Consider the following 115,343-nt stretch of genomic DNA (forward strand, 5'->3'; position numbering starts at 1 on the left):
CCCTTTAGTTGAACAAGATTCGTATTATCATTTCTTAACTTCTAAAAAGACTAATGTATATTCTTCTTTTTGAACGAATTCCCCTTGAGAACAATTCAATGAGAAATCTCCTGTAAACCAAAGGTCAACAACATCTCCTTCTTCAAGGTCTTCAAATGTGATTGCTTCGCCTGAAGTCTCTGTTAAGGATGTTTCGTTTGTTATGTTAAACCAAAAGTCTCCGCATTCACTGTTGCCTTTAACAAGTATTTTGTTATCAGACGAATCAATGTCTAAAATTTCTTCTGTATAACGGGGACCACCATCTTGATCTACTTGATCCGTATTATTACAAGATGTTAAAAAACAAGTAGCCAGTACAACTATTAATAATAAATTGCCTTTCACATAACCCCCCACTTTCGAGTTTAGATCTTCCAGCCTTTATTCAATTATCATGCTTCTTTAACACAATAGGAACTACCGCATCGACAACTCCTTGTTCCACTATTGCACCCGTTAGCTCAACAACGATTTAGTCATTAAACATTTTTTCAACATTATTTATTTCTACCTTCTCTTTTTCTGTACGATAATCATCATATTCATTTTGATCAGTTATTTTTAACAGTCCATGCTGAAAAAATGATAACAATCTCCTTGCTTCATTAACTATCTTAGGTTTAATATTCTTTAACATATCTCTCTTTTTAGGAAGATTATCAATTCCAGTAATATAATTAAGTCCTAAATATCGAAGAAATGAATATCCTTTGCAATAATCGTCATATACCTGCTCTAAAACCTCTACTAAATCACCTTTTTCATAAATTATATTTTCTAATAGTGAAACAATCCTCATTTGTTCAAACTCACCAAATGGAATTTTAATTTCAATAACTTTCTCTATTTCGTTTTTTATGTGGCTACTTCTATAATTCAAATCAAGTAGGTTAAAGTAAAAGTCATGACCATAAACCTTTTCTATTTCTGGTGTATTATAAAGCCATTCTTCGAATTCCGAAACGCTAATTAGCCCTTTATAAATTTTATAAAATTGCATTTGAATGTCCTTTTCATAGCTCACTAGCTAACTTCAACTCCTTAAACACTAACTTCACTTTTTCAACTCTTCTGCCCGTTAGTTTAAGATCACTTCTTCACAATCTAATTTATACTTTAACATAAATATCCAGTTAATAAGCCGCATTATTTATGATTGAGATAAATAAAAAGGGCTTTTCTTATTCAAGAAAAGCGCCCGATTGCGGAAGAATTGAATTCGAGATAACTAATAGTATGATCCTCAACTCTAGCCCCGTTTAAACTCACTCGATTGATTGCAATTTCTTGTCAATTGAAGTTAGTTGTTCAATTACTAGGTTTAAGTTTTCTTTTTTAAAGTCTATATTTATTTTGGTCTGTGGTTGCCTAATACTCCATTCACCTTTTCCAATAAAATTTTTATAAGCCTCATCCATTTTCTTTTCTAAGGAAATCACTTGTTCCTTTTTCATCAACGGTAATTTTTCTTTAAAAGCATTTATTACATCTTCATATTTTTTATCAAATGAGATTATGAAAGAAGAATATTCATTTTTCAAAATATACTCTGTTGATTTTGAAACAACTGACTCCATTGGATTTGCTAGCTCCCAATACATATTAGCTTGTTTTTCTGATACAGGAAAGCTATCCATTTCTTGTTTTGAAAGGTCTTTTATAAAACCATTAAAGTTACGCCACTCTTTTGCTCTTTCACTAAATTCATTTATAATAATTGCATTTTTAAGTAATTCCTCTTGATTCTCATTATTGCTTTTCATATTGAAAACTAAATAAAAAAATATAGTGTTAGAAATAAGTGAAAGAACAAGAAGAAGTTTGATCCATTTATTTTTATTCAAAGTAGTTCCCCCCTTTAAGAGTAGAATTATGACTTTAAAAGCCGATATCCTTATTAAACATAATGCTTCGTTAGCTTAAGAATTTAATTGAATTTTAACACAAATATCCAGTTAATAACTCAATCTAATCATAGTCAAGACAAAAACAAAGGACACAACCTTGTTCAAGGATTGCGCCCTAATCAGGAAGACTTGAATTCAAGATAATGAATGAATAATGAACTTTGTTAATAGCTACTTAATTAAGAAAAGTTGATAAAATTATAAATGAGGTCTAATCTTGATTATTTTCCTTTTCTCAATATCTATGTGAATAACAAAATAAAAACCAAAGGCAATTAATTGATTATTTTCGAACCTTATATCTTGGAAAAACTCTGAGTTAATATTTTTGTTTTTACAACTTTCATCATTTAAAAGAAATTCTTCAATATCCCACAATTTTTCACCAGTTAATAAATGATAAGAGATTATATTATTAAATGGTTCTAGATTAACTTGTCTATTACCACGATAAAATAAAACTATTATTTCATTACCCACTTCTTTTACATTTTGAACAGGTTCAACAAGCTCGACTGTCTTATTATTAAATTTAAGTTTACTTTTACCAATCCTATATTGAACCATTAGATCTGCCTCCTAACACGAAAACATTACTCCATAAAAGCGCCCGAATCTGGATGACTTGATTTCAAAATATCTAATCTGGTTTTCAACTTTAGCTTCCTATTGTTTATATGAGCATAAAAAAAATGCCACCCTTTGAATCTAAAGGATAGCTTAATAATGTTGACGAGAGTGCTTAAAATATTCGATAAAACAAGTTTGTTTATCATCAGAAAAGGAGTAGTAGATAATAAATTGATCTACTTGTACTTTATGACTTCCTTTCCATTCAAGTTTATCTGCTCTCGTACTAGTTCCAACCGTTATAATTTTCTTCTCTATACGTTCTAATAAGGTTAATTTGTATTCAATGGTTTCATTATAAGAAAAGTGATCACTCTTAATATTCTCAAATGCTTCCTTTGTGGTATCAAGCCAAATAAACCTCATTTATACTTGCCCGCTCCGTATCAGTTCTCTCATTTCTTCCGAAGTATAGGAATTACCTTCTCTTATATCCTTTTTAGCCTGTAGTAATTTTCGTTTTAACTCCTCGTCTTTTTCAACATCTTCAGCTACAGTAGTTTCTGAATCATCTTTATTATCAATAGCCACTATTTTATATTTTTGTCCATTTAGTTCAAAGGACTGATCTTTATCTTGAACAATCTCTTCTAATACCTTTGCCGCCTGAGCATCTACTTTTTTCATAAAATCGCCCCCTTGCCTCTAATGGTTTCAATACCTTATATTTTCATTTGAACATTCAATTATTTTATTTTCACCAGCTAATTCATCGTTATTCTCATTTATATTATATCACACGATAACAGTTATTCCATTAACAGAACATAAGCTTGAAAAGGAGCAATCTCAAACAAATCTTCACCATTATCTCGAATCCAAGTCTTCAACATAATGGCCCTAATCTTGAATAACTTTACCTACGATGTAAAAAGGCTTTTGATTGATCTAACTTATTAAAGAAAACGTTGATCAACCAAAAGAAAAGAGCGAAATCACATAATTTCGCTCTTAATTGCTTTTCATATTCCAGATCTCAAACCATTATTTTGAACAGCTTTCTGATAGTACACAGGGACGATTCAGATGTTTGGTTAAAACTTCACAAACGCATGAACCTTCCCTATATTTTTTAAAATGTATGAGCTAAATCCTTTGCTCGTGCAATTGCGTTTTGTTTAATCTCATCCGCTTTATCTGGCATTGCTGCATGCCCTTCTATAAATAAACCTTCAAAGGACGGAACGCCAAAGAATTGCATAACTGCATCTAAATAACGGTGTCCCATTTCCAATTGGGCTGCTGGTCCTTCAGAATAAATCCCGCCACGTGCTTGAATGTGAAGAGCCTTCTTATCCGTTAATAAACCAACTGGTCCGTGTTCCGTATATCTGAACGCTTTCCCTGCAACGGCAACCGAATCAATATAGGCTTTCATAACAGGCGGGAAAGAAAAATTCCACATTGGTGTTACAAAAACATACTTGTCTGCTGAGATAAATTGTTCACAAAGCTCTGATAGTCGTCCGACTTTCGCTTTTTCTTCAGAAGAAAGTTCATCAAATCCTTCTCCGGTTTGAAGCCTTCCCCAGCCACTAAAAACATCAGCATCTATTTGTGGAATATCTTCCTTATAAAGATCAATTTTCACGACTTCATCATCTTTATTTTCTTGTTTGTAGGTTTCAATAAATTCCTTCCCTACAGCCATACTATAAGAGTGTGTTTCATTGTGTGGATGTGCTGTGATGTACAATACTTTGGCCATTCATGTATCTTCCCTTCCTTTTAAAATAGGACATTTTATTTTGTGAAACCAATCGATTTTTATTCCTTAAAATCTCCCATAGAAAAAGGATTTATCTCTACTTATGAGACAAATCCCTTATATCATGTATTATTCTTTATTAAATTCATATGGATTACTACCAATATTTCTTCTCATCTCATCGGTTAATATAAATGGTTCTTCTGATGAATTAACAGCGGTACTATCTTGTTGTTGCACGCTACCATCATAATGTAATGGTTTTCCTTCCATTTTTATCACCTCCATTTCTTGTACGGTATTATGTACACATATCTATATAACTAAACGTTCCATCTTAAGCTCAGGCTTTATTATTATAAAATTTAATAAATCTAATACATTCACACAATCACAGCTTGTTATGCTTGATCTACCTCTTTTAAAAGATTGATATCTATTTTTTTCATTTGCAACATTTCTTTCATCACTTTTTCAGATTTGTCTCTATCTGAACTGGATAAAAGCTCTGGCAGAATATCAGGGATGATTTGCCATGATACTCCGAATTTATCCTTAAGCCATCCACATTGTTGGGCAGACTCATCTCCCCCTTCAGATAGCTTGTCCCAATAATAATCCACTTCTTCTTGAGTGGCGCAGTGAACAATGAAGGAGATCGCCTCATTAAACTTGAATTGTGGTCCCCCATTTAATGCGACGAACTTTTGCCCATTCAATTTGAAATCTACTGTCATGACTGCACCTTCTGACTGCCCGTGTATTTCTTGTCCCTCATTTAAATAGCGAGAGACTTTAACAATTTCGGAATCATCGAATATTGAAGTATAGAATTGTGCGGCTTCTTCAGCCTGATTATCAAACCAAAAATTCGGGGTGATCTTTTGGATATTACCCATGATTTTCTTCCTCCTTTAGGAATTGAGTCATCATAAATACAAAGCTCCCATCACATTTTTTCGCAAATCTTTTTACTATAATAAGTTTCTATGATTGTCATCTATTCCCTTCTTTTAATACGTGGTAAATTTCTACCAAAAAGAAGCGACCCCACAAACAAGGCTTTGTTTGTAGGGCCGCCACTTTTGGTTTAATTTACTGAATTTTATCCAAGCTTCATTTTGATCTTTCTATTGATTCATTTGGTGTAACAAGAACATCACTTTAGCTGCTTGAGCGCGGTTAGCATTTGCCATTGGGTTAAATTGATTTCCACTGTTACCCACCATTAGCTCAAGTTCACGGGCTGCATCTACATGTGCATTGAATCTTGGGCTAATATGCGCTTCATCATCATACATATAATCTTCTTTTGGCTCATATTCTGTGTTCATTTTTGCATTATACGCGCGAACTGCCATTGCAGCCATCTGTTGGCGTGTGATTTTTTCGTTCGGAGCGAATGTTTCTTCTGTCATACCATTTGTAATCCCTGCTTCATAAGCTGCTGCAATTTCAGCAGAGAACGTTTCAGAAACATCGATAAATGGTAAGTCAATGTTTGCTTCTAGATTAAGTGTTCGAGCTAACATCGCAGTGAACTGTCCACGTGTCACTTCTTCTTTAGGCATGAATTGATCTTCATTCATTCCATATACAATCCCAGCATTGGCTAGGCCGTATATATATTCGGAAGCCCAGAATTTAGCGGAAACGTCTGTAAACTTCATATCTTTTTCGTCAGACTTAGAAAACTTATCTGGGAACTGTGCAGCAATGGCTCCACTGAATAATTTAGCTGGTGTGAACATGTGCTCATAGCCAGAACGAGCAATGTCCCAAGTTTGACCATAATTTTCGTTCACGTACTGATCAAAAGTTCCTGTTAGCTGATCAACGTGTACCTGTAATCCTTGAGCAAGTCCGTCAGATGGAACGCGCTCTTCCGTTGCTGTACTCATGAATTGAGAGAAGTCTTTACGATAGTCATCTAATTCAGCAAGAGCTTCTTGCCTAGCTTCTTCATCGTCTTGTCCTGTTGCTTTTACATAATCAACGAAATAACCAATGTGAGAGCTCCATAGGTCTTTAAACTTTTGACCTGCTTCTTCACCATATACAGATCCAATCGTTGCGGATAGCTCTTCAGTATTCTGTTTTAGTGTCGCAACGTTTGCTTCAAATTCAGGCGCACCTTGAATACCATTTTGCATGGCTTGTTGAGCTAACGCAAAGTGTTCTGAGAGTAAGAAGTCTAGATCTGATCGAAGTTGAGCTGCTTTTGTGACAGCTTTTGTGTTATTAAACTTATCTGGGAATTGGTTCACAATGGCACTAGAAAGACCTTTACTTGTCATATACATGTGTTCCATCGCGTTACTTTGCGTTTTATAAGCTTCTTCATAATCCCCTTCTACAAATGCGTTGAAGCCTCCGATGAGTTGATTAATGTGTGTTTGCAAACCTTCTGCTAGAGCATCAGATTTAAGCTGGTTGTCTGTCGCATTGGACATAAATGTTGAGAATTCTTCTTTATAGTTTGCTAGGTTATCTAATGCTTCTTGTTTTGCCGCTTCGTTTTCATTTGCTGTTGCTTTCACGTAATCAACAAAGAATCCAATATGGTTACTCCAGAATTCGTTGAACTGATTCCCTGCTTCTTCACCGTAAACGCTAGTGATGGCTGCAGTTAAATCTTGTGTATTTCCTTCTAGAGCCGCCACTGCTTGTTCAAAGTCTGGATCTTGGTTTGCTCCTTTACGCATTGCTGTCATAGCCAAGTAAACGTGTTCGGAAAACATGCGATCCAAATCTGCTCTTAATTCGACTGCTGCCGTATCTACCTTAGGCTTCGTGTGATCCTCTGCTGACACGACATCCGCTAAAGATGGTACCAATAAGGATACACTCAACGGAATCGCTACAAATGTCTTTTTCCAGTTCATGAAATTACCTCCTGATTGTAAATTAGTTTACCTTTTAAAATTTCTATATTTTCTTTTCTACTTAGCTATCGAATCGTATATTGATTTGGATCACATTTTTTTATGATTTTTTATAAAAAATAAAAAGGTAGCATCTCCCTCCTGATATGATAGGGATTTGCTACCTTTTCATTCTAATTAAACTCTCAGAATAGATTTACATCCTAGAGCTCAAACCAATTATTTTGAACAGCTTTCTGATACCAGTAAAAGCTTTCCTTCTTCGTACGTTCAAATGTACGATAATTTACATGAATAATCCCGAATCGCTTACTATACCCTTCTGCCCACTCAAAGTTATCGAGAAGTGACCAAAGGATATATCCCTTAATCGGAACACCTGATTTAATCGCTCGATGAAGTGCGGTTAAATGCTGTTTCAAGTAATCAATTCTTTCCTGATCATTCACAACGCCATCTTCTACCTCATGATTATAACAAGCACCATTTTCCGTGATATAGATTGGAACATCCCCATATTTTTGCTGAATATGAATAAGTAATTTGTAAAACCCATCCGCATAAACTGGCCAGCCAATGTCCGTCTTTTGGTAATCCACCCAAATCGGCTCTACTTCAAACAATCCATTTCCTTCTTTATATCGAGCCACGCTACCAGAATAATAGTTGATACCCATGAAATCGATCGGTAAGGAGATAAGCTCCATGTCTCCCTCTTCTACGTTTAAATACCCATTATGTTTTGCAAATATATCTTGAAGCAGTTGAGGATATTCTCCTTTAAAGACAGGATCCATAAACCACTCGATCTTCCATTGCATATCTCGTTCACATGCATCAATGTCCTCTTGTTGTTGACTATAAGGTTCTAACCAATCTGCATTTGGTGCATACCCAATTTCTCCATCCGGTACGATTTCACGAAACGCCTGTACGGATTTCCCATGAGCTAATAATAAATGGTGAGATACATCAATAGCTGCTTGTAGGTCCTGCTTCCCTGGAGCATGTATGCCTAAGTAGTTTGATAGAAAAGAGGCACACCAAGGTTCATTAATGGTAATCCATTTCTTAACGACATCACCGAACTCTTTGAACATAGCCACTGCGTATTCCTTAAATGCGTCCGTTGTACTGCGAACTTCCCAACCACCTTGATCTTGTAAGGTTTGCGGTAGATCCCAGTGATATAGTGTGATAATCGGTTCAATGTCATGATCTAATAATTCCTGTATCAGATTTCGATAGTACTTTACACCTTCAGGATTCAGCTCATCGGTTCCTTTAGGCATGACTCTTGGCCAGGAAATGGAGAATCGATATACATCTACCCCTAGATCATTTAAGTACTGGACATCTTCTTTATAGCGATGATAACTATCACAAGCTTCATCCCCATTATCACCATTTTTCACATTACCGGGTGTGTGGGAGAAGGTATCCCAAATTGAAGGAGCTCTACCGTCTTTTTTCGCCGCCCCTTCAATTTGATAAGCAGCAGTTGCAGCTCCCCATTTCAAATCCTTTGGAAACTCTATTGTTGTCATATTTCTACCTCCGAACGATCTAATATTATGTGCGTCTTTTATTTATTTAATGGAACCTTCTGTAATACTTGAAATGAACAGTTTGTTAAACATGAGGAATATCACAATTAAAGGAACAGTTGCCCAGAATACACCTGATAACAGCATTCCAAAGTCGACATTATATGCATTGTTTAAGGAAGCAAGAGCAACCTGTAATGTGTAGGATTCCGGACTTCTTAACACGGTGAATTGCCATAGGAACTCACCCCATACTAAAGTGAAAACGATAATTCCTAATGTTGCAAAAGCTGGCTTGATAATTGGCAATACGATACTTCGATAGATTCTAAAATTCGAACAACCGTCTAATTTTGCAGCTTCCATAAGTTCATCTGGAACAGATTGAGACACATATTGGCGCATCAAAAAGATTCCTAATGGATTTAAGAGATACAGAATTCCAGCTCCGAATAATGTATCTAACCAGCCTAGCTTTGAAACAAGATAATACTGAGGAATCAATCCCAGTTGTGGGGGGATGACCATCGTAAGTAAAATTAAGATAAACAAAACATTCTTCCCTGGAAAGTGGAATTTCGCAAAGGCAAAACCAGCCAGTGAACTAATCAGTAAAACGACTAGCGTTACACTCGTACAAAGGAGAACCGTATTCCACATAGACTGAAAGAATGGAATCGAATCTAGCACATTTTGAAAATTTTCTACGAGTTTGGTACCCGGAATCAGTGCTGGTGGAATAGAGTTATAGGCTTCACTTGGTCTTGTAGCCATAACAAACATCCAGTAAAACGGGAACAATGAAAAAAGAGTTGCGAAAATTAACACTGCATAAATAGGAATGCTCCCTAGTGAAAACTTCTTTTTATGATCTTTTCGCATTTTTCACCCCACCCTTTTTTCGTTTAGATCCTGACGTTAACCATGTGTTTAAAGAAGCTACGATGACGATAATAATTAGCAATAAAACAGCTGTCGCAGATGCTGTACCGAAGGAATTCAAGCTAAATGCATCTCTGTATAAATACATCACGACTGTCATCGCTTCATCTCTTGAAAAGGCCGATGATCCTAAGAATACTGTTGGTTCAGCGAAGAGCTGCATTGCTCCAACTGTAGACATAAATACAGTTAATAGGATGAAAGGCTTTAATAAAGGTATTGTGATGTGGAAGAATTGTTGCACTTTGTTTGCCCCATCAATTGTAGCTGCTTCGTATAAGTCTTTTGGAATACTTTGAAGACCAGCTAAATAAATGATTGTATTGTAGCCAACCCATCTCCAGAAAACCATAAGAGATATCGCTATTTTTGCTCCCCATTCGGAGGTTTTCCAATTGACCGGGTCAATGCCAAACCAACCAATGACATAGTTGGCTAGAGCAGCTTCGTTGCTACTGAAGAAGACACCAAACACCAAAGCTACAGCAACCATTGAGGTGATATAAGGCATAAAGATGCTTACTCGAAAAAAGTTTGTAAACTTTATTGCGGCCATATTTAAAAAGTAAGCTAATACAATTCCAACTAATAACTGAGGTGCAGTACCCAGAATCCCCATAATAAATGTGTTATACAAGGACTTCCAAAAAAGCGGATCTTGTAAGACTAGGGAGAAGTTTTGCCATCCGACAAATTGCATTTCTCCAAAGCCATTCCACTTCTGGAAGGCGAGTACAATACTAAATATAGCAGGATATAATCCAATGACTGCGAAAACGATGAAGAAAGGAGCTATGTACAGATACCCTGAGACCATATCTTTTTTCTTCTCAGATAATTTTTTCTTTTTTGGTGTGTTGGTTTCTTGTTTCGCTCGGGTAAGTTCCATCCGCTGAACCTCCTATCAATAAGGGCTAGATAGCACTCGCCATCCAGCCCCTGTTTAAAAACTATCTCTTCAGAACATCCTTAATACGTTTTACAGCAGCATCCCATTCTTTCTCTGGATCTCCTCCGTCGCGCACATTTTGAAGAGCTGTTAACATTTCATTGTTAACCGTTACATATTTTGGACCCTTATAAACAGCTGGAATGTCTTGTGCTGCTTTAGCAAAAACTTCTGCAGTATTTTGTCCTCCAAAATATTCATCCGAATTCTGTTTGAACTCTTCTTTCTCATATACAGACGGAGCTGATGGGAATAGTCCATTATCCACAAACGATTTCAATTGATTCTCAGGACTTACAAGCCACTTTGCGAACTTGTAAGCTTCTTTACTCTGTTTCGTTTCGTTCGGGATTGCGATATAAGAGCCACCCCAGTTTCCTGCAAATTGATCAGGAAGTGTCGTAACACGCCATTTGCCTTTTGCTTCTTTCGCATTCTCGGTCATGTACCCTTTCAACCATGCAGGAGCCATCTCAACAGCAAATTGACCTTTATTTAATGCATTTGCCCATTCAGGTGTCCACATTTCATACTCGCCAACATAACCTTCTTGATGTAACTCAACTGCAAAATCGTAGGCGTCTTTAACTTTGTTGCCTTCTTCTTCGATTAGTAAATCACCATCGCGGTTGAAATAACTAACCTTTAAAGCATCCATGTTTGCACGGAATGCCATTTCCATGCTGTCTACCATAGGCTTTCCAGTCTCCGCTAACACTGTAGAAGCAGCTTCCTTGAATTCAGCTGGAGTTGAAATCATTTCACTTACCTTATCAGGCTCTGTTGGTAAGCCAGCATTTTTGAACACTTCTGTGTGATAGTACATCGCTTTAGGTCCGATGTCTGTTGGTAGTCCAAATAGAAAATCTCCTGAACCATTTTCAGCAATATTCCATTTCCAATCTAAGTATTTGTCTTGAACTTCTTCTGCACCTAAGTCATATAAATTTGTAAAACGACTTTGAGCTTCACGGAATCGATCCAATTGATCAATCTCAATCATCGTTAAGTCAGGTGCACCAGTTCCAGAGGAGATTGCTGTAAATAAGCTATTATGATGATCTCCTAGTTCTGATTTACGAACATTAATCGTTACGTTCGGATTGTCTTTCTGATATTCTTCTGCTAAATCTTCATAGTTCGTTGCTCCAAACACCCAAAAATCCAGTTCAACTTTCTCTCCGCCGCCTTCTCCTGTCGCTTCCTCATCACTACAACCCATTAGAAGCACACTAAAGCTCAGAAGCAAAGCAAACAACACATACATTTTCTTCATCCTGTTTCCTCCCCTAAAATAAATTCTCATACCTTAAGAATCATAGATTAAAACAAAGATGCCTTACGAAACCGGTTTCTGTTTTCTTTAAAAGAATCACCGGTTCCGTTTTTCGAAACCGGTTTCTTTTTTAACTTAATTTGATTATAAGTTTTTATGTATCCGTTTTCAATAGTTTTTTTCAAAAAAAAGAAACCGATTTCGATATTGGTAAATTAATAATTGTAAGTTTGCAAAAATGAACAGCGTGAACTAGATCGATTCGTACGTTACATTACTTTCTCTAGTTAACGTTCACTAGCTATGACTTCTCCACCTGAATAAGCCTTATATTCCAGGGTACTGTTTCTCTCATTTAAGTTTTAATTTTCTATATAGATAGATTCCTTCATACACATAACTAAGACATATCATTATAAAAAAAACACCTAACTCTTTAGCATCTTGTAAAGTAAAATCCCATAAAACGGACCAACTGTATGCTAAATAAATACCATTAAATATGCCCTGGAGGAACAGCTTATTATACTCCCCAAACCGCAAATATATTAAAGGCCCTAGTAAAAGGAAAAGAATTAGTAAGGGCTGCCTCCAAGTTAAATAATCTTGTACAAAATCCAACCTCTATTCACCATCCAAGGTATCCATAAATTAGTTCAACGAATCCAAGTGCTTCCGATCATTCAAAAAATGAATAACTCGATCTCGTTCCGTAATTTCAATTAAATGCATTCCCGTATCTCCAGTCTTAAACCAATAGTCTTTTGTAACAGGATTCTTAAGAAAAGACTGAAGGATATTATTGATCACTCGACCGTGAGCGACAATGGCTATACGGTTTTGAGTTGACGTTGTAATGATTTTGGAGAAGATCATTTCAATTCTCATCCTAAATTCAATAAACGACTCACCATCTTGGACTCTCTCATGAGGATGGTCTGGTAATGGTAGTTTTTTAGCTTCTTCAAAATCAACACCTGCAAAGACTCCATTATTAAACTCTCTTAAATCATCTTCATACCTAACTTTACACTCCGTATGTTCAGCAAGGTAAGATGCTGTTTCCTTCGCTCTTTTCAGTGTACTTGACCATATTATATCTGGCGGAATCTCAGAGCTTACTCTCTCAGCCATAGCCGATGCTTGCTTACGTCCCAGGTCCGTTAAGGAAAAATCAGCTCTCCCCTCATGAACGTTTAGGAGGTCCGCTTCTGATTCACCGTGTCTGATCAGTAAAAATTCCACATTACCACCCCTATACTTGAAGCAATGACAACAAGTAAAAACCCAATCCCCTTTAGCTTGAGATTGAATTTTGAAACCTTCACTTGTATTTCGCTGTCGCTTTTCAAATCATCGTTATCTATGTTTTCACGCCACTTCAACACTACAATTGCAATATTCTTAGAAAATACAAATAAAAAGAACCCTATTATGCTAAGAACTTTTAACATGATAGCCCCCTACCTTATTCCAGATAAGCGTCAAAATCTAGAATCTCAACCGTTACTGGAATATCTTCAACCGTATTTATAGTAGATTTCTGAAGAGCCATTAAATACTGAACCCAAAGATCACTTTGGATACCACTTTCTTTCAGACGCTCCATTGTATCTGGACCGAATACATCTTGATCAACCTGGTACCACCCACTAGTTAGATTTAAGACAGATTGATATCGCTTCAGTTTATCTTCGGGAATTTGTTTAGATTCTCCCAACTCATCGGACAAATTTTTAAAATAACGAGCAATGTCACCAGCTGCAAGAGAGGTTTCACTTCCAATACCTAAATCGTCTCGTTCACCAACCCGATCGAATTCGTGGGCCATTGCTTCATACTTCCAGGTTAGTTCATGAATTCTACTAAACTCACGACTAAGAGCAGAGGCTTGCTCTGGGGTGATTGTCTTTGTTGTAATCACGTCTTCCATCACATTCATCGCTTCTTCACTAGAATGGGAAACATGCCATAAATCATCACTCATCATGGAATTGGTTATATAGTCTTCATATTGTCTTTTTTCATGCCAGTTGTACCACCCCCATACCATAAAAGTGAAAATTAGTATAAGCGCAAGACCCGATTTCATGTTTAGGTTTTTATAAAGCACTTCTTTCATAATGTTACCCCTTACTTAACCAAATCATCGATATAAGGTGTGATAAACCCTCTATATTCACCTTTTAGATCCTGCGGAAGGCTATCTAGATTAAAATATTTTACTTCTAAGGATTCTGCTTCTTCTATCTCAACCTCACCTGAAATATCATACGAAACATACACTGCCGTAACAGAATAGAGCTCATCCCCATTAGCCACTTTTAAATAGTAGTCTTCGCCAGAGAAAACACCTAATAGTTTTAAGTCACCTATGTCCAGTCCTGTTTCTTCTTTCACTTCTCTTCGTGCCGTATCCTCAAGACTTTCGCCCAGTTCCATGATGCCCCCGGGTAACCCCCAGCCCCCATCTGTGCGATGTTGTAAAAGGATTTGATTATGTTCATTCATCATAATGACGACGGCTCCTGGCAAGATTAACGGTTTATGCCCAACATAACGTCTTAAATCTTGTACATAATTCATTTGACTCCCCCTAGTTTTATGCGGTTATGTAATTCATCACGTCTTCTATGTAATTCTCGAACTGTTGATCTGTTTTAACAAGTAAACACTCATAGTTGGAAGGCTTTTTACTATTCTCAAGGGTGGATGAAAAATCCTCCTCTGAATGAAACGAAGCAAACTGACTTATCATGGTTTCTCTTTTATGTAGTCTATTATTGATTTCACTCAAATCATCAAGATAGCATTCCACATATTTATAAGCCGCATTGTATTTTTCAGCCAACCTAGTTCCTTTTTGCACCATCTCCTCATAAAAACAAGGCGCATCAAACACAACACTACTTCCTTGTGATAAGTGAAATTCAACGAGGGACCAATCAATACCGTATGACACTTTCCCTGCTAGTTTAAGATCAATGGGAGTTTCTTCAATGTTTTCTAACAAGGCAGATTTTACAATATCGTGATCTACCACAACTGCCCCCGTTCTGTTCCCAATTTCTCGGGCGAGTGTTGATTTCCCTGAGCCCGGGAAACCGGACATTTGAACAAAAAACATACTCTATGTACCTCTCTTTCTTTTTTCTTTTAATAAGACGGTTTCTTAATGTTACAAAATGGTTATGCTCAAATGAAGAAAAGGACTGTTTAAGAACAGCCCTTAAGCCTTTATAAACTTCCTATAGACATGAGTATTTTGATGAGGTTTAAAACCTAGAGATAAATATAACTTTTCAGCCTTTTTGTTATTCTCCATGTAGCAAATTTGAATCTCATTATAACCTTGCTTCACTACCTCATTTACTCCAAACTGAAAAGCTTTTCTTCCATATCCTTTTCCTTGATAGTCTGGAGAAACCAATAAGTTTTCAATTGTCCCATCGCCAATGGTTACTGAAGCAATGATTTGGTCCCCGTCCAATACAAGATACACCTTGTCTTTATTATTCAATTTATACGTGTCAATCATTGCTTCTGTGGCGATATAAGGTTCAAGATCATTTGATTTCTTAATCGGGTAATAACACTCTTGATTTAATTGAACGAATTGCTGAAAGTGCTTATCCTCATACTTATGAAACTCTAAGTCACTTGGAGGGAATCCGTCTCCTTTATAAATCAATACTGGAGAACCCCACCATTTTTCAAATCCCATCTTTTCTGCAAAACGGCCGAAATCTTTAACATCTACTCTCATATAAGAACTTAAGTAATCAGGTTGAAGCTCTAAAAGGTGAGATTCCATTTCCTTATATAAAGTCGATCCCATCCCTCTTCCCCTTGCCCCTGGCTCTACATACAAGCTAACTTGTGCTTCTTTTTTTCCTACATCATTTTCTACGATCGTTGAGTAAGCAAACCCTTGGATCCCGTTTTGGTCATATACGATAACCTTTGCTGCATTGGTTTGAATATCATCTATGTCTCCAACTTCATATTCGTTATCAATGGTTTGGATGAGATCAAGTACACCATCCCGATCTTGATCTGTGTAAACTCTAATCATAGTAAAACTCCTCTATAAAAATTCCCAGACTTTATATAATTCCAGAAAATGCTTCTGATTCCTTCCACCATGAAAAGGGAATTAACTTTTTGATATAGAAAACGTTGATATTCGGGTACTGAATAAGAGATAGGAGGAATTGAAATGTGGAACACCAATGATTTTACGAGAATGCTGAATGTAGAGTATCCCATCATACAAGCTCCTATGGCTGGAAAACCAACAACTCCAGAGCTTGCTGCAGAGGTAAGCAATGCTGGTGGCTTGGGTATGGTTGGAGCTGGTTATTTTAGTGTGGACAAAGTAAGGGATACCGTTCGTCAGGTGAAAGAATTAACTAGTTTTCCCTTTGGCGTGAACCTTTTCGTAGTAGATGAACAAGACATATCAGCGGATAAGTTGGAAAAAGGCTTTAATGTCTTAGAGCCTTTTCGAAACGAGCTGAACATGAACAATGAAATGCCAGACTTACGTTTTGATAACCATTTAGAGACCAAAGTAGAAGTGCTTATTGAGGAAAATGTACCTGTCTGTTCCTTTACGTTTGGAATCCCTTCTTCTGAGATCCTAAACAAGCTCAAAGATAATGGAATTTTGGCCATAGGTACGGCAACAACGGTGGAAGAAGCAAAAGCCATTGAGGATGTTGGGATGGATGCTGTTGTTATGCAAGGGAGTGAAGCCGGCGGTCATCGAGCTACCTTTTTGGGAGAAGCAAACGATAGTATGGTTGGAACCATCGCCTTGGTCCCACAAACAGTCGACCATGTCTCGATTCCCGTCATTGCATCTGGAGGCATTATGGATGGACGTGGTTGTGCGGCTGCCTATATGTTAGGTGCACAGGCCGTGCAGATGGGAACTGCCTTTTTAACAACCTACGAAAGCGGAGCACCTCACCTTTACAAAGAAGCGATACTAGATGCAAATGAAGATCACACTGTTATCACAAAAGCGTTCTCTGGAAAAGAAGCAAGAGGGATCCAAAATCGCTTTACTCGTTTTATGAAGGAGCAATCTTTCATCCCTCCTTATCCGATTCAGAATAGCTTAACAAAAGGAATACGAAGTGAAGCTGCTAACCAAGACAATAAAGAGCTTATGTCCTTATGGTCAGGTCAGGGAAATCGCTTGAGTACGATGATTGGTGCCAGGGAGCTTTTTTATAAGATTGTTAGAGAGGTAGATCAGTTGTTAGGTGAATAGAAAAAACTAGCTTTCCTTCTTCCTTTTACGAAGATCACCAAAAGTGTTTAATAACAACTGAACCACAATTAAAGATAAAAGATAAGCAATGACAGGTTCATCCGTATGCCACAGAGAAATAAGGGCGGAAAATAAAAGTGTGGATGCCCCGAATAGAATAAACAAATAAATCAACGAACTAATGATTGCACTCACATTTCTTCCCCCTTACTTGGCATTTGGTTTAATCCTTTTCAACAACTTCTATCTTTCCCAACTTGATTTTTGGTGGGTACGACTCACCCGCACCACTAGCACCCCAGACCTTGACCTTCTGCCCCTTTTCATATTCAGAAACAGAATCAAAGAACCCTTTCGTATAAAACGAAATAACTTCTATCTCCTTTTCAATATATCTATCAATTTCCTTCCAATTCATACTTACTGCTTGATCTTTTGTTATTCCATTCACTACTAATAAATCATTGGCTGTTACTTTCACCACATAGCCTTCAATTGTTGGTGAGCCAGTGAATTCTTTTTCATCTTGACTACATGCTGATAAAACTGTAAGCAAAATCGCTATTGATAGTGTAACCTTTTTCACCCTTGTACCTCCTCAGCGCTAAGAGTTTGCGAGAAAAATAAAAACAACGGTAATAATAAGCGCTTGTGCGAAGGTTATAACCGCATCATTTTTCCAACATGTATTGCCGAACGGACTCCACTTGAATCCAAGTAGACTGATTACTCTAGCAATGATAAAACTACATCCCCATATGGCGAGAAATACTATTAAAAAGTTCATGTACTTATTTTTATTCAAAAGACCTGAGTTACTCTTGTCATTGAGACCTAAAAATTCCTCAAAATATTCTTTGCTTTTCTTATCTTCATTTTTCACTTCACCGTTTTTTATAAAAACTACGCCATTTGGTCCACCTACTGATCCTAATATAGCTAAAGGAGTACTCTTTAAAAACAGCAAAAATTCTCCATCATTCTTTTGGAATTCCCTGATTCGTGATAGATCATTATAATCAATACCTGCTGTTACTTCATTAAAAAAGTTACCTTTATAATCCTCTTCAATTTCAAATTGCACGCCTACATATGGACCAGTTTGTTCGCTATAAGTGGTTTCCGCGGAAAAATCAAACTTCCCTTTAACGATGACATCTGCTCGTTCCTCTACTTCTTCAGGTGATAACTCTTCCCATAGTGTTGCAAAAGCTCTGTTATGACTAAAAAGTGTGACTAAAACGCAACCAAGTAAGATTAGCATGAGATGTATTATGTTTTTGTTCAAAGTAACCCTCCCATCTTTAAGGTAAACGGTCTAAAAAAGATTGAATCCCTTTTTTACTCGTTAACTTTACAATCTTTTTATTAGGATCCATCTCTTTAAACCTCTCAATCCTTTCTCTCATCTTTTCCTTGCGTGGATAATACGTTGTAATGATGAACTTAATGAATTTATAATCCAACTTTTCTCTACAACCTTCACCCATATCAGGCCTATTTTTGCCTATATTCAAAAAGAACCGCTTGAACACTCGATACAAGCACACGCTCAATGGGAGCTCTAGATAAATGATCGTATCTGCGTAAGGAGCTCGAACATCATAGGTGTTGCTATAATTACCCTCAATAATCCATTGATCTTGTGATACAACCTGCTCTTGCTTTAATCGGAACTCCTCAAGTGAACGCTCAACCCAACCAGGTTTCCAGTAGAATGTATCGAGATGATAGACTTCGATATCTAATTTTTCACCTAGCCTTCTGGCAAATGTGGATTTCCCTACACCAGCTGAAGCTCCCATTACCATAATGCGTTTCAACAGAATCCCCCTTTCCTTCTACTTCACTTCTACGATCACCTGGCCAAAGTACTCATCCCCCAAATAGACAAGCAATGCCCAACTCCCCTCTTCTGTTAACTTCATTGTAGAAGGCGCATGAGCATCCGCCCCATTATTGGGACCTCCAGGAGCATTGTAACTCCATACATAATCCTTCCCCATCATAAGCACAGGGGTGATTCCCTGACTTCCTTTTTTAATCCCGACCACTGTTAAATCCCCCTTCGGAACATCTCCCCAAAAGTGCCACATATATTTTTGAGGTTTGTTCTCAACGAAAGGAGCATCGATAAAGCCTAGTTTGTTTGGAACCCCTCTTACTGTATAAGTCCCAGCCTCAAATGTTTCACTAAGCTCCCAATCGATGTTTTCGATCGTCGTATCACGAACTTCTACAGGTAACTTTTCAGAGGTTTTATCAGTATCAATCGTAAGCTCCTGACCACCATTACAAGCAACTAGCATCCCCAGTGTCATGAATATGAGAAGGTTCTGTATGGTTTTCATATGGGGCCCTCCATTCAATATTTCTACATATAAACCGAAAACAATGAACTACCAAAAGCTAATATTCCTGCAACAACAAATATTAAAAATAAACCACTAAACATGTATGTAATAAACCGACTACGGTCCATCCCCGTTCTAAGTTCCCATAACCCTAAGGTAACTAAGTAAAGCCCCATCGTTATTGCGATCATTGGAAGTAAGAAGATCAGACTCATAGAATCCCCCTTGATTTTGTTCTATTAATCAGCAAATAATGATTGAAACATGATCAGGGGCTAATACGCCCCATTACAATCGTGTTATAGTAGTTTCCATCCGATAAAAGTTTATCTTTTTTCAATATCCCTTCTACTTCAAAACCATAGTTTTTATACAGGTTAATAGCTGATTCATTGGTTTCTAGGACACTCAATGATAGTTTTTCAATGCTGCTAGAATCCGCCCATTTTATTGATTCTTTTAAGAGGTTGGTTCCTATTCCATGTCCCCAATAATCTTGTAAAACACAGACTCCAAATTCTACTCTATGGGCTGTTCTTTTCAAGGAATTTCCTTCACACCTCGAAAAACCTACAATATTATGATCAACGGCTGCCACCAAAAATAGATCACGCTCATGTTCTCGATCATTTTGGATGAGCTGTTTAAAGCCCTCTTCATCTATGTAAGCTTCCCCTCGTTCTCGATCCATGTTTTCCGTTTCACCGTCGATTTGTAATCTTAGCTGAGATAATTGATTCGCATCCTCTTCTTTTGCAGTTCTTATTGAGTACCTCAAATTTTTAATCTTAAATGCTTTGGAATTCACACATCTTCACTACCTTCTACCGATTTCTTTTATCATTTCACCATTAGTATCATAAATCTTGTAGGATATATCTTTAACCTCCGTTAACTCCCTATTAAGAGGAATGACAAAAATATTATGTTCATTAATATCCGCTTCTCTTTTCTCGCTCACCTGTTTATTTTCATAGTCATAGGTGTAGGTTAATGTTATTTTTGCTGCATTCTTTGGTTTCTGTACAATCCCATAAAAATATAATTGGTTTGATTCTGGGTGAGTGAAATAATGATAGTTAAAAGAATCAGCTCTGTTTATGTAAAAGGCCGTATCTCCGTTTCCTTCTTCAAACTTATATGTTCCGTTCTTCACTTCATAAAAACACATTACTATGTTGTTCTCATATTGGAAAACAGCGGTCTGATTCTTATCATTTTGATATAAAAGTGTTTCTTCACCATCACTATAAATACTTATCGCTTCCTCAAGTGAGGGAGAATGCCCCTTCGCTGTATTACATCCACTTAAAACAAACATGAATACTAAGAAAAGATTTCTCGTTATTTTTTTCATATATCTAACCTCGCTTTATGGACCTTGTTTAAAACGCGGATTTTCTTCATTTTTCTCTTTAGGTTCATCCTCAAAAACACTTTTCGTCGTATCTGGTTGCTTCTTATCCTGCGTTTGGTAAAACTCAAATAGTTGAGAATATATTTCCTCTGTAGCGTTTGTAATCTTGTACATTCTCTCGCCCTTATTCTTTTCAACATCTACAAACAAACCTGACCCGTCTTGAAGGATTTCGATCATAAATCCGTTATTAGGCCCATCAAAAGTATCATTATGTAACAAATAGAATTGTAGCGATTCACTATTTTGGCGTTTCTTATTAAATTTATCAAAAAACGCTTTGAATTCTGCTCCCTGTGATACTCTTTTTAATTTCAGATTTTCTATTAAATTGATGAACTTGTTCACATCTTCTTTTTTAATTGTCCGAGAACGATCTGAAGAATAATTTTTGTTAACTATAAGATTTATACTTATAAGTGAAATAGATGGCGCTTCGTCTAACAGCGAATCCATCTGTTTCATAGGAGGTCCTTGATTCTCGCATCCTATCAAAAAGATAACCACTAAAACTAAAGGTATGATGTTTGTTTTTAGCATTTAAAAAACCTCTCTAATTATGTAAATACTTGCTTCCGTCCATGATACCATAAAATTTCCATATACTTCTTATCATTTTCAAAACTAGTTAAATGCGCTTACATCAAACATTTGATAGACTTAAATATGATCAACTTTACCACACTAATATCCTAAGGAGGGTTTTCATATGATTGAACAGCTCCAAACCATAGAACAGATCCAAACTGCCCTAAATAAAGGCGAGGTCACTTCAAAAGATCTAACCATCATGTATCTTGACCGTATCGCCAAATATGATCAAGCAGGGACAACCATTAACTCAATTCTTGAAGTGAATCCAGATGCATTACATATTGCTGAAGCATTGGATGTCGAACGTCAGCGCGACGGGCGTCGTGGACCACTTCACGGTGTTCCCATTGTTATAAAAGATAATATTGATACAGCCGATAAAATGCACACAACAGCAGGGTCCATCGCTTTAGAGCATAACTATGCTGATGAGGATGCTTTTCTAGTGAAAAAGCTTCGCGAAGCTGGAGCCGTTATTTTAGGAAAGGCAAACTTAACAGAGTGGGCTAATTTTATGACGATCGGAATGCCGAATGGTTACAGTTCCCATGGAGGACAAGTACTGAATCCATATGGTCCCGGAGAATTTGATGTCGGTGGGTCCAGTTCAGGTTCAGCCGCATCTGTCGCTTGTGGTTTTGTAGCTGGTGCAATTGGCACGGAAACAAGTGGTTCAATTTTGAGCCCAGCAAGCAGCAATTCCGTTGTTGGACTAAAGCCGACAGTGGGATTAATTAGCCGAACTGGTGTTATTCCAATCGCACATAGCCAGGACACAGCTGGACCGATTACTCGTACAGTTACAGATGCCGCCATTTTATTAGGAGCGCTTGTAGGTGTGGACGAACAAGATCCAGCTACAGGTATGAGTCAGGGAAAATTCTATAAAGGCTTTACTACATTCCTTGATCCGGACGGTTTACAAGGAGCCCGTATCGGTATTGATCGGACGTATTTATCTGAGTTGAATGAAGAGGAAGTTTTCCTCGTTGAACAAGCTATGGAAGATATGAAAGCTCAAGGGGCTGAAATCATTGAGGTGAGCTTATCGAAGGAAGATCGTGACTCTAGTGTGTTATTCCATGAGTTTAAAAATGGCTTAAATGCTTATCTGGCGAAGTGTTCAGATCAAGCGCATGCGCGTACGTTATCGAAATTAATTCAGTATAACGAAAACAATGAAGAAGTCGCACTGAAGTATGGTCAAAAATTATTAACGATGTCTGAGGAGAAAAGTGGTCGCTTAAATGACCCTGAGTATATCTCAGACCGTTTAGCAGACATCGAGTACTCTCAAAAGAACGGCATTGATAAAGCTCTTGAGGAACATCAACTAGATGCTCTGTTATCGGCGAATAACTTAGGAGCAGCCATGCCAGCAATGGCGGGGTATCCTTCTATTACAGTGCCTGCAGGTTATACTGCTTCTGAAGGCAAGCCTGTTGGAGTGACATTTACGAGCACAGCTTTTGACGAGGCGAAATTGATTACGCTAGGGTATGCTTACGAGCAGACGAGAAGTGTAACGTGGCAAGCTCCGGAGTTGACGGAGTAGACTATAGGAGAGCGCGATTCTTTGGGATCGCGCTTTTTTATATGGATATAGGATCCTATATAGAATTAGCTTGGTGCTATCCGCAAGCATTGGCTCTCTATCCAAAAACATTGGCTCTCTATCCAGAATTAGTGCGGCTCTATCAAAAAACATTGGCCCTCAATCCAAAAATAACACGGCCCTATCCAAAATCAGCCCCAAACCTCACCATGACCTCTCCCAACATTTTGTGATAGGATAAGGGCAACCAATCCAACTAGAAAGGAAGACACTCATGTCCCAACAACCTCCCGTAAAAGGCAAGCTCGTTGACCAAGAAACGCGCTGCGAGCATTATCATAAACAAGAAGACATTATTGCTATAAAATTCTATTGCTGTGGTACATATTATCCTTGTTATCAATGCCACCAAGAGTGTACAGAACATGACATTGAACGCTGGCCTCAGGACCATTTTGATAAAAAGGCCATTTTATGCGGGGTATGCAAGCATGAATTAACGATTAACGAATACTTGCAATCGAGCTATACATGTCCTTATTGTCAGTCCACGTTTAATGAAGGTTGTGCAAGACACTACTCTATTTATTTCGAGGACTAGGCTCATGTTGAGGTGGGTGCCATACCCCTCTACGATCACCATTCACAGAAAAGATTTCCCCACTTTTCTCAAGGTCAGGCTGTTCCAAAATATCTGCCACAAAATTAGCAACATCTTCAGGCATCCCAACCTCCCAATAAGATGGGAGTTCCTTACCTCGTTCTTTTGCTTTTTGTTCTGCTTTTTCAATGTGAGGACGTGTCATATCTGTGAGGGCTGCTGGTGCAATGGCATTCACTTGGATGCGATCTTTTTTCAACTCAGCTGCTAGCGTCCAGGTCATCCCGACTAATCCTGCTTTCGCTGCACTATAGTTGACCTGTCCGATATTCCCTGTGAGGCCAGCCGATGAGGTCATATTGAGAAGAACGCCACCATCCCCTTGCTCACGTAGCTTTTGGATAAAAGGTAATGTGCACTGAAACGCTCCATTGACGTGAACATCCAGAACATCTTTAAAATCTTCCACACTCATTTTGTAAGACATGTGATCTCGTACATTGCCGGCATTGTTAATGAGGCATGTAACGCGGCCAAATTTCCGAACGGCTTCGTCTACTAGGCTTTGCCCTGTATCATCATCCGTAACGGAACCTGTCACGCCCGCAACACGTCCTCCTTTTGACTCTATCTCACACACGGTAGCTTCAACCGCTTCGTGCGACCGACCATTTACAACAACCGCTGCTCCTTCTGAGGCTAACGTTTTTGCGATGCTTCGGCCAATCCCTTTTGTCGAACCCGTTATGATGACGATCTCATCCTGAAGTTTTCTCATCTTGTCACCCTTTCACGACCATGGTTCCTTTTATCACCGTTTCTTCGCGTTGATTGACGCCTTTTACTTTGATCTCAGCGCTTCCTTGATCAACATCCAACAAATGCCCTTTCACAATTAATGAATCTCCTATCATGACTGGCGTTATAAAAGATACATTGTAAGAGGTTACTAGAACATTCGAGGAGAGCCATTTTGACACGAGCTTCCCCCCAAGCGCCATGGACCACATGCCGTGAGCGATCGGCCGCGCAAAACCTGCTTCTTGAGCAGCGCTTTTATCTAAGTGAATGGAGGCGTAATCTCCTGAACCTTCCGCATAGTGGGATATGTGCTCAGCCGTGATTTCTGGGATGGTTATCGGTGGAAGCTCGTCCCCCTTTTTGAAGCCCTTCATGATGCCCCCTCCTTCTTAAACAAAATCAATGTGGTGAAGACTTGAGCATGGAGCTCGTTTTGAAAATAAAGGTTCAATGTATGCTCAAGAAAAATCATCGTTCCTTTAGAGCCACTTTTTTCATAGACATCATTTAAGATGAGTTGACCCTGATAGGTATGGTTACAGATTAAAGGCTGTTGGTATTCAAAGCCTTGTTTGCCATGAATAAGAGGTTCATTCACCTTTTCCAACCAAGGGATCGAAAAATAGCGCCAAAACGTGACAGGCATAGTAACGGGAAGTGGAAGGTCTTCAAATCCTTGTTCTCTAGCCTTTTCTTCATCAAAATAAATAAGGTCTTCCTCCATAATCCCTTTTGCGAAACGTCTTACTTCATCTCTAGTGATAGTTATTGGTATCCAATCGGTTTGGGCACATTTCCACTTTTCCATCATGAGTCTGTCCCTTCAAAAAGAACGGCTAATCCTAGCCCACCGCCAATTCCGAGTGTTACTAATCCTCGTTTTAACTTCTTCGCTTTCATTTCTGCAGCTAACCGAGTCACTAATATCGCTCCTGATGCCCCATATGGATGCCCGAGTGCTAGCGCCCCGCCAGAAAGGTTCACTTTTCCAAACGGTATCGACAGACCTCGTAGTGAAGCAATCACCTGAGATGCGAAGGCTTCATTAAATTCAACTACATCCAAATCGTCCGCAGAGATGTTTTGCCTTTGAAAAAGCTTTTGCACAGCAGGTATTGGGCCGATTCCTAGATAATTAGGATCGACTCCCACACATGTAGCATCTCTAAAGGTTAACACTGGCGTTAGGCCAAGACTTTGAGCTTTTTCTTTGGACATAACAAGCACAAGCGAAGCACCGTCATTAATAGGACAAGCGTTTCCAGCCGTAACGGTACCGCCCTCTCGAAAAACAGGAGGAAGCTTCGCTAATTTTTCTTTCGATGTATTCCAGCGTACACACTCATCTTCTGTTATTGCATTTACAGGCACAATTTCTTCTGAAAACGTTCCTTGCTGAATGGCGTTCATCGCTTTTCGATGACTGTTCAACGCATACTCATCTTGCTCCTCACGAGAAATGTCGTAGTGTTCAGCAACATTTTCTGCCGCTACTCCCATGGCCGGATCGCCGATTTCATCTGGAGAAAAGCGTGCTCTAGTAAACAGTGTTGGACCTTGTGGATGGTAGAGGTTTGAGGGTTTCTCGATTTTCCATGGCGCTAAGCTTGAGCTCTCTACTCCCCCAGCTAAATAAACTTCTCCAGCTCCTGCTTGAACAGAGCGGGCAGCTATTTGTATCGCTTCTAATCCTGATCCACACTGACGATCAACAGTCACGCCTGGAATCGACATCGGAAGTCCCGCTTCAAGCGCACTTAAACGTGCCAGATTCCCTCCTGGGCCAGTTGCATTTCCAAGGATCACATCATCAATCTCTTCTGGGTCGATGTTCGTTTCTTCTATAATGTTATGAACAAGGGAACTAACAAGCCTTTCTGGTGCTACGTCTTTAAACATGCCCCCAACTTTTCCAACTGCTGTTCGTTTGGCGATTACAATTACGGCTTCGTTCACGTGAGACACTCCTTCACGATTGAATTGGTGTTAAGGTTCCGAGCATTTCTTTTACTTTTTTTCGCGCAACTTTACCACTGCTTGTGTGGGGGAGCTGATCGACCACATAGTATTCTTTCGGGCATTTATAGGAAGGTAAAAAACGCTTCCCGTGTTGATCGAGTGATTCTTTTTGGATAGGTTGATTAGCAGAGAGAACGGCTACAACTTTTTCACCCCAATACTTATCCTCTACACCAAGAACAGCGATTTCCTCAATTTGTGGTAATTCGGAAAAAATTTGCTCCACTTCCTCTGGGTAGATGTTCAAGCCACCACTTATAATCATATTGTGTTTTCGACCTATGATGGTGAGATATCCCTCTTCATCAATGGAGGCCAGGTCACCGATCGTAACCCAACCGTCTTGAAACACTTGGGCAGTTTCTTCTGGACGGTTCAAATAGCCACTGAACACCCAAAGACTTTTCACATAGAGCTCGCCGATTTCATTCGGCTTGGCTAGGCTACCATCTTGCTTTTTTACCTGAAGCTCAACATTCGGAAAAACTCGCCCGACCGTCTCTCCTTTATGCGCATGTTCATAAGGCATAAGATAGGTGACAAAGCTTAATTCCGATGCACCAAAAAACTCGATCATCTGGGCATTTGGGAAAAGCTTCGGTGCTCTCTCTTTTGATTCCTTCTTCCACTTCGCACCTGAGGAAATAATTTTTCTTAGACTTTGGACATCCTCGTCGCTCGACTGTAAGAGAGATTCGAACATCGTTGGAACGATATACAGAACTGTGATCGGGTGCTCCTTCATTTTTTGCAAAACAGCTTGAGGCGTAAAGCTTTTGCAAACGTGCAGTGTTGCGCCCATATGTAGCGCTTGAACCGCAGCGAATAGAAAATGAGAATGAACGAGAGGGCCAGGAGATAAAATATGGTCCTTGGGCTGGAGCCCGAACACATGCTGACAATCCGCGAAGCATGCAAACCACGATTGGTGTGTGCGCATGAACCCTTTTGGTGTTCCGGTTGTGCCTGATGTGTAGCCGATATAAAAGATATCCTGTTCGTTGCCGGATTGGGGTTTTGTATCTTCTGCCTTGAGTTGATTAAGCTCCTCTATCGTGATTACGAGAGAGCTTTCAGGTAGTTTTGATTGAAGGCTTTTATGAACAACGATGAGATCAGGTTTACAATCTTGGATTACCATTGAGAATTGACGACCGCTCCATTTCGGGTCAAAAGGAATCGCAATGCCCCCGCTTGCGCTAACGGCAAAGAACATTTTTAAAAAGTCGGTGCCGTTTTCAAGGAGAAGGGCTACGCGTTTACCTTTTAAGTCTGATAGTTGATTGGATAGTTGCTTTTGAAGTGTGGTGATTTGTGCGGTGAGTTCACCATATGTAATGTGTTCAGCATCACTAATGATTGCTGTTTTTTCTGGGTATTGTTGCATGATGTTTCCGATCACGGCCCGAAACCTCCTAAAGATTCTATTAAACTTCATGATAGCAAAGGGGCCAGATCATTGAAATGATCAGACCCCTTTTATGTTAAGCTGCTGCTCTTTGGTTTTTTGGTTTTTCGATGATTGGGTATGCTCGATGAACAGATTTTGCGATAAAGGACGCAAGAACGACTTTTACGAGATCTCCTGGGATATAGACTAATGCACTAACTGCTGCACCAGTCCAAGGTGTATTAGTAATAAAAGATAAATAAGTAATTCCAATTGCATAAACCAGAATGATGCCGCCGAATACTGTAAATGTGATCAGTAAGCCAATATTCAAGCGATGGTAGAATTTTTCTACAAGAAAACCAATGACAAATGCAGCGATTGGCCAGCTTAAAATATAGCCTCCAGAAGGACCGAGAAATACACCAAAACCGCCACGTCCCCCTGATAATAACGGAACTCCGAATGCTACGAGTAATACAAAAATGGTTAGGGCAAGTGCTCCTCTACGTGCGCCTAATAAAGCACCAGCTAGCATGACCCCTAGCGTCTGAGCTGTGATGGGTACTGGTGTGAATGGCGTAACGATAGGAGGCAACAAGCCCAAAGCTCCCACTATGGATGCGAATAATGCTGAGTAAATCATCGTCCGTAAAGCCACAATCTCATCTCCTACTAAAAATATTGATAGATTTAGGATAGAAGATGTTTGTGTTTATTGTCAACCTCGTTAACGGTTAGGTTAACGTTTTGTTTTAGGGAACTAGCCGATTTGCTGGAATAAAAAAATCTAGCAAACCTTTGTGGGCTTACTAGACATTGGCTTCTTCACTTTTTTGTGATACTTCGACACTAATTCCGCGCTCTTCCTCACTAATTCTGCTTACTTCCTCACTTATCTCGCTTGTTTCTTCACTTTTTTACGAGACTTCAACACTAATTCAACTTGGTTACTCACTAATTCCGCTTTCTTCCTCACTTATCTTGCGTGCTTCATCACTTTTACACGATACTTCAACACTAATTCAACTTGGTTACTCACTAATTCCGCTTTCTTCCTCACTTATCTTGCGTGCTTCATCACTTTTACACGATACTTCAACACTAATTCTACTTCCTTCTTCACTAATCCCGCGCGCTTCCTCACTTTTCACCAGTACTCCCCCCACACCCATCACAAAATCTGCGACAAAAACGCCTTCGTCCGCTCGTGTTTCGGATTTTCAAATACTTCATTCGGCTCGCCCATCTCAACAATCTCACCGTAATCAAACAACACGATTCGATCCGCCACTTCACGGGCAAAGCTCATCTCGTGTGTGACGACAACCATAGTCATACCTGAACGCGCCAAGGTTTTCATAACATCTAAAACCTCTTTAATCATTTCCGGATCCAGGGCTGATGTTGGCTCATCAAACAGCATGATCTTCGGCTGCATGGCTAGTGCACGAGCGATGGCCACACGTTGTTGTTGGCCACCAGAGAGTTGACCTGGATACTTGTGTGCTTGCTCTGGTATCCCAACTCGCTCCAACAACTCAAAAGCAATTTTCTCAGCCTTATCTTTTTTCCATTTTCTCACCCAAATTGGCGCGAGCATAACGTTTCTCAAAATCGTCATATGTGGGAAAAGGTTAAACTGCTGGAATACCATGCCCGTTTCTTTTCGTATTGCTTCAATGTTCGCCACATCATTGGACAAGTTAATGCCATCGATATGGATTTCGCCTTTTTGGAATTCCTCCAAGGCATTGAGTGTGCGGATGAACGTAGATTTCCCTGACCCTGATGGACCCAGCACCACGACCACTTCACCCTGTTTTACATTGAGATCGACATCTTTTAATACATGAAGATTTCCGAACCATTTATTTAAGCCTATTACTTCAATCATGTCCTCTCTCCCTTGAAGAGGCTTTGCTTCATCTTGCATGCTCATGTGTTCCTCCCCCTTTACTTATCGTTCTCCGACTCCAAGTGATCGCTCCAGACGGCGACTCACATAGGACATCAGGTAACAGATCATGAAAAATACGAATGCAACAAACACAAAGGACTCCATCTGGGTACCTAAAAATTGTGGATTAGCGATGATTTTTTTCGCCATTCCTAGCAAGTCGATGAGTCCAACAATAGAAACCAAAACGGTATCTTTGAAAATGGAGATAAATTGACCGACCATTGCTGGGATCACAGCCTTCAACGCCTGAGGCATAATCACAAAGGTCATCATCTTCGCCTTATTAAGTCCCAAAGCTTGAGCCGCTTCATACTGCCCTCTCGGCAATGACTGCAGTCCTCCGCGTACATTTTCTGCAAGATAGGCAGCGTTAAATAACGTAAATCCGATCATCGCTCGCAACACCTTGTCTAACTCAATCGTATCCCCTAAAAATAACGGCAGCATGAGCTGTGCCACAAACAAAACCGTAATAAGCGGTATCCCGCGAATAAGCTCAATATAGATAATGCTGAACCACTTAATAATAGGCAGATTACTTCGTCTTCCTAACGCTAGAAGAATCCCAATGGGGAAGGATGCAATGATCGAGATAATCGCAATTAAACAGGTAAGCAGGAAGCCTCCCCAGAAGTTTGTACTGACTTCATTTAGTAAGCCAAACCCTTCTATAAAAAACATCCCGATTGGTACTAGCAAAAACCACCCGACTAACACCGGCTTTTTGAGCTTTTCAGATTGTTTGCCTATCGCAAATCCAAGGACTAATAACCCAATGTTCGCCGCCAACCAAATACGCGAGCCTACTGCAATAAACGGAACGACCATGGTAATCGCCATGACCACCCCAAGAAAGATCGATACATGTCCCATCGTCCCTTTCCAGACACCCCACGATATACCTACCAGTGCTGTAAAAATGGAAAGGGCTGTCCAAACGCGCCACAGTTCTTCATCAGGATATTGCCCCACCATAAGTAGTTTAAAGTTCTCTGATACCACGCTCCACTCTGCTGTGAAAAACACCCAGGTAAAGGTACCTTTTACGACATAGATGGTGATAACAGTAAAAATAATTGTAAGGAGCGTGTTCCACCAGTTGCTGAACAAATTTTGCTTAAGCCAGCCAGGAACGCCGATGCTTGATTTGGGAGGGGCCATTTCGTTTTTGGTAGTTGTTTCATTATTATTCATTTTGGTCACCTCTCAACAATTTGACTGCGCTTATTGAATTGATTCATAAAAAATGAGGTTAACAAACTAAATGTTAAATAGACTAAAATCATAATTGTGACAGACTCGATCGCTTTTCCAGTCTGGTTGTTAATCGTTTCTCCAACACTAACTACCTCTTGATACCCCACAGCAATAGCAAGACTCGAGTTTTTAATCAGGTTTAAATATTGGCTTGTTACAGGAGGGATAATAACGCGGATTGCCTGCGGAAAAATCACCAGACGCATCGTTGTGGATGGCTTTAACCCTAGAGCTTTTGCCGCTTCCACCTGACCTTTTTGCACACTTTGAATCCCACCGCGCACAATCTCCCCAATATAAGTGGACGTATAAATCACAAGACCTAATAAAATTGCTAAAAACTCTGGAGAAAGTCGTAAACCGCCCATGAAGCTTCTCCCTTCAACAGTTGGAAGTGTGATGTTAAATGGAGCTTGAAAGGTTGCTAGGAAAGCTATTACAAGAGAGAGAATGACAACACCAATCGCCCATACTCCAGGTCTTTTGTTTTCCCCCGTTTCGATTTGCTTCTTTAATCGCAGCTTCCACACGATGACCGACGCAATTACGCCCACAGCAAACAACAGGACCCACACCAACGTTCCTGATGTCGCTTGAAACCAAGGAATCGCTGAGCCCCTGTTACTAAAATAGGAGAATAAAAATCGTGTACTCTCTTCAATTCTTGGCAAAGGCAGAAAGACGGCAAAATACCAAATAGAAATCTGAACTAAAAGAGGCGTGTTCCGAAAAATCTCAACATAGATTGACGCTGTTTTATTCACTAACCAGTTGTTTGAAAGCCTTGAAATACCGACTACTAAACCAATTAAACTGGCAATAATAATCCCGAAAAATGAAACCCGTAATGTATTCAGAACCCCTACAAGAAAGGCTGTCCCATAGGAACTCTCTGGCGTGTAATCAATTAAACTTTCTGAAATCCCAAATGAAGCCGATGATTTCAGGAAATCGAATCCTAATGAAATCCCCATTTGCCTCAACCCATCAAGCGCATTGGAAAATAAAAAAAGTAAACTGATCGCGATGATGACCGCAAAAATCCCCTGCGCTAAAAATGGGATGACTTTTTTGTTCCGCCAAAAAGGTGTGGGGACATCTGCTATATCCTTTTTCATGCTTTCGTCCACCCCGCTGAACGTATTTTGTAAAAAAGACCTGCCACATGAGCAGGCCTTTTTATGCCAAAGCTTTATCGTAGTGGTGGTGAGTACATTAAGCCACCCTCTGTGTAAAGACCATTCAATCCGCGCTCTAAGCCGAATTTTGTATCAGGCCCAAGGTTACGCTCAAAAATCTCTCCATAGTTACCGACTTGTTTGATAACCTGATACCCAAAGTCATCGCTTAATCCTAACTGTGAACCAAGGTCTCCATCTGTACCAAGAAGACGCTGAACGACTGGGTCGCTACTGTCTTTGAACTCATCGACATTTTCAGACGTAATGCCTAACTCTTCTGCTTGAATCGTTGCGTTTACAACCCACTTCACAACGTCAAACCATTTATCATCGCCACCGATCACGGCTGGAGCTAACGGTTCTTTTGATAATGTGTCATCCAAAATCACGTGTGCAGAAGGATCCTTCATAATCGCTTTACGAGCGACAAGTCCAGATTTATCCGTTGTATAAGCATCAACACTTCCACTCTCATATGCGGCAACTGCTGCGTCCTGACTGTCATACACAACCGCTTCGTAATTAATCCCATGCTTTCTCATCTGGTCAGCTAAGTTCAGCTCTGTCGTCGTTCCAGACTCAACGGAGATGCGCGCTCCTTCAAGATCTTCAATGGACGTGATGCCACTGTCTTTTGGAACGATGATCCCCTGCCCGTCATAGAACGTAACAGGCGCAAAATTCAATCCAACGCTTGTATCACGTGTGAGCGTCCAGGTGGTATTACGCGTTAACACATCCACCTCACCCGTCTGAACAGCAGTGAAACGCTCTTTAGAGGAAAGCGGACGATATTCAACCTTTGAGGCATCCCCTAGTACCGCAGCCGCAATCGCTCGGGCAAAATCTGCATCAAAACCAGAGTAATTTCCTTCTGAGTCTAAGTAACTGAATCCAGGTAGCTCCCCGTTTACACCTGCTATGAGCAAGTCCCTATCTTTAACGGTATCAAGAAGAGACGTTTCCTCAGCACTTTCCTCGTTATTACATCCCATCAACATGACCGACAACGACAAAATCACAACCAAAAACCCAAACCACTTACGTTTCATGTAACTCCCCCTCAAAAATATATTGATAAATTTGATTAAACCCTGTGATGATTTCCTCGTTTCTATTAAAAGAGTGACGAGTTGTTTTCTAGCTAGTCTATTGTATTAGGATAATTGTTGTAATATTCAAAATAATTTAAGGTTTGTTGGTAAATATACTGGCACGTCAATTGAATGTATTGGAGGTTACGGACATTTATTCCGTTATTTTAAAATATTTTGGGGTGCGAAGGGGCCGAGCGGACATTTGTTCCGCTATTTCTTACTCTAGGTGTAAATGAGGCATGATTTTGAGCAAATAACGGAATAGATGTCCTTTTCCAAAAAAAAACTGCCTCATAGACCGTAGTCTATAAGACAGTTTTCAAGGTATCTATTCTTCTTTTATTTTCACTAAATGGTCGCCTTGCAATTCATAAATCGTTTGCCCCTTTTCCTCCCTGTAAACGAGAAAACGATTTGGTTTATCAAATGTAACTGAAGTAGCAGCATCTAGTTGGTCATTTAAATGGGCTACTTGTAATGAATCTTGTTCATAGCTATAGATTTTTGTTTCTTTAGGTGCCCCTGGAGCAGAAATGATCTCTTTTTGACCATCTCCATTTATGTCCAATTCTTGCACTTTGGCTTCAATGGATAGAATCTCATAGGGTTGCCGGTTCTCGATTTTGTAATAAGTGGTGATCGGAGAATCCGAGCCCATTACACCATCGACTCGATATGACCCCTCACCAAATAATGTCTCGTGTTTGATATCATTATGCAGCCGACCTAGTTTCATAGAAACCTGCCCCAATGGATACCTCTTATCAGCAATGTAAAATGCCCCAAAAACTTTATCCGTACCCTGATCATACAGGTAGATTTTTTCATTGTCTGATTCTCTCCATAAAGTAACAATCCCACTCACTGCCGCATCTTTACTTTCAAGAGCTTTCTTCTCCAACTCAACCTTTTCCCAATTCACTTTTTGTCCTGGAGTGTATAGAAAGGTGTTATATAGAACAGTACCAGCACTAATGACAACAAGTGCTATTAAGATATAAACAATAGATTTCCTCATATGACGAACCTACCTTGGTAAAATTTTGTATATCTAGCATACATGAATTCCACCAATTCTTGAAGTGCCTGACCCCCACCGCTTTAACTCACTACCGCGGTGGGGGTCAGGCACTTGCATTAGCCCTATTTTGATTAGATATCTTTAGTTCATTAGCCTTCTAACTCCATCTCCAAAAATTCCTTCGTATTAGGCCCATAGATACCATCGTTTACTAAATCTGCGTATCTTGATTGAAAAGTTCTCACGGCCTCTTCTGTCAAAGGTCCGTATATTCCATCAATTAATTCAAGGGATACCCCAACCGCTTTGATAGCACGTTGGACTTGTTTGACTTTTGGTCCAGTATCACCTCGTTGAATGATCCCATCTGGAAGTGGGAAGTCGTTTATAGGTTTACTTGAACCTACTACTTCTTTCAATTTATTTAGTGTATTTTCTCCTACCAATCCATCGTCTCGTAATCTATAGGTTCTTTGAAATTTCTTTACAGCTTTTTGCGTTTCCTGACCGTATATTCCGTCTGCACCATATCGAGGAAGGGTGAACCCAGCTTCAATTAAATCTTGTTGAACCTCTTTTACAAAATCTCCTTCATCTCCAATTTCTAAAGGAAGTTCAATTGAAACACCCTTTACAACAGGTTCTGGCATATCCTCTTTTTCAAAATATTTTCGATAAGCGTTTGAAACATCCTGGATAAACTCACTCCATGAAATTCCGTAACGGTTCAGCGCATTTTGTGGATCCGTCCTTCGGGAGGGATCAAGGGTACTATGAGCGACTATATCTTCATTTGGATCCAAGTTAAATTTGTCAGCTAAATAAGCGTGATACCAAACATAGCGGTCATACGCCTCCTGGAAATCAATCTTTCCACCCCAAGCTAACTCGACAGCTATAGCTGCATCATTCGCATCAGCTCCATACCGCCTATTATCTGTATCCACTTCATAACGCACATGCCACGCTTTCTCGTCTAAAGGAATAATTTCAAGAATGTTTTTGTCATCTATAAACGTATGAGCAGATGCAGTCGGATCTACATTTTCAAAGTAATTTCGATTCGCATAAGCAGATGCCCCAGCATTCGCTGTGTCATGACTCACAATAAATTGCACAGGGTTTAACGATTCCCCTGGCCTCGCATTTCCTTGACTAATATAATCTCTAGTGATTTCGTATTTCATAATTCACCTCTATTCAAAAGTCAGGTTCTTTATAAAAATATGTAACCTCTTAACAGATTGTTCTAGAGCGTATTTATCAATTTAAGTAGTCATCCAGCCTTTCGCATAGGTACGCTTTCCTGAATCAGACGCCCTTAAAAAAGTGCCTGACCCCCACCGCTTTAACGCGATACCGCAGTGGGGGTCAGGCACTATAGGCGGTGAAAATTGATTGTGATATCTTATTTTTTGTATACTGACTTTACATATCCTTTTACGATTTAGGTGACATAATGCTTTCAGAACTTACACAGGCAAACGAAATGATTTTATTAATTGCTATTCTATTTATCACAAGTGTTTTAGTTACGAAATTCTCCACTCGACTTGGTGTCCCTTCTCTTGTTTTATTTATTGGTGTTGGTATGCTCGTCGGTAGTGATGTTCTCAATTTGATTTATTTTGATAATGCAAGAGTTGCTCAAACAGTAGGGACGTTTGCACTTGTGGTTATTCTTTTCGAAGGTGGTCTCGAAACTAAATGGGGGACGATTCGAAAAGTGGCCACCCCTGCTCTCCTGTTAGCCACAATAGGGGTTGTATTAACTGCTGGTATCGTTGGTGTAGCATCAAAATTGATTTTTGATATTTCATGGATTGAGGCGTTTTTATTTGGTTCAATCGTTGGTTCGACTGATGCGGCGGCAGTATTTGCTGTTTTGCGTGGCAAAAACGTTAAAAACAACATTGAAGCAACTTTAGAAGCAGAATCAGGCAGTAATGATCCTATGGCTGTGTTTTTGACGCTTTTATTTATTCAATTATTAGAACTAGCTAACCCAAATTATGTTTTATTGCTTGGATCATTCTTTTGGCAAATGGGCGTCGGTTTAGCAATAGGACTGATCATTGGAAAATTAGGAAGTCTATCTATCAATCGTATCAACTTAGATTCTAGTGGACTCTATCCCATTTTCGCTCTTTCTTTCGCATTACTTACATATGGGATCAGTTCGTTAGTCCATGCAAGTGGATTATTGGCTGTTTACACTGCTGCACTTGTTATGGGGAATTCTGAGCTTACCTATCGTCACTCTATTCTTCGCTTTAACGAAGGATTCACCTGGATGATGCAAATTACCATGTTCGTTATTCTTGGACTGTTTGTGTTCCCATCTCAGGTTTTTACACTTGATGTCGTGCTTGAAGGTTTACTTCTGTCCTTTATATTAATTATCATTGCACGTCCTGCAGCAGTTTTTATATCACTAGCTTTTCATAAATTCACTGGGAAGGAAAAAATATTTCTTTCTTGGGCGGGATTACGTGGAGCTGTGCCGATCGTTCTTGCTATTTACCCTATGATGGCAGGTTTAGAAAATAGCCAGTTAATATTTAATGTTGTCTTTTTCGTTGTATTAACATCAACTCTTCTACAAGGTTCTACGATTACGTCTTTGGCTAAAAAATTTAATTTGGCTGGAGAGTCGAGAACAAACCCTCTCCATTCTCTTGAGTTAATTTCTATCGGGAAAGCGAGAGTAGAAATGGTGGAGTTTGAAGTAAATGAAAACAATCCACTCATTGGAAAAACATTAGAGTCTATTGAATTTCCTGATTACACCTTAATCAATGCCATTATTCGGGACGGGGACATCTTAACCCCTTATGGACAAACACAAATTAAAAATGGCGACATTCTTTACATTATGGTAGCTAAAAAGAACAAGAAAGCCCTGCAAAAATTGTTGGCTACAGAAAATGAAAATGTTCAACCACTTACCTAAAAGTGCCTGACCCCCACTGCTTTAACGCGATACCGCAGTGGGGGTCAGGCACTTTATTTAGGCACTTTTTCTTGTACTTAATACCGTAATGGTAATTAATATGACAAACATGCCCATGATTTGGGTTAATGAGAGGAGTTGCCCTAAAATCACAACCCCAAATAAAGAGGCTGTAACAGGTTCTATCATCGCTACTACAGAGGCGACAGATGGCAATGTCTTTCTCAAGCCTTTTATATAAAAGAAGAATGAAATGCCAGCTCCGATTATGCCAAGTACTATAAACCAAAGGATATCTTTAGAAGAAAGCACAGAAATAGCTTGCTCATGATTAATAAATGGAAGCAAAATCAGTGTAAAGGTAAAAAGCGCTGTACTTAAAACAGCTGGAGGTTCTCCGTACTTAAGGGCATAGTTAAAACTAAAAATGTAAATGGCGTAAGAAAGGCCTGATAATAAGCCTGTAGAAATTCCTAATATATTCATTTGTCCAAGACCATTTTGGTACACCCCTGTTAATAATCCAATGCCACCTAACACAATAATCATCGAAATGATTTTAAATGCGGTGACTCGTTCCATCCTAAGTACAAAGGATATGATGAAAACGAAAATGGGTGCTGTGTACATCAAAACCGATGCTATTGCTACCCCGGTATGAGAGATGCTGATGAAATAAAAGCTGAAATTACCAGTCACCCCTACTCCAGCTAACGCTGACCAGAGAATCATCTTTCTTAGACTACCATAAGAATAATATTTAGTACGGGCAATCATCCATATGAATAAACAAATTAATCCTACAGCTCCTCTATAAAATGAAATCACAAGAGGATCCCAATCTTTTTCCATTAAAATGCCTGCCAAACCACCAGAAACACCCCAAAGAACAGCCGCCAGGACTACAAACCCTACACCGAAATTTTTCAAATGAAAACTCCAATCAAACATTTTTTTAGGAAGATTCCCTAAATCTTATTCCGATTAAACCCAAAAAGTGCTTACAAAAAGTGCCTGACCCCCACCGCTTTAATGCGCTACCGCAGTGGGGGTCAGGCACTAAAGCTATCTAGACTTCTACGCCATCTTCTTCTTTGATTTTTTCAAGGCGTTGTTGAATATCCTCTTCTGTTAATCCATGCTCTTCTACATAGCGGTTACGTGGGTGAACACGGCATTCGTGTGTACAGCCGCGCATGTATTTATACTCGTTTTCCTCTGAGCACAGCATGCGGCGGTCGCAGTCTGGGTTTCCACAGTTTACAAAGCGTTCACATGGTTCACCTGTGAAATAGTCCTCCCCTACGACAACGTGCTCGGTTTGGTTAACGGGTACGGAGATGCGATCATCAAATACATACATTTGCCCATCCCATAGCTTCCCTTGTACTTCAGGATCTTTACTGTACGTTGTAATACCACCATGTAACTGGCCTACATTCTCAAAACCTTCACGCTTCAGCCAGCCGGAGAATTTTTCACAACGAATTCCGCCTGTGCAGTACGTGAGAATCTGTTTGCCTTCTAATTTATCTTTATTTTCTCGGACCCAATCCGGTAATTCACGGAACGTCTCGATATCCGGACGAATCGCACCACGGAAGTGGCCAAGATCATATTCATAGTCATTTCGAGCATCGAGTACAATCGTGTCTTCACGTTGCATACGCTCGTAAAATTCTTTTGGCTCAAGGTATTCCCCTGTTAAATCGTGAGGATTGATATCGTCCTCAAGGCGCATTGTCACAAGCTCAGGACGATGGCGAACGTGCATTTTTTTAAACGCATGCCCATCAGCCTCATCAATTTTGAACGTCATGTCCTTAAATAGTGGATCATTGTGCATCGCATCCATGTAGGCTTGCGTCTGCTCAATGGTTCCAGAGACCGTGCCATTGATCCCTTCTTCTGCAACGAGAACGCGACCACGAAGGTCAAGCTCCTTACAGAACTTCAAATGATCTTTTGAGAACTGCTCTGGATCATCAATCGTAACGTAGTGATAATAAAGCAGTACTTGATAATTTTGTTCCATAGTATATCCACCTATCTTTTTATATTTCCCAGATACAAAAATTAGGCTCTGAGGTTTGATTGAATACAACAGTTAATTTTAATGCGGATTTTGGGTGAAATCAAGAAACGATTGAGGTTTCGCTCTCTCTTTTGTGTGTGAAGCTACCCCTCTTCTGCTCGGTGCTCTCCTTTTTTTGCGCGGAGCTCTCCTTCTTCTGCGCGCCCTTCCTCCTTTTCTGCTCGGAGCCCCATCCTTTCTGCGCGCCCCCTCTTCTTTTCTGCTCAGATCTTCCCCCTTTCCGTGCGGAGCTCTCGCCTTTAGCGCACATCTCCCTCCAACCCAACATCCTCCCATCCAAAATCAACCAATCGAAATTTTCTAAAAATTCACCAGAATAGGGTGACTTCTCATGAAATTCTGTTATACTATTCATTAACGGAATATTAAAGGACATTTTCCTTAAATGAAGGAGAAATGCTAGATGAGTAACATCCTAGACTTAATCAAACATATTGAAAGCGATATCATAACGATTCGACGTACACTACATCAAAACCCTGAACTGAGTAATGAAGAGTATGAAACTTCTAGACTTGTTCAAGAAACATTAACGAGATACGGAATTGAGTTTCAATCCGGTTTCGCTGAGACTGGGGTACTCGGCATTATTAAAGGAGACAAGCCTGGCAAGACGGTTGCGCTCAGGGCTGATATGGATGCTCTCCCTATTCAGGAGGCCAATCAACATGATCATACCTCTAAAACTCCAGGAAAAATGCATGCTTGTGGGCATGATGCTCATACAGCAATGCTGCTTGGAACTGGGTATGCTCTGCAGCAACTGAAAGATCAAATTCAAGGAACTGTTCTTCTAGTATTCCAACCTGCTGAGGAAAACGCGCCTCATGGTGGTTCGCAAAAAATGATGGATGATGGGGTTTTTGCCAAATACCAACCTGACGTTATTTACGGACAGCATGTATGGCCTTATCTTCCAGTAGGCCAGATCGGCATTCGCGACAAAGAAATGATGGGCGCCTCAGATCGATTTTCGGTCACGATTAGAGGAAGAGGCGGTCATGCGAGTATGCCCCAGGATGGAAATGATGCGATTATTATCGCCAATCAGGTTATTTCATCCCTTCAGACAATAGTGAGCCGCAATGTGAACCCACTCGATTCAGCAGTGCTAACAGTCGGCCGAATTGAAGGTGGTTATCGCTACAACGTCATTCCGGACAAGGTTTATTTTGAAGGAACTGTTCGAACCTACAAACCGGAAGTGAAAGATAAGGTTAAAAAGCGATTCCATCAGATCATTAAGCAAACCGTTGAAGCTTTTGATGCTGAAGTTGAGATTGAATATCTCGATGGATACCCTGCTACCATTAATACACCAAAATGGGCACAACAGGCTCGCGCCACAGCTCAGCACATGCTTGGAGATGAGGCGACACCTAGCCTAGACCCTGTTTTGGCTGGTGAAGATTTTTCCCGCTTCCTCAACCAATATCCTGGTGCTTTCATTTGGCTAGGCACAAAAATCGAGGATGCCGAAAATCAAAAACCGCTTCACGATCCAGCATTCAAGCTGAATGAAAAAGCGCTACCTCAAGGCAGTATGTACATGGCACGACTCGCTTTGGAAACATTGGAAAACTTGCAAGAAAAGGAATGATGCGAATGCTTCTTAAGAATAACTTCACAGAATCGATCAAACCTCAGTTAAAGTCTTGGCGCAGAGCCTTTCACCAACAACCTGAGCTAGGTTTTATGGAGTACTACACGACATACAAAATTGGAAAAGAATTAGAGAAATTAGGATTCAAGCTCTATGTTGGTCAGGATGCCCTTAAAAGTGAATCTCGCTATGGAGTGCCATCTAAAGAGCTTTTGCAAGAAAAAGAATCTGAAGCCTACTTTCAAGGAGTTGAAGGGGATTGGCTCTCTCACATGCATGGTGGAAATACAGGATTAGTAGCCATCTGGGACACAGAATCTCTAGGCAAACATCTTGCCTTCCGCTTTGATATCGATGCGCTTCCTATACAGGAGACAGAACATGAGGATCACCTTCCTTTTTCACAAGGGTTCTCCTCTTCCAAAAGGAATGTGATGCATGCCTGTGGTCACGATGGTCACATCACCATCGGTCTCGGTCTCGCTCGGTATATCGCTGAAAATGCAAGAAACTTAAATGGGAAGTTCACCCTTCTCTTTCAACCAGCTGAAGAAGGCGGTCGTGGTGCAAAAGCGATGACCGATAAAGGTTGGCTTCAGGATGTGGATGCTTTTTACACAGGTCACCTTGGGCTACGTGACCTCGAAGTAGGAACAGTAGCTGCAACCACAAAAGGCTTTCTTGCTTCATCAAAGCTCAACGTTCACTTTAACGGAGAATCTTCTCATGCTGGGATGAAACCAGAGGATGGCCGCAATGCTTTGCTTGCAGCAGCTACAACGGCAACTCAGCTCTACTCAATACCACGACATAGTGAAGGGGCAAGCAGAGTAAATGTGGGTAAACTCGACGCTGGGAGCGGTCGTAATATTATAGCTGACCGAGCTTATTTAGAACTTGAAACGCGTGGAGAAACGGGTGAGATTAATCAGTTCATGCTTGGTGAAGCCAAACGAATGATTCAAGCTTCGGCCAACATGCACAACGTTGAAGCTTCCATTGATTTTGTTGGTGAAACAGAAGGCATGGATTGTGATAGGGAGTTAATTGATTCAATCAGCTCACACTGTGAAACGAGTTCCTTTATCAAAGAAGTACTCCCCTCTGCTGCTATTTCCGGATCAGAGGATGCAAGTTTTATGATGAATAAGGTTCAAGCGAATGGTGGCCTAGCAACATACATGCTATTTGGGACAAGCCTTCCCTACAATCACCATCACCCCTCATTCGATTTTGAAGAGGATGCGTTAGCCGTTGCCGTCGATACGTACATCCATCTTGTAAAAGGAGAAAATACACGATGACAAACATGCAGGAATGGCTTACGGAACATTTAACAAAACTAAATCTAGTGGATGAGATGAATTATGACACTGGATTCACAAGACTTAGCTATTCAGAGGAAGAAAAACAAGCACATGAAACATTCCGGCACATTGCCCTCTCCCTCGGTTTAGAGGTTCATCAGGATGAAGCCGGTAATCAATGGGCGACTTGGAAAGTAGATGACAAGGTCCCAACAGTCGCAGTTGGCTCTCATGTTGATACAGTCCGATCAGGTGGAGGCTACGATGGTGTTGCAGGAGTTTTAGCAGGTCTCGCATCTATTAAACTCTTAAAGGATCGAGATTTTATTCCCTCAAAAAACATTACGGTTATCTGCTTTGCTTCAGAAGAATCAGCACGATTTGGTGTATCAACTATTGGCAGTAAAGCACTGACTGGACTTTTGGAAGACAATTTAGCTGAAGTGAAAGATTCAGATGGAGTCAGTGTTCGAGAAGCGCTTGAATCCTACGGGCTTACTTGGGAAAATCTCCCGAATGCAGAATTACGAGCAGATGAACTAGAAAGCTTCCTTGAACTCCATATTGAACAAGGAACTCAAATCGAGGATCACGGAGCTGATATTGGTGTTGTTCGAGGCGTTGCTTGCCCGATCCGCCTTCAAGTTACATTTTCAGGCATGGCCAATCATACGGGCACAACACCGATGGATAAACGTTCCGATGCTTTTGTAGCGAGCGCTCCCCTTATTCCTTTTGTTGAGGAAGAAGCCAAAAAAATGAATGAGGATGCACCACTTCCTCTCGTTGCAACCGTAAGTACGGTGCAACTCAGCCCTAACGTGATGAATGTTATACCTGGAGAAGTAACGCTTGGGATCGATATTCGCAGTGTGGAAGATGAATTGAAGATCGAGTTAGCGAAACGAATTAAAAGCTTCTGTGAAGAAATCGAGCGTGAGCGTTCTGTAACGGTAACCATCAAAACGCTAGTAGATAATGATTCTGTCTTCCTTGACCCAAACATACAAGAGACACTTGCTAACGTCGCAAAACAACTTGACTACAAACCTCTCGCTATGGATAGTGGCGCTGGTCATGATGTGATGAACATGGCAACAAGATGGCCATCTGGACTTATTTTCATCCCGTGTCAAGAAGGAATCAGCCATCACCCTAAAGAATATGCCTCTATAGAAGATTTAGAAAAAGGCACCCGCATGATTGCGGAGTATTTACGAATAGAAACAGGTGATGAACATGAAAACAACAATTGGCGTAATCGGACCGCATGACTCAATCCAGCGCATTATGTACGTAGCAGAGGAATTTGAAGAGATCACATTTCTTCCTTTTCCATACCAAACATTATCAGATATCGATGACATTTTGGCTAAACATCGACATGAGGTGGATCAATGGTTTTTCTCAGGTGTTTTAAACCACACCTACGCCATGGACAATGAGCTGATCACGGAAGAAGAAGCAGGCTATCCTCCCCTTCATGGATCTAGTTTCTTCGGAATTTTACTAGAAGCTCAGCTTAAGATGAACAAAGTCATTAAAAGTGTCAGCATCGATACCATCGCAAACGAAGATTTCGATAAAATTTTGTCCTACTATCAACTCGATTCACTAAAGTATTACAACCATCCATTCCGAAATGGTGTGAAGGCTGAAACATTAATCGATTTCCATAAAAATCTCTATGAAGAAGGTAAGACGGAAGTTGTGATCACCTCTATTAAAGATGTGTATCACGGATTAAAAGAGCTTGGTGTTCCCGTATTTCGTGTAACACCATCCTATCTATCAATCAAACTGGTAATTCAATTTTTAGAAGAAAGAGCACAATCCAATCACTACCGAAATTCTCAGGTTGCGATTATCGGTTGCCGCGTGGAGCTTAACTCGGATCACTTGGAGGAACTCTATTATTCTTTTAAATCAAAGCATCACGAACTTGATGTGAAACGTCACCTACTCTTGATCGCTGAAAAAACAAACGGATCTGTTATGCATTTTGGTGATGGTTTATTCTTTGTTTTCACCACGCGAGGAGAGTTAAGCCACGAATCCGAACATGATCTCTATAACTTAATGGAAGAGATTAAGCTTGAAACGAACTTGCAAGCAAACGTGTCGATTGGTTTTGGCGAAACAGTCTCCCAGGCTGAGCAAAATGTAAGGCTTGGCTTCCGTCACATTGGTGAAGAGGAACATCCAACGATTTTGATCATGGATGAAAATCAAACGATCACGCGTAAGCAACCTGCTCAACAGGACATGGTCTATAAATCTGGTGAAACAGGAGCTGTTTGGAAAGAAAAATTAAAAGATGCAGCACTCAGTCCAGGGATCGTCTCGAAAATGCTCTCGTACTCCAAACAATATGGACGGGAACAATTTTCATCACAAGACCTCTCCCGCTGGCTAAAAAGTACAGAGAGAAACGGCCGCCGCATTTTATCCGAAATGGAACGCGTTGGATTAGTAGAACAATGCGGAGAAATGCAATCAGGAGAGCGCGGACGTCCACGTAAAGTATTTCAGTTTAAGCAAGAAGCATGATCGGTGGCGTCCAGCTAGCCAATGGCGCTGGACGTAAACCTAATATATAAAAAGAAAAAAAGACGACAGGTTCATTTATGGATAATTACGGAATATTAAAGGATTTTTTCCTTAAATAAATGAAAGGGTGAAGATAATGGAGCCAAATGTTCAAATGGAATCACAAGAAAGCGGAAAGTCTAACAAAGGGTTATCCAAGTTTTTAAATGGAATTGAAAGAGTGGGGAATAAGCTTCCAGACCCCTTTATGTTGTTTGTGTATTTGGCATTATTCACGATTCTTTTATCGTGGTTTGTATCAAGCCTTGGTGTAACCGTTGTTCAGCCAGGGTCTGGTGAAGAAATTCCGATCAAAAGCTTAATGTCAGGTGAAGGCTTGCGCTACATGCTAACATCTATGCTCGAGAACTTCACTGGATTTAAGCCGCTCGGACTTGTTTTGGCCATGATGCTTGGTATTGGGATTGCAGATAAAGTTGGCCTACTTGAAACAGCGATTAAGAGTACCATTTTAAAAGCACCAAAAGCGTTGACAACTTACGCGATTATTTTCACAGGTATTTTGGGTAACTTAGCTTCAGACGCAGCATTCGTAATCATTCCACCTCTTGCGGCGATGGTCTTTTACACGATTGGCCGTCACCCATTAGCTGGTTTAGCAGCAGGTTTCGCCGGGGTTGGTTCTGGTTTTACAGCGAACGTTATCATCGCAGGAACAGACGCATTACTTTCCGGGATTTCAACAGAAGTTATGCAAAGCATCCCGAACGCTAACATTGTTGTAACCCCTGTTGATAACTGGTACTTCATGGTCGTTTCTGTAGTTGTACTTTCTGTTACAGGCGCCCTCGTAACGGATAAAATTGTTGAGCCGCGATTAGGTAAGTATGAAGGTGATGCAAAAGGTGAACTTGAACAGACATCTCCTGTTGAGAAACGTGGTTTCCGTAATGCATTTCTAGCTGGGTTAGGATATGTTGCACTACTTGTTATTGCACTTGCTTGGCCAGGATCTCCCCTTCGTAATGATGAAGGTGGCATTATCCCTTCTCCATTCTTAGATGGAATTGTGCCAATCATTTTAATTTTCTTCATTATTATTGGCGTTGCATATGGTGTTACGGTTAGCAAAATTAATTCCCCTGCTGATGTATCGAAGTACATGGGCGAAGCAATGAAAGACATGTCAGGCTTTATCGTTCTGATCTTCGCTGCCGCACAGTTTATTGCATATTTTGATTGGACAAACATCGGAACTTGGATTGCGGTAAGTGGTGCGAATTTCCTTGGTGGTCTTGAACTCAATGGGATCATTATTATTTTAGGATTTGTCTTCTTAACAGCTCTTATGAACCTCCTTGTCTTTAGTGGTTCCGCACAATGGGCATTAGAAGCTCCGATCTTCCTAAAGATGTTCTATTTCATGGATTTCCACCCTGCTTTCGTACAGGCAGCATACCGTATTGCGGATTCATCCACGAACATCATCACACCGATGAACCCGTATATCATTATCGTGCTAGCCTTTATGAAAGAATACGATAAAAAAGCTGGACTGGGTACCCTGATCTCGTTAATGCTTCCTTATAGTATTGCATTCTTGAGTGTGTGGATCGTGTTATTGCTTGGATTTGCATTACTAGGAATTCCGGTAGGACCTGGTGTGGATATGTATTTGAATAAATAGATTATGTGGGGAGAGAACCAAGGCTGGGCCTTGGTTTTCTTTTTTTGTGGAGGGGGTCTGGCTTTCGTGCGGAGCTCCGAGCTTTGCGTGTGGAGCTCCGGGCCTTGCGTGCGGAGCTCTCTGGCTTGCGTGTGGAGCTCCCTCCAGGGCGTGGGATTCCCCCCAGGGCGTGGGATTCTTCTCCCAGGGCGTGGGTTTCTACCTCATGCGCGTGGGTTTCTCCTCCTCGGGCGTGGGATTCTCCTCCTCGGGCGTGGGATTCTCCTTCCAGCGTGTGGGATTCTCACCCCAGGGCGTGGGTTTCTACCTCATGCGCGTGGGATTCCCCCTCCAGGGCGTGGGATTCTCCTCCCAGCGTGTGGGATTCTCCTTCCAGCGTGTGGGATTCTCACCCCAGGGCGTGAGATTCTACCTCCTGCGCGTGGGTTTCTCCTCCTCGGGCGTGGGATTCTCCTTCCAGCGTGTGGGATTCTCACCCCAGGGCGTGGGTTTCTACCTCATGCGCGTGGGAATCCCCCTCCAGGGCGTGGGATTCTCCTCCCAGCGTGTGGAATTCCTCCTCCAGGGCGTGGGATTCCTCGCTCCCCCTCCCAAACAAAAAACTACCCAGCAAGGATCCTCTCCTCACTGGGCAGTTCAATAACACTATTAAGTGGCTTGTACGCCATCTTCTTCTTCAATTCGTTTCAAGCGCTCTTGTACTTCTTCTTCCGTTAGTCCGTGTTCTTCAACGTAACGGTTGCGTTCGCTTGTGCGGCATTCGTGTGTGCAGCCGCGCATATATTTGTGCTCGTTTTCTTCAGAGCAAATGATTTGTTTGTTACAGCTTGGTTCAGCACAGTTTACGTAGCGTTCGCATGGTTCGCCGTCAAAGTAATCTTTTCCGACAACCACGTGCTCCACCTGGTTTACGGGTACGGAAATGCGCTCGTCAAATACGTACATTTGACCGTCCCACAGTTGGCCTTGAACGTCTTCGTCTTTACTGTACGTTGCGATTCCACCATGAAGCTGACCTACGTTTTCGAAGCCTTCTTTTTTCAACCAGCCAGAGAATTTCTCGCAACGGATACCGCCTGTGCAGTACGTTAGGATTTGCTTACCTTCTAATTGATCTTTATTTTCACGGACCCAATCTGGTAGTTCGCGGAATGTGCGAACGTCAGGGCGAATGGCACCGCGGAAATGGCCTAGATCATATTCATAATCATTACGGGCATCTAAAATAATTGTATTTTCATCTTGCATACGTTTATAAAATTCTTTTGGCTCAAGATACTCGCCTGTTAGATCGTGCGGATTAATGTCATCTTCTAAGCGAAGCGTAACAAGTTCCGGACGTGGACGGCAGTGCATTTTCTTAAATGCGTGACCATCAGCTTCATCGATCTTAAACGGCATATCTTCAAACTTCGGGTCGTTGTGCATCGCATCCATATATTTCTGCGTCTGTTCAACCGTACCGGAAACCGTTCCGTTGATCCCTTCATTCGCTACCAAAATACGGCCTTTTAATCCAAGTTCATTACAGAGATCCAAATGTTCTTGAGCAAACGTTTCTGGATCCTCAATCGTTACATACTGGTAATACAATAATACTCGATACTCTTTTTGTGACATGTTGCATTCCACCTATCTTTTTATATTTGCAGGATACAAAAATTAGGTTGATGAGTCATTCATCGAAATACCTTATTCATCTATATACTACAACACTATATTTTAATTGCGTTACGTAATGGCGTCAAGGTAATGTCGCCTTGTTGATTAAAATTCGAAAATCTGTCAAATTATTCTTACCTGATCATTGATCGCTTCTTCCGATTTTCTTTTCTAGCTGGGGCTGTCTCAAATAAACGCTTTTCTTCATCCGTTTCAGGCAAAACGCTTGGCACAGGTTTAGGCTTTCCATTCTCATCCACTGCCACCATGGTCATAAAAGATTCTGTGGTAAGTGTTTGCTCATTTTTCAAGAGATTATGAGCTGTCACTTTAACATATACCTCCATTGAACTTCTGCCGGTATAAGTAACAAATGCTTCTGATGTGAGGGAATCCCCTACTTTTGCAGAAGATAAAAAATCTACTGAATCAATAGATGCGGTTACGACAGCGCTGCTTGAATGTTTCATTGCTGTCAGTGCCGCAATCTCATCTATATAGGCTAAAATTTTGCCGCCAAAAATAGAGTCTAAATGATTGGTATCTGGCGGTAATACCAACCTTGTTTGAACCGTTTTAGAATGTGCACACGTTCTAGTTTCCATTCAAAATCCTCCTTATACTAGTCCACTAAAAAAAGCACCTCCTCAATAGAGAAGATGCTTTAGGTTACATTCATCACGAAATACACTCATGTTTCATGAGTACACGATTAACGTAACACCCTCCTATCTCCCGTAGGTATTGATGTTCTTCCTTATGGCAGGTCTCCTGGCTTTGAGTCATAGAACCATCTCCCCTTCCCGTTTCATGTGAACAGTGGTTATGGAGAGGCTCTCCTCATTACAGTGGCGGGACCGCGCTGGATTCTCACCAGCTTCCCTTTTCAACTTTATTTAAAAGTCACCATCAGGCAGTGCTTTATTCACTTTTTTTCTAGTATATCACTTTCTTAAAAAAAGAACAGCAACTCGAAAGCTGCTGTTCTCCACCTTATTCCTCAATAAAACTACGATCCACTAACCCACTTAAATCTGGTTGATCCTTCAAGAACTTCAATTCATGTGATGCATTCGCAAAAGCTTGAAGAGTTGATTCTTTTACCTCATAGGTGAAGTCGATGCGATTCCAGGCATTATCAATTACAGACTTAGAAAGTTCTTGATTCGTAATGTCTTTGATCTTTTTAATCGCGATTTGCTTCGCTTCTTCTGGGTTGTTTTGGATAAATTCTGTCGCTTCCTTATGAGCGTCGACGATGTTTTGAACTAGGTCTTTATTGTTTTCCACTAGGTCTGATGAAGTAACAAACACAGCTGCTGGCAGTGTTTCACCAAAGGCAACGTTTTTCGTGTCGATCAATACTTTACCGTAGCCATCCTCTTCAATTTTAGAAGCCCATGGTTCTGGAACTGTTGCTACATCTACCTGGCCTTGTGCAAACTGTTGAGCATACGTTGCTGGTTTACCCGTTACGTGCTTTAAGCTTCCATCTAAACGGTCTGACTTCATCCCGAATTCACGCATCATAAGTGTTTCAAACTGAACGTCGTGTGTGCAACCTACGCGAGGGGAGATAAAGGTTTTGCCTTGAATATCTTCAACAGAATTAATTCCCGCATCTTTACGTGCCATGATGACCGTTCCGCCCGTTGAACCTGCGGCCACAACGTTTATTTTAGCTCCGCTTGTAAAGTGGTTCATTGCTGGTCCTGGTCCAACAAGGCCACCTTGAATCTCTCCTGTTTCAATAGCGGTCATAAAAGCTGATCCGTCCGGAAAGTATTTGTAGTTCACTTTTGTTCCATCTGGAAGGGTTTCTTCATACATTTTCTTCTCTTCCGCTACCATTCCAGCTACGTGGTTAATGTTCGGGAAGTAACCGATCGTGATTTCGTCCGTTGATTTTGATTGACCTGAATTGCCGCATGCAACTAATGCTAGACTTAGCAAAAGCATTCCTGCAGTCATAAGTATTTTTTTCATTTCGATTCACCTCATTAATTTTTTAATAGTCCCCATCGTTTCATGACGGTCCGTTCTAATTTTGAAAAGACCAACTGATCTACTGTTGCTCCAATAAAACCAATAATGATGATTATAGCGATGACCATTTCCATTTGAGCGAAGTCCATAGCAAAGCGAAGCGAGTAACCTAGCCCCGGCCCATTGCTAAGCAACTCTCCTGCCATCAGTGCACGCCAGCCAAAAGCCCAGGCAAGACGAAGCCCCGTAACAAAATGCGGAAGACTCGCTGGAATCTCAACCTTGAAAAATAGCTTCATTCCTTTTACACCCATGGTTCGTGCTGCTTGAATCATTTGCCCCGGTACGCTGTGAATAGCTGTACGTACATTTAATGCCATGACGAATGTTCCGCCTAGAACAACCACGAAGTAAACAGCCGACTCATTTAAACCAAAAAGCAGAATAGCAAATGGTACCCAGACAATACTTGGTATGGATTGTAATGAAATTAAGTACATGCCCATCGTTTCATCAGCTTGAGTTGATTTAGCCAACAACACCCCAATGGCAGTACCGATCATAATGGCAAGGGGTAAGCCGACAAATAAATGTTTAAAACTATTTAAGATTGCTTTGATTAATGTGCCATCACTGAATCCATCAACCATTCCAAAGAAAACCTTCGATGGTGGCGGTATGACGATTTCAGGATATATGCCTAATGCCACAATTCCTTGCCAAATCCCCACTACTACGATCAAAAATGCAATTCGTTTAAGCGCGATTTTCATACTGCAACTCTTCCTTCAACACTTTATTGATCTCACCTTCGAGAAGATCCATAACTTCCCGTTCTTTTGCAATAACCTTCTCATCATCTCTTTGGCGTGGCCTCGGAATATCAATGGGGATATCTGCAATTATACGACCAGGCCGCGTTCCCATAACGACGACTCGATCTGATAGTTTAATAGCTTCCGAGATACTATGCGTGACGAAAAGGATAGTTTTCTTGGTTTCTTTCCAAATCTTCATCAGCTCATCATGTAAAATATGACGAGTTTGCTCATCTAAAGCACCAAAGGGTTCATCCATCAAAAGAACTTTGGGATCCATCGCTAGTGCTCTTGCAATAGCCACGCGCTGTTGCATCCCTCCGGATAATTCATGAGGATAAGCCCCTTTAAAGCGACTTAAGTGAACCATCTGAAGATACTTTGTAGCCCGTTCCTCTTGTTCCTGTTTGGATAAATGTTTTAGTGGAAACTTAACGTTCTCGATTACACTCAACCAAGGGAAAAGAGCAGGTTGTTGGAACACCATGCCTCGATCAGGTCCAGGTGTTTTCACATCTTCATTTTCAAGTTGTATCGTTCCTTTTGAAATCGACTCAAGCCCAGCTACCATCGATAAAAGTGTGGATTTGCCACAACCAGATGGACCAAGAATAGAGACGAATTCATTTTCTTGTATGGACAGGTCTACATCCGAAAAGACCTCCCAAGTCCCACTTTCTTCATGGGGAAAGCTTTTAGCTAGTTGATCTATGTGTAAATACATATCGCTTCAGCCCTTCTATGATAATTCCTATTTGTTTAATCGGGATTATATGAATTATATTATACAGACGGCATGATAAATGTGTCAATATTTCTTATATTTTCTTTTGTCAAAAAAAAACGCTCCATATTTATGGAACGGTGTCGGCTTAATAAATCAGCAAGTATTTATAATATGCAGGAAACTCTCGTATGATGGAATACATATCTCTAAACTCGAAAATGTGAGCATGAGCTGAATACACATCTTCAACTCCGACTTTATGAAAGGCTAATTCTGTTCGTTTGATGTGAAAGTATTGTGTAATCACCATTACAGATTGGTACTTTAACTCATTCATGACTGCTTTGGAGTTTTTGGCTGTTTTATATGTATTGTAGCCATTGGGATCTTCTATAATGTTTTCACTAGGAACTTTCTTATTTATTAAATAGTTCTTCATGACTCCTGATTCATCGAACCCTTCTTCCCCTACTCCGCCGCTTACAATGATCGACTTAAAGTATCCTTCATGATAAAGTTCACTAGCTTTATCCATCCTTGCTTGTAATCTATTGGATGGAGTTCCATCTTCATTAACTTTATTCCCTAACACTACAGCTACATCTGTTTTATGCAATTCATCATTCAGACCATCCACTACAATAGATATAGAGTGTAATAGAAACCAGCTTATGCAAGCAATAAAAAAGATGACGATACGTTTTATGTTTTTCTTCATTATAAAAACTCCACCTTATGCTGCTCTTTTAATGCTTAGATCAATATTAACACAATATTCCATATAAATAATAAGGAGTACAAACATTTATCGTTTGTACTCCTTACACTCATTTATCTAGTTTTTAGGAATCTTAATTTCTTGCCCAATTGAAATAAAGTGTGGATTATCTAGCTCATTGTAATTAGCTAGCTCTTTCCAGTTTACATCATATTTTGCAGCAATTTTTCCAATGGTATCACCTTGTTTTACAAGATACACTTCATATCCTGCCTCTGCATCTGGAACTGGAATATAAATCGTTTGACCGGACATCAACTTGCGCACGTCTTCGATGTTATTGTACTCCGCAAGCTTCTTCCAGCTCACTCCGAATTTTGCACCGATTTTGCCAAGTGTGTCGCCTGATTGAACTGTGTATTTATGGTCGTTCGCTTTAGAATCTGTTGTTTCATCTGAACCAGATTCCTCAGACTTATCTGAGTTATCTTTTCCTTCTCCGCTATTCTCATCGCCTTTTGCCGTTACTTCAGAAATACGGCCTTCTGCTTCATACGTGATTGGTTCATCAAAAGATTGGATATACTCAATCGTTGCTTCCAAGTCGTTTGGACCTACCACCATATTTTCACCAAGCTCGGCTAAACGATAGTCTTCAGCACCATACATATAGTTGTTTACGACAACTGTATATGTTTCATTTGGCTTCACAGCAGAACCATCAGGTAGCTTCATGCTTACAACTTCATTTGTCTCACCATTCCAAGTGTAAGAGAAACCAGATACACTTACGTCTGGACCATACTTCTCACTAATCTGTGCGTTTAGCACTTTGCGAAGGTCTTTACCCGTAAGCTCAACTTTATTTAGCGTGTTACCAAATGGTTGAACGGCAAAAACTTCACCAAACGTGATCTCGCCTTGGTCAATTACGTCACGAATTCCGCCACCATTCATGAGCGCAAAATCAGAATCCATCGCTTCAACCATGCCATCTGCAATCAGGTTACCTAATGCATTATCGCCCACTTCTCCGCGAGCTGCATAGCCGCCATCAAGTTTAACAGCTGCATTCCCGACAACTTCTTCTTTCGCTTCTTTTACTTTTTCTTGATACTTGTTCAGAATCTCTGAAACTTCTTGATCAGGCTCTACATCCCCGCGAATATTATTTACGATTTCTGCTGATTTTTTCACGATATCTCCTGTCTCAGGATCAATCTCTAAATCTACGTCTGCAAAAGCACGGCTGTAATCTAGTGCTTGTACAATTAGTTTGTTGTCTACAAGACCATTGTTATATACGTGGTTGTGTCCAGCAAAAATCACGTCAACTGCATCGTCAGTGTTTTTCGCGATTTCAGCCGCATCACCTGTAATTGTCTCTCCATCTTGGGATGCAGGGTTGTGCGCTAGAACAACGATTGCTTCTACACCTTGTTCTTGTAATTCAGGAACGTACTTGTTAATAGCTTCTGCTTCATCAGTAAATTCAACATTTTCGTTTCCTGTTTTGATAATCATTTCAGGTGTTTCAGTCGTAACAACACCAATAAAACCGATTTTTTGTCCACCAACTTCTTCAATTGTATAAGGATCAATCACGAGATCTTTCGTGTCCTTATACTGAACGTTTGCTGCTACAACAGGGAAGTTCATGCCATCATAGCCTTCTGTGCCATCCGGATGTTCGCCTCCATTAATCATGCGAAGCATCTCTTTAACACCTTCATCAAACTCATGGTTTCCTAATGTACCTACATCAAAGCCCATTTCCTCCATGATTTCTACAGTTGGCTCATCCTGAAAGTAAGCGCTTACTAGAGGGCTACCACCAATCATGTCACCAGAGTGAATAAGAAGGGAGTTTTCATTTTCCGCTTCTCTCTGCTCCAAGTAACTTGCTAGATAAGGCATGCCTCCAACAGAATCCTTTACTCCATCTCCATTTACATCCTTGTCCGAAGATTCATAGTCAATTTTCCCATGAAGATCGTTCATGAATAAAAGCTGAACCTCCACATTTCCTTCATCAGCTGCTTGAGCTGTGAATGGCGCTAGCCCCATAACCGCTGTCATGGCACCAGCTAGCAATTTGGTATGTACCTTTCCCATATTTTTCTCCCCTTTCAAAAAGTTTCATCTCTATTATCCTATCATTTTTTGACATAGAAAATAGGATTTTTATCATATTTTACATATTTTTAGCATTTTTCTTACTTTTTTAACAAAACGATTACGTTTATTTACACTAAGTCTCTAAAATACCCGTGTGTAGGGATATTGACAATAATCCATGTTAGCGGTATATTAAGAATTGTCTTCAAATACAAATACATACGATTCCGTAGCTCAGTTGGGAGAGCGCATGCTTGACAGGCATGAGGTCGTTGGTTCGAGCCCAATCGGAATCATATTCCCAAAAGCCGTGTTGGAACTTTTCCAATGCGGCTTTTATTTGCATAAAATAGAAAAAAGCGAAGCCCCAGTGGACTTCGCTTTTCTATCATTATTGAGCCGGCACTAAACCGCCAGCCGCTTCATAGCGAGCATAAAACTCTTGTAAAAATTGATTCGTCACATCGTCGTTATGAATAAATAACATGTTCTCATCATTAATCTCGTTCCCATTCGTGCTCCAGTTTGTAGAGCCTACGATTGCTGTTGGGTCACTGCTTGCGTGCCCAGCATCAATGAGCATGGTTTTGGCGTGCATTTTTCGATCTTCATTGTCTTCATAAACTGGTGCTACGTTATTCCATCTGATGTTCGGGTTATTGGTAGATTCCTGTGATGCGGTGCGTCCTGTCATTTCGATTGAAGCTGACCACCACTGATTCCAGAAGCTCTCATCATATACACCTTTCACTTCAAAACCTGTGCGAGAACCTTCTAAATCATTATAAGACCCTTCCCATTTATACTTCAGCTCATTAACTAGCGTTTGATCACTCCATGCAAAAATCGTGAAGTAGCTGCTGTAATCCGCTTCATTTTTAACGTAAGATGCCATATGGCCTACTGCGTCATCTCCAGCTGAGAAATACACATCTACTGGAGTACCACCTACATCTACTGTATGAATCGTATTATCTGTTTTTCTACCATGATAGTTAGAAACAGCTGGGTCAGGTGTTAAGCCTGCACTCCCCCACATTTCATCAAATTCTGTTTTGAAAACATCTGATAGAGCCGTAGAGTTAAGCTCAACAACGTGTTGCGTGTTTCCACCTAATACATCATTTTGCATATTCGTTTCAGATCCATAAAGTCCTGTAACCGTGAAGTTCCAACTACCCGTAAACACCCACTTTCCATCCACGACTGCAAATTTATTATGCATTTGGTTGCCAGGAGAATAGTAGCTTCCATCATCCTTCTGTTCAGCATCCGCTAAACGATAGCCGGACTGCGTATCATTCCCTACTCCAACGGTTACCTGCTCCATACCTGTTACAGATGAAGGTAAGCCGTATTGTTCGCGTAAGGTTTGATCTTCTACGGCAAACATAATAGAGTCAGAGAAAACATGAACATCATCACTTGTTCCAATTGTGCCATCTTCTCCTCTAACTAACTGTTCAATATAAAGACGCATTTTTCGATAACGTTCGGTGTAGTGAGGATCGCTTCCATCCTTTGCATCCGCTATGATACGAACATCTACACCCTGAGCTGCTTTTGCAACAAGTGCATCAATGATATTCGGAAGGTTGATTTCGTATGTTGCCATGTCGATTGATTCTGTTGCATTGTTAATTCGTTTGATCAGTCTATCCTCTAAATTCACATTATAGTTCGCTTCATTTCCTGAAGTCGCATATTGATCATAAGCACATTTATTAAAATATACATTTATACTTCCTGCTGTGTTGGATACGTTATTGAGTTGCTCTTCTGTTGTTTGGCAACCTTTTTCTGCCGCATTTGGCGTACCGTATCCTTCTGCGTATGTAGCAGTTGAGGTGAACCAATTACTCGAGTTCGTTCCACTTACCGTTGTGTCTTGGCGTGCCATTGTTGCCTTTGTATCGTTATCCCCTGCATACCAAGCATCAACGCTGTCGATCACATTTTGACTATCATCTCGTAATTCAAGTATTTCTCCGGAGTTACTTAGGGAGCCTGTATAGATAAGATTTGCAGTAGCCTCAGATACCGTTGTGTCATCTGTGCGTTCAAGAAGGTAATACCCACCTGCTGGAATCGTGCCAGAAAGTTGAATATCAGGTGAACCATCTGCTGCACTTAACGTCCAGCCATCAAGTGAAATCGTTGAACCTGTGTTGTTATAAAGCTCTATCCATTCATCATTGTAGCTTGATGTTGTACCCATCCATGCAACCTCACTTACGACAACATCATTTGTTGTTGCTGCATGAGAATTTTGTGGTGTCGGAAACATCGTCGTTAAAAGACTAAAAATCACCATAAGTCCGAGCCATTTTCTGTTTTTCATACTGAATTCCCCACTCCTTTTTGAATTTTTACCTCACAATTTCTAAGGTATCACAGGAATGGGATGAATTTTCATAATTTACGAACCATTAACACAAAAGGGTACTTAAGGCTCTTATAATGGTTTTTTAAGGAATTTTTATAGCTTTATAGAATTACCAATATATATCTTTCTATATAGAGGAAAGTAAAAAGAAAAACATTTAACATAAAACCATGTTCCTATTTCCCGCAAAATTTCAAGATGTTTTTTCAGATAATTGCTGCTTTTTAGTTATTTACGACCTAATGATGCTCTTGTATAATTTTTAATCGAAACGTTTCACTAAATTCTTTTTGAAAGGAAGTGCATCATTTGAAAAAAATTCTATTTTCCCTTTTAACTGTGGTCTTAGTTTTTACAGCCACCCTCCCTACTAGCACTTTTGCTAGTCCGAAACAAACAGGAAAAGAGATTGCTTTATCGAAAGAATTGAAAGCGATTTCAGAAAAAACCTATCGTTACTTTGAAGATTTCACAAACGAAAAGACTGGACTTACTTATGATGCTGTTCGAATGAATAACGATGATTTAAATGAAAAGAAATATACTTCCCCTACCAATATCGGGATGTATATGATGAGTACGATTTCAGCTGAAGAAATGGGGATCATTTCCCGTGATGAAGCTGTGGCAAAGATCGAAAAAACCTTAGACTCCTTAGAAGATATGAAAAAGTGGAATGGTTTATTTTACAATTGGTATTACACAAAAGATGGTTCATTGATGACGGATTGGGGACAATTCATCTCAACTGTTGATAATGGATGGCTTTCTGCAGGGTTGGTCGTTGTAGGACAAGCTTATCCTGAGCTAAATGATCAAACAAGTTCAATCGTAGACAATATGGATTACTCTACCCTTTATACACCTGAAGTTGGTCAAATGAGAGGCGGATATGACGTAGAAGCCGGCAGCTATACTGCCCACCATTATGGCGCTTTTTATACAGAACCTCGTGTGGCAAGCTATATCTCCATTGGCAAAGAAGATGTTCCTAAAGAGCATTGGTGGAAAATGTACCGTACAATGCCGGGGAGTTGGGATTGGCAAGCTCAAACTCCTGAAGGCTACACAGAAACATATGATGATGTAGAGGTATTCGAAGGACATTATAGCTACAAAGGTAAAAAATATGTCCCTAGTTGGGGTGGAAGTATGTTTGAAGCTTTAATGCCACAACTCGTACTAAAAGAAAAAGAACTTGGGAAAGATGCGCTTGGATTAAATAACCAACGTCATGTTGATATTCAAATTCAATATGCTGAAGAGCAAGGTTTTGAAGCTTGGGGAATGTCACCTGCTGCTACACCTGAAGGATATTCTGAATTTGCAGCCACCCCATTAGGAATGGATGGTTACAAATCTGATGGCACTGTTACTCCACACGCTACATTTTTAGCTCTGGAATACGCGCCTATGGAAGCTTTGAAAAACATCAATACGTTGAAACGTTTCGACGCTTATGATAAATACGGTTTCCTTGATTCTGTTAATGTTGAAACAGGAGAAGTAACCCAGGCATATCTTGCTTTGGATCAAGGCATGATCATGGTCTCCATCGCTAACTATTTGAAAGATGGTATCATTAGAGATTACTTCCATAATGATGAAATTGGAGAATCACCAGAGGAATTACTAATTAAAGAGGAGTTCTCCATAAAATAAAATGATTAAACAAAAAAGCTCACGCAACCGTGAGCTTTTTTGTTATAAAGATTATCTCTCTTCTAAAGCCTTCCATTCCGCAAAGCTATGATACGTAATCCCATTAAATCCGGTCGCTTTTTGATAGAAGCTTCTTACCTTGGAAAGCTCTTGTTCCATTTCAAGATATGTCTTGTTATCAAAACTTACATAATCTAAATAGTGAGGCTTCAACTCGACCCCGATTTCAACTTTTGGAGAGTTCGCATAAAGAACTTCATTTTCTGATAGAGATGTGATGCTATTGGATCCAAGTGCTGTATTACGATAGGCCATGACTGTCACGTAATCGTTTCGATCAATCATTTCTTTATAGAATCCAGGATAATATGGCTCTACACTTTTTCCATCTGTCCAGAAAGGTAAATCTGATCCAACCATAAACCCGTTTTGCTTAGCATAACTGATATATTCTTGAGATGTATTCGACCATTGCTGTATCGTGCCTGCACGGTCTGTATCCCACTCGTCTAGTACGTGAGGTTCGATATCGAAATGAATTCCAATAAACTTCGCGTTTTCCTGAGAAACACTAGCATTGTATTCCATCACTAAGTCCATACGATGTTTTCCTATAGAGAGGTTAGATTCAAGCGCCCATTTTGGTGCTCCCATTAATGCATGAACCTTAATACCTTGTTCCGTTAATTTTGAAATAAAGTATGGATAGCTATCTTCAACTAGCGGATTATAATGCAGATACACATTATCTACATGGTGCTTTGTTAAGAAATTAATAGTTTCATCAGGCGTATCTCGAACCGCACTGCTATCCCATAACCATACATTTTTGTTCGTATTGTATTCATTTAAACCATTTCTTATAGCCTGAGCATAACTTGTAAATTTCTCTGTTTTCGCAGTTTTTGAAAGCGAGGATAAGGACGTAAGGTCTCCTCCATTAAAAAATTGCGCAGCTTGATCATCCGTATAAACAATGGACACACCAGACTGAATCGTTGTTTCTGAACTAATCGTTGCTTGAAAGCCATTCATTTCTAAGTGTTTCTGAATCATACTGTTTAGAGTAGGATTGTTCCCTTTAATTGTGGTACTTGCTGTTGTTCCTTCTACACCTAAAACAGATACATTCGTCGATATATCTCGGCTTACTTCAGAAGATGACTCAATCGTTGTCGCTGTCTCGGTTACATCCGTTACTCGATAATGATTATACGCCTCTCCTGCCGCTGATTCTGCAATGAAAGAAGAGACAGGAAGGTAATCTCCTTCTTCTTTTCCATCAATAAATACGTTCGATTGGTTATCTACATATGTAAACTCCCAACAACTTTCACAAACCACTTCATCCTGAGATGATACTGCACTCTCGCCAAATACAACTTCGTTTACCATTGCCCCAAATAATCCAAATCCTAATAACAACATAAATAAAGACCGCAATGTAACTTTAATTTTCAAATTGTATGTTCCCTTCTACTGAGCTATTTGTGATCACACTCTATTTATCGAAAGGGAACGAAGGAATATAAATACATTTTATAATAATAACCATAAATACCTATACACCTATATAGGACGATAATTACTTTAGGATTAGTCTCTCACCTATTATTACAAAAAAGTAGTTCAATTCGGGGAGGGTGTTGAACTCCCAAATTGAACTACTCAACTTATGCAGACTGTTTCTCATCCATATCTACTTCACTTACGTTTTTCCCCATTAACTTATCCACAATAATGGAAATCGCCCCATCACCAGTTACATTTGTTGCTGTTCCGAAGCTATCTTGTGCTAGATAAAGAGCAATCATTAAGGAAAGCATTGCTTCATTAAATCCTAGCATAGATTGAAGGAGTCCAAGAGCTGCCATTACCGCGCCTCCTGGCACACCCGGCGCAGCAATCATTGTTAGGCCCAGTGCTAAAATAAATGGAAAGATGTTAGCGAATGATAGATCCATTCCATTAAGCGTCATAACCGCCATCGCTGCACTTACAATTGTAATTGTACTGCCGGATAGATGGATGTTTGCACAAAGCGGCACAACGAATTCTGCTATTTTGTCTCCAACCTTATTCTTCTTCGTTTGCTTCAGTGTTACAGGGATGGTCGATGCTGATGATTGTGTTCCAAGTGCTGTGAAGTAAGCCGGAACCATGTTACGTAACGATTGGATCATATTCTTACCAGAAAGTGCTGAAGCTGTCGTATATTGAAGCAACAACATGACAAGATGGATAACGATAATCATGGCAAAAACTTTAATAAATGTGGACATGATTGTTGCAACCTGACCACCATGCGTCATATTCGCAAAAATACCAAAGATGTGTACAGGTAAAAGTGGAATAATAACTACTTGGATGACCTTTTCAATAATTCGACGGAAGTCTTCAAATGCTTTTTGTAGTGCGTTTCCTTGAATAGAAGCAAGTCCAAGTCCCAAAATGAAAGCCAAAATTAATGCTGTCATAACACTCATGACAGGAGGCATGTCTACCTTGAAAAAGCCCTCTAGCAGGAACTCTTCTGGATTTTCGAAACTTTCACCATTACCACTTGCTCCTAGCATTTTAGGTAAGATCATGCTGCCCGCAAAAAATGCTAATAAACCTGCTATAATCGTAGATCCATATGCTACTGAGGCTGTTAGACTTACGAGTTTGCCAGCCCCTTTACCTAATTCACCGATTCCTGGCGCAATGAACCCAAGAATGATCAGTGGAATCACAAAGTTTAAAAAGTTACCGAATAATACATTTAATGTTGCAAACAACTCTATCCACCATTGAGGAAGAAAAAGTCCACTCACAATGCCTAGTCCGATGCCTATTAATAAACGCGGTAATAATCCTATTTTCATGTTTTTGTCCTCCCCAGATGAACAACTGTTCTTTATTGATGGATACAGTATAGCTCGTGAAGAAGGATTTGTGAAGGTTCTGAGCGTTATTCGGAATTTTCTATCTTTATAGCGTTTTCAATTGTAGGGGGATCTCCATTGCTTGGGTGGGACTCCCCAAGTTGGTATTCTTCCTCACTTATTTACTGAACTTCTTCACTTATTCGGTTCCTTTCCTCACTTATTTGCCTAACTTCTTCACTTATCTGCTTTCCTTCCTCACTCTTTTGCTTGGCTTCTTCACTTATTCAGTCCCCTTCCTCACTTATTTGCCCAGCTTCTTCACTTATTCAGTTCCCTTCCTCACTTATTTGCCCAGCTTCTTCACTTATTCAGTACCCTTCCTCACTTATTTGCCCAGCTTCTTCACTTATTCAGTGCCCTTCCTCACTTATTTGCCCAGCTTCTTCACTTATTCGGTTCCCTTCCTCACTAATTCCAGCCTCTCCCCATACAAAAGCCCATAAAAAAGAAGCCTCCCAAAAAAGGAGACTCCCACTAAATCAATATTTATGAAGCTTTCGTAACCGGCTTGCCAATCATATCACGTTTGAACAAGAACTGAGCTCCAATAAGAGCACCGAATGTAACAAGTCCTGCTGCGTCAGATTGCCAGCCTGGATAAATCAATGCAAGTCCACCAGCTACAGCTAAGATACGCTCGATCCAATACGTTTTGCGATACCAGTAGCCGATCATGCCGGCTCCGATTGCAATCATACCTGTTACCGCTGTGAATAAAATCCAAATCAGCTCCAAGAATGTCGTATCAATCATAAGCAACTGAGGCTGTAATACGAACATGTATGGGATGATAAACGCTGCAATGGCAAGTTTTGCGGCGTTGACTCCGGTTCGTATTGGTTCGCCACCTGATACACCTGATGCAGCAAAGGCAGCCAGGGCAACTGGTGGTGTAATATCGGCAATAATACCAAAGTAGAACACGAATAAGTGCGCAGGTAGATCTTGAACACCTAGCAGGATAATCGCTGGTGCTGCAATGGTAGATGTGATAACGTAGTTCGCTGTTGTCGGTGATCCCATACCAAGGATAATCGCAGCGATCATTGTAAAGAACAACGTTAACAGAATCTGTTCGTTTGCTAATGCCACAAGACTGTTAGCGAGCTTCAGCCCCAGTCCTGTTTTCGTTACAACACCCACGATAATACCTGCAGCCGCTGTTGCAGCTACAACGCCTAGTGCAGTGCGAGCACCATCTACAAGAGCATCAATCGTGTCACTAAAGTTCCCATCAAATAAGTAACTAACTAGAATCGTTAAGATTGCTGCACCAACAAAAGATGATTGAAGCAGCTTGTTTGGTAATGCACCATCAAGCATCATTTGTAAGACTGGGTTACCAATCGCACCTACTACAAATGTTGCGATATAAAGCTTGCGGAAACGCTCCGGACGCAATAAACCAACTAAAATCGTCGTTAGGATTCCAAAGAACGCCGCCATGATAACACTTAAACCTGAAGCTAAGAAGATAACGATTGCCACAAGAGGTAATAATAAGTAAAGTCTTTTGAATACCTCTTTTTTGTCAGGCATTTCTTCATCACTTAATCCTTCTAAACCATTACGTTTCGCTTCAAAGTGCGTCATGATGTATATTCCAGTAAAATACAGAATCGCAGGGATCGCCGCAGCTTTTGCAATCGTCCAATAGTCGATTCCGATAAACTCAATCATAAGGAACGCAGCTGCACCCATAATTGGTGGCATAAGCTGTCCGCCTGTAGAGGCTGCTGCTTCAACGCCACCTGCAAATTCTTTACGATAGCCGAGCTTTTTCATCATCGGGATTGTAAATGAACCTGATGTTACAACGTTTGCTACGGAACTACCACTAATCGTTCCCTGTAGAGCACTTGAGAAGATCGCTACTTTCGCAGGTCCCCCAGTACGTTTACCTGCTACTGTTACAGCAAGGTCATTAAAGTACTGCCCTACTCCTGTTTGAACCAGGAATGATCCAAATAATAGGAAGAGGAAGATAAACGTAGCTGATACGGCTAGTGGCGTACCTAGAATACCTTCTGTTGTGAAATACATGGACTGCACAAGGTTATCTAAGTCCACTCCTCTATGTTTAAGAAACCCTGGCATTTGGCGGCCCCAATAAGCATATGCCAAGAATAACCCCGCAATAATCGTAATTGGGAGGCCTACCGCTCGCCTTGTTGCTTCTAAAACAAGAATCACAGCAAGAATACCTATATAAAAGTCCGTTTGGTTAATGGAGCTTGCTCGAACAACTAGTTCGTCATACTGTAGAGGCCAATACAGCCCTACTCCTACACCTAATATGGATAAGAGGTAATCAAACCAACTTAACTTCCCTTTCTCCCTTAGCTTTTTTGTAGCTGGAAAAAGTAAAAAGATAAGAGCTAACGCAAAACCAAGGTGAATGGGTCTATGAATTTGAGCTGGCAGTCGATGCACAACTGTAAAATAAAGTTGATAAACCGAAAAGGCTAGTAAACCAAAAAAGACAATTTTGGCTACAATACCTGAGAGTTGTCTGACGCCTGATTCAGGGTCATACTTTTGCATTAATGCTTGTTGTTCTTCTTGCGTTAAGTTCTTGTCTTGGTCACTCAAGCATATTCACTCCTTCCCAGAGCTGCCACCTACTCAAATGCTTTGCATCAATTTGAATATTGGTTCCTGCTCCGACAAATTCCTTTAATAAAAGTTTCTGATCTTGATAGATGATTTTGTGCTTTGCTCTCACTTGTCCGACTGAGAGGTTTATGTAAGGGAAAGCCTTTGCATCTTTGCTTTTTTCTATAATATATTTACCATCTTCCGTTCGGAATGTGTCACCACCATGGGCATCTGAGGGCATTCCGATTGCTGTATCTTCATATATTAGCTTCTCTGGTTTCATCATTCCCTCTTTCACCCGATACAACTCCCGAACTTCAGATAAATGCACAGAATGCGTGTATCGCAATTCTACTATATCATGTTCATGAACAGGGATATAGGACAAAAGCTCGTTTGTCCGCTGATTTTGAAAGGTTAGTACATAGTGGTTTGGATAAAAGATGAGCGCGGTTAAACCCGCTATTAGGGTGAGGGAAATGATTACGATTGTAACGATTGATTTTCGCTTTAATGTGTTCATCCTATTCCCTTCTTTATTGAACATTAATAAATAGGAAGAGATAGACCAATGAAGGCATTGGTCTATCTCATAAAAACCACTAACTGTGATTTAATTAGTCTTTGCTGATACCCTTTTCATCGAAGTATTTCTTCGCACCTGGGTGCAATTCAATACCTACACCGTTAAGAGCTGTTTCAGCTGAAATAAACTCACCTTTTGAGTGTGTAACTTTATCTGTGTTGTTGAAGATTGCTTTTGTTACGTTGTACACAACGTCTTCGCTAAGGTCTTTTGATACAACAAGCATCGCTTGAACAGCTACTGTTGTTACATCTTGTTTAAGACCATAAGTACCTTCTTTTACAGTATCCTTAGCGTAGTAAGGGAATTCTTCTTTAAGCTCATTAATCTTCTCTTCTTTAATTGGAACGATTGAAATATCTTGCGTTGCAGCAAGTCCTTCAACAGCACCAGTTGGAGTACCAGATGTGATGAACGCTGCATCGATGGAGCCGTCTTTAATTCCATCAGTAGACTCACCAAAGCTTAGGTTACGAACAGTCATATCCTCTTCACTTAAACCATGAGCTTTAATAATGTTTTTAGCATTCGCTCGAGTACCGGAACCAATATTTCCTAATGAAACGGTTTTTCCTTTAAGATCTTCTACTGACTTAATACCAGATTGTTTAGTCGTTACAATTTGAATCGTTTCTGGATAAAGAGATCCAATTGCCTGAACGTTATCGATCTTGTTTCCTTCAAACATTAGCTTACCTTCAGCTGCATAAGCTGCGATGTCCGTTTGAACAAATGCCATCTCTCCATCACCATCAGCAAGCTTTTTCATGTTCTCTACAGATGCGCCTGAAGAGTTTGCTGTTGCGTCAACTCCATCAACGTTATTGTTGATGATTGTTTGGAAGGTACCGCCAAGTGGATAATATGTACCTTGAGATCCACCCGTCAAGATTCCTAAGAACTGTGTACCACCATCTTCTCCTTCGCCGCCATTACCGCCGTTACCGCCGTCAGCAGCACCGCCGCCGCACGCAGCAAGGATTGTGGAAAGCGCTAACAATAGCACCATAGACAATAAACCTTTTTTCATGTTCATGTTTCTTACCCCCATTGTTCATTAAAATTTTTGAGTCGCTAAAATATTTTAGCAAGGTATTCTTGAAAACACAATTGTTTTCTCTTTCCTACATTCCCACGTTAAAGGAATGCATAAACAATAAATTTTACATTTCTTATCTTTATCCTATATTTTCTTAATTATTAATGAAACCTCCTTTCTAGAGCAACCTACAATAGTTTCATTTTGTGGGGTTACTCAAAAGACCGGAATCATCCTAATAGGATTTACACTTCATACATTACCATTATTTAACTTTATTATCCATTAATAAGAAACCACTAAGTGCTAAAGAATGATAAAGCTAGTCATATTCATTCTCATAATATTATTATATTTTGACGGTTGATTTAGTAGAAAACGCTTTATTCCACTTTCGTTATCGGTTTATGATACACTAGTCATGTTGAAGTTTTGTAGAAATTTTCATGGGGTACTCGAAAGGATATCTTCCTTTACAACTAGGAGGTGTACAATATGGGTAGAAAAGGAACAATGGAAGAGGAATCAATTAACAGTATTTACTTAGATGAAACGATGACGGTGAAAATTTATAAGCCATCCTCGTTTTCCCCATTATATAAATATCACATCTGCATCATGCAGGATGGAAATGACTACTTACAATTAGGTCGTGTTGCTACGTTAAGTGATCGTTACCATGAAGACGGTACGATTGAAAATACGATTTTTGTAGGCATTCATTATCAGGACAAATATGATCGTCGTAACAAATATCACCCAGAGGGAGAACAGTTCGTTGATTATATGAAGTTTTTAGCGAATGAGGTTGTTCCGATGTTGGACGAGAAATTGCCAACGTATCACATGGGTGGGTGTCGTGCACTAATGGGAGACTCGCTTGCTGGCACAATGGCTCTTATGACAGCAGTGAAATATCCGAATACGTTCGGGAAAGTGATTATGCAGTCTCCATATGTTGATGATGTTGTCATGGAACAAGTTCAAGATAGCACAAGTGTGCAATCTATGGAGATCTACCATACAATTGGTACTGAAGAAACTGAAGTGGACACGACAAACGGTGAGGTGCAAGACTTCTTAACACCAAATCGTAAGCTTAAAGAAATTCTCCAAGATAAATGTTCCGACTATATCTACCATGAATTAGATGGCAACCACACTTGGAAACATTGGCAAAAAGACCTAAAACGTGCAATTCCTACAATGTTTGGGGATGAAACTCAATAAATTTCCCCAAGCTAAATGTCAGAAAATTTGATATAATGCAGATACACCTTTAATCAAAAACCCGTAGCTTATATAGTTTCACTATTAAGGAGGTACAAAGATGAAGTACGGTATAGCAATTTTCCCATCAAAAAAAATCCAAGACGTCGCGAACTCTTACAGAAAACGTTACGATCCTCATTACGCTCTTATTCCTCCACATGTAACGTTAAAGGAAGCTTTTGAAGAAGACGAAGAAAACACAGATCAACTTGTACAGAAGCTATCCCAAATCGCAAAAGAAACAGAGCCTTTCACTTTAAATGTGAATAAGTTAAGTACGTTTGCTCCTGTTACAAATGCGATTTACATGAAAGTTGAACCAGTAGAGGAATTGGTTAAACTCCATGAGCGTTTACACTCTGAAGATATACCGAACGGAAAAACATATCAGTTTGTGCCACACATTACGATTGCTCAAAAGCTATCTGATGATGAGCATTCGGATGTTTATGGATCATTAAAAATGATGGACCATGAATTCGAAGAAACGATTGATCGTTTTCAACTGTTGTATCAATTAGAAAACGGCATGTGGACCGTTTACGAGACATTCCATTTAGGTGAGGGTTAAGTCGAAGTGAATATTTTAAAAGTATCAAACGAACAAGAACAAAAAGATGCCTATTTTGTCCGCCAAAAAGTATTCGTAGAAGAACAGAACGTTTCACTTGAGGAAGAAATGGACCAATTTGATGATATTGCAACCCATTTTGTTGGGTATGAGGACAATCTTCCTGTAGCAGCAAGTCGCCTACGTTTTGTAGAAGGCTATGGTAAACTTGAACGCATTTGTATTTTAAAAAAATATCGTGGCCAAGGCTATGGTAAGCAAATGATTCTACACATGGAACAGGAAATAAGTAATCAAGGCTATGAAAAGTCCAAGCTGAACGCTCAAACACAAGCTTTAGACTTTTACAAAAACCTTGGATATGAAGTTGTGTCTGACGAGTTCATGGATGCTGGAATTCCGCATGTAACCATGATAAAGGAAATCAAGTGATAAGAATCCCCCTTCTGACTCTAGTAGGTCAGAAGGGGGATTCTTTTGTTTTCCAGTTTATGCTATTATAATTGTAAAATTTTACACATGATCAAGGAGTGTTCCACATGCAAGCTATACTCGCATTACTTACTGAAGTCTTTAATGCCATCACATTAAATAAGTGGAAGAAAAGTCAGGATCAGGTTCAACGCGTCTTTGCTGGTTCTGTTGTCGAATTGCTTAAGGATGAGAAGAAGTTAATGATTATGGAGCATGGTGTTGATGAAAGCTCTATTAGTAAATATGGAATTCCTGTTCAAAATGTTAGTGAATATGAATTAGGTCAGAAGCTTGAGGTTACGGTTTACTCGAATGAATTAGATCGTACGTGGTCATTAGAGCAGGGGCGTTTTGAGGTTAAAGCGATATAAGTGGGGAGAAGTTTTCTGCTTTCTTCTTTCATATAAGCCCCCTTATCTTGAAGACTTGAATCGAGATATATTGTGGTGGAGGTCCGTTGCTTTTGCGAGAGTAAGGGGATCGGTGAAACGGCAATACTCCTGCGGAAGACCGGAGTGACGAGACCCCGCAGGGAGCTTGCGAATGAGGAGGCTCGGCGCTTCGTCCGCAGGAAAGCAACCCGTTCCACAGCCCGCCGCTCTGCATAAACGCAACGGAACCACTCCACACCTTATTCAACATTCCTGCCATATAGCTGAATAACACATATCCCCCATTCCCTCACAAAAAAGCAGTTCAATTAAGGGTACATCTGTACTCCAAAACTGAACTACTCACCAGTCTCTATCTCTTTTTAATACCCTCTGAACGAAACGAGTCTTTATTTACGAAGTAAAAATAAAAGCTTCGCCCAAAAACCTTTAGGCTTTTCGATGCTTTCTTTATGCACGTTTTCTTCTAGACGCTTATTAAAATCACTCTGCAGTTGCCATTCTTTATTTTGATCTTCTCGCATGTTTCGGATTTCTTCTAATAAGAATTCACTTTTTTCCTTTTCTTGTTCCAATAAGGATTCATACTGATTCTTTTGTTGTTCCATTAATTTTTCCATATTGGTATGCGTTTTCTGCGAGAAGTTTCCAACCCCTGAACTAATGGCATGGTGATCTTGCTGAAGTTGGGAAACGGCTGTTTTAAGATGGGACACATCATTTCTAAGTTGCGTGTTCATCTCATTTGTTGCAGCTAATTCATTCGCTAATACCTTTAACAAATCTTTAAGCTGATTAGGATCTTGTAATGAATTGTCATATGTATCGGGGAGCGTTACACTCGTTTCATTACCTTCTTCCAACCTTGCTTTTTGCTTCTCCATCACTTCTTTCGCCGTATCGTCTTTCGGCTTTTCTGTATCACGTATCGCTATTATGGCTTCGATGTCAGATCGAACAAAAATACGGCGGTCTCCGTCTTTAAAAAACTCGTATCCATTTCGCTCCAAGATTTGGCCATATTTCCGAACCGTCGTAGTGGCAAGTCCAACTTCTTCAGCAACTTCCTTCGTAGAATAAGCTCGTTCATTTGGTCGTATATCGTGTCGCAATATCGAGCCTCCTTTTCTTTTAAATATGAAGGTTTTTTGGAATAAAAAAAAGAGCCTATACGCCCTTTTCTTACGGTATTTTATTCAGGTTAGAAATCGCTTTAGGCCAATGTTCTCACAATATAGCAAATTATTGTAGCGTCTACCGATATAAACGATTTTTCACCATGATTTCATCTCCAAATATACGTGATTATCCCCTATGTTTTCAACTCTGGAGAACTAGATGCTAGGCATTCAAATCACTCCTCAACTTTTTCAACTTTCATTTTCAGTAAGAGGTTTTCACTATCTTCCTTTAGCATCTTCTCAACCTGTTCGTCATCTTGAAAATCATAATTTCTCATTCGATTTTCAAGTGAAGATCGATAAACGGCTAACAACTTGGTTTCACCTAGTTTGATTTCGGTTTCTTCTTCCTTTCTAATAGCATAGCGCCACCCTTGCATACCCTCAAAATCCACAGTTAGCTGACTCTTATGTGGATTAAGCTGAACACCCGGAGCATACAAAACATATAAATTTTCATTTCCATCAGGGCTAATGACTCCAAAGCCCAAATGCCCTTCATCTAGATTTTGAATACTTTTGCCATAAGAGATTTCTGCGACACGTCCAGGGACTTTCTCGCCATCCTTATACCTTTCCACCCAGACTTTCACCCATCTCTTATCCGCTTCAGGTAAACGAAACTTAAAATCAAACAAGTGACCGAGGTTTAAATCTTCGAAAGATTTCACATAATCTGATTCAGGTGTAGGCTTAATCGTTATGTTACTATCACTTTCATTTGAACAACTCGTAACCAAGATTAATAGGAAAAGTAATAGCAATGTGAGGTAGAATTTCTTCATAGACATAACGTCCTCTCTTCAAATTACTGAACAATCAACGTTCCTTGATGAAACGTCATTTGCCAATGACCGTTATTCTTTTTCCAAATAGAACTGCGTAAAGCGTGCTGGTCTTTGGATGCTTTGTATGTTTTAAACGTCGTTAAAACAACATCAGAAGCCAATAATCTAGCATCAAAATCAGATACTGAAAAACCTTCAGCCCGTTTAACCTTTGGCAGTCGTTCTAATACATTCTCTTTACCAAAAGACTCACCCGAACTACCAAACTCCCAAAAGTCATCCGCTATTAATTGATCCAACTCATCTCTAGAAGCGCGGATTTCTGGTTTTAATAGCTTTGTCTCTAATGCATAGATTTCATCCTTAATTTGCTCATGATTGGTCATCTTCTCACCCTCTCTAATTATTTATGTAAGATACTGCAACAATATTTTATATGATAACTACTCTTCATCCTCCACTTCATCACCAGCAAAACTAGTTTTCCCCACTATATGCTCCACCGTTTCAATAACCTCAAATTGTTCAGATAAACCATTGATGATCAAAGATGAACCATCAGTAGGTTTTTCCATAAATGCGTACCAAATATGTTTTCCCTGAGAGTGAAGGGTTTTGGGCTTTATCTCCTTTTCTTCAAGTGTTATTCGAACGTATTTCACATCTGGGTTCGTAACTTTTCCATATAGCATTGGAAATGGAGAGTTTTCATTCGCTTGCATCATCAACTGATGGGAAGTAAATGGGCTGGATGTTTTTGTGTGTCCACCTCTGTCTAATGTCGCCTCCCATCCACCTGATGTTTTTTGTATAAATGCTGCTGAAAGAGGCGAGGAACCTTCACTTTTCGGCTCATAAAAAACCACTACGCCATTCTCTACCTTTTTATGATGAAAAATGGACTCATACTCCTCTATCTCAGATAAAGCATCCAGAATACTTTCTTTCGCCTTTCCCTCTGTACACCCCGAGATGAACAAGGTCATAAAAGCTAATAAAATGCTCAACCTTTTCAACAGATTCCCCTCCTACATCACAAAACCAAATCGTTTATTGGTAATATTAACATAATATGGTACACATTTTACCTTCGAACTTACATTTGATTGAATTTTCTCAACCATGTTACTGTTTGTTTGGAAGAATTTTGTGTCATAGGAAAGGAGAAACACGATGTCAGATCTTATTCAACATACACCTAAACCACGCACCCGAGATACCATACGCCGTGATCTTCAGGAAATGGGGATTCAAAAAGGAATGACAATCATGGTCCATTCCTCCCTTTCCTCTATAGGATGGGTAAATGGTGGAGCCGTAGCTGTTATCCAGGCCCTCATGGATGTGGTGACCGAACAGGGAAATATCGTGATGCCATCGCAATCTGATGATGCTGTGGATCCTTCTTATTGGAGTAAGCCATCTGTACCGGAAGAATGGTGGGAAGAGATTCGAAACACATTTCCTGCTTATCATCCTAACTATACTCCAGCATCACGTATGGGACAGATTGTGGACATATTCCGTACCTTCCCTAACGTAAAACGGAGTAGTCACCCACACAATTCTTTTGCTGCATGGGGAAAGGATAGCGAAACCATCATTCAGGACCATTCTTTAGATTTTAGTTTTGGAGAAGAATCTCCATTAAAAACCCTATATGATCTGGACGCTAACATCCTTTTCATTGGCACTGACTATGGGAGTTGTACTGCTTTTCATTTAGCAGAAAATCGCACGTATTTCAAAGAGATTATCACGAAAAAAGCTACAGTTCTTGAAAATGATGAAGAAATAAGAAAGTCGTTTCAAGACCTCGAAACACGAGAGGATTTATTTGAACAAATTGGGCTGGATTTCGAGAAACAGTATGGAGTAACAAAAGGACTAATCGGTTCCGCTTCTTCTCGCCTTTTTTCACTTCAAGAAGCTGTGGACTACGCTGAAAAATGGCTAAACCATTATTACCAAAGTGGATAATTTATTGATAAGGGGAGGAGGGCTTGGGTAGCCTCTTCCCCTATCTACATTCCCTTTACAAAACCTAAATAATTTTCTACACTTTCAGACATATTTTGATAAAAATCACACTCAATCCCCTGATAAATGCAGTTTTTGTAGAATACTTTTTTGTTTAACCCTGTTTAACGGTGGTATAGATAAGTAAATCATTCATCACAGAACTCCACTTGATTCTAACTAACCTTGATGGGGAGGCGGAGAAAGTGAAGATTAAAGCTCGAAGTTGGAGTATGTTAACAAACCAGGACAAAATGTTTCTGTTACGAGCCATTAGTCAACGTTCAAAGTTCCAACACCAGCTTGTTGAAAAGGTTTAATAGGATACAAAAATTATATAACAATTTTATCTACTACCTACTTTTAACCCTTCAGGACCTAATGAAATACACGCTTACCTAAGATTCTTCCACCCTCCTATAAAATATATTTCATCACTACATTTATAAGATGTCACTTTTTCATTTTGTAAGTATGTATTCCCCCCTTTCTGTCAATGATGGTAAGGATCTGATAGAAAGGATGAGGGGAGTTTGGAATATGCTCAAATATTAATTGAAACGATCACCGGCTTTTTATGCTTATTTGTTCTTACAAAAGTTCTGGGTAAAACTCAAATCACCCAAATTACAGCCTTTGATTTTATAGCTGCACTTGTTCTTGGAGAACTCGTTGGGAATGCTTTATACGATAAAGAAGTTGGCATATCCCAAGTACTCTATGCTGTCTTCCTATGGGGATTATTGATCTATGTAACAGAATGGGTTACACAAAAGTTTAAAGGGTCAAGGGCACTTTTAGAAGGCCGACCTAGCGTGATTATATACAAAGGAAAATTACAATATCAAAATATGAAAAAAGGCAGACTGGATATCAACCAACTCCAGCACCTTTTACGTTCTAAAGAAGTGTTCTCTTTACAGGATGTAGAATACGCAGTACTTGAAACCGATGGAACAGTATCAGTCTTACGAAAATCACTCGAACAAACACCAAGTCGTGGAGACCTTAACTTAACTCCACAAACCGTTGAGTTAGCTCGAACGTTAATTAGTGATGGCGAAATCGTTTGGGATAACTTAAAGGAAGAAGGTTTAGATGAAGGCTGGCTAGAAAAAGAACTGCAAAAACAACAATTCACTTCTGCCAAAGATGTACTCTATGCTGAATATAAAAAAGGAGAAGCCCTGCATGTCCAACCATACTAGGCTTCTCCTTTTATTTTAAATATCCATCGGTAATGGTCAATCTTATGCTCCACTTGCTCCTGCTTAATCAATGCAAGGAGGTAAGCGGTAACGGCTGTACGAAACATGAGCCATTGTGACAGCTGAGGCGTTTGAATTTCATATTCCTCACACATATATACAATCAGATCTTCATGGGCTACAGGTTCATTTTCTTTAATGAACTCTCTCAGCATATGAAGAAGCTCGTGGTGATAAGTAATATTCGCATCTACCGTTTGATGAAAGTCTTCTTCATATACCCCATGCCCCGGCAAAGCACCTTGCGCTGGAATATCCTTCAGCTTGTACAAGGATTGAATCGCCAGATGAGCATCGGTTAGAAAAGGAATCTTATGTTTATGAAGCAACTCCTCACTAAAGTAACTATCCCCTGCAAATAAACAATCATGAATGAAAATCCCTAATTGATAATAGCTATGACCAGGGAGTAAGTATGTTGTAAAGTTAAAGCCATCACGTTCATAAACCCCTTCTTGCAATACTTCATCAATAAAGATGGACTTTCCTTCTAAAAATTTGTTTCGCAACTCTGGGAGAGGATCATTTCCTCCGAATAAGTAGAGAGGCTCCAATGACGGATTGCGTAAAATGGCTTCCTCATAAAACGGAGCAAATGTATAAACGGGCCGATCCTGCTGCAAATATGACCCACCTCCGTAGTGATCGGAATGAGCGTGGGTGATAAATAGATGCGTGACCGGATAATTGTGTTCATCAAGCTGCTTTAGCACTTTTTTCATCGTTTGCGCATCTATTCCCGCATCAACAAGCATACCTGAATCTCCTTGCCAGATATAACCGATGTTGACTGGACCTTTAAAATAAAATAGGTTTTGGTTGATTTGGGTGAGCTGCATCGAAATCGACTCCTTAGGCATTCAAACGTTTACTAAATACTTTCGTTAAAATGCCTTCCTATTCCTGTTAACTCTGAGTAAATTTTATGAACTTTTGATGCATATATCGTTTTAGATGTATAGATTGCTTCTTGTTCCTGTTTATAATCTTGGTAATCTTTACGGTCTTGTTCTCTTGGTTCACGTTCTCGTAGTTGTTCTTCCAAGTTTGCTTTAAATACCGGATCAATGTAAAAGGGATCATTTTCAATTGGTTGCACACGTTCATGATAATCTTGGTATTGGTAATGCGCCACAGGTAAAATGTAACCCATATTTCATCCCTCCTATTTATTCTTTACCCTATAATTAGCATATGTATTCGTGTAAACTTCTATGTTTCATAGGGTGTCAACCTATTTTTTTTATAAATTAGGTGGTTGGTAGGAGATGGTTCCGTTACCTATTAATCTAGATAGGGAGGTTGAACTAATGTCACATATTAAAAACTTCCCATGCCAGGCACGAGAAGTTTAATCTTCCATCTTTTTTTCTAATTCCTTCATGGCTTTTTCGACTTCCCCAATTCCTTTTGTGAATTGCTTATGCCAATCCTCATGCCAGGAGTTAAATTCTTTCTCAAAATTCGCATGCTTCTTTTCAGGAAATTGGAACCAATGTTCTTTTTTATCCAAGTGTTTATGAATATCATGAATTGGCTTCATCCAATGTGGGTGAAATACTCTTGGTCGTCTCCTCATATTATCGCTTCTTCTTCCCGCAACCGCAGCCTTTTTTCTTCTTTACTCCTGACTTTGAAGATTTCTTATTTGTTTTTACAGGTTTAAATTTCTTGGAGTCTGACGATCTCACAATCACCCCATCCTTTCATACAAACTAAACCTTCTCTATAAAGTATGAAAAAGATGAGACATCCGTATGGGTAATGTCCTACTCGCCTTGAAAAATTTCAAATAAGAGTGCTACCACACCACTAATTGCAAAAATGATCCATAAAGGATATAGGATCGGAACATATAAATAACTTATCAAAACGACTGCTGAGACCCAAAAGCCCGTACACCAATGACAGCTTAATAGCTCTCCTATAAAAGCACGTAGCCCACGACCTTTTATTTCAATGTAGGTTTCCGTCTCTCCATCCTCTGTTTCATGCTCTACATATCGATGAAATGGCTTTCTTATCCACTCTGTAATCGAATCGTACACGAATAAACGAGTAATTCGAAAGCTTGCAAAAACTAAGATTAATAGTTCCATCCATGACACAGACATCCTTCTCCTCCCTCCTTTATCATAGTTTATGTTTCTAGGACGAGGAGGTTGTGAGGATTTTTTTAATTAAACCAAAAAGCTGACCGATTTTAAGGTCAGCTTTTACGCTTGGAGCTAGATCCATGAAAATGGTGGACGACCGTCATCTTCTTTCTCATCTTGTTCTTCTACCTCTTCAACGGTCTCTTCTTTTACTTCTTCTTCCTCTTGACCACGTGATCCGCGTGGCCCGAAAAACGGATCAAATGGAGGGCGGTTATGAGGACGGCGTCTTGGCTCCACAAAGACGTTATCCGCATAAATCACTAAGTCATCTACCTTGATCACTTTCTTTCTATCTGACATGCCATTTCACTCCTTCAAATTCTTCCGTGGTGATGTAACCAATGAGATTGTGTAACGCTTCTTCACCTAACACAAAGAAAGGTGAATACATCACATAACACGTTTATCGATAATATCCTATGACCAACACCTAGAACATGTATAGGCAAAAGCCCTTGTATGGAAAAAGAAAAACAAGTGAAAAATCAGACCAAGCATATTTTCAGTTACTAAATCTGTCTTATAAGGATCTTCTTATAAAATATTTAAATACGGGCTCATGCCCACACATTCAGGGCACAAGCACATATTCTATTAAAGACAATAAGTCAATAAATCGAGAAAGGGGAAATGACACATGGGTTGTGGAAAAAGACACGACACTGAAGGCTGTGTATGTGACATATTAAAAGAGATCGTTGATGCTCAAAACGATGTTACAGATGATTGTAACTCCAGCTGTGAACAATCTATTAACGAACTAATGGGTGATGTTGGAGGTAACAGTTTAGATACAGTACCAGTAATCCTATACTGCAAAGATTGCAAACCATTCAAAGGGTTTGGTGCTCGCCGCGGAGAGATTGGTCACATCCGCGAAAGCTTCATCTTCCGCGTAAAAGAGGTAGACGAAGATTGCGAATGTGCACTTCTAGAGCTACTTCTTGATCCAACAGCTAAAGATGACAAACCAGAATCTCCTACATGCCAAAAAACTGACGACCTAACCGCAACAGGCATCTGCATCACAGTTGACCTTAGCTGCTTCTGCCACATCACTTGCCTACCAGCAATTGATGCAATGGCGTAAGAAAAGCGGAAGCGCCTACTAAGTAAGAAAAAGCCAGGTACCTCACGCTTAAGGTACCTGGCTTTTAATTCGTCATTTAGGATGGTCAGAGTTTCTTAAACAGACTTTCTAGCATTCTTAATTTTATACATATGTTGATCTGCTAACACGTACAGCCTTTCCATATTAGAAAAAGAAGAAGGGACATGAGCCATACCGATCGACATGTTTATCTTAATGGTGTCTTCCTGCTCATTAAACTGATTAAAGGTTTCATTTATTTGGTGACGTAGCCTACCCACATCTTGTTCGTTACCTTCTATAATAATCGCAAACTCATCGCCACCAATTCTTGTTACAGTTACATGGGGTGAAGAGAATTGATTCAACAGTTGACCAATAACCCTGATCACCTCATCCCCTTTTTTATGACCATATTGATCATTAATTAATTTTAGGTCATCCATATCACAAAGGATAATACCAACAGAACGATCTTCTTTCAGATCAAACTGTTTCATCAACCGCTCGAAGTAATCTCGATTATAGACTCCTGTTAATGAGTCATGATTAGCCTGGTATTCCAACCTCCTCTGTAATTTCACTTTATCATCAATATTACGAATAATACCCTGTAACCCCGTCATGATCCCTCTTTCAAAAATGGGTGTGCAGTATTCCTCAAACCAATGGAATTCCCCATAGTCATCTTTCCATCTCTGAACAATAGGCTTGCTGTAATCAAGGTCACCTGTCACTTTTTTATACAATAAAGGAAAGTCTTCTGGATGAATTCGTTCAAAAATAATGTATGGGTTTTCAAAACTTTTTTGAACAATGTTTCCACCTAATACATGTTCTATGGAAGGACTTAAGTAATGAAACTTCATTTCAGGCTCAACATCACATATATAGATGATATCTTTTGAGTTTTCGACTAATTGATAGATTCTTTTTGCATTCGATAATTTTTCTTGCATCTTGATCCAACCAAAGTAATATAATCCGAATATCCCTACTATTGCTCCGATCAATGTCAGGCTAAGCTCTAACCACTCCACATCCTTACCTCCCCTAAATGACACCTATTTCTCCATACAAAAAAGCGGCCCGAAAAAATCGGAACCACTTTAATTTAGGTTCTATTATTTCTTCGGTAACCCGGCTACCATAGATTGCTCCTTAGGCCCGTGGCTTTGCGTCCTTATCTTATCAATAAGTTTGCCTTTGTCAGTATATTCACATTTCTTGTATTAGTATAATATAAATGGGACTTAATACCAATGTTTTCGACAAAATCATACAAAGTTTATTTTCTGTAAGTCATTGTACCCAAAAATTGTTTTATTCAAACAGGAAGAAAAAACCAGACTTAAAACCCTTTTAATTCAATACTTTCTATAGAATCAAATGGAATCTCAACTCTGAATGGACGTTGAAGAATTTTCATGGACACTACACCATCCTGATAATCTTGAATCCATCCTCTATAACTTTTTTCACCTGTAAACACTTCACACTTCATTCTTGGAACACTGGATGGAAGGTTAACAAAATACTCGACTTTTTCTTCTAGATTCATATCTTTAAAACGATCTCGTCTTTTCCGGTTCGAAAATGAAACTCTAGGTCGTTCATCCTCTGCTTCATCATCTTCTTCTGTTTCCTGAACCTCTTCTTCTACTGCCTCAGGTTCTTCAGATTCAGTCTCTTCTTTTTCTTCAGTGTCCCACACACTTTGTTTTTTAGATTTAGAGGTTTCTGATTCGGCTGCCTTTAAGCCGAATTTATCCTGTCCTTTATTTCGTTTTTCCCAACTTCGACTCCGTTCTTTCTTTTGCGATGTAGCGTTCGTCTCTTCTTTCGACTGAGGTGCTTTTTTCTCTTCTTGTTTTGCTACTTTGTCTTCTGGAACGGAACGGTATGTGGATTGCATCCTAGGTTTTGCAGCTTGGAATTCAGGCTGAGTAATATAGAGCATGGGCTCACGGGCTACACTTTTTTGTTTTGCCATCAACATACACTCCCCTATGGTGATATTCTTCAAACTAGTATATGCAAGGAATGTAGTGATTGTGCCCATTTTTAAAAATTCTTTCACAAAATGGAATGGGAAGGGCTTATTTACAAAAAATTCACTGAAGCTTTAGCCTATTTTCACAATCTTGCGCTAGGATTAGGGTAAGAGACTGTTTAAGGAAGGACATGATCATGCTTAGTATGGTAAACACAGAGAGAAAAAACACGAAAGCTTATCAACTATTCAGCTCTTGGCTCGACAAAAAAGCTTTCTCAACTCATTATCAACCTATTGTTTCTCTTCAAAAGGGAAGCATTTACGGGTATGAAGCACTGACAAGATTTCCTCAAAATCAAATATTCAGCCATCCTGGTGAGTTATTTTCTTATGCCAGTGATGTGAATCATTTATATCAATTAGAAAAGATTACAAGGGAATTGGCGATTCAATCTGTACATCAAGCCTTAAAAACAACTGAAACGCTATGGATTAACCTCTCACCTGAGGTAGTTCATGATGAAGGATTTTCGACAGGATATACACGTTCATTATTGGACTACTTCGGACTAAGAGCTGATCAAATTGTTTTTGAAATTACTGAACGTAGTGCCATTCGAGATTACCCAGCTTTTAAAAACGCCTTAGAACATTATCGAAAGCAAGGGTTTATGATTGCAATCGATGACGCAGGAGCTGGGTATTCGTCACTTGAGGCTATAACTGAACTTCACCCTGATTTTATAAAAGTAGATCGCTCATTGATTCATAATATTGATCAGTCCATCACACGTCAATATATGCTAGAGGCTTTGCTACAGTTAACCGATAAGATCGGTGCGGAAATGATAGCAGAAGGTGTAGAAACACAGAAAGAATTAGAATGGACTACAAAACTAGGGGTTCCATATGCACAGGGCTATTTTTTAGCTCGACCTGATTATCCGATTCCTAGGTTGAATGAACAATGCCTTGGTCTATTCCAATCTGATATCGATCATTATCGAGTAGAGTTTACTTTTCATGAGGAAACTACAATGAAGGATTTAATGAACATAGTAGCTCAATTTGAAGGTCGATTTGATACAAGTTGGGTTAGGATGAAGATTTCATCATTTCATTCATTAGTTCCATTCACTGAAATTGTTCAGTTTATATGTAATGTTGAGAACCGCCCTGCGATCGAATGGGACGAACCTGTTTGGGAGTATTTTATGGGGTATCGCGCGCAGGTTGATATGTAAAAAAAGCAGCTCACACATTCGTGTAAGCTGCTTTTGCTTTACTATTTAGCGTCCGATAATGTGATAACCGGAGTCAACGTGTAGAATTTCACCCGTTAGACCACGAGAAAGATCACTCATTAGATAGTAAGCTGTATCGCCGACTTCTTCCTGAGATGTTGGACGGCGTAATGGTGCGCGTTCTTCAATATGCTTAAGGATCGAGTTGAAGTCGCCAACACCTTTTGCTGATAGTGTACGGATAGGACCAGCTGAGATTGCATTAACACGGATTCCGTGCTGACCAACACTTTCAGCAAGGTATTTTACGCTTGCGTCAAGGCTTGCTTTAGCAACACCCATAACGTTGTAGTTTTGAACAACGCGTTCGCCACCAAGATACGTTAGGGTTACGATGCTTCCGCCTTCTTTCATAAGTGGCGTTGCAGCGCGTGTAACAGCTGTAAGTGAGTAAGAGCTGATGTTGTGAGCTGTTAAGAAACCATCACGGCTTGTGTTCAGGTAGTCCCCTTTCAGCTCTTCCTTATCAGCAAATGCGATACAGTGTGCTAAACCGTGGATTACACCAACGTCCTCTTGGATTTGCTGGAATGTAGATTCAATATTATCATCATCCGTTACGTCACACTCATAGAACAATGCATCTTGTCCCTCAAGTGTACCCGCAAGATCACGTACAGATTTTTCAAAACGCTCAGCAGCATACGTGAAAATTAGACGCGCACCTGCATTGTGAAGCGATTGAGCAATCCCCCACGCAATACTGCGTTTATTTGCAACACCCATGACAACATATGTACGACCTTCGAGTGAAAAATTCATGAATTCGCCCTCCTCAACGTGCATTTAAAAGTTATTTTCAGAATTAGTATTTGTTATTAGTACCTGATACTATTTTATACAAAACCCATCTAAAACACAAGTCATAATGTATTGGTTTCAGTTTAAGGAGCTAGGGGTGTCAGATACTCTTTATGACAGTTCCCGAATTGTATTGAGGTTAAGCATGGGAATCTTCTTATTCAGTATGGGGTTTTGGGCCGGAGGTTATACATTTTCCTGGTGGAGCTCCTTCCTTTGTGTGCGGAGCTTTCTCACTTCTGCGCTGAGCTACCTCGCTTCTGCGCGGAGCTCCTCCGCTTCTGCGCGGAGCTCCTCCGCTTCTGCGCGGAGCTCCCTCGTTTCTGCGCGGAGCTACCTCGCTTCTGCGCGGAGCTCCCTCGCTTCTGCGTGGAGCTCCCTCACTTCTGCGTGGAGCTCCCCACTAAAAACAAAAAACGTCCAGGGAACCAATCCCTAGACGTCTTCCAAACTCCCTAACACCAATCACAAAATTCGAGATCCATGCGGAGTTCATCTACATATTCTGTTGAACCTGTCACAACAAGGCGATCGCCGAGTAAGAGTTCAGTGTCTCCATGAGGTACGATGGAGTCTTTGCCTCGGAATATACGAACCATGATTACATCACCAGTGAATGGGAAGTTGCGTAAATACATGCCATCGTATTCAGAGTTATTCATATTAATCTGATACAACTGGCTTTCCTGGTTCGTTAAAATATTGACTACGCTTGGTGCGACGATTAAGGCTTTTAATAAAGCTTTTGATGATAGGAATACGGAGAATACTTCAATTCCGTGTGCTTTCAGCTGTTGATCAAGCTCAGGCGATTCTGAGCGAGAGATCACACGAGATACGCCATGTTCTTTTGCATACATCGCAATATCTGCGTTGAGCTTTTCATCCCCAGTTGAAGCTACAAGTAAATCAACATCAAACACACCGTATTCGGCTAATTGTTGCGTATCATATGATTCGACTTCGTTAATTTCAAAGCAAGAGCTACTAATTTTGTCATCAATCTTATCCACTTTCGTATGATATAAATGGGTTTCGTACAGCTTAGGATCTAATTCACGGACAACTGGCAATGTCATGCGGTTGGAACCAATGAACGCCACGGTTTGCTGATACTCCACCTCTTCTTCATTTTGATAAAGCTTTTTAAATACAACCGGCGCTACTAGACAGGAGAGCACGGATACAAGAATTAAGGCACCTGATACTTCAGATGAGATAACCCCCATCTTCTCCCCAATTGTAGCTGCAGCGATTACGAGTGAGAGTTTTGCCGTCAAGATTGATCCTGTTGCAAAAACTTCTCGCCATGAATACCAACGTCTCATAATAAGCGCTGGAAGCATTTTGGCCACAACAAGCGCTAAGAATAAGAGTGGCATGAGTACAAGAATTTTTCGATCTTGGAATAAGGAAGGAATATCAATCCCAACCCCGACCATCACGAAGAAAATCGGAATTAAAAAACCATACCCGAAACTATCAAGACGCTCAACCATCTCGCGGTTTGGTGAAAGTAACGCGACTACTACACCTGCAAGGAAGGCACCAAGAATATTTTCAGCCCCAACGGTTTCGGAGATTCCTACAAGGACCATAATGATCGCAAAAACAGCACGTGTATCAATCTGAATTGTTCCATGAGACATGGTTTCAACAAATGAACGATTTTGAAAATGCTTTCCGACAAAGTAAATCAGAACACCTGCAGCGAATAGAATGAGAAGCAACCACATGCTGCCATGTCCTTCACCATATAGGGAAACGAATACTGCAAGGAGGATCATGGTACTCAAGTCAGCAATAACCGTAACAAGTAACACGATTTGACCAATATTACTCTTGAGCATTTGAGCATCCTTCAATGTTGGCACAACCACGCCAAGGGAAATCGTTGAGATAATTAACGTCATTAAGAATACATTATCAATCAGCCCAACTAAGACAAATATATAGGAAAGCCCTAGTGATAACGTCAAGATAAATAAGAACATACTACCTGCAACAGCCAATGTATTCGGAGCTGTTTTACCAGACGGAAGCTTCTCCTTATCTCGCTTCTTTCCACCTACAAAAGCGGAAAAGTCGATCTCAAGCCCACTTAAAAACATGAGAAAAATAAATCCTAGTGTGGATAACGTCTCGAGCCACATGCCCTCTTCCACAACGTCCAAACCACTCTTACCTATGATTAAACCAACAATGATTTCCGCAACGACAACCGGTATGGTTTTCAAACGAAACCGATGAAGGATTATGGGCGTGATAAATGCTGCTAGAATAACGATAACAAGTGATGTTACAGAAGCTGATGAGTGCTCCATTCAATCGCCCTCCTTTTTGAAAATGAATGTATAAGTTGTAGCTCATAGTTGTCTAGCTTCAGCGCCTAGCAACGATGGGAGTTCCCTCGCCTCCGTTCGATAAGTCAACATCGATTCGCAAGCTCATCGTGTTTCCTTTATCTTACTACGGGCTCAGTCCACTCCCATCGTTGCTAAATAGGCGCTTACGCTTTTATTATTAAGAAATGAGCAGGTGTAGCTTCAAGAAGGTTGAAGCCATACCAAAATAAATTAAAATTGAAATGATGTCGTTAATCGTTGTGATAAATGGCCCTGAGGCTACAGCCGGGTCCACATTAAGCTTGTGCATAATTAATGGAACCAATGCCCCTGCCAGTGTCGCAACAATTAAGGCAGCCATAATGGAAATTCCTACGAGTAAACCTAAGAAAAAGTCACCCTTCCATACGTATACAATGCCTGTAATCAATACACCACATGTTGTCCCTGTAATGAGACCTGTTCCGGCTTCACGTAAGACGAGCTTAAAGATACCATCTTTTTCATTATCCCCAGTCGCAATACTTCTTACAGCAACAGCTAGCGCCTGTGTCCCTGTATTTCCAGCCATTCCGGCAATAAGGGGGATAAATACAGCCAGTATAGCAACTTCGTTTAAAGTGTGTTCAAATTGTCCGATGAGATTCGCTGTTAATGTACCCAAAAACAGCAAAATCACAAGCCAAGGTAGGCGCTTTTTCGCCGCTTGAAACGCATGTTCATCTGGTCGCTCCATATCCGAAACACCAGCAAGCTTGGAATAGTCATCGCTTGCCTCTTCTTCCATTACGTCCATTACATCATCGACGGTAATAATTCCAAGCAGGTGATTTTGAAAGTCTGTAACAGGTAAGGCAAGAAAATTGTAGTCACGCATCATGCGTGCTACCTCTTCTTGGTCTTCTCCCACTTGAACCGACACAACGCGATCACTCATGACTTCGGATATATACCATTCATCTTCTGCTATAATAAGGTCTCGTAATGAAATAACGCCAACTAAATGCTTATCTTCATCTATGACGAATATATAATAGATCGTTTCAGCATCTGGTGCTTCTTTCCGCAAATGAAGCATGGCCTCACGTACTGTTTGGTTAGCGTGAACGACAACAAATTCAGTCGTCATAATACTTCCAGCGGTTTTTTCTTCGTAATATAACAACTCTTTAATATCAGAAGCCGCTTCGTCATCCATAATTGTAAGGTAGCTAGCTACTTGATTTTTATCGAGTTCATTTAATATATCTGCCGCATCATCCGTTGAAATCTCTGATAACACTTGAGCTGCAAAACGAGGGTCCATTTCTGTAAAATAGGTCTCAGTTTCCTCTAGATCAATGTGCTCCATAACGTCTGCCATTTCTTCAGGCGACAAATATGTATAAATTTGCATTCGAATGTCTTGTGTCTGCTCTTCAAAAATCTTCGCTTGATCATAAGGATGCATCTCGAGGAACTCTGCACGAAATTGATCAATTTGATCGTTAAAAAGAGCATCTTGTATTTTCTCCCAGAGCTCTCGTCTTTCTTGTTCTTCAAGGTATTCCATGGAAATTCCTCCTTATGTCCAGCATAGGTATGCAATAGATGATCCTCATAAACAACGATAGATTGTACAACAATTTTCGTTTAAGACCGTTTAATCGTAAAGTCCAACTATTGCTTTGTCAACGGATGTAAATCATTTTCCTATAAACTTTCTTCCTATTTTAATATAGTCGAAATGAAGTTCTTAAAAAATACCAGAGAATGGTGTACACTTTTCATTGGAATGTATTTTTGGATTTCAATCTCGTTACAGGAGTCACATCTTACCTAATAGATTGATATTTTATATTACAATTGTTTTAAAGCTTTATAACACCATTGCATGAGAAAGGGAATATCCCATGAGTAAAAATCAAGGCATCAATTTGGATTTCACATTAATCATGATTGTTTTAGGGCTTGCTTGCGTTAGCTTTTTCGCCCTTTATACAATAACACCTTCGTTACCGTCAAAATATGATGGATCGAACTTTTTAGAAAAACAAATCTTTTGGTACGGGCTCGGATCATTTGTGATTGCGATGGTCATGCTGATTGATTATGATCGATTGCGTCAGTTCGCTTGGTTCATATACGGTATTGGTGTGTTACTACTCTTAATGCTTGAATTGAATATTCCCGCTACTTTTGTTCATGGTAACAACGGTGCGGTCAGTTGGTTCAAGTTTCCTGGAATCGGTACTGTTCAACCCGGTGAATTCATGAAAGTATTTCTGGTCATCATTCAGAGTCATATTATTGTACGGCACAACGAAAAGCGACCTGTTTACCGAGGAGTGAAGGATGACTTATGGCTACTAGCTAAGATCATCGGCGTCGCGCTCCCACCGATGGCCTTAATCGCAAAACAACCAGACTTAGGTACCTTTTTAGTCCTTGCCGCTATTACAGGAGCTCTGATTCTTGTTTCAGGCATACGTTGGCGCATCCTTTTAACAATTACGGGCGCCATCTCCATTGTCGCAAGTGTTATTGTCTTTATGTTCATTCTATTTCCAAATGAAACAGAGCAAATTCTAGTTGAATCAAACTTTGGTCACGTTACAGAACGTTTTTACGGCTGGTTACAACCTGAAGAATATAAGGATTACGGTTATCAGCTCATTCGTGCCATGATGGCCATTGGGTCTGGTCAATTATTAGGTAAAGGTCTCATGGGTATGCAAGTGTATATTCCAGAGAGGCATACAGATATGATTTTCACCGCCATAGCTGAACAATTTGGTTTTATCGGTGCGAGTCTTGTGTTAACGTTATTCTTCTTACTGATCTATCGCATTATTCATACAGCACTTGAAAGTAATGATCCATTTGGGAGTTATTTATGTGTTGGAATGATCGGGATGTTTACGTACCAAATCTTCCAAAATATTGGCATGTCTATTAAACTACTCCCTATCACAGGTTTGCCTCTTCCATTCTTAAGTTACGGTGGAAGTTCAACGCTCACCTATTTGCTTGCCATTGGAATCATTCTCAACGTCCGTTCACGAACCAAATCATTTATGTTTGATTAACCGAAACATTGGTTACTATAAAACTTAGTGATCCAAGACTTTAGTGAAGAGGCCACCAGATTGGCTCTTCACTTTTTTCATATTAGGAGGCGATATCATTGAAGGTTGATGTAATTGGGGATGTTCATGGTTGCTTGGGAGAATTGATGGAGCTTTTTGAAAAAATGGGCTATAAAACTGATGGTGATGTACCGCTTCACCCTGAAGGACGTATTCCTGTTTTTGTAGGAGACTTAACAGATCGCGGACCTTATTCACTTGAGGTGATACGGATCGTCTACAGGTTGGTAATCGAGAAAAATCTAGCGCGATATGTCCCAGGTAATCACTGTGATAAGCTTTATCGGTATTTCCTGGGGAATCCCGTGACACATAAGCACGGCCTTGAGACCACAGTTGCTGAGTATGAGGCTCTCTCAAAGGAAGAACAAGCCGATATAAAGAGCATGTTTATGAAATTGTATGATGCATCTCCTCTATACTTGGAGATCCCTGAAGTAAACGCCGTAATCGCTCATGCTGGGATTAAAGAGCGCTACATAGGACAATCAGGGAAAAAGGTGAAATCCTTTGTACTGTATGGTGATACGACGGGAGAGTTTCACGAAAATGGGATGCCTGTTCGGAGAGATTGGGCAGCACATTATGAAGGTGATAAATGGATTATCTATGGACACACACCTGTACGTGAGCCTCGCTTTAAAAACAAAACCGTTAATATCGACACAGGTTGCGTATTTGGTGGGGCATTATCAGCATTCAGACTTCCTGAGGAGAAGCTAGTGATGGTACCTTCTAAACAAGAAGAAGTTCCGGAAAAGTTTCGGACGTTTGAGGATTGATTTTGATTAGGAAGCTGAGTTTCCATATGGGAACTCAGCTTTTTTGGATGAGTGGTAGCTGGTCTCTCTCGAGTAGGTGTTGCTTTCCATAGGGTTCGCGTCGCTTTCCATCGGGTCGGTGCTGCTTACCATCGCCTCTCTACAAACCACCGCTCAACCCTTTCATATCCTCAGGACTACCAGCTTCAATCTCCACTATTTCCTTACTGGTAGGGTGAACAAACGAAATCGAACAACAATGCAAGGCTTGCCTTTCGATCTCACCCAACATCCCACCATACAAAGAGTCTCCGAGCAATGGATGGCCTATATAAGAAAAATGCACACGAACCTGATGAGTGCGTCCGGTCTCAAGTCTCACTTGAATCAACGACCGCCCCGCCATGCATTGGAGCACCTGATAATGAGTTACAGCCGTCTTCCCCTCTTCTAAATCAACCATTCGCTCAATAATAGATCCTGGCTTTCGTCCAATCGGATAACGTATCGTGCCTTCCCTTTCATTTAACCGCCCTTCAACTACTGCTATATAAGTTCTGTGAATTCCATTATTCTCTTGGCTTCGACCTAGAATCGAGTGGATATATCGATTTTTAGCTACTAACACAATCCCCGACGTATCTCGATCAAGCCTAGTAATAATATGAGCAGTGGATTGAATCCCTATCTCATCATAATAGGCCATTAACCGATTAGCTAATGTGTCCTCTAAGTTATGAATAGAAGGAATTGTGGCAAGATGAGCTGGTTTGTTTAACACAATGACCTCTTCATCCTCATACAAAATCTCAATTGGCTTATGGACGGGTTGTAAGTGCCTTCCCCTTTGTTCTGGGGGAAACCGAACCTCTAATTGATCACCTTCAGCAACATAAGAACGTACCGTAACAAGATGCTCGTTCAACAAAATTTGGCCTTCCATTTTGACCGTTTTCACTAGTGAACGTGAAAAAGCTCGTACAGACATTAAGTAGTCTCGTACGAGCATGCCATCCTGTTCTTCTTGAATGATCCACTTCAACGTGATGGCCCCTTTCCTTTACTGTTCATCTGTAATAAACGAGTCATGTACTCGTTTCCAGAATGGGAATGGTCTGAACCTTGCAAAACGGACTTTTTCTCGCGCTACACGGCATTGAATGGATTTCACGTCAGAATATTGTCGTGTAATATGATCCAGTGTGATCATGAAGCTTCGATCATGCAGTGGCTTTAATAAACATGTATGATGTTTAGGCAAAATCAGCGGAGATCCTACTGTACGGAACACACGGTTATTGATGGATGCCATTTCGGTGATTTGTATCGCTTCTAAAGACGGGTGAATAATCGCGCCACCAAGCGCTTTGTTATACGCAGTACTTCCAGAAGGGGTTGAAATACATAATCCATCTCCACGGAATGTTTCAAAGTGTTCGCCTTTGATCTCGACATCAAGCACAACGGAACCTTCAGCCGTTTTTACGGAACACTCGTTAAGCGCTAAAAAGCGATCTTCCTCCCCATCCCCTTTTGGACGAATCGTGATTTCAAGTAATGGATACTCCACCACTTGGAAGGGTGTGCGAGCAACTTCGATAATAAGCTTTTCCAGTTCTTTTGGCATCCAGTCCGCATAAAACCCTAAATGCCCTGTATGTACGCCAATGAATGCAGTTTTATCTAGGCGGTGGATATACGTATGAAACGCCTCTAATAGCGTCCCATCTCCTCCGATTGAAATAACCAAATCGGGTTCTTCATCATCCAAAACTAAGTTAAATTCAGTTAAGTAATTTTTCATTTTAGCTAAAATTTCATCTGAAACTGAATCGCCTTTTGATGTGAGTGCATATTTCACTCTCATTACCCCCTCTTCGTTTCTATATATTGCTTTCAAGAATCGTCGTCTGTTTCATCATCGTGCTTATGTCTGAATATTGCTTGGGCTTCTTGAATTTCATTTCGAATTTTAGACATTTCCTCATCAAGCTGAAAAGCTGCCTCAGATGCTCTCTTTAAACGAGATTGTACATCTATAGGAATTTGTCCACTGTACTTATAGTTTAAAGAGTGCTCATTTGTAGCCCAAAAATTCATCGCCAATGTACGAATTTGAATCTCAGCTAACAACATTTTCTCGCCATGAATGGTTTCCACAGGATACTCAATAATGACATGAAACGAGCGGTAACCACTATCTTTCTTTTTTGTAATGTAATCTTTTTCTTCAATAATCTCAAAATCTTTCCGTCTTCTCAGCATATCGACAACAGTGTATATATCATCAACAAATTGGCATACAACGCGCAGGCCTGCTATATCCTGAATTTCATATTCGAGATGGTTATGAGGTGTTTGTTTCTTTTTTGCCTTGGATAAAATACTTTTAATAGGTTTTACCCGACCTGTTACGAATTCAATCGGCGAATGCATGGAACCATATTCATACTGGGCACGCATCCCTCTTAGTTTTACTTTAAGTTCATCTACCGCCTGATTGTAAGGCGCTAGGAACATATCCCAATTCACTATTCCGGCACCACCTTTTGTCGATCCAAACGTGTATCAGTCACGCATTATTTTCATGAAATTTTCGTTGGTCTGTTCTATGACCACATCCAACTTCAGCGCCTACAATTATTACGATATAAGAACAGATAGCTTGTATCTTCTTTTGCTTATCTTGCTGCGCAGAGTCCAGTCCATACATCGCTATTGGAACGCTTAAGCTGTACCATCAATTGTATCACAAATAGAAAAAATGGATAATGATTGCATTATCCTTTAACATCATCAATAATAGGTACGGCTAAATCGATCGTTTTATTGGAGGAATCAGCATGTCACAAGAGATTGAAATCGAATTTAAAAATCTTTTAACTCAAACAGAGTATGAGCTGTTAACAGAGGAACTTCCTTTTGATACAGATCACCGCTTCACCCAAACCAATTACTACTTCGAAACAGAAGAATTTGATTTAAAAGAGCGTGGATGTGCTCTTCGCATCCGTAAGAAAAAAGACTCCTGGACAGCGACTTTAAAAGAACCTCATGTTGATGGCTTGCTTGAAACCCATGATACCCTTACCGAGGAAGAAGTTCGTGCTTGGATGAACGACGTGCCATCTCCTGCTCCAAACATTGAGTTAAGGTTACAGAACATGGGACTTTCATTTTCTGAAGTCCAATTTAAAGGGGCTCTTATCACAGAACGTATGGAAGTGCCTTATAAGGATACACTACTTGTCCTCGACCGTAGCCATTATAACCAACAAACAGATTATGAGCTGGAGTTAGAAGCTAAGGAAAAAGAACATGGTGAGCGCGTTTTCAATGAGATTTTAAATCAATACTCCATCCCCAAAAGGGAAACACCAAATAAGATTCAACGTTTCTTCTCAACTGTCTCAAAATCATATTAATTGAGTTTTTGAGCTAAGCGTTGCTACAATATAACAAAAGTCAATGCTGCCAAATCAGCTAACTACAAAAAGACACATGGACACCCTTTTTTTGATAAAAGGACAAGTATCGTGAATGTTTATGATAAATATAACGCGAAAGAGGACTGTATATGAACGACTATCCAGGCACTTTATACGAAGCTATTGGAGGATCTGCAACGATTCATCATTTAGTGGAAGCCTTTTATGCACGGGTTGCTGAACACCCTGATTTATATCCAATTTTCCCTGATGACCTGACGGAAACGGCACGGAAGCAGAAACAATTTTTAAGCCAGTTTCTTGGTGGTCCCGCATATTACACCGAGGAGCACGGGCACCCTATGTTAAGAGCCCGACATTTACCGTTTGAAATCACTCCTTCCCGTAAAGACGCCTGGTTAGCATGTATGAGTGATGCATTAGAGGAAGCAGAAGTTGAAGAACCCTTTAGAAGTGCCATTTTTGAAAGGCTAACCCACACAGCTCAACACATGATGAACACACCAGAAGACAGGAAAGGAGAATGACCGTGAGTTGGAAAATGACTGGGGACCAAAACAACACGAATGAAACAACAAATGCCCAGTATGGTTTTTTCGACCTTTTAAATAAGCCGGTAGAGATCTATGTCTTTATCGATCCACTTTGTCCTGAATGTTGGTCTTTAGAGCCTTTTCTAAAAAAGCTCACGTTGGAATACGGACGGTATTTCACCATTAGACCGATCGTAAGCGGGAAGCTCACCTCCTTGAATGCTGAAACGTTTGAGAAACCTGAAGATTTAGCGAAAGGATGGGAAAAAATAGCTTCTCGAACTGGGATGAGTTGTGATGGTGACCTCTGGTTTGAAGATCCAATTTCCTCTCCTTGGCTTGCAGCTTTAGCCATTAAAGCAGCTGAATTACAAGGTCGAAAAGCTGGGATGCGCTTTTTACGTAAGGTACAGGAATACCTATTCTTGAGTAAACAAAACGTTTCAAAGGAAGAAGTATTACTCCAGTGTGCTGAAGATGCGAAGTTGGACATCGACGAATTCAAGCGTGACTTGAAATCCGATTCAGCCAAAAGAGCACTTCAATGTGACCTTAAACTCACACGTGAAATGGATGTTGACCAAATCCCCGCCATTGTCTTGTTCAATCAACAGGAAGAGGATGAGGGATTGAAGGTTACAGGATTATATCCGTACGATATTTACGTAAGTGTTTTACAAGAAATGCTTCAAAAGTATCCTAAGCCAGCTTCTAAACCGACATTAGAAGAATTTTTAAAACATTACGGATTCGTTGGCTCAAAGGAAATTTCAGTCGTCTTCGATTGGTCTGAACAAAAAACGAAGTGCGAGATGAAGAAGCTTCGTCTCAAACAAAAAGTTAAAGAATACCCCGTAAAATACGGTACATTCTGGCGTTATGTATAGGTGTTCTCTCGCTTGTTGAAATTCAACAAGTGAGTGGACATCTATTTTTTATGGTTCATGCATATAATGATGGAAAAAGCGTGTATGGAAGGGGCGATGTTCATGAAGTGGATCCCTATTTTTTGGCTCGTTATGACTGTGTTAGCGTTTCTTTTTAACTTGCTAGGGATGATGAGGCTTGTTCCATTTATACTTAGTATGCCAATTTTATTCGTTACGATTTACTTCACGATCTTTAGTTTCACGCATCGTAAATCATTTCGAGGATTACGTTAATACTCAATCTTAAAAAGCTGCTCCCTCAATGATGGGAGCAGCTTTTGTTCTATTTTATTCTTTTACTAATTTCTCAAATTCAGCTAGCTTTTCTTCGAATACATCAAGAGCCGCTTCGATCGGATCTTTTGATGTCATGTCTACTCCAGCATGTTTCAACACTTCAATTGGGTAATCGCTACATCCTGCTTTCAAGAAGCCTTTGTAGCGTTCTACTGCTGGGTCGCCTTCTTTAAGGATTTGGTCCGCTAATGCAGTTGCTGCAGAGTATCCTGTCGCATACTGATAAACATAGTAGTTATAGTAGAAGTGAGGAATACGAGCCCACTCAAGGCCAATTTCGTCATCTACTACGATATTTTTACCGAAGTATTTTTCATTTAAATCATGATAGAGTTCAGTCAGTTTATCAGCAGTAAGGGCTTCACCATTTTGCTCCCGCTTATGAATATCGTGCTCAAACTCAGCGAACATGGTTTGACGATATACTGTGCCACGGAAGCCTTCTAAGAAGTTGTTAAGAAGATAAAGTTTACGCTTCTTATCTTTTGTTTCTTTTAACAGATAGTCATTTAACAATGCTTCATTACACGTTGATGCTACCTCTGCTACGAAAATCGAGTAGTTTCCATAACGGTACGGCTGATTATTCGTTGTATAGTAGCTGTGTAAGGAGTGACCTAACTCGTGAGCTAATGTAAATAAGTTGTTCAGGTTATTTTGCCAGTTCATCAGGATGTAAGGGTTTGTACCGTAAGAGCCTGATGAATACGCTCCACTACGTTTCCCTTTATTCTCATCAACGTCGATCCAACGATTTTTATACCCTTCTTTAAGGATGTTTGTGTATTCTTCCCCTAATGGCGCCAGACCTTTTAACACAAGCTCCTGTGCTTCCTCATAAGGAATGTCCATATCCACATCCTGCACAAGGTCTGCATATAGGTCATACATGTGAAGCTCATCAAGCCCAAGCACTTCTTTACGTAAATCTACGTAGCGATGAAGAGCTGGTAAGCGGTCATTAACTGCTTCAACTAAGTTATCATATACCTTCTCAGGAATATTGTTTTTATCTAACGCAGAATGGCGCGCAGAATCATAGTTACGAATATTTGCAGAGAAGTTATGCTTTTTCACTGCTCCACTTAATGTTGAGGAGAACGTATTCTTGAACTTCCCAAACGTGTCATACATCGCTTCAAAAGCTGCTTTACGTACGGAACGATCTTTTGACTGTAAGAAGCGAATGTAGCGACCATGTGTAAGGTCTACTTCATTCCCCTCTTCATCTTTAATGGTTGGGAATGTTAAGTCAGCGTTATTCAACATACCGAATGTTTGAGCTGGATTCCCCATTACTTCACCAGCTTGTGCTAGTAACGCTTCCTCTTTTTCACTTAACGTGTGAGGACGTCCTCGTGTAATTTCATTTAAGGCGTGCTCGTACAACTTCAGCTCTTCTTTTTCTTGTAAAAACTTTTCAACTGTCCCCTCTTCCATTGCAAGAATTTCAGGATCAATGTAACTCATTGCACTCCCTACTTGGGTCAGAAGGTTCTCAGCACGAGTGTTCATTTCTTGGTAATGGGAATTGGTTGTGTCTTGGTCGTAGCGCATATGTGCGTATGTAAACAATTTGCCGAAACGAGACGCTACTTCATCTTGTAGTTTCAATAGGTTATATAGTGTATCTGCTGATTCATGTAATTTACCCTGATACTCTGTAATTTGCGGAACTAGTTCTTTTACTGCGTCATATTCTTTATTCCAAGCCTCATCAGACTCAAAGATATCTTCTAATCTCCATGTACGTTCCTCTGGTATCTCTTCGCGTTTTGGTAATTCTTTAGCCAAGTCGTACTCCTCCTTTTATCATATCTTCTTCCATACATTTCTCTTTCGAAAGCCGAAATACCTTCTTTTCAAGAAAAAATGTTATAAAATTAATCGTTATCTATTATATACGATTCTAGGTTGAACATGCTAAGTTTGTGATGCGTAACAACGCTTTGAAGCTAAAACATTCAAAGCGTTGTTTTTGCATCGATTATTCAAATGTCTCCGACAACTTTTCCATCACTTCTCGATCTTGTCTTAAAGCTTCTGGAACATTTGTAGGAAATGGGATTTCATTCAGTTTCTTATACCTTCCTTCTTGTTGAAACTCCAACACACCCAATGTACACAACAAATCTGCATATTCCTTCAATGGTTCAAATGTATAGTGAATAAGTGGAAATGATTTTTGCTGGGAAGAAAGTTGCTTGGAAGTTATAGAAATGGAGTCTCCTACTTGCACAGGGTGTAGTTGGTCAACTAACCATCTTGTCTGCCATACAAAAGGCATAGGAGATAAAGAAAACTGAGATTGTACAGGAAGGTGTGCATAAGCGGGTAACGTACTTGGATGAAGACGATTGATGTACATCCATTGGCGAAACTGAATGTCATTTGGATTCTTTGAATGTCCTACAGGGCTTTTACGGAGTTTTTGCTTTTCACGTAACCAGTAGGTACATAAAAAAGATGGAGTCATGTTTCTTTTAGGTGTGATGAGTGAAGAAAGATTGGATTGAGAAGCTTGGAGAAAGCTTAGGGAACCTAGCATTTGGGTTGTACTGATTAAATAGGGGTTCTGAAAAACTGCAAATTGTCGAGCGTTGGAACAGTAGAAAAATAAAGATGGGGGATACTGATCATGAAATTGATGAAAGAAAAGTTGTTCAAAAGGAGAAAGCCATAAAGTTTGTGGTTTCTTACGGTTTAATAAATTTCCGCCTAAGATCCATAAAGGGATGATCTCTTCATTTCGATATCCAGCTGTTCTTTTTTCGATTATTTCCGAGGAAATACGACAGCATTGATATTCGATTGCGATCCATTTCCCTTTTGCTTTAACTAGGATATCTGGACGTTGCTGAATCGATGGAATATAGCTTTCTAGTTCGACCTCATATCCTTGATGTTTTAACCAGGAAAATAACTGCAGCTTACCGAGTTCATGATACGGTCCTTCTCCTCCCTTTGCGACGCTACAATCTGAACCAGGTCGATGTGCATAATGCGGAAGCATTCGAGGACCTGCTTTAATCATAACTTTCTCTCGGCAGCTTGGACAAAAATACGAATTGTCTCTCATTAACTCTATATGTTTTTTGGACTGACTATACAATAGTATGGACTGTCCATGTTTATCTAATGCTCTAAGCAATAGATCACCTCCTTCCTTTTAATTCTCCTAACAGTCATAAATTCCTTCTTAAAAACATGGATATGTTCAGTTAAAGTTTTCGGTTTTGGGATTGGAAGTTATTCAGCAATATGGCAGGATTGTTGAAGACTTGATTCCGAGATATTGGTTGGGAGAAGTCCGTTACTGTTGAGGAATTTGTTGCGGTCAGTGAAACGGCAAGCCTGTTGTTGCCCCACACGACGTGGGGTAGTTCTACGTTGCCACAAGATGTGGCGGTTTTAGTAGAACCTCCATTGTATAGCCGAGTCTCCTCGTGCCTGCGGGGTCTCGTCTTCCCTTTGTTACCACGACAGTTTGCCGTTTCCTTCCCTCCACGCGTTTATGGAGATTAACGGACCATAATTTGGACTTTCTCAACTCATATTGATTGGATATCATATTTAGAGAAGTTGCTCAGAACCTTGTCATGATAGTGTTACACTACCTGGAATCCGACCACCTCATCTCAGAATTACGGTGGTTCCGTTAGTCACCATTCGGCAAAGGTGGGCTGGGAAACGGGCTGACTCCTCCGGAAAAACGGGCGAGCCAATTCAGACATTCGGCAAAGGTGGGCTGGGAAACGGGCTGACTCCTCCGGAAAAACGGGCGAGCGAGACCCCGAAAGGAGCTTTAGCGAATGAGGAGGCTCGATCGTTCGTCCGGGGAAAGCAGCCCGTTTCCCAGCCCACCGCACTCCACTAAAGCAACGGAACCATACGCACTTTATCTCGATTCCAAGTCTTCAACAATAGGGGGCTAATGTTAAATAATCCATCCAAAAAACGACCAGAGAATATCTGGTCGTTTCCATTGTGCTATTAATATAGATTTCTGATCCTATACAATCAGCCATTTTTATAATAAAACTCATATTGTCCTTTTAATAAACGAACAACATGCTCAAACATCTCTTTGCGATTCACTAATTCATTTGTGAATATTCCAATCGCACCTTCTTTTTGACGAATTTCACTCCGTTGAGCATACTCATCCATTATATCACCAAGCTCTTTCCCTTTACTAAGGTCCTTGGCAACTTCATCTGGTAAAGGGATACGTGCACCACTAGCTGTAAACACATTTTCTTGTTTGTCTACTAATGCACCCCAGTTACAGAGATATAAATCATTTTCAAGCTCCATTACGCCACCTTCAAGGCCGATCCCCATACTACCTTTTTCAGAACTTGCACATTCACGAGCTCGGTTAATAGCCCCCTCCAATGTCTCTTCATCTGAAAATGGCTGCGAGGATACTTTAGAAGCAACCTCCATACCCATAACTTCGAAATCTGAGAAGTTGCTCCGGACGGCATCGATTTTCGCATAATTGTTTGAGCCGACTATAATCTTCATGGTTTCATCCTTTCTCGTACTAACCCCTTTGATCTAGTAGGAACGAGATTGTCTTCATCCTAAGGAGCAACCTCTTGATGTTTCATTAACTATTTTGAAGGATTTGATCTACGGCATTTTGGTCCGTTGCTTTAACAAGGTGTGTTAATAACTCTTTTGCTGCAGCGTAGTCATCAATGTGAATCATAGAAGCAGACGTATGAATGTATCGAGAGCAAATACCTACAACTGCAGATGGCACTCCTTCATTCGCAATATGAACACGACCTGCATCTGTTCCACCCTGAGAAATAAAGTATTGATATGGAATATCATGTGTTTCTGCCATGTCCAGGATAAACTCGCGAATACCTCGGTGCGTAACCATCGATTTATCTAAAATACGCAATAATGCACCTTTTCCTAATTGGCCAAACTCGTTCTTATCACCAGACATATCATTAGCTGGTGATGCATCTAATGCATAAAAAATATCCGGCTGAATCATGTTAGCAGCTGTTTGAGCACCACGCAACCCTACTTCTTCCTGTACGGTAGCACCTGAATAAAGCATATTTGGTAAGGAATCATTTTGTAGTTCTTTAAGTAGCTCTACAGCAAGTCCACAGCCATATCTGTTATCCCAAGCTTTTGCTAAGATCTTCTTTTCATTCGCCATTGGTGTGAAAGGACAAATTGGTACAATTTGTTGCCCAGGTTTTACACCAAGGCGTTTCGCATCCTCTTCATCATCTGCTCCAATATCAATCATCATATTTTTGATATCCATTGGCTTCTTACGTTGCTCAGGTGTCAGATTATGTGGAGGGATAGAACCAATTACCCCTGGGATTGGTCCATCATCAGTCATGACTTGGACACGTTGCGCTAAGAGTACCTGACTCCACCATCCCCCTAATGTTTGAAAACGAATCATACCGTTTTTTGTGATTTGGGTAACCATAAAACCCACTTCATCCATATGTCCAGCAACCATAACCTTAGGGCCGTTTCCTTTTTTTACACCGAAAACGCCACCAAGATTATCCTGAATGATTTCATCTGAATACTTTTCAAGTTCACCTTTCATAAAAGAACGTACTTTATGTTCGTTACCAGGGGCGCCTTGTAATTCTGTTAGCGTACGAAATAAATCTAAAGTATCTTGTTTCATTATGTATTCCACTCCCATTTATAGATTTAAAATAGCATTCTAATGATCTCCATTGAACAATTTTCGTAACTTCTATTATCGTATCGAATGTTCAGAATCTTTTCCACTATGACCCCTATTATTTTCTATTTTACTCAACTTTCGATATACTATAAAAAGATTGATGAATGAGTAGAGGTGAATGGAAATGAGATGGACAAAGTCACTTGCAGCAGTCGGCGTAGGAGCTCTAGTCGGTTATGTAGCTGCAAAGCAATTTAACGAACATCAAAACCTGTCACCTGAGAAAGCGTTAAAAGTAGCCAAAGAGGCCTTTAAACGACAGGGACCAATTAGCGGATCATGGATTCATATGAAGACCGAGGAAATTTCGTTGGACGATCTTCCTTACACCGTTTATCGCGGTGGTGTTTCTCGTTCTATTGATGGAACAACGAAGCAATTTGAATTTTATATCGACTCTGTAACAGGAACCGTACTTGACGTAAGTGAGGTTTCCTAACGATTAATAAAAATCCGCACCGATGTGCGGATTTTTTATTTACCGCTCTCGCTCAACTTTCTGAATGACTTCCCCTTCTTCATTAAATTGTAGCGCACGGTAATATGCATCATGATAGAAGGTGTACCAAGCCTGCTTCTGATAACCATACTTCATCCAGTCTTGCTTTTGGTGCACAGAAGTAACTGGAAAGTCATCATAAGCTAATACCCAAAGCTCATTTTGATGTGCATTGGTAGGCATGATATCAGCCATATGAATAAATAGTTCCTCACCATCTTCAAAACGAATGACCGAATGACCATCACTATGACCACCCGTATGAATCATATGAAGCCCATCTGCTATCTCAACAGCTTCTTCATACGTTTGAACCTGATGCTCAACAGGCTTCCAATTCGACTCCCAATACGTGTTCGCAGACCTTATATTTGGATTTTTCATTTCATTCCACTCTGTAGAAGAAGTGAAGATTTTAGCATTTTCAAATGTTGGAACTAATTTTCCGTCCTGCCATTTGCTTAATCCACATGCATGATCAAAATGTAGATGTGTCATTAAAACAGCATCGATATCTTCAGTACCAAAACCTAATTCATTTAATGAAGAATCAATAGAGGATTCCTCATGAACACCGAAGTTTTTCATTTGCTTTTCATTTAATTTTTGATTTCCAATTCCAGAATCTATTAGAAATTTCTTTCCATCTATCTGAAGAAGAATTGGATCTGTACGTAATTCAATTTGATTTTTTTCATTTGATGGATATTTACGGCTCCATAGAGGCTTGGGTACTACGCCAAACATTGCCCCTCCATCAAGGTGAGTTACGCCTCCATTAAGCCAAGTTAATGTAGCTCGTCCTACTTGTAACGTTTCCATTATGTACCCCCTTTTATTTCTTTACAATTGTATCATAGGGGATGAATAAAATGTAAACGTTACCGCTTAATCTTAGCGCTCTGGAAAACGGACTTTGCAACGGTAGATCGGTTGTCCTTTTTCCGAGAACTTCTCTTCATACTCAGTCTTAACATTTAAAGGGTCCTCCAAAGCATGAAGATCTAAAGATACTTCCTCAATTATACAACCGTATTTTGAAAAGCTAGCTAGGGAATACTCGAATAATTGTTGATTATCTGTTTTCATCACAAGGTTCCCATTTGTCTTTAGCACATCCTCGTATTGCTCCAGAAATGTATGGTAAGTAAGCCGTCTCTTTTCATGACGACTTTTGGGCCATGGATCAGAAAAGTTTAAATAAATCTGATCAATTTCATTCGGGGCAAAAATATCTCTTAAGTCCTTTGCATCTACATTCATAAGCCTTACGTTCGATACATCTGCCTCTATGATTTTCTTGAGTGTACCGACAATGACGTTTTTTACACGTTCAATGCCGATGAAGTTCATTTCAGGGTGCTGCTTTGCCATACCAGAGATAAATGCTCCTCTTCCTGTTCCGATTTCTAGGTGAACAGGTTGGTCTTCATTAAAAAGCTCTTTCCATGTACCTTTATGTGTAAAGGGCTCTTGTACAACAATATGATCATTATCTTTCAAATATTGATCTGCCCAAGGTTTATTACGAATTCTACTCATATATATTTTTCCTCCTTACGTTCAGCATTCACCTTACCATGAAACCTTGATTTCGGAAAGTTCTCCCTCAATTTTTGTGTATGAGCGAGCATAAGAGAAGAAGCTTAAGGAATTGATTCAATGTGATACTTATATTCAACATAAGAGCATTAAACCTCTATAACAATGATTAACCCCTATTAATAACACTTGGAGTGTAAGCGCTTTCTATAATAAGATAGTAAACGTTGTGTTAAACATTAACAAAAAAACGGAGTTGATCTCATGATCATGTTAACAAAACTAATGGAATTGATTGTTTTAGCCACTGTAGGCGTTATGTTTATCGGTTATTCCCTATTTCTATATCCAATCGAAAAACTTCAAGAGAAAACAAGTAAAGAAGTAAAGCAAAACCAATTAAAATATGCACCAAGAACGAAAACACAAACTGCAGCTTAAGATTACAAATATTCATTAAACCTTCTATATCATGAAGATTAAAAAGAACTTTTAGCCTCTCGCTAAAGTTCTTTTTTATTTTTTATAATCCTCTTTTCTTACATATTTCCCTTTTAACCGCACAACCTATTCCTAAAAGGGGGATTTTAGATGCCTTTAACGACAAAAGATCAAATGAACGTGCTGTATGATTTATTGACTGAGCATGCAGAGGAGTGTTGTGGAAGTGTCTCGGAATATCAACAAATTCAACGCCTAGCAAGGTCTTTATTATCAAAAAAAGCCATCAATAATGATGACTTTTTACAGGTACTTCCGCAAATATACGATTATGGGCGTGATGGTGAAGTATCCAATAATGATTCCAACTACGTGACTTCTAATCAAGACCAATTAAATGAATGGATAAATTCCATCCAAAATTCTAATTATTAATCATTCCTACTTTCAGCATTAGCCGCTTAAGATCTTCTAACCATCGAGCGGCTTCTTTTTCTTCTAACCGACTTTTATGCCACTGAATAAACGAAATCGTTTGCGCAATGATATACCAATGCATACGATTTAGTAAGTCCTCATGCAATTCCACACCATACGTTTCAAGCCAATCTTCCCACTCTTCTTCAGGGATATACCAATGCAAGATCATACCTAAATCCATCGCCGGATCAGCTACCATCGCATTGTCCCAATCAATAAGGTACAATTGTCCAGCAGTTGTTAAAAGCCAATTGTTATGATTCATATCACAATGGCAAACAACTTTACGCTGATTTTGGACGTAAGGTAATTGATTGTCTAAAAAACGAAGACATTGATGAACTTCTATCTGCGTATTAACGAAGCTTAATTCTTGCTCTTGAGACTTCAGTTCTTGAAGAAGTGCTTCAGGCTCTAATGGCTTTTTTCCCATCCTCATAAGCAAGTCTAATAGTTCTGAAGAATGGTGGATTTTACTCAACAGTTGGGCAACTCGTGGGTGCTTAACTTCTTCAGGTGATAATTCGCGCCCCTCTAGCCACTGTTGGGCCGTTATTACATCACCATTTTCCATACGTTTCGTCCATACGAGTTTTGGCACAATGCCTTCAGCTGACAATACAGCTAAAAAGGGTGAGGAATTTCGTTTAAGAAAAAGGCGCTTGTCATCACGTTGTGCATAATAAGCTTCTCCTGTTGATCCGCCCGCTGGTGTTATTGTCCAATCTTGTCCGAGTATCTGTTCCAACCAATTCACCTTCAATTCCTCAAATCTTTGTTGGGTTATATATTAACGTCGCTATAATAAAGGTATGATTTAGTATACCTTATTTTCATTTAAAACTCATTACGTCTTATTCGTGTTTTTTTATTTAGTACTTTTTTACTATGTCGAGTATGCTGAAATTACTTCTTATATTGTTAAAGTGAAAAAACACACGATAATAGATTAACTCAAAACGCACTCTAAATTCAAGGCAATCCCTTTATTTCTGTTTTGATGAAAACTGAAATATCTTTCTTGAGAACGATTCTTTCTCAATCACACATTTCTGACACTTTCCGGTTTGTCCATCAACATGATAAGAAAGTGATTGATTTCCATGTATAGACAGAGAGCTCGCGTTTAATACGGTTACTTCATTATATTTGACATGGCCACCCCAAAATACTGAAAGAAAAACCGCTAACACCTTCCATTTTGAGATGTTCTCTATTATTAAAACGTGAAATGTATCTTTGGACATTTTAGCACTAGGAATAACTTTCATTCCTCCACCATAATAACCATGTACTCCTGTTGTAATCATCCAGACGTTAGATAATGTTCTTATTTCACCATCAATTGTCAATTCAATTTCCTTTGGCTCAAATTGAAATATTGTTTGAACTAATGCGATCGCATAGGCTAAGGAACCTAAACCGATCTTATTAAGCCATTTTTTATAGGATGAACGATTTGCACGTTGAGCGATTTCTGCATCAAACCCAAATCCAATGTTACTTGCAAAAACTCGACGATTTGAAGGCTTTCGTTTATCCGTAAGGTAGGAACCACACCAGTAGGGTTTAGCATGAGATCGCTGTACAATATCCTGAAATAATTTCACCGGCTTTTTTTTACTGTTCGTTCCACGAGCGAAATCATTTCCTGAGCCAGCGGGAATATATGCAATGGGTATAGTAGGAATGTTTTTGAGACCATTCACAACCTCATGCATTGTGCCGTCTCCTCCCACTGCTATGATACACTTTACTTTTTCATTATAGATCTCCAAGACATGCTTTACCAACTCTTCAGCATGGCCTTCGTATTTTGTAAAAAAAGATCGACAATCTTTTTGTTTAAATAACGGGTCTTTTTGGAGCTTTTTTAATACCTTTAATGAGCGGCCATTACCCGCTTCAGGGTTTACTATTAAAATATACATGAATTTATTTCCCTTCGTGCCTAAACCATATTATTTAGCAAAAACATCTAAATCTATTATACTAGTATAAAAGGAGTGGTAAAATGGCGACTGATTGTCAGGCGTGTGGTACCTCAGTAAACATGCCCGAAAAAGGTTATGTAATCGTTCGACCGACTCAAGACTTAGAGAACTGGTTAGACTCTATTCAACTCGATCTTATTCAAAAAGAAGATATGATTTATATTTATTACTATCAATCTTTTCAAAGTTTATTACCTACATTGGAAAGCCTTTTGGATAAAGATCTCCATGATCATTGGCTTCATTTAACTGATGAGGATCGTAGCTATTCATTCCCTATCACGATCCAACATTTATTTGAGCGTTTAACGAACCCTGAGTTAGCGGAAATTATCTATCAAGGCAACTTTATGTCTTTTTTACAGCCAATCATTCACATGCAAAATGGTGAAATTTATGGTTATGAAGCGTTGTTAAGGACTAAGGATCAGGAAGTTTCACCTGGTGAATTATTTCCTTTTGCACAAAGAGCTGGTCTTCATTCTATGCTAGATCAAAAAGCTCGTGAAGAAGCTGTAAAAGCAAAAGCGCAACATATACCAGAAGGGCAAAAATGCTTTATTAACTTTCTACCATCAACGATCTATGTACCTGAATATTGCTTAAGTCATACATTTCATATTGTCTCAAAGTATAATGTAAACCCAGAAGATTTAGTTTTTGAGGTTGTAGAAACTGAAGAAATTACAAATGTAAAACACCTTCAAGATATTTTTAGAACCTATCAAAATTACGGAATGCATGTTGCCCTAGATGATGTTGGCACTGGTTATAGCACTATTGAAATGTTCCATTTACTTCACCCTCATATTGTAAAGATTGACCGTTCTTACATACAAGATTGTCATCTATCTGCTGAAAAGCAATCTTTTTTGAATGAAGTGATCCATCGGGCCAAACAGCTAAATATTAAACTATTAGCAGAAGGTATTGAAACAAAGGGTGAATTTGACTGGTTACATGAAGCTGGAATTGATTATGGCCAAGGATATTATATTGGTAAGCCTGATCAGGAACCTTGTAAGGAGCCTATTCCCCTTTAAATCATATCATCATCGTCATCCCATTCCGGTCTTTTTACAGAAGTAGTTTGACTGTGACTTAATAAAGCTCTGATGGCTTTCAATTGAATGGATTTAATAGGAGAAAGATAGCTTCTCATATGCTCAAACCATTGTTGGTATTCTTCAGCTCCTATAAACTCTGTTAAATAGGGTTCAGTTTGAGCCTTAATGTTATGGTTTGGAGCTAACACAAGTTGTTTAATAGGAAAATCGACATCATAGGCCTGTAGGATATTTCGCACGATACGATAGGTTCTTTTTAAAGATACTAAAGGACTTAAAAATTCACTACGAATTAGATTATGCTCCTGATACCAAGTACGATCATCTCCTGCAATGATATCAGCTCCTTGTTCTCTTTCCAGAATCTTGATGCAATAGATTCCTTGAGGGTGAATAAGAAGATGATCCCCTTCAACCGGGGCCTGCTTCAACCTGAAAATCGGTGCATACATGAAGAGAAACGTATCAGGAAAGCGCTGCAAGAAATATTTCAATGTTTCATCCTCTTTATATATATCGTCAAGAAAGGACATTTCTCGAATGGTCCTTGACGCCCATTTTAACTGAAAGGGAAACATACCATCTAAAAAATATTGTTTTAGCTCTAATTCAGTAGTGGGTACTCCATCTTTAAATATAAAAGATTCCAAGCCTTGCTCATTAGTATAATGATATCTTGGGTTCTCAGAGGAATACTCTCTCCATAAATGCTTCATCTTCTTCCAATTTTCTTTCTTTAATCGAATAAACTGTGCAGGATAGCGAAAAGGATCTGTTTCATACCTCGATGCATAATCCTGCAATTTAATTAATTGTGCCATAGATTCCACCTCATTTAGTGCCTTGTAGAGGAAAACGTTGAACAGCCTCATATTTTTGATCAGATTTTGGATGAATTTTAAACAATGTAAAATGATCGACTGTTATCCGATCTATCCTATCTAACTGATCATGTAATGCTTCTAATTTTTGAGATAGCTCCTTATCTCCTCTCCATTTTTTCGCTAATGTAATGTGAGGGTTATAAGGTCTCTTTTCAGGAGGAAAACCTAAATTTTCACATACAACCTCAACTTCTTTTTGAAGCGTTAATAGTTGTTGATGCTTCTCAGCCCCAGCCCATACCACTCTCGGTTGATAGGGGTTGCCAAAATGACCTAGTTCACCAATCTTCATATCAAATGGAGAGACTTGGGTATCTTTGAGCTTTTCTTGTAATACATGTACTTTGTCTTCTTCCACAGCACCTAGAAATTTCAATGTAATATGGAAATCCAGCTCATGTGTCCAAACTCCATAGGACAGATCTCTTTTCAATTGCTCCTGCCATTCTTTTAACCATGTGCGTACATGATCAGGCATAGGAATCCCAATAAAATAATGAGAACTCATCATTACACTCCTTCATACGATGTATTCCTTATAGAGGATTGTTTCATTGCTTCTTTCCGTACAACTAAAATTAAAGCCATCCCTAGTAATGTCATACATGAGAAAAAAGCATACATCCAAAACACATTTAGGACATCTAAAAGGATTCCAGCTATAAATGTGAAGAATGCATTCCCCATTCCATTTCCGACTGCTGAATAAATTCCAACTGCAGTAGCCTGTACCTCTTTAGGTGCTGTTTGTCTTACAAATAGCAGAGCTGCCGGTATGTATAAACCTACTGAAATCCCTTGGGCAATCGTCGTTGCATAAACCAACGTGACATTGGGATCAAAAAAGTAAAATAACCATCTAGCAAACGAAATGAATGCACATAATAACATGACTGGTATAACATCTAGACGATTAATAATTTTTTGAGAGAGCTTCATAAACGGTGCTTCACTACCAGCCGCTAATAGAAATGCAATTCCTACCCCTGACAATGTACCGCCTACTGCTAATATGAACTTACCGAAATAGTAATTATTGGCTAGAACAGGTCCAAATATTAAGAAATTCGAACATAAGAAAATTAAAAAAGTCTTCTCTTTCATTAAAGTTTTAAATCCTTGTCGAAAATCAATTTGGACAGACTGACCTCGCTTTGGAAAAGAGGTTAGAGCAAAAACGGATAAGATCATTCCTAAGCTAAAAGCATAAAAGATCCACGTAAGAGATCCTGTCATGTCTGTAATGTTTCCTACTACAAATACCGCTAAGGCAAATCCAAGCGCTCCCCAAAGCCGTATATTCCCGTACTCTTTATCAAATTGCTGAACAAAATGTAAAGATAAACTATCTGACAAAGGGACAATAGCTGATTGAAATAAAGCTATTCCTATAATGCCTAGAAATAAAAGAAGAAAACCATCTAGCCAAGTGTACAGTAAAGACATAATGCCTGCCATTACACCTGCAATCAATAACAGTTGTCTTGGTTTCCTTGTAAAATCACTTAGCATCCCCCAGACAGGTTGCAGGAAAATGGTGACTAACGGAATAGCTGCAACAATCATACCGATTTGTGTATTATTCAGGTGTTTTTCGTTCTCTAAATAAACAGATAGTAAAGGGAATAGGGAACCAAAGCCAAAAAATGCGAACAAATAAAAGGCTTGGAAAAAGCGATACGTTTTCTCTGCGTTTCCTACATTCATGTATTCTAAATCCTCTCTAAGGTGTATTACGTTGTGATGAGTTCATAAATGGCTTCAGCATATATATAAGCCGCTTCCATAAGGTCTTCAATTAGAATATGCTCATCTGCATTGTGTGCTGTATCAGGACTATGAGAGAACATCGCCCCATAAGCAACTCCCTGATTTAGAGCTCTAGCATAGGTAGCACCACCAATTGCGAGAGGTTCTGCCTGTTCATTAGCATTCCTATTATAGATATCTAGAAGTTTTTCTACGAATGGGTGATCTTTAGCCATATGGATCGCTTCTAAATGCTCAATCACATGAATACGCGCTTCATGATCATTCATGTTGCTTTCGAATATTTGGAACCATTCTTGAAAGTCCTTTGTGACAGGATAGCGAATATTTAAACCTAAAGTTAAGTCCCCATCTTTTAACACAGCAGTTCCCACATTAACCGTTAAAGGTCCTGAAACATTGTCTTCACAGGCAATGCCCAATCCTTCTCCTCTACTACTTTGGAAAGCTTCTTCAATCCAGTACAAAACAGACAATATAGAATTTGAGAATGGTAGTTCTTTTAAAAATGAGGTGATCCCCAAGAAAGCATTATGGCCATTATTGGGTTCCATTGCATGGGCAGACTTTCCGGTTAGTGTAATATGGAGTTGATCTCCATCCATATCCGCTTTACCATCGTAAGGCGTTTGTTGTATAAAGTCTTCAAATAGAGAAATCGGATCGCCTTCTCCCTCCCACTTCAGAGAAGCTTGTGCACGGTATGGAACCATATTTAGACGTTCTCCACCTTGTAGATGTAACAATTGAGCCGTAGCATGAGATTGGTCCATATCAAGGTTTTTTGTAACATCTAAATCGAGTAAGCCTTTTTCTGCATGAATAACTGGGAACTGCGCATCAGGGGAAAAACCAACCTTAGGCATTTCTTCTTTTGCGAAATAATGTTTCATACAGCCCCAGTTACGTTCTTCATCTGTACCAAGAATTAAACGAACTCGCTTTTGAGGTTCCACTCCAATATCTTTCAACCATTTCATTGCTAAGAAGGCAGCCATAACTGGTCCTTTATCATCCTGAGCCCCACGTGCAAAAAGCTTTCCTTCTTTTACTACAGGATCGAATGGACCATTCGTCCAACCTTCACCAGCAGGTACGACATCGAGATGACCTAGGATACCAATTAACTCTTCTCCTTTTCCCCACTCGATATGTCCTGCATATCCATCAATATCTTTCACGGAAAACCCTTCTTTTTCTCCTAATGAAAGTGCATACTCCAAGGCTTTTTGAATGTTTTCTCCATAGGGTGCTCCCTCTCTTATCGATGTTTCGTCATATGTACTAGGGATTTGAAGGAGCTCTTTTAAGCGATCAAGAAAGTATGGTTTTAATTCGTTTAGTTGCTCTTTTGATAAACTTTTGTTCATGATTCATACTCCTTTAGAATTAATTGATAGGTCTCTGGGTCACATATGGCATACAGTTCAGCCTCAGAAGGGAGGGGGTTATCAAGCATACGATTGACACCTAATTCCTGACGGTCTGCAATAAGTGTAGCTCCTTTTTCCAGTAGATCATTAAAGGCATCACGATACGTTTTCCAACTTGATTGAAGAGGGATATGATAAAGGTCATCACCGTGTGAACGACGCATAAGCTGTCCATATATACCTGAGATTCCTTTTGTAAAAGCAGATCGTACTGCAAGGGATGAAATGGTCTCATGAGAAAAGATAAATTCATCAATTTGAGCATGTTCAAAGTTTTTAATATGATCTTCTTCCATCACTTCAACGACTGTATGTACATGAGATGTCATCGATTCAACTGTAGAAGCAATTAACAGAGTTTTCCCATCAATCAACTGGTTATCATGGATTTTTTCATCAGCAAAAATCAAGACAGCTTTTGCTTTTTGTACATTCGCTTTTTCTAAAGTTTCTTTTGAAGATGCATTTCCTCGTATGTAATGAATATTCTCTTCTAAAAGTGGTGCTTTTTCCAATTCATCTATAATAATAATTTCAGAATCAGGGTGAGTTTCAATAATTTCTTTAACTGCATATTGTGATTTTTTGGACCAACCAATAATAATGTAATGATTCTCTTCTTTGTACACGATATTTCCTTCCTCCCTCTTTTTACGAAACATAGATAAACCTTCAACAACTTTACCTATAACAACACCAATTAACCCAATCCCCACGATATATAGGAACATAGCAATAAGTCGCCCACCTACTGAAACGGGAGAAAAATCCCCGTATCCTACGGTCGTAACTGTTGTCATTACCCACCAAAAGCCATCAAAGACCGTTGGGAATGTTTCTGGTTCTACTAATACAATAAAGATTGAAGACAAAGCAATGAGTAGTGTACTACTAATAAATAAAACCCGATTGTTCATTTTAATCATACGTAGCAATACTTTTCTTATAAAAATCATAACATCCTCCTTAACAGAATATGAATAACATGAATTCTCTGTAAATTTTAATGGATTCCCTAGTTATTATACAACGAATTGTAGTAAAATTGAGTTAACTTCCAAGATTCACAGGCACCACAACTCAAACAATCCCTTAAGGAGTGGTTTTTTGAATCGTTCATCATCCCGCATGCTTAGCCGTGTTAAATCGATCTATTTGTTTATTAGAGAGAACGGGACCGTAACAACGACTTCATTATCAGAGGAGTTTGGCATAACAGCTCGAACTGTTCAGAGAGACCTACATGTGCTGCAATACAATGGACTCGTCACAAGTCCGTATCGTGGGAAGTGGACTACTACAGAGAAAAAAGTGAAAATATCATAGTAAAACAAAACACACTGAATACTTATATGAGTTATATAAAAACCCGGATTAGCTCCGGGTCTTTTTTTGTGCATTTTTCATGTTGTTTAGTGAGCCTTTATGAATCCTCAGCTTTCTCTTGTCCTACATTATATAGAAACTCGATTTCTTTATCATTTAGTTCACGATACTCTCCGAGCTCTAAATCATCATCAAGTTCTAATCCCGCCATACTTAAACGTTTCAGGAAAGTAACGCGTTTATCCACACTCTCAAACATTCGTTTTACCTGGTGAAATTTACCTTCTGTAATAACAAGTTCAATTTCAGATGTTGCTCCGGACTCCAGAATTTCTAATTCGGCTGGCTTTGTTTTGTAACCATCATCCAATGTAACGCCCTTCTGAAAAGCATCTTGATCCTTTTCTGTTACCTCGCCATCTATTACAGCATAGTAGCGCTTCCCTACACCTTTTTTAGGGGATAACAACTGATGCGTGAGCTTTCCATCATTCGTAATCAATAAAAGCCCTTCTGTATCTTTATCAAGTCTTCCAACCGGAAAAGGTTCAAAAATCTGATCTTCTGGTTGCAAGATATCGATTACGGTCATATCACTCGCATCCTCTGTTGCTGAAATGAGACCTTGAGGTTTATTCATCATGATATAAATAAACTCTCGATATTCAACAAATTCACCATGAACGGTTATTTCTTGTTCGTCTGGATTCACATGTGTTTTGGCATCTTTTATGGAGCTTCCATCCACTCGGACAACACCAGACTTTAATAATTTTTTTACTTCCTTCCGGGTTCCGAAGCCCATATTCGCTAAAACTTTATCGATTCTCACAACACGTTCCTCCTAATTTTTCTTTCTTTTCAAGAACCGATCGAGTACAGAAACTCGACCTCCTAATACACGCTCAAGCAGTGTTGTTTGATAGGATAACCATAAATAGAATAAACCACCCACACCCGCACTAATAAATAATACCATTACAGCTGCAAATCGACCTTCTTCATAGCTAAGACCTACTAAACCAAGTAGCCACTTCGTAATACTTACAATGATCACCATAGCAAATGTAAGTATTAAAACTAATAATGATCGCTTTAATAAATGTCTATAAGGGAATGAAGCTGCAGCACGGATTTTCCATAGGTTTAAAAGTACAGCTGTAATAACAGCTAAACCAGTGCCGAATATCGCTCCTTTTGCACCAAATAGATGAATTAGTGGGATGTTTAATGTTGCTTTAATTAAAAGCCCAGCTCCCAAACTAATCACAGCAAAACGTTGCTGATTAATTCCTTGTAAAATGGACGATGTGACTGTAAACAAGCCATAGAAAAGAGCCACAGGGGCATACCAAGCCAGTAATGATCCTGTTAAAGAGAGGTTGGTACCCTCTACACCATAAAATGTTGCATAAGCTTCATAGGATAAGAGCGACATCCCTACCACTGCAGGTAAAATAAGCAACACAATGATTTGCAATGCTTGGTTAATTTGTCGATAAAGCTGCTTAGGGGAGTCCTCCGTGAAAGACTTCGTAATGGCAGGCAATAATGCCAAAGAAAGTCCTGTAGCTAATGTAACCGGTATGATAACGAGTTTATGTCCATACAAATTGATGGCAGCATAAGCTGTTTCAGTTATATTCCCTAGCCCAATATCAGCCATTGTTCGGTTAAATGTAAATTGATCAATAAGTTGGTAAAGAGGTGTAGCAATCCCCACAAGAACAAAAGGCCCTGCATAGGCAAGTAATTCTTTGTATAGATCTTTCATGGGAATGTTATAGCTTGTTTCCTGCTGTTCAACCTGGCTGTCAAGATAAGGCTTGCGTTTCTTCCAGTAAAACCAAAGTACACCTACAGAAGCGATCGCACCAATAAAAGCTGCAAATGAAGCAAACCCAACGGCAGTAGCTTTCGAACCGTTATACACTTCAATTACTAAGAAAACAGCGATTAATAAAAAGGCTATGCGTACAATCTGCTCAATTACTTGTGACACTGCTGTGGGCGCCATGGATTCATATCCTTGGAAAAATCCACGAACAATACTCATTGCAGGAATAATCAATAGAGCAAAACTGATCATGCGAATAACCATGGCCACATCTTCAATAGAATTTCCCTTCAGTTGATCCGTAACAACAAGGGGAGCAATCGCACCAGCGCTAAAATAAAGAAGGAGGAAAGCTAAAACGCCAGTTATGGACATAAATTGTAATCCTGACTTAAACATCCTCCGTCCCGTTTCATAATCCCCTAACGAGTTATACCTCGAAACAAATTTTGAAACAGCTAGCGGAACCCCTAGAGTTGAAAAGCTAATTAAGATATTATAAGGGGTGTATGCGTAGGACAACAATGCTCCACCCGTTTGTCCTACAAAGGATTCAAACGGGATCACATAGATCATCCCTAAAAACTTTGATAAAAATGTTGCCGCTGTTAGCAACATTGTACCTTTTAAAAATTTCGAAACTGCCATATTTTCACCTGCATTTATTTGTAGAGTACAACGCATCTATTTTATCATAGATAAAGTGCATTCCGATTTCATTATGATTACAAAATCAGATTTATTGCGTTTGAGTGTGCTCAGAACGCTTACGCTAATAGAAATTTGGAGCTAACTGGAAGTAGCTCTAACGTTAAATTTCCTATGCAATGAGAAGGGACGGTTCAAAAACATGTATGATGTTACCGTAATTGGAGGAGGCCCCTCCGGATTAATGGCAGCCATTGCCGCTGCAGAACAAGGAGCCAACACATTACTCATAGATAAGGGCAAAAAACTTGGAAAGAAGCTTGCTATATCAGGTGGTGGACGTTGCAATGTTACCAACAATCTACCCCAAGATGAAATTATTAAGCATATACCTGGGAATGGTCGCTTTTTATATAGCGCTTTTTCTGTGTTTAATAACTACGATATCATGGAATTCTTTGAAAACCTGGGAGTAGCTTTAAAAGAAGAAGATCACGGGCGTATGTTCCCCGCAAGCAACAAAGCAAAAGACGTTGTTAATGCTTTGCTCAGTCGATTAGATGAGTTAGGCGTTACTGTAAGGAAGAGCACAGAGGTGGAAACTGTGGGTTATGGAGACGAGCATCACGAGATTCAATTAAAGTCTGAAGAAACGATTCAAACGAAATCGCTTGTGATTTCAGTTGGTGGTACATCCGTGCCTCATACAGGATCCACTGGCGATGGGTATGCCTGGGCTGAAAAAGCAGGTCACACTGTAACTGAGCTTTATCCAACAGAAGTGCCTCTTATATCTCAAGAGCCATTTATTCAAGATAAACGTTTACAAGGTCTCTCCTTAAGGAATGTTGCTTTATCCGTATTAAATCCAAAAGGTAAAACCATCATCACACATCGCATGGACATGTTGTTTACACACTTCGGTATTAGCGGACCTGCTGTTTTACGTTGTTCACAGTATGTAGTAAAAGAATTTCGAAAAGGAAATCGTCCAGTGAAGATGGTGATTGAAAGCTATCCTGACCATAAAGAACATGAACTGTTAGAAGAAGCTCGTGCCTTATTAAACGAGCATCCAAGAAAAAATGTGAAGAATATTTTAAAAGGATGGGCCCCTGAGCGATTCTTGGATCTCCTATTCGAACGCAACGAGATTGGCTTAGAAGATCGTGCTGCCAACACATCTCTTGAAAAACTGCGTGGTTTTATCCATGACCTGAAACAATTCACATTTGAAGTTCATGATTCTCAGTCCATTGAAAAAGCATTTGTAACAGGTGGAGGCGTTTCTGTTAAAGAAGTAGTCCCTAACACCATGGCTTCAAAGGTTATGCCTCGATTATTTTTCAGTGGAGAAATTCTTGATATTCATGGATACACAGGTGGCTATAATATTACGTCTGCCCTTGTAACCGGAAGAATTGCAGGCATGTTTGCTGCATACGATTCATTTGGTTAATTTCCCTCTTGAAAAACAGGTTTTTTTATGCTGTTTATTTATCTTTGAAGGAAATCCGTGTTATAGTATCTAATTAGGAAGAATGAAGGCAACAATAAAGGGTATAGATAAGAAATAATCATTTACCCAATCATCTTATACAATATGTATATAAGCTTACATTGACTAGGAAGGGGAATTATACATGTCAGACGAAAATATGAAAGACAGCATCATTGATGCAGCCTTTACAAAGAAGAATGAGGAAGAAAACGTAGAACAACCAGAGAAGCCCGAAGTTAGTGAAGAAAACAAAGCTAAATTAGGCGACGTCGTGACATTCCAGCGTGACGGTAAAGACCTTAAAGGCGAAGTTACTTCCGATAAATTAGAGAACTCCGTAGTTGTCGATATGACAATCATGGAAGATTTCAAAGAAAAAGATCTCGACTTCGAAAAAACCGTAGTGCGTCACGGGAAATATACGATTCAAGAACGTGCTGAAGAGAGTGAATAATGAACAAAAGCGCAAGCGCCCGTTTAGCAACGAAGGGACTGGACTGAGCCCGTAGTACGATAAAGGAAACACGGTGAGTGAAACGAATCGATGTTGACTTATCGTACGGAGGCGAGGGAAGTCCCTTCGTTGCTGGGCGCTGGAGCTGGATGTGGCCCCACTCTAATTAAAAAGTGTTACACAAGCCACAAATTTTATAAATTCCTAGAGATTAAGAAAAAACCGAGCTTATTCGAAGCTCGGTTTTTTTACTATATTTATGACATCCACTTTGGTGGCGTGTTTTTGTCCCAATAAATTTCTCCAATCGGGTGATGTTCTTCAAAGCCATCTTGACTTAAATGATAGTGGAAGTTAAACCAATACCCTTCCCCTGGGCGTTTATCACGACGAACATGAAACCGAGCTATTTCTTGATTTGAGCGTTCATCATACATACTAAAGATTTGTTCACCATAACCAGCTGAAGGTTCTTCAGAGATACTGTAGTAAGGCACCTCATCATCACTAGCTTCCGCTAAGATTGATTGAACGACATCTTCTATACTCGGTAAAATATCTTTTTCAAAATCAACTTCTACTTTTTCAATAATTCTAGGTCCTAATTTGGATACCGTTTGTTCCTTTGCTTGTTCGGTAATTGTACTAATGTAAAATTCAGCAGAAAGAGACTCTTCATCCTTTTGAGCTTCTTCTTCAATCGTAATATCAATTGGATCCGGTGGGGTTTCCGTACGCGAATCACTATCTTCATTACGCTCAGGTGAAACAATTTCATTCTTATCAGCCGCCTCTGCGTCGAGATGGGTCGGCGGTATATATAATCCTAAGGTTAATATCGCAACAAATACAACAAATATTTTTCTGAACCAAGGTTTCATAGTGTAGCTCCCCTTATATGTACTTATTTAAATTCTACCACTTTTATTAAATCTGTCTATGAAACTATTGAATCTTTTTCTGAGTATTTTGTGAATAGATTTTCATAAGTAAAAAGAGCCTCCAATTCTTTGGAGGCTCTTCCTGTTTATCTACTTTTATTTAACTTCCTCAGGAACCTGCAATCCAAGAGCTTTCGCCACGCGCTCACCATAATCTGGGTCGGCTTTGTAGAAGTGTTTA

120 protein-coding genes, 1 tRNA gene, 2 pseudogenes and 2 riboswitches (1 of these 125 running past the window's edge) are annotated in these 115,343 nt (G+C 39.8%); of the genes and pseudogenes, 32 read left to right on the forward strand and 91 right to left on the reverse strand.

The genetic code is table 11. The annotated features are described in order from the left end of the window. Window positions 1–27: 27 nt before the first annotated feature. The 20 genes from H514_RS0116430 to H514_RS0116535 all read right to left on the reverse strand — a co-directional run bounded on the left by H514_RS0116430 (window position 28) and on the right by H514_RS0116535 (window position 15,961). Window positions 28–387, reverse strand: a complete 360-nt coding sequence (locus H514_RS0116430; RefSeq protein WP_027445099.1) for a hypothetical protein — start codon at window positions 385–387, stop codon at window positions 28–30. A 127-nt stretch (window positions 388–514) separates the two neighbouring features. Next, on the reverse strand, window positions 515–1,066 hold the full coding sequence (locus H514_RS0116435; protein ID WP_027447944.1) for a hypothetical protein: 552 nt from the start codon (window positions 1,064–1,066) through the stop codon (window positions 515–517). 241 nt (window positions 1,067–1,307) lie between these two features. After that, on the reverse strand, window positions 1,308–1,886 hold the full coding sequence (locus H514_RS0116440) for a hypothetical protein (RefSeq protein WP_027447945.1): 579 nt from the start codon (window positions 1,884–1,886) through the stop codon (window positions 1,308–1,310). 261 nt (window positions 1,887–2,147) lie between these two features. Beyond that, on the reverse strand, window positions 2,148–2,516 hold the full coding sequence (locus H514_RS0116445; protein WP_027447946.1) for a hypothetical protein: 369 nt from the start codon (window positions 2,514–2,516) through the stop codon (window positions 2,148–2,150). A 153-nt stretch (window positions 2,517–2,669) separates the two neighbouring features. Further along, the gene (locus H514_RS0116450; protein ID WP_027447947.1) at window positions 2,670–2,945 is read right to left on the reverse strand and encodes a hypothetical protein; all 276 of its coding nucleotides are present in this window, start codon (window positions 2,943–2,945) and stop codon (window positions 2,670–2,672) included. Next, window positions 2,946–3,206, reverse strand: a complete 261-nt coding sequence (locus H514_RS0116455) for a hypothetical protein (protein ID WP_027447948.1) — start codon at window positions 3,204–3,206, stop codon at window positions 2,946–2,948. Between the two features lie 445 nt (window positions 3,207–3,651). After that, complete coding sequence (locus H514_RS0116460; RefSeq protein ID WP_027447949.1) at window positions 3,652–4,287, reverse strand: FMN-dependent NADH-azoreductase; 636 nt, start codon at window positions 4,285–4,287, stop codon at window positions 3,652–3,654. A gap of 129 nt (window positions 4,288–4,416) precedes the next feature. Then, entirely contained in the window at window positions 4,417–4,560 is a 144-nt protein-coding gene (locus H514_RS25000) for a hypothetical protein (RefSeq protein WP_169449772.1), read from the reverse strand. 128 nt (window positions 4,561–4,688) lie between these two features. Continuing rightward, window positions 4,689–5,186 carry a VOC family protein gene (locus tag H514_RS0116470; RefSeq protein WP_027447950.1) on the reverse strand — a complete coding sequence of 166 codons (498 nt, stop codon included), beginning with the start codon at window positions 5,184–5,186 and terminating at the stop codon, window positions 4,689–4,691. A 231-nt stretch (window positions 5,187–5,417) separates the two neighbouring features. Continuing rightward, window positions 5,418–7,172 (reverse strand): S-layer homology domain-containing protein, encoded by a 1,755-nt coding sequence (locus H514_RS23310; RefSeq protein ID WP_081673065.1) that lies wholly within the window; start codon window positions 7,170–7,172, stop codon window positions 5,418–5,420. A 203-nt stretch (window positions 7,173–7,375) separates the two neighbouring features. Continuing rightward, entirely contained in the window at window positions 7,376–8,719 is a 1,344-nt protein-coding gene (locus H514_RS0116480; RefSeq protein ID WP_027447951.1) for a GH1 family beta-glucosidase, read from the reverse strand. A gap of 42 nt (window positions 8,720–8,761) precedes the next feature. Beyond that, window positions 8,762–9,601 (reverse strand): carbohydrate ABC transporter permease, encoded by an 840-nt coding sequence (locus H514_RS0116485; protein WP_027447952.1) that lies wholly within the window; start codon window positions 9,599–9,601, stop codon window positions 8,762–8,764. Further along, on the reverse strand, window positions 9,585–10,550 hold the full coding sequence (locus H514_RS0116490; protein WP_027447953.1) for a carbohydrate ABC transporter permease: 966 nt from the start codon (window positions 10,548–10,550) through the stop codon (window positions 9,585–9,587). Before H514_RS0116490 ends, H514_RS0116485 begins: the two co-directional genes overlap by 17 nt. Before the next feature lie 61 nt (window positions 10,551–10,611). After that, window positions 10,612–11,886: an ABC transporter substrate-binding protein gene (locus H514_RS0116495; RefSeq protein WP_027447954.1), complete on the reverse strand. Its 1,275-nt coding sequence runs from the start codon at window positions 11,884–11,886 to the stop codon at window positions 10,612–10,614. Between the two features lie 651 nt (window positions 11,887–12,537). Then, on the reverse strand, window positions 12,538–13,131 hold the full coding sequence (locus H514_RS0116505) for a histidine phosphatase family protein (protein ID WP_027447956.1): 594 nt from the start codon (window positions 13,129–13,131) through the stop codon (window positions 12,538–12,540). Continuing rightward, window positions 13,116–13,340, reverse strand: coding sequence for a hypothetical protein (locus tag H514_RS0116510; RefSeq protein WP_027447957.1), 225 nt, complete (start codon window positions 13,338–13,340; stop codon window positions 13,116–13,118). The genes H514_RS0116505 and H514_RS0116510 overlap by 16 nt, the downstream gene beginning before the upstream one ends. Window positions 13,341–13,354: 14 nt before the next feature. Further along, window positions 13,355–14,008, reverse strand: a complete 654-nt coding sequence (locus H514_RS0116515) for a hypothetical protein (protein ID WP_027447958.1) — start codon at window positions 14,006–14,008, stop codon at window positions 13,355–13,357. 11 nt (window positions 14,009–14,019) lie between these two features. After that, window positions 14,020–14,472 carry an NUDIX hydrolase gene (locus H514_RS0116520; protein ID WP_027447959.1) on the reverse strand — a complete coding sequence of 151 codons (453 nt, stop codon included), beginning with the start codon at window positions 14,470–14,472 and terminating at the stop codon, window positions 14,020–14,022. Window positions 14,473–14,488: 16 nt separating this feature from the next. After that, a complete protein-coding gene (locus H514_RS0116525) occupies window positions 14,489–15,013 on the reverse strand; it encodes an AAA family ATPase (protein ID WP_027447960.1) in 525 nt (174 codons plus the stop codon). Between the two features lie 102 nt (window positions 15,014–15,115). Continuing rightward, window positions 15,116–15,961: a GNAT family N-acetyltransferase gene (locus tag H514_RS0116535; protein ID WP_027447961.1), complete on the reverse strand. Its 846-nt coding sequence runs from the start codon at window positions 15,959–15,961 to the stop codon at window positions 15,116–15,118. 144 nt (window positions 15,962–16,105) lie between these two features. Between H514_RS0116535 and H514_RS0116540 the strand changes: the two genes are divergently transcribed. Continuing rightward, complete coding sequence (locus H514_RS0116540) at window positions 16,106–17,167, forward strand: NAD(P)H-dependent flavin oxidoreductase (protein WP_027447962.1); 1,062 nt, start codon at window positions 16,106–16,108, stop codon at window positions 17,165–17,167. A 6-nt stretch (window positions 17,168–17,173) separates the two neighbouring features. On the opposite strand, the gene H514_RS0116545 is transcribed toward H514_RS0116540, so the two are convergent. The 9 genes from H514_RS0116545 to H514_RS0116585 are packed head-to-tail and all read right to left on the reverse strand — an operon-like array spanning window position 17,174 to window position 21,478. Continuing rightward, a complete protein-coding gene (locus tag H514_RS0116545; protein WP_027447963.1) occupies window positions 17,174–17,362 on the reverse strand; it encodes a hypothetical protein in 189 nt (62 codons plus the stop codon). A 28-nt stretch (window positions 17,363–17,390) separates the two neighbouring features. Continuing rightward, window positions 17,391–17,753 carry a YobA family protein gene (locus tag H514_RS0116550; RefSeq protein ID WP_027447964.1) on the reverse strand — a complete coding sequence of 121 codons (363 nt, stop codon included), beginning with the start codon at window positions 17,751–17,753 and terminating at the stop codon, window positions 17,391–17,393. An 18-nt stretch (window positions 17,754–17,771) separates the two neighbouring features. Further along, window positions 17,772–18,455, reverse strand: coding sequence for a hypothetical protein (locus tag H514_RS24045; RefSeq protein ID WP_051255185.1), 684 nt, complete (start codon window positions 18,453–18,455; stop codon window positions 17,772–17,774). 16 nt (window positions 18,456–18,471) lie between these two features. Further along, on the reverse strand, window positions 18,472–18,990 hold the full coding sequence (locus tag H514_RS0116560) for a P-loop NTPase family protein (protein ID WP_027447965.1): 519 nt from the start codon (window positions 18,988–18,990) through the stop codon (window positions 18,472–18,474). Window positions 18,991–19,008: 18 nt separating this feature from the next. Next, on the reverse strand, window positions 19,009–19,518 hold the full coding sequence (locus H514_RS0116565; RefSeq protein ID WP_036842060.1) for a DUF4871 domain-containing protein: 510 nt from the start codon (window positions 19,516–19,518) through the stop codon (window positions 19,009–19,011). Window positions 19,519–19,541: 23 nt separating this feature from the next. Next, window positions 19,542–19,736, reverse strand: coding sequence for a hypothetical protein (locus H514_RS0116570; RefSeq protein ID WP_197063065.1), 195 nt, complete (start codon window positions 19,734–19,736; stop codon window positions 19,542–19,544). Between the two features lie 53 nt (window positions 19,737–19,789). Then, window positions 19,790–20,329 carry a GNAT family N-acetyltransferase gene (locus tag H514_RS0116575; protein ID WP_027447968.1) on the reverse strand — a complete coding sequence of 180 codons (540 nt, stop codon included), beginning with the start codon at window positions 20,327–20,329 and terminating at the stop codon, window positions 19,790–19,792. Between the two features lie 9 nt (window positions 20,330–20,338). After that, window positions 20,339–20,878 (reverse strand): membrane lipoprotein lipid attachment site-containing protein, encoded by a 540-nt coding sequence (locus H514_RS0116580; protein WP_027447969.1) that lies wholly within the window; start codon window positions 20,876–20,878, stop codon window positions 20,339–20,341. Window positions 20,879–20,893: 15 nt separating this feature from the next. Next, window positions 20,894–21,478: a hypothetical protein gene (locus H514_RS0116585; RefSeq protein ID WP_027447970.1), complete on the reverse strand. Its 585-nt coding sequence runs from the start codon at window positions 21,476–21,478 to the stop codon at window positions 20,894–20,896. A gap of 169 nt (window positions 21,479–21,647) precedes the next feature. Between H514_RS0116585 and H514_RS0116590 the strand changes: the two genes are divergently transcribed. Both H514_RS0116590 and H514_RS24425 read left to right on the forward strand, forming a co-directional pair. Further along, on the forward strand, window positions 21,648–23,087 hold the full coding sequence (locus H514_RS0116590; protein ID WP_027447971.1) for an amidase family protein: 1,440 nt from the start codon (window positions 21,648–21,650) through the stop codon (window positions 23,085–23,087). Window positions 23,088–23,361: 274 nt separating this feature from the next. Next, window positions 23,362–23,688, forward strand: a complete 327-nt coding sequence (locus H514_RS24425; protein ID WP_081673066.1) for a CHY zinc finger protein — start codon at window positions 23,362–23,364, stop codon at window positions 23,686–23,688. On the opposite strand, the gene H514_RS23320 is transcribed toward H514_RS24425, so the two are convergent. From H514_RS23320 to H514_RS25235, 13 genes and pseudogenes are all read right to left on the reverse strand, one after another. Beyond that, window positions 23,669–24,466, reverse strand: coding sequence for an SDR family NAD(P)-dependent oxidoreductase (locus H514_RS23320; RefSeq protein ID WP_051255186.1), 798 nt, complete (start codon window positions 24,464–24,466; stop codon window positions 23,669–23,671). The two genes, H514_RS24425 and H514_RS23320, sit on opposite strands and share 20 nt — an antisense overlap. Window positions 24,467–24,470: 4 nt before the next feature. After that, complete coding sequence (locus H514_RS24050; RefSeq protein ID WP_051255187.1) at window positions 24,471–24,863, reverse strand: MaoC family dehydratase; 393 nt, start codon at window positions 24,861–24,863, stop codon at window positions 24,471–24,473. After that, the gene (locus H514_RS24055) at window positions 24,860–25,300 is read right to left on the reverse strand and encodes an FAS1-like dehydratase domain-containing protein (RefSeq protein WP_051255188.1); all 441 of its coding nucleotides are present in this window, start codon (window positions 25,298–25,300) and stop codon (window positions 24,860–24,862) included. The genes H514_RS24050 and H514_RS24055 overlap by 4 nt, the downstream gene beginning before the upstream one ends. Further along, window positions 25,297–26,445, reverse strand: a complete 1,149-nt coding sequence (locus H514_RS0116610) for a thiolase family protein (protein WP_051255189.1) — start codon at window positions 26,443–26,445, stop codon at window positions 25,297–25,299. The genes H514_RS24055 and H514_RS0116610 overlap by 4 nt, the downstream gene beginning before the upstream one ends. A 13-nt stretch (window positions 26,446–26,458) precedes the next feature. Beyond that, complete coding sequence (locus H514_RS23335) at window positions 26,459–27,910, reverse strand: AMP-binding protein (protein WP_051255190.1); 1,452 nt, start codon at window positions 27,908–27,910, stop codon at window positions 26,459–26,461. Window positions 27,911–27,992: 82 nt separating this feature from the next. Beyond that, window positions 27,993–28,559, reverse strand: a complete 567-nt coding sequence (locus H514_RS0116620; protein ID WP_027447973.1) for a biotin transporter BioY — start codon at window positions 28,557–28,559, stop codon at window positions 27,993–27,995. Window positions 28,560–29,072: 513 nt separating this feature from the next. After that, window positions 29,073–29,795, reverse strand: a complete 723-nt coding sequence (locus H514_RS0116630; protein WP_169449777.1) for an amino acid ABC transporter ATP-binding protein — start codon at window positions 29,793–29,795, stop codon at window positions 29,073–29,075. Window positions 29,796–29,858: 63 nt separating this feature from the next. Next, window positions 29,859–31,055 carry an amino acid ABC transporter permease gene (locus H514_RS0116635; RefSeq protein WP_027447975.1) on the reverse strand — a complete coding sequence of 399 codons (1,197 nt, stop codon included), beginning with the start codon at window positions 31,053–31,055 and terminating at the stop codon, window positions 29,859–29,861. Between the two features lie 5 nt (window positions 31,056–31,060). Further along, window positions 31,061–32,236, reverse strand: coding sequence for an amino acid ABC transporter permease (locus H514_RS0116640; protein ID WP_027447976.1), 1,176 nt, complete (start codon window positions 32,234–32,236; stop codon window positions 31,061–31,063). Window positions 32,237–32,310: 74 nt separating this feature from the next. Further along, window positions 32,311–33,351 (reverse strand): amino acid ABC transporter substrate-binding protein, encoded by a 1,041-nt coding sequence (locus H514_RS0116645; protein WP_027447977.1) that lies wholly within the window; start codon window positions 33,349–33,351, stop codon window positions 32,311–32,313. 373 nt (window positions 33,352–33,724) lie between these two features. Then, the gene (locus H514_RS0116650) at window positions 33,725–34,414 is read right to left on the reverse strand and encodes a hypothetical protein (RefSeq protein WP_027447978.1); all 690 of its coding nucleotides are present in this window, start codon (window positions 34,412–34,414) and stop codon (window positions 33,725–33,727) included. Between the two features lie 152 nt (window positions 34,415–34,566). Further along, a complete protein-coding gene (locus H514_RS25230; protein ID WP_231566579.1) occupies window positions 34,567–35,067 on the reverse strand; it encodes a peptidoglycan-binding domain-containing protein in 501 nt (166 codons plus the stop codon). A gap of 24 nt (window positions 35,068–35,091) precedes the next feature. Continuing rightward, window positions 35,092–35,604, reverse strand: a pseudogene (locus H514_RS25235) (peptidoglycan recognition protein family protein); the annotation flags it as partial. A 272-nt stretch (window positions 35,605–35,876) separates the two neighbouring features. Between H514_RS25235 and H514_RS0116660 the strand changes: the two are divergent. Next, window positions 35,877–37,370, forward strand: coding sequence for a potassium/proton antiporter (locus H514_RS0116660; RefSeq protein WP_027447980.1), 1,494 nt, complete (start codon window positions 35,877–35,879; stop codon window positions 37,368–37,370). Window positions 37,371–37,427: 57 nt separating this feature from the next. Here the strand turns inward: H514_RS0116660 and H514_RS0116665 are convergent, their stop codons facing one another. Beyond that, entirely contained in the window at window positions 37,428–38,300 is an 873-nt protein-coding gene (locus H514_RS0116665) for a DMT family transporter (RefSeq protein WP_027447981.1), read from the reverse strand. 139 nt (window positions 38,301–38,439) lie between these two features. Then, the gene (gene trhO / locus H514_RS0116670; RefSeq protein ID WP_027447982.1) at window positions 38,440–39,405 is read right to left on the reverse strand and encodes an oxygen-dependent tRNA uridine(34) hydroxylase TrhO; all 966 of its coding nucleotides are present in this window, start codon (window positions 39,403–39,405) and stop codon (window positions 38,440–38,442) included. 463 nt (window positions 39,406–39,868) lie between these two features. Between trhO (H514_RS0116670) and H514_RS0116680 the strand changes: the two genes are divergently transcribed. From H514_RS0116680 to H514_RS0116700, 5 genes are all read left to right on the forward strand, one after another. Further along, window positions 39,869–41,065 carry a M20 metallopeptidase family protein gene (locus tag H514_RS0116680; RefSeq protein ID WP_027447983.1) on the forward strand — a complete coding sequence of 399 codons (1,197 nt, stop codon included), beginning with the start codon at window positions 39,869–39,871 and terminating at the stop codon, window positions 41,063–41,065. A gap of 5 nt (window positions 41,066–41,070) precedes the next feature. Beyond that, window positions 41,071–42,372: an amidohydrolase gene (locus tag H514_RS0116685; RefSeq protein ID WP_027447984.1), complete on the forward strand. Its 1,302-nt coding sequence runs from the start codon at window positions 41,071–41,073 to the stop codon at window positions 42,370–42,372. Further along, complete coding sequence (locus H514_RS23340; RefSeq protein ID WP_081673068.1) at window positions 42,369–43,649, forward strand: M20 family metallo-hydrolase; 1,281 nt, start codon at window positions 42,369–42,371, stop codon at window positions 43,647–43,649. The genes H514_RS0116685 and H514_RS23340 overlap by 4 nt, the downstream gene beginning before the upstream one ends. Continuing rightward, window positions 43,615–44,925 carry a hypothetical protein gene (locus H514_RS0116695; protein WP_027447985.1) on the forward strand — a complete coding sequence of 437 codons (1,311 nt, stop codon included), beginning with the start codon at window positions 43,615–43,617 and terminating at the stop codon, window positions 44,923–44,925. Before H514_RS23340 ends, H514_RS0116695 begins: the two co-directional genes overlap by 35 nt. Window positions 44,926–45,061: 136 nt before the next feature. Next, entirely contained in the window at window positions 45,062–46,612 is a 1,551-nt protein-coding gene (locus tag H514_RS0116700) for an AbgT family transporter (RefSeq protein WP_407946827.1), read from the forward strand. A gap of 648 nt (window positions 46,613–47,260) precedes the next feature. Here the strand turns inward: H514_RS0116700 and trhO (H514_RS0116710) are convergent. From trhO (H514_RS0116710) to H514_RS23345, 7 genes are all read right to left on the reverse strand, one after another. Further along, window positions 47,261–48,232 carry an oxygen-dependent tRNA uridine(34) hydroxylase TrhO gene (trhO, locus tag H514_RS0116710; protein ID WP_027447987.1) on the reverse strand — a complete coding sequence of 324 codons (972 nt, stop codon included), beginning with the start codon at window positions 48,230–48,232 and terminating at the stop codon, window positions 47,261–47,263. Window positions 48,233–48,408: 176 nt separating this feature from the next. Further along, on the reverse strand, window positions 48,409–48,879 hold the full coding sequence (locus H514_RS0116715) for an acyl-CoA thioesterase (protein ID WP_027447988.1): 471 nt from the start codon (window positions 48,877–48,879) through the stop codon (window positions 48,409–48,411). Window positions 48,880–49,018: 139 nt separating this feature from the next. Next, a riboswitch (cobalamin riboswitch) is annotated at window positions 49,019–49,200 on the reverse strand. A 67-nt stretch (window positions 49,201–49,267) separates the two neighbouring features. Beyond that, window positions 49,268–50,260: an aliphatic sulfonate ABC transporter substrate-binding protein gene (locus tag H514_RS0116720; RefSeq protein ID WP_027447989.1), complete on the reverse strand. Its 993-nt coding sequence runs from the start codon at window positions 50,258–50,260 to the stop codon at window positions 49,268–49,270. A 14-nt stretch (window positions 50,261–50,274) separates the two neighbouring features. Then, a complete protein-coding gene (locus tag H514_RS0116725; protein ID WP_027447990.1) occupies window positions 50,275–51,033 on the reverse strand; it encodes an ABC transporter permease in 759 nt (252 codons plus the stop codon). Next, window positions 51,017–51,802 (reverse strand): ABC transporter ATP-binding protein, encoded by a 786-nt coding sequence (locus H514_RS0116730; protein WP_027447991.1) that lies wholly within the window; start codon window positions 51,800–51,802, stop codon window positions 51,017–51,019. The genes H514_RS0116725 and H514_RS0116730 overlap by 17 nt, the downstream gene beginning before the upstream one ends. 148 nt (window positions 51,803–51,950) lie before the next feature. Continuing rightward, on the reverse strand, window positions 51,951–52,523 hold the full coding sequence (locus H514_RS0116735; RefSeq protein ID WP_027447992.1) for a YdcF family protein: 573 nt from the start codon (window positions 52,521–52,523) through the stop codon (window positions 51,951–51,953). Window positions 52,524–52,640: 117 nt separating this feature from the next. Continuing rightward, the gene (locus tag H514_RS23345; protein WP_051255191.1) at window positions 52,641–54,638 is read right to left on the reverse strand and encodes a 5'-nucleotidase C-terminal domain-containing protein; all 1,998 of its coding nucleotides are present in this window, start codon (window positions 54,636–54,638) and stop codon (window positions 52,641–52,643) included. Window positions 54,639–54,864: 226 nt separating this feature from the next. On the opposite strand from H514_RS23345, the gene H514_RS0116745 reads away from it, so the two are divergent. Continuing rightward, window positions 54,865–54,937: transfer RNA gene (locus H514_RS0116745), tRNA-Val, on the forward strand. Window positions 54,938–55,032: 95 nt separating this feature from the next. Here the strand turns inward: H514_RS0116745 and H514_RS23350 are convergent. Further along, a complete protein-coding gene (locus tag H514_RS23350) occupies window positions 55,033–56,982 on the reverse strand; it encodes a phospholipase D-like domain-containing protein (protein ID WP_036842063.1) in 1,950 nt (649 codons plus the stop codon). A gap of 354 nt (window positions 56,983–57,336) precedes the next feature. Between H514_RS23350 and H514_RS0116755 the strand changes: the two genes are divergently transcribed. After that, window positions 57,337–58,689, forward strand: a complete 1,353-nt coding sequence (locus H514_RS0116755; protein ID WP_081673069.1) for a glucoamylase family protein — start codon at window positions 57,337–57,339, stop codon at window positions 58,687–58,689. Between the two features lie 51 nt (window positions 58,690–58,740). Here the strand turns inward: H514_RS0116755 and H514_RS0116760 are convergent, their stop codons facing one another. The 5 genes from H514_RS0116760 to H514_RS0116780 all read right to left on the reverse strand — a co-directional run bounded on the left by H514_RS0116760 (window position 58,741) and on the right by H514_RS0116780 (window position 65,839). Beyond that, window positions 58,741–60,150, reverse strand: a complete 1,410-nt coding sequence (locus H514_RS0116760) for a hypothetical protein (protein ID WP_027447994.1) — start codon at window positions 60,148–60,150, stop codon at window positions 58,741–58,743. Window positions 60,151–60,362: 212 nt separating this feature from the next. Beyond that, window positions 60,363–61,556 (reverse strand): dicarboxylate/amino acid:cation symporter, encoded by a 1,194-nt coding sequence (locus tag H514_RS0116765; protein ID WP_027447995.1) that lies wholly within the window; start codon window positions 61,554–61,556, stop codon window positions 60,363–60,365. Between the two features lie 549 nt (window positions 61,557–62,105). Beyond that, window positions 62,106–64,163: a TRAP transporter permease gene (locus tag H514_RS0116770; protein ID WP_154657408.1), complete on the reverse strand. Its 2,058-nt coding sequence runs from the start codon at window positions 64,161–64,163 to the stop codon at window positions 62,106–62,108. 40 nt (window positions 64,164–64,203) lie between these two features. After that, window positions 64,204–64,740, reverse strand: coding sequence for a DUF1850 domain-containing protein (locus tag H514_RS0116775; RefSeq protein ID WP_036842629.1), 537 nt, complete (start codon window positions 64,738–64,740; stop codon window positions 64,204–64,206). A 94-nt stretch (window positions 64,741–64,834) separates the two neighbouring features. Continuing rightward, a complete protein-coding gene (locus H514_RS0116780; protein WP_027447998.1) occupies window positions 64,835–65,839 on the reverse strand; it encodes a TAXI family TRAP transporter solute-binding subunit in 1,005 nt (334 codons plus the stop codon). Between the two features lie 498 nt (window positions 65,840–66,337). Here H514_RS0116780 and H514_RS0116785 point away from each other — a divergent pair, with 498 nt between their 5' ends. The 4 genes from H514_RS0116785 (at window position 66,338) to H514_RS23355 (ending at window position 68,530) form a co-directional block, all read left to right on the forward strand. Next, a complete protein-coding gene (locus tag H514_RS0116785) occupies window positions 66,338–67,072 on the forward strand; it encodes an alpha/beta hydrolase (protein WP_027447999.1) in 735 nt (244 codons plus the stop codon). A 100-nt stretch (window positions 67,073–67,172) separates the two neighbouring features. Further along, complete coding sequence (locus H514_RS0116790; RefSeq protein ID WP_027448000.1) at window positions 67,173–67,685, forward strand: YjcG family protein; 513 nt, start codon at window positions 67,173–67,175, stop codon at window positions 67,683–67,685. A gap of 6 nt (window positions 67,686–67,691) precedes the next feature. After that, on the forward strand, window positions 67,692–68,117 hold the full coding sequence (locus tag H514_RS0116795; RefSeq protein WP_027448001.1) for a GNAT family N-acetyltransferase: 426 nt from the start codon (window positions 67,692–67,694) through the stop codon (window positions 68,115–68,117). 107 nt (window positions 68,118–68,224) lie between these two features. Continuing rightward, window positions 68,225–68,530, forward strand: coding sequence for a hypothetical protein (locus tag H514_RS23355; RefSeq protein ID WP_051255192.1), 306 nt, complete (start codon window positions 68,225–68,227; stop codon window positions 68,528–68,530). Window positions 68,531–68,940: 410 nt separating this feature from the next. Here H514_RS23355 and H514_RS0116805 read toward each other — a convergent pair whose 3' ends face one another. From H514_RS0116805 to H514_RS0116820, 4 genes are all read right to left on the reverse strand, one after another. Continuing rightward, complete coding sequence (locus tag H514_RS0116805) at window positions 68,941–69,663, reverse strand: helix-turn-helix transcriptional regulator (protein ID WP_027448002.1); 723 nt, start codon at window positions 69,661–69,663, stop codon at window positions 68,941–68,943. Window positions 69,664–69,905: 242 nt separating this feature from the next. Beyond that, on the reverse strand, window positions 69,906–70,517 hold the full coding sequence (locus tag H514_RS0116810) for a hypothetical protein (RefSeq protein WP_156112300.1): 612 nt from the start codon (window positions 70,515–70,517) through the stop codon (window positions 69,906–69,908). A 23-nt stretch (window positions 70,518–70,540) separates the two neighbouring features. After that, complete coding sequence (locus tag H514_RS0116815; RefSeq protein WP_027448004.1) at window positions 70,541–70,906, reverse strand: nuclear transport factor 2 family protein; 366 nt, start codon at window positions 70,904–70,906, stop codon at window positions 70,541–70,543. A gap of 57 nt (window positions 70,907–70,963) precedes the next feature. After that, window positions 70,964–71,536, reverse strand: coding sequence for a hypothetical protein (locus H514_RS0116820; protein WP_027448005.1), 573 nt, complete (start codon window positions 71,534–71,536; stop codon window positions 70,964–70,966). Window positions 71,537–71,693: 157 nt separating this feature from the next. Here H514_RS0116820 and H514_RS0116825 point away from each other — a divergent pair, with 157 nt between their 5' ends. Together H514_RS0116825 and H514_RS0116835 are read left to right on the forward strand one after the other, a co-directional pair. Further along, window positions 71,694–72,500: an AAC(3) family N-acetyltransferase gene (locus tag H514_RS0116825; protein WP_027448006.1), complete on the forward strand. Its 807-nt coding sequence runs from the start codon at window positions 71,694–71,696 to the stop codon at window positions 72,498–72,500. A gap of 572 nt (window positions 72,501–73,072) precedes the next feature. Beyond that, on the forward strand, window positions 73,073–73,747 hold the full coding sequence (locus H514_RS0116835) for a DUF421 domain-containing protein (protein ID WP_027448007.1): 675 nt from the start codon (window positions 73,073–73,075) through the stop codon (window positions 73,745–73,747). Here the strand turns inward: H514_RS0116835 and H514_RS0116840 are convergent. The 5 genes from H514_RS0116840 to H514_RS0116865 form a co-directional block, all read right to left on the reverse strand. Then, the gene (locus tag H514_RS0116840) at window positions 73,744–74,646 is read right to left on the reverse strand and encodes an MBL fold metallo-hydrolase (protein WP_027448008.1); all 903 of its coding nucleotides are present in this window, start codon (window positions 74,644–74,646) and stop codon (window positions 73,744–73,746) included. The genes H514_RS0116835 and H514_RS0116840 overlap by 4 nt on opposite strands. A gap of 32 nt (window positions 74,647–74,678) precedes the next feature. After that, window positions 74,679–74,960 carry a hypothetical protein gene (locus H514_RS23360; protein ID WP_036842633.1) on the reverse strand — a complete coding sequence of 94 codons (282 nt, stop codon included), beginning with the start codon at window positions 74,958–74,960 and terminating at the stop codon, window positions 74,679–74,681. Window positions 74,961–75,158: 198 nt separating this feature from the next. Further along, complete coding sequence (locus H514_RS0116855; protein ID WP_233422680.1) at window positions 75,159–75,386, reverse strand: hypothetical protein; 228 nt, start codon at window positions 75,384–75,386, stop codon at window positions 75,159–75,161. Between the two features lie 190 nt (window positions 75,387–75,576). Further along, window positions 75,577–75,921, reverse strand: coding sequence for a DUF1360 domain-containing protein (locus tag H514_RS0116860; RefSeq protein WP_027448010.1), 345 nt, complete (start codon window positions 75,919–75,921; stop codon window positions 75,577–75,579). Between the two features lie 114 nt (window positions 75,922–76,035). After that, window positions 76,036–76,266 carry a hypothetical protein gene (locus tag H514_RS0116865; RefSeq protein ID WP_027448011.1) on the reverse strand — a complete coding sequence of 77 codons (231 nt, stop codon included), beginning with the start codon at window positions 76,264–76,266 and terminating at the stop codon, window positions 76,036–76,038. Window positions 76,267–76,603: 337 nt separating this feature from the next. Between H514_RS0116865 and H514_RS0116870 the strand changes: the two genes are divergently transcribed. Further along, window positions 76,604–77,056: a CotY/CotZ family spore coat protein gene (locus H514_RS0116870; RefSeq protein ID WP_027448012.1), complete on the forward strand. Its 453-nt coding sequence runs from the start codon at window positions 76,604–76,606 to the stop codon at window positions 77,054–77,056. A gap of 95 nt (window positions 77,057–77,151) precedes the next feature. Here the strand turns inward: H514_RS0116870 and H514_RS0116875 are convergent, their stop codons facing one another. Together H514_RS0116875 and H514_RS0116880 are read right to left on the reverse strand one after the other, a co-directional pair. Next, window positions 77,152–78,096, reverse strand: coding sequence for a sensor domain-containing diguanylate cyclase (locus H514_RS0116875; protein WP_027448013.1), 945 nt, complete (start codon window positions 78,094–78,096; stop codon window positions 77,152–77,154). A 91-nt stretch (window positions 78,097–78,187) separates the two neighbouring features. Next, window positions 78,188–78,271, reverse strand: a riboswitch (cyclic di-GMP riboswitch). Window positions 78,272–78,407: 136 nt separating this feature from the next. Further along, window positions 78,408–79,049 (reverse strand): CotO family spore coat protein, encoded by a 642-nt coding sequence (locus H514_RS0116880; protein ID WP_027448014.1) that lies wholly within the window; start codon window positions 79,047–79,049, stop codon window positions 78,408–78,410. Window positions 79,050–79,246: 197 nt separating this feature from the next. On the opposite strand from H514_RS0116880, the gene H514_RS24060 reads away from it, so the two are divergent. Next, window positions 79,247–80,296 carry an EAL domain-containing protein gene (locus tag H514_RS24060; RefSeq protein WP_051255193.1) on the forward strand — a complete coding sequence of 350 codons (1,050 nt, stop codon included), beginning with the start codon at window positions 79,247–79,249 and terminating at the stop codon, window positions 80,294–80,296. A 45-nt stretch (window positions 80,297–80,341) separates the two neighbouring features. Here H514_RS24060 and fabI read toward each other — a convergent pair whose 3' ends face one another. The 3 genes from fabI to mgtE form a co-directional block, all read right to left on the reverse strand. Continuing rightward, window positions 80,342–81,118, reverse strand: a complete 777-nt coding sequence (fabI, locus tag H514_RS0116890; RefSeq protein ID WP_027448015.1) for an enoyl-ACP reductase FabI — start codon at window positions 81,116–81,118, stop codon at window positions 80,342–80,344. Between the two features lie 494 nt (window positions 81,119–81,612). Further along, window positions 81,613–83,481, reverse strand: a complete 1,869-nt coding sequence (locus H514_RS0116895; protein ID WP_027448016.1) for a monovalent cation:proton antiporter family protein — start codon at window positions 83,479–83,481, stop codon at window positions 81,613–81,615. Window positions 83,482–83,680: 199 nt separating this feature from the next. Beyond that, the gene (gene mgtE, locus H514_RS0116900; protein ID WP_027448017.1) at window positions 83,681–85,054 is read right to left on the reverse strand and encodes a magnesium transporter; all 1,374 of its coding nucleotides are present in this window, start codon (window positions 85,052–85,054) and stop codon (window positions 83,681–83,683) included. Window positions 85,055–85,394: 340 nt separating this feature from the next. On the opposite strand from mgtE, the gene H514_RS0116905 reads away from it, so the two are divergent. Together H514_RS0116905 and prpE are read left to right on the forward strand one after the other, a co-directional pair. After that, entirely contained in the window at window positions 85,395–86,570 is a 1,176-nt protein-coding gene (locus H514_RS0116905) for an FtsW/RodA/SpoVE family cell cycle protein (protein ID WP_027448018.1), read from the forward strand. A gap of 98 nt (window positions 86,571–86,668) precedes the next feature. Next, complete coding sequence (gene prpE / locus H514_RS0116910) at window positions 86,669–87,412, forward strand: bis(5'-nucleosyl)-tetraphosphatase PrpE (RefSeq protein ID WP_027448019.1); 744 nt, start codon at window positions 86,669–86,671, stop codon at window positions 87,410–87,412. A 139-nt stretch (window positions 87,413–87,551) separates the two neighbouring features. Here the strand turns inward: prpE and H514_RS0116915 are convergent, their stop codons facing one another. Genes H514_RS0116915 through H514_RS0116925 form a run of 3 tightly spaced genes read right to left on the reverse strand, consistent with a single transcriptional unit; the run spans window position 87,552 to window position 89,911 of the window. Next, window positions 87,552–88,433, reverse strand: a complete 882-nt coding sequence (locus H514_RS0116915; protein WP_027448020.1) for an RluA family pseudouridine synthase — start codon at window positions 88,431–88,433, stop codon at window positions 87,552–87,554. Between the two features lie 18 nt (window positions 88,434–88,451). Then, window positions 88,452–89,252 (reverse strand): NAD kinase, encoded by an 801-nt coding sequence (locus tag H514_RS0116920; protein ID WP_027448021.1) that lies wholly within the window; start codon window positions 89,250–89,252, stop codon window positions 88,452–88,454. A 35-nt stretch (window positions 89,253–89,287) separates the two neighbouring features. Then, window positions 89,288–89,911, reverse strand: coding sequence for a GTP pyrophosphokinase (locus H514_RS0116925; protein WP_081673080.1), 624 nt, complete (start codon window positions 89,909–89,911; stop codon window positions 89,288–89,290). Between the two features lie 323 nt (window positions 89,912–90,234). Here H514_RS0116925 and H514_RS0116930 point away from each other — a divergent pair, with 323 nt between their 5' ends. From H514_RS0116930 to H514_RS25005, 4 genes are all read left to right on the forward strand, one after another. Next, window positions 90,235–90,816: a CYTH domain-containing protein gene (locus H514_RS0116930; protein ID WP_027448023.1), complete on the forward strand. Its 582-nt coding sequence runs from the start codon at window positions 90,235–90,237 to the stop codon at window positions 90,814–90,816. A 152-nt stretch (window positions 90,817–90,968) separates the two neighbouring features. After that, the gene (locus H514_RS0116935) at window positions 90,969–91,367 is read left to right on the forward strand and encodes a globin domain-containing protein (protein WP_027448024.1); all 399 of its coding nucleotides are present in this window, start codon (window positions 90,969–90,971) and stop codon (window positions 91,365–91,367) included. Window positions 91,368–91,369: 2 nt separating this feature from the next. Continuing rightward, window positions 91,370–92,260 carry a ClpXP adapter SpxH family protein gene (locus H514_RS0116940; RefSeq protein ID WP_027448025.1) on the forward strand — a complete coding sequence of 297 codons (891 nt, stop codon included), beginning with the start codon at window positions 91,370–91,372 and terminating at the stop codon, window positions 92,258–92,260. 102 nt (window positions 92,261–92,362) lie between these two features. Next, window positions 92,363–92,536, forward strand: a complete 174-nt coding sequence (locus H514_RS25005) for a hypothetical protein (protein WP_169449774.1) — start codon at window positions 92,363–92,365, stop codon at window positions 92,534–92,536. A 54-nt stretch (window positions 92,537–92,590) separates the two neighbouring features. Here the strand turns inward: H514_RS25005 and pepF are convergent, their stop codons facing one another. The 4 genes from pepF to H514_RS0116965 form a co-directional block, all read right to left on the reverse strand. Then, window positions 92,591–94,393 (reverse strand): oligoendopeptidase F, encoded by a 1,803-nt coding sequence (gene pepF / locus H514_RS0116950; protein WP_027448026.1) that lies wholly within the window; start codon window positions 94,391–94,393, stop codon window positions 92,591–92,593. Window positions 94,394–94,586: 193 nt separating this feature from the next. Then, window positions 94,587–95,750 carry a competence protein CoiA gene (locus H514_RS24065; protein WP_027448027.1) on the reverse strand — a complete coding sequence of 388 codons (1,164 nt, stop codon included), beginning with the start codon at window positions 95,748–95,750 and terminating at the stop codon, window positions 94,587–94,589. Window positions 95,751–96,619: 869 nt separating this feature from the next. Next, the gene (locus H514_RS0116960; RefSeq protein ID WP_027448028.1) at window positions 96,620–97,129 is read right to left on the reverse strand and encodes a DUF84 family protein; all 510 of its coding nucleotides are present in this window, start codon (window positions 97,127–97,129) and stop codon (window positions 96,620–96,622) included. Between the two features lie 85 nt (window positions 97,130–97,214). After that, on the reverse strand, window positions 97,215–98,282 hold the full coding sequence (locus tag H514_RS0116965) for a M42 family metallopeptidase (RefSeq protein WP_027448029.1): 1,068 nt from the start codon (window positions 98,280–98,282) through the stop codon (window positions 97,215–97,217). 187 nt (window positions 98,283–98,469) lie between these two features. Between H514_RS0116965 and H514_RS0116970 the strand changes: the two genes are divergently transcribed. After that, window positions 98,470–98,784: a PepSY domain-containing protein gene (locus H514_RS0116970; RefSeq protein WP_027448030.1), complete on the forward strand. Its 315-nt coding sequence runs from the start codon at window positions 98,470–98,472 to the stop codon at window positions 98,782–98,784. 39 nt (window positions 98,785–98,823) lie between these two features. Here H514_RS0116970 and H514_RS0116975 read toward each other — a convergent pair whose 3' ends face one another. After that, on the reverse strand, window positions 98,824–99,666 hold the full coding sequence (locus H514_RS0116975; protein ID WP_027448031.1) for a YtnP family quorum-quenching lactonase: 843 nt from the start codon (window positions 99,664–99,666) through the stop codon (window positions 98,824–98,826). Window positions 99,667–99,738: 72 nt separating this feature from the next. Then, window positions 99,739–100,386, reverse strand: a complete 648-nt coding sequence (gene trmB, locus H514_RS0116980; protein ID WP_036843176.1) for a tRNA (guanosine(46)-N7)-methyltransferase TrmB — start codon at window positions 100,384–100,386, stop codon at window positions 99,739–99,741. Between the two features lie 264 nt (window positions 100,387–100,650). Here trmB and H514_RS25010 point away from each other — a divergent pair, with 264 nt between their 5' ends. Together H514_RS25010 and H514_RS0116990 are read left to right on the forward strand one after the other, a co-directional pair. Next, complete coding sequence (locus tag H514_RS25010; protein ID WP_154657400.1) at window positions 100,651–100,827, forward strand: hypothetical protein; 177 nt, start codon at window positions 100,651–100,653, stop codon at window positions 100,825–100,827. Between the two features lie 150 nt (window positions 100,828–100,977). Beyond that, entirely contained in the window at window positions 100,978–101,262 is a 285-nt protein-coding gene (locus tag H514_RS0116990; protein WP_027448033.1) for a YtzH-like family protein, read from the forward strand. On the opposite strand, the gene H514_RS0116995 is transcribed toward H514_RS0116990, so the two are convergent. Together H514_RS0116995 and H514_RS23380 are read right to left on the reverse strand one after the other, a co-directional pair. Then, a complete protein-coding gene (locus H514_RS0116995) occupies window positions 101,252–102,055 on the reverse strand; it encodes a phosphotransferase family protein (RefSeq protein ID WP_027448034.1) in 804 nt (267 codons plus the stop codon). The genes H514_RS0116990 and H514_RS0116995 overlap by 11 nt on opposite strands. A 238-nt stretch (window positions 102,056–102,293) precedes the next feature. Further along, window positions 102,294–103,238 (reverse strand): diacylglycerol/lipid kinase family protein, encoded by a 945-nt coding sequence (locus H514_RS23380; protein WP_051255194.1) that lies wholly within the window; start codon window positions 103,236–103,238, stop codon window positions 102,294–102,296. 83 nt (window positions 103,239–103,321) lie between these two features. On the opposite strand from H514_RS23380, the gene H514_RS0117005 reads away from it, so the two are divergent. Continuing rightward, on the forward strand, window positions 103,322–104,344 hold the full coding sequence (locus H514_RS0117005; RefSeq protein WP_027448035.1) for an EAL domain-containing protein: 1,023 nt from the start codon (window positions 103,322–103,324) through the stop codon (window positions 104,342–104,344). On the opposite strand, the gene H514_RS0117010 is transcribed toward H514_RS0117005, so the two are convergent. From H514_RS0117010 to H514_RS0117030, 5 genes are read right to left on the reverse strand one after another with little or no spacing between them, the layout of a single operon-like run. Then, complete coding sequence (locus H514_RS0117010; RefSeq protein WP_027448036.1) at window positions 104,341–105,189, reverse strand: nuclease-related domain-containing protein; 849 nt, start codon at window positions 105,187–105,189, stop codon at window positions 104,341–104,343. The two genes, H514_RS0117005 and H514_RS0117010, sit on opposite strands and share 4 nt — an antisense overlap. Window positions 105,190–105,199: 10 nt before the next feature. Then, complete coding sequence (thpR, locus tag H514_RS0117015) at window positions 105,200–105,760, reverse strand: RNA 2',3'-cyclic phosphodiesterase (protein WP_027448037.1); 561 nt, start codon at window positions 105,758–105,760, stop codon at window positions 105,200–105,202. A 2-nt stretch (window positions 105,761–105,762) separates the two neighbouring features. Beyond that, window positions 105,763–106,959, reverse strand: coding sequence for an MFS transporter (locus H514_RS0117020; protein ID WP_027448038.1), 1,197 nt, complete (start codon window positions 106,957–106,959; stop codon window positions 105,763–105,765). Between the two features lie 26 nt (window positions 106,960–106,985). Continuing rightward, window positions 106,986–108,392, reverse strand: a complete 1,407-nt coding sequence (gene pepV / locus H514_RS0117025) for a dipeptidase PepV (protein WP_027448039.1) — start codon at window positions 108,390–108,392, stop codon at window positions 106,986–106,988. Beyond that, complete coding sequence (locus H514_RS0117030) at window positions 108,389–109,411, reverse strand: potassium channel family protein (protein ID WP_027448040.1); 1,023 nt, start codon at window positions 109,409–109,411, stop codon at window positions 108,389–108,391. Before H514_RS0117030 ends, pepV begins: the two co-directional genes overlap by 4 nt. Window positions 109,412–109,583: 172 nt before the next feature. Here H514_RS0117030 and H514_RS24430 point away from each other — a divergent pair, with 172 nt between their 5' ends. Beyond that, window positions 109,584–109,781 carry a DeoR family transcriptional regulator gene (locus H514_RS24430; RefSeq protein ID WP_081673072.1) on the forward strand — a complete coding sequence of 66 codons (198 nt, stop codon included), beginning with the start codon at window positions 109,584–109,586 and terminating at the stop codon, window positions 109,779–109,781. 97 nt (window positions 109,782–109,878) lie between these two features. On the opposite strand, the gene H514_RS0117035 is transcribed toward H514_RS24430, so the two are convergent. After that, window positions 109,879–110,613 (reverse strand): pseudouridine synthase, encoded by a 735-nt coding sequence (locus H514_RS0117035; RefSeq protein ID WP_027448041.1) that lies wholly within the window; start codon window positions 110,611–110,613, stop codon window positions 109,879–109,881. 12 nt (window positions 110,614–110,625) lie between these two features. After that, window positions 110,626–112,266, reverse strand: a complete 1,641-nt coding sequence (locus H514_RS0117040; protein ID WP_027448042.1) for a putative polysaccharide biosynthesis protein — start codon at window positions 112,264–112,266, stop codon at window positions 110,626–110,628. 202 nt (window positions 112,267–112,468) lie between these two features. Here H514_RS0117040 and H514_RS0117045 point away from each other — a divergent pair, with 202 nt between their 5' ends. Then, a complete protein-coding gene (locus tag H514_RS0117045; RefSeq protein WP_027448043.1) occupies window positions 112,469–113,725 on the forward strand; it encodes a BaiN/RdsA family NAD(P)/FAD-dependent oxidoreductase in 1,257 nt (418 codons plus the stop codon). A 295-nt stretch (window positions 113,726–114,020) separates the two neighbouring features. Beyond that, window positions 114,021–114,221 (forward strand): annotated as a pseudogene (locus H514_RS25445) (DUF2187 family protein); the annotation flags it as partial. Window positions 114,222–114,478: 257 nt separating this feature from the next. Here the strand turns inward: H514_RS25445 and H514_RS0117055 are convergent. Together H514_RS0117055 and H514_RS0117060 are read right to left on the reverse strand one after the other, a co-directional pair. Beyond that, entirely contained in the window at window positions 114,479–115,102 is a 624-nt protein-coding gene (locus H514_RS0117055; protein ID WP_027448045.1) for a YpjP family protein, read from the reverse strand. Between the two features lie 156 nt (window positions 115,103–115,258). After that, window positions 115,259–115,343 carry the end of a catalase gene (locus H514_RS0117060; RefSeq protein WP_197063122.1) on the reverse strand. It continues 1,373 nt past the right edge of the window, so only the last 85 of its 1,458 coding nucleotides appear in the window; its start codon lies off the right edge, out of view — the gene reads right to left on this strand; the stop codon is at window positions 115,259–115,261.

It is taken from the genome of Pontibacillus marinus BH030004 = DSM 16465 (assembly GCF_000425225.1).
In the GTDB taxonomy this organism is placed as follows: Bacteria; Bacillota; Bacilli; order Bacillales; family BH030062; genus Pontibacillus; species Pontibacillus marinus.

What these genes read in the sequence shown, in the direction of transcription:
- H514_RS0116935 (WP_027448024.1), top strand. Translation starts at nt 90,969, where the DNA reads ATGAACGACTATCCAGGCACTTTATACGAAGCTATTGGAGGATCTGCA.
- thpR (WP_027448037.1), bottom strand. Translation starts at nt 105,760, where the DNA reads ATGAGTTCTCATTATTTTATTGGGATTCCTATGCCTGATCATGTACGC.
- H514_RS0116960 (WP_027448028.1), bottom strand. Translation starts at nt 97,129, where the DNA reads ATGAAGATTATAGTCGGCTCAAACAATTATGCGAAAATCGATGCCGTC.
- H514_RS0116815 (WP_027448004.1), bottom strand. Translation starts at nt 70,906, where the DNA reads ATGACCAATCATGAGCAAATTAAGGATGAAATCTATGCATTAGAGACA.
- H514_RS0117055 (WP_027448045.1), bottom strand. Translation starts at nt 115,102, where the DNA reads ATGAAACCTTGGTTCAGAAAAATATTTGTTGTATTTGTTGCGATATTA.
- H514_RS23310 (WP_081673065.1), bottom strand. Translation starts at nt 7,172, where the DNA reads ATGAACTGGAAAAAGACATTTGTAGCGATTCCGTTGAGTGTATCCTTA.
- H514_RS0116790 (WP_027448000.1), top strand. Translation starts at nt 67,173, where the DNA reads ATGAAGTACGGTATAGCAATTTTCCCATCAAAAAAAATCCAAGACGTC.
- H514_RS0116565 (WP_036842060.1), bottom strand. Translation starts at nt 19,518, where the DNA reads ATGAAAACCATACAGAACCTTCTCATATTCATGACACTGGGGATGCTA.
- H514_RS0116580 (WP_027447969.1), bottom strand. Translation starts at nt 20,878, where the DNA reads ATGAAAAAAATAACGAGAAATCTTTTCTTAGTATTCATGTTTGTTTTA.
- H514_RS0116470 (WP_027447950.1), bottom strand. Translation starts at nt 5,186, where the DNA reads ATGGGTAATATCCAAAAGATCACCCCGAATTTTTGGTTTGATAATCAG.
- H514_RS0116730 (WP_027447991.1), bottom strand. Translation starts at nt 51,802, where the DNA reads ATGTATTTACACATAGATCAACTAGCTAAAAGCTTTCCCCATGAAGAA.
- H514_RS0116785 (WP_027447999.1), top strand. Translation starts at nt 66,338, where the DNA reads ATGGGTAGAAAAGGAACAATGGAAGAGGAATCAATTAACAGTATTTAC.
- H514_RS25000 (WP_169449772.1), bottom strand. Translation starts at nt 4,560, where the DNA reads ATGGAAGGAAAACCATTACATTATGATGGTAGCGTGCAACAACAAGAT.
- H514_RS0116535 (WP_027447961.1), bottom strand. Translation starts at nt 15,961, where the DNA reads ATGATTAGAGTTTACACAGATCAAGATCGGGATGGTGTACTTGATCTC.
- H514_RS0116455 (WP_027447948.1), bottom strand. Translation starts at nt 3,206, where the DNA reads ATGAAAAAAGTAGATGCTCAGGCGGCAAAGGTATTAGAAGAGATTGTT.
- H514_RS0116870 (WP_027448012.1), top strand. Translation starts at nt 76,604, where the DNA reads ATGGGTTGTGGAAAAAGACACGACACTGAAGGCTGTGTATGTGACATA.
- H514_RS0116590 (WP_027447971.1), top strand. Translation starts at nt 21,648, where the DNA reads ATGATTGAACAGCTCCAAACCATAGAACAGATCCAAACTGCCCTAAAT.
- H514_RS0116630 (WP_169449777.1), bottom strand. Translation starts at nt 29,795, where the DNA reads ATGATTGAAGTAATAGGCTTAAATAAATGGTTCGGAAATCTTCATGTA.
- H514_RS0116495 (WP_027447954.1), bottom strand. Translation starts at nt 11,886, where the DNA reads ATGAAGAAAATGTATGTGTTGTTTGCTTTGCTTCTGAGCTTTAGTGTG.
- H514_RS0116720 (WP_027447989.1), bottom strand. Translation starts at nt 50,260, where the DNA reads ATGAAAAAAATACTTATGACTGCAGGAATGCTTTTGCTAAGTCTAGCA.
- H514_RS24055 (WP_051255188.1), bottom strand. Translation starts at nt 25,300, where the DNA reads ATGATGGAAAAGTGGAAATGTGCCCAAACCGATTGGATACCAATAACT.
- H514_RS0116865 (WP_027448011.1), bottom strand. Translation starts at nt 76,266, where the DNA reads ATGTCAGATAGAAAGAAAGTGATCAAGGTAGATGACTTAGTGATTTAT.
- H514_RS23345 (WP_051255191.1), bottom strand. Translation starts at nt 54,638, where the DNA reads ATGGGAAAGGTACATACCAAATTGCTAGCTGGTGCCATGACAGCGGTT.
- H514_RS0116780 (WP_027447998.1), bottom strand. Translation starts at nt 65,839, where the DNA reads ATGAACATGAAAAAAGGTTTATTGTCTATGGTGCTATTGTTAGCGCTT.
- H514_RS0117005 (WP_027448035.1), top strand. Translation starts at nt 103,322, where the DNA reads ATGGCGACTGATTGTCAGGCGTGTGGTACCTCAGTAAACATGCCCGAA.
- fabI (WP_027448015.1), bottom strand. Translation starts at nt 81,118, where the DNA reads ATGAATTTTTCACTCGAAGGTCGTACATATGTTGTCATGGGTGTTGCA.
- H514_RS0116965 (WP_027448029.1), bottom strand. Translation starts at nt 98,282, where the DNA reads ATGAAACAAGATACTTTAGATTTATTTCGTACGCTAACAGAATTACAA.
- H514_RS0116840 (WP_027448008.1), bottom strand. Translation starts at nt 74,646, where the DNA reads ATGCAGCTCACCCAAATCAACCAAAACCTATTTTATTTTAAAGGTCCA.
- H514_RS24050 (WP_051255187.1), bottom strand. Translation starts at nt 24,863, where the DNA reads ATGAAGGGCTTCAAAAAGGGGGACGAGCTTCCACCGATAACCATCCCA.
- pepV (WP_027448039.1), bottom strand. Translation starts at nt 108,392, where the DNA reads ATGAACAAAAGTTTATCAAAAGAGCAACTAAACGAATTAAAACCATAC.
- H514_RS0116770 (WP_154657408.1), bottom strand. Translation starts at nt 64,163, where the DNA reads ATGCAAAAGTATGACCCTGAATCAGGCGTCAGACAACTCTCAGGTATT.
- H514_RS0116970 (WP_027448030.1), top strand. Translation starts at nt 98,470, where the DNA reads ATGAGATGGACAAAGTCACTTGCAGCAGTCGGCGTAGGAGCTCTAGTC.
- H514_RS0116685 (WP_027447984.1), top strand. Translation starts at nt 41,071, where the DNA reads ATGCTTCTTAAGAATAACTTCACAGAATCGATCAAACCTCAGTTAAAG.
- H514_RS0116735 (WP_027447992.1), bottom strand. Translation starts at nt 52,523, where the DNA reads ATGAAGAAAAACATAAAACGTATCGTCATCTTTTTTATTGCTTGCATA.
- H514_RS0116540 (WP_027447962.1), top strand. Translation starts at nt 16,106, where the DNA reads ATGTGGAACACCAATGATTTTACGAGAATGCTGAATGTAGAGTATCCC.
- H514_RS0116660 (WP_027447980.1), top strand. Translation starts at nt 35,877, where the DNA reads ATGCTTTCAGAACTTACACAGGCAAACGAAATGATTTTATTAATTGCT.
- H514_RS0116515 (WP_027447958.1), bottom strand. Translation starts at nt 14,008, where the DNA reads ATGAAAGAAGTGCTTTATAAAAACCTAAACATGAAATCGGGTCTTGCG.
- H514_RS0116700 (WP_407946827.1), top strand. Translation starts at nt 45,062, where the DNA reads ATGGAGCCAAATGTTCAAATGGAATCACAAGAAAGCGGAAAGTCTAAC.
- H514_RS0116650 (WP_027447978.1), bottom strand. Translation starts at nt 34,414, where the DNA reads ATGAGGAAATCTATTGTTTATATCTTAATAGCACTTGTTGTCATTAGT.
- H514_RS0117020 (WP_027448038.1), bottom strand. Translation starts at nt 106,959, where the DNA reads ATGAATGTAGGAAACGCAGAGAAAACGTATCGCTTTTTCCAAGCCTTT.
- H514_RS0116990 (WP_027448033.1), top strand. Translation starts at nt 100,978, where the DNA reads ATGCCTTTAACGACAAAAGATCAAATGAACGTGCTGTATGATTTATTG.
- H514_RS0116855 (WP_233422680.1), bottom strand. Translation starts at nt 75,386, where the DNA reads ATGAGGAGACGACCAAGAGTATTTCACCCACATTGGATGAAGCCAATT.
- H514_RS0116925 (WP_081673080.1), bottom strand. Translation starts at nt 89,911, where the DNA reads ATGTTCCTAGCGCCTTACAATCAGGCGGTAGATGAACTTAAAGTAAAA.
- H514_RS0117010 (WP_027448036.1), bottom strand. Translation starts at nt 105,189, where the DNA reads ATGGCACAATTAATTAAATTGCAGGATTATGCATCGAGGTATGAAACA.
- H514_RS24060 (WP_051255193.1), top strand. Translation starts at nt 79,247, where the DNA reads ATGCTTAGTATGGTAAACACAGAGAGAAAAAACACGAAAGCTTATCAA.
- H514_RS23355 (WP_051255192.1), top strand. Translation starts at nt 68,225, where the DNA reads ATGCAAGCTATACTCGCATTACTTACTGAAGTCTTTAATGCCATCACA.
- H514_RS24430 (WP_081673072.1), top strand. Translation starts at nt 109,584, where the DNA reads ATGCTTAGCCGTGTTAAATCGATCTATTTGTTTATTAGAGAGAACGGG.
- trhO (WP_027447982.1), bottom strand. Translation starts at nt 39,405, where the DNA reads ATGGAACAAAATTATCAAGTACTGCTTTATTATCACTACGTTACGATT.
- H514_RS0116880 (WP_027448014.1), bottom strand. Translation starts at nt 79,049, where the DNA reads ATGGCAAAACAAAAAAGTGTAGCCCGTGAGCCCATGCTCTATATTACT.
- H514_RS0116585 (WP_027447970.1), bottom strand. Translation starts at nt 21,478, where the DNA reads ATGCTAAAAACAAACATCATACCTTTAGTTTTAGTGGTTATCTTTTTG.
- H514_RS0116525 (WP_027447960.1), bottom strand. Translation starts at nt 15,013, where the DNA reads ATGTTTTTTGTTCAAATGTCCGGTTTCCCGGGCTCAGGGAAATCAACA.
- H514_RS0116520 (WP_027447959.1), bottom strand. Translation starts at nt 14,472, where the DNA reads ATGAATTATGTACAAGATTTAAGACGTTATGTTGGGCATAAACCGTTA.
- H514_RS0116895 (WP_027448016.1), bottom strand. Translation starts at nt 83,481, where the DNA reads ATGGAGCACTCATCAGCTTCTGTAACATCACTTGTTATCGTTATTCTA.
- H514_RS25005 (WP_169449774.1), top strand. Translation starts at nt 92,363, where the DNA reads ATGAAGTGGATCCCTATTTTTTGGCTCGTTATGACTGTGTTAGCGTTT.
- H514_RS0116645 (WP_027447977.1), bottom strand. Translation starts at nt 33,351, where the DNA reads ATGAAACGTAAGTGGTTTGGGTTTTTGGTTGTGATTTTGTCGTTGTCG.
- H514_RS23340 (WP_081673068.1), top strand. Translation starts at nt 42,369, where the DNA reads ATGACAAACATGCAGGAATGGCTTACGGAACATTTAACAAAACTAAAT.
- H514_RS0116570 (WP_197063065.1), bottom strand. Translation starts at nt 19,736, where the DNA reads ATGAGTCTGATCTTCTTACTTCCAATGATCGCAATAACGATGGGGCTT.
- H514_RS0116725 (WP_027447990.1), bottom strand. Translation starts at nt 51,033, where the DNA reads ATGAAAATCGCGCTTAAACGAATTGCATTTTTGATCGTAGTAGTGGGG.
- H514_RS0117040 (WP_027448042.1), bottom strand. Translation starts at nt 112,266, where the DNA reads ATGGCAGTTTCGAAATTTTTAAAAGGTACAATGTTGCTAACAGCGGCA.
- H514_RS0117045 (WP_027448043.1), top strand. Translation starts at nt 112,469, where the DNA reads ATGTATGATGTTACCGTAATTGGAGGAGGCCCCTCCGGATTAATGGCA.
- H514_RS0116635 (WP_027447975.1), bottom strand. Translation starts at nt 31,055, where the DNA reads ATGAATAATAATGAAACAACTACCAAAAACGAAATGGCCCCTCCCAAA.
- H514_RS0116775 (WP_036842629.1), bottom strand. Translation starts at nt 64,740, where the DNA reads ATGAACACATTAAAGCGAAAATCAATCGTTACAATCGTAATCATTTCC.
- H514_RS23320 (WP_051255186.1), bottom strand. Translation starts at nt 24,466, where the DNA reads ATGAGAAAACTTCAGGATGAGATCGTCATCATAACGGGTTCGACAAAA.
- H514_RS0117030 (WP_027448040.1), bottom strand. Translation starts at nt 109,411, where the DNA reads ATGATTTTTATAAGAAAAGTATTGCTACGTATGATTAAAATGAACAAT.
- H514_RS0116695 (WP_027447985.1), top strand. Translation starts at nt 43,615, where the DNA reads ATGAAAACAACAATTGGCGTAATCGGACCGCATGACTCAATCCAGCGC.
- H514_RS0116460 (WP_027447949.1), bottom strand. Translation starts at nt 4,287, where the DNA reads ATGGCCAAAGTATTGTACATCACAGCACATCCACACAATGAAACACAC.
- H514_RS0116490 (WP_027447953.1), bottom strand. Translation starts at nt 10,550, where the DNA reads ATGGAACTTACCCGAGCGAAACAAGAAACCAACACACCAAAAAAGAAA.
- H514_RS0116640 (WP_027447976.1), bottom strand. Translation starts at nt 32,236, where the DNA reads ATGAAAAAGGATATAGCAGATGTCCCCACACCTTTTTGGCGGAACAAA.
- H514_RS0116975 (WP_027448031.1), bottom strand. Translation starts at nt 99,666, where the DNA reads ATGGAAACGTTACAAGTAGGACGAGCTACATTAACTTGGCTTAATGGA.
- H514_RS0116860 (WP_027448010.1), bottom strand. Translation starts at nt 75,921, where the DNA reads ATGTCTGTGTCATGGATGGAACTATTAATCTTAGTTTTTGCAAGCTTT.
- H514_RS0116930 (WP_027448023.1), top strand. Translation starts at nt 90,235, where the DNA reads ATGTCACAAGAGATTGAAATCGAATTTAAAAATCTTTTAACTCAAACA.
- H514_RS23380 (WP_051255194.1), bottom strand. Translation starts at nt 103,238, where the DNA reads ATGTATATTTTAATAGTAAACCCTGAAGCGGGTAATGGCCGCTCATTA.
- H514_RS0116715 (WP_027447988.1), bottom strand. Translation starts at nt 48,879, where the DNA reads ATGGAAACTAGAACGTGTGCACATTCTAAAACGGTTCAAACAAGGTTG.
- H514_RS0116510 (WP_027447957.1), bottom strand. Translation starts at nt 13,340, where the DNA reads ATGTTAAAAGTTCTTAGCATAATAGGGTTCTTTTTATTTGTATTTTCT.
- H514_RS24425 (WP_081673066.1), top strand. Translation starts at nt 23,362, where the DNA reads ATGTCCCAACAACCTCCCGTAAAAGGCAAGCTCGTTGACCAAGAAACG.
- H514_RS23350 (WP_036842063.1), bottom strand. Translation starts at nt 56,982, where the DNA reads ATGAAAAACAGAAAATGGCTCGGACTTATGGTGATTTTTAGTCTTTTA.
- H514_RS0116765 (WP_027447995.1), bottom strand. Translation starts at nt 61,556, where the DNA reads ATGAAAATAGGATTATTACCGCGTTTATTAATAGGCATCGGACTAGGC.
- H514_RS0116825 (WP_027448006.1), top strand. Translation starts at nt 71,694, where the DNA reads ATGTCAGATCTTATTCAACATACACCTAAACCACGCACCCGAGATACC.
- H514_RS23360 (WP_036842633.1), bottom strand. Translation starts at nt 74,960, where the DNA reads ATGGGTTACATTTTACCTGTGGCGCATTACCAATACCAAGATTATCAT.
- H514_RS0116480 (WP_027447951.1), bottom strand. Translation starts at nt 8,719, where the DNA reads ATGACAACAATAGAGTTTCCAAAGGATTTGAAATGGGGAGCTGCAACT.
- H514_RS25010 (WP_154657400.1), top strand. Translation starts at nt 100,651, where the DNA reads ATGATCATGTTAACAAAACTAATGGAATTGATTGTTTTAGCCACTGTA.
- H514_RS25230 (WP_231566579.1), bottom strand. Translation starts at nt 35,067, where the DNA reads ATGCCAGAACCTGTTGTAAAGGGTGTTTCAATTGAACTTCCTTTAGAA.
- H514_RS0116680 (WP_027447983.1), top strand. Translation starts at nt 39,869, where the DNA reads ATGAGTAACATCCTAGACTTAATCAAACATATTGAAAGCGATATCATA.
- H514_RS0116810 (WP_156112300.1), bottom strand. Translation starts at nt 70,517, where the DNA reads ATGAAGAAATTCTACCTCACATTGCTATTACTTTTCCTATTAATCTTG.
- mgtE (WP_027448017.1), bottom strand. Translation starts at nt 85,054, where the DNA reads ATGGAATACCTTGAAGAACAAGAAAGACGAGAGCTCTGGGAGAAAATA.
- H514_RS0116905 (WP_027448018.1), top strand. Translation starts at nt 85,395, where the DNA reads ATGAGTAAAAATCAAGGCATCAATTTGGATTTCACATTAATCATGATT.
- H514_RS0116445 (WP_027447946.1), bottom strand. Translation starts at nt 2,516, where the DNA reads ATGGTTCAATATAGGATTGGTAAAAGTAAACTTAAATTTAATAATAAG.
- H514_RS0116450 (WP_027447947.1), bottom strand. Translation starts at nt 2,945, where the DNA reads ATGAGGTTTATTTGGCTTGATACCACAAAGGAAGCATTTGAGAATATT.
- trmB (WP_036843176.1), bottom strand. Translation starts at nt 100,386, where the DNA reads ATGAGTAGAATTCGTAATAAACCTTGGGCAGATCAATATTTGAAAGAT.
- H514_RS0116485 (WP_027447952.1), bottom strand. Translation starts at nt 9,601, where the DNA reads ATGCGAAAAGATCATAAAAAGAAGTTTTCACTAGGGAGCATTCCTATT.
- trhO (WP_027447987.1), bottom strand. Translation starts at nt 48,232, where the DNA reads ATGTCACAAAAAGAGTATCGAGTATTATTGTATTACCAGTATGTAACG.